The 89,664-nt window shown below is 45.5% G+C and carries 71 protein-coding genes and 2 tRNA genes; 32 read left to right on the plus strand and 41 right to left on the minus strand.

Annotated features, from left to right (window positions below; genetic code table 11):
• Positions 1-81: 81 nt before the first annotated feature.
• From QT987_RS12260 to QT987_RS12275, 4 genes are all read left to right on the plus strand, one after another.
• Complete coding sequence (locus QT987_RS12260) at positions 82-906, plus strand: alpha-amylase family glycosyl hydrolase (RefSeq protein ID WP_333240156.1); 825 nt, start codon at positions 82-84, stop codon at positions 904-906.
• A gap of 27 nt (positions 907-933) precedes the next feature.
• Positions 934-1,635 (plus strand): rhomboid family intramembrane serine protease, encoded by a 702-nt coding sequence (locus QT987_RS12265; RefSeq protein ID WP_333240158.1) that lies wholly within the window; start codon positions 934-936, stop codon positions 1,633-1,635.
• Positions 1,636-2,924: 1,289 nt separating this feature from the next.
• A complete protein-coding gene (locus QT987_RS12270) occupies positions 2,925-3,725 on the plus strand; it encodes a superoxide dismutase (RefSeq protein ID WP_445299659.1) in 801 nt (266 codons plus the stop codon).
• Between the two features lie 32 nt (positions 3,726-3,757).
• A complete protein-coding gene (locus QT987_RS12275) occupies positions 3,758-5,080 on the plus strand; it encodes a ferric reductase-like transmembrane domain-containing protein (protein WP_333240160.1) in 1,323 nt (440 codons plus the stop codon).
• Positions 5,081-5,313: 233 nt separating this feature from the next.
• On the opposite strand, the gene QT987_RS12280 is transcribed toward QT987_RS12275, so the two are convergent.
• Positions 5,314-5,703 (minus strand): hypothetical protein, encoded by a 390-nt coding sequence (locus QT987_RS12280; protein ID WP_333056441.1) that lies wholly within the window; start codon positions 5,701-5,703, stop codon positions 5,314-5,316.
• 159 nt (positions 5,704-5,862) lie between these two features.
• Between QT987_RS12280 and rppA the strand changes: the two genes are divergently transcribed.
• Positions 5,863-6,537: a two-component system response regulator RppA gene (gene rppA / locus QT987_RS12285; protein ID WP_333056440.1), complete on the plus strand. Its 675-nt coding sequence runs from the start codon at positions 5,863-5,865 to the stop codon at positions 6,535-6,537.
• Complete coding sequence (locus tag QT987_RS12290) at positions 6,530-7,801, plus strand: HAMP domain-containing sensor histidine kinase (protein WP_333240162.1); 1,272 nt, start codon at positions 6,530-6,532, stop codon at positions 7,799-7,801. The genes rppA and QT987_RS12290 overlap by 8 nt, the downstream gene beginning before the upstream one ends.
• 421 nt (positions 7,802-8,222) lie before the next feature.
• Here the strand turns inward: QT987_RS12290 and QT987_RS12295 are convergent, their stop codons facing one another.
• On the minus strand, positions 8,223-10,376 hold the full coding sequence (locus QT987_RS12295) for a polyribonucleotide nucleotidyltransferase (protein WP_333240164.1): 2,154 nt from the start codon (positions 10,374-10,376) through the stop codon (positions 8,223-8,225).
• A gap of 448 nt (positions 10,377-10,824) precedes the next feature.
• Here QT987_RS12295 and QT987_RS12300 point away from each other — a divergent pair, with 448 nt between their 5' ends.
• Together QT987_RS12300 and QT987_RS12305 are read left to right on the plus strand one after the other, a co-directional pair.
• Positions 10,825-14,253 (plus strand): DEAD/DEAH box helicase, encoded by a 3,429-nt coding sequence (locus tag QT987_RS12300; RefSeq protein WP_333240166.1) that lies wholly within the window; start codon positions 10,825-10,827, stop codon positions 14,251-14,253.
• 162 nt (positions 14,254-14,415) lie between these two features.
• Positions 14,416-15,243, plus strand: a complete 828-nt coding sequence (locus tag QT987_RS12305; protein WP_333240168.1) for an SWIM zinc finger family protein — start codon at positions 14,416-14,418, stop codon at positions 15,241-15,243.
• Between the two features lie 151 nt (positions 15,244-15,394).
• Here the strand turns inward: QT987_RS12305 and QT987_RS12310 are convergent, their stop codons facing one another.
• Both QT987_RS12310 and queG read right to left on the minus strand, forming a co-directional pair.
• On the minus strand, positions 15,395-16,033 hold the full coding sequence (locus tag QT987_RS12310) for an HAD-IA family hydrolase (RefSeq protein WP_333240170.1): 639 nt from the start codon (positions 16,031-16,033) through the stop codon (positions 15,395-15,397).
• 177 nt (positions 16,034-16,210) lie between these two features.
• A complete protein-coding gene (gene queG, locus QT987_RS12315; RefSeq protein WP_333240172.1) occupies positions 16,211-17,176 on the minus strand; it encodes a tRNA epoxyqueuosine(34) reductase QueG in 966 nt (321 codons plus the stop codon).
• A 209-nt stretch (positions 17,177-17,385) separates the two neighbouring features.
• On the opposite strand from queG, the gene QT987_RS12320 reads away from it, so the two are divergent.
• Both QT987_RS12320 and QT987_RS12325 read left to right on the plus strand, forming a co-directional pair.
• Positions 17,386-18,348 carry an orange carotenoid protein N-terminal domain-containing protein gene (locus tag QT987_RS12320; protein WP_333240174.1) on the plus strand — a complete coding sequence of 321 codons (963 nt, stop codon included), beginning with the start codon at positions 17,386-17,388 and terminating at the stop codon, positions 18,346-18,348.
• A 489-nt stretch (positions 18,349-18,837) separates the two neighbouring features.
• Positions 18,838-19,263: a nuclear transport factor 2 family protein gene (locus QT987_RS12325; RefSeq protein WP_333240176.1), complete on the plus strand. Its 426-nt coding sequence runs from the start codon at positions 18,838-18,840 to the stop codon at positions 19,261-19,263.
• 502 nt (positions 19,264-19,765) lie between these two features.
• Here QT987_RS12325 and QT987_RS12330 read toward each other — a convergent pair.
• The 3 genes from QT987_RS12330 to rsmH all read right to left on the minus strand — a co-directional run bounded on the left by QT987_RS12330 (position 19,766) and on the right by rsmH (position 23,835).
• Positions 19,766-20,188 (minus strand): ATP-binding protein, encoded by a 423-nt coding sequence (locus QT987_RS12330; protein WP_006633914.1) that lies wholly within the window; start codon positions 20,186-20,188, stop codon positions 19,766-19,768.
• Between the two features lie 508 nt (positions 20,189-20,696).
• The gene (locus QT987_RS12335) at positions 20,697-22,370 is read right to left on the minus strand and encodes a SpoIIE family protein phosphatase (RefSeq protein WP_333240178.1); all 1,674 of its coding nucleotides are present in this window, start codon (positions 22,368-22,370) and stop codon (positions 20,697-20,699) included.
• Between the two features lie 562 nt (positions 22,371-22,932).
• Positions 22,933-23,835, minus strand: a complete 903-nt coding sequence (gene rsmH / locus QT987_RS12340; protein WP_333240180.1) for a 16S rRNA (cytosine(1402)-N(4))-methyltransferase RsmH — start codon at positions 23,833-23,835, stop codon at positions 22,933-22,935.
• Between the two features lie 57 nt (positions 23,836-23,892).
• Here rsmH and QT987_RS12345 point away from each other — a divergent pair, with 57 nt between their 5' ends.
• Genes QT987_RS12345 through QT987_RS12360 form a run of 4 tightly spaced genes read left to right on the plus strand, consistent with a single transcriptional unit; the run spans position 23,893 to position 26,875 of the window.
• Positions 23,893-25,077, plus strand: coding sequence for an NAD(P)H-quinone oxidoreductase subunit H (locus QT987_RS12345; RefSeq protein ID WP_333056426.1), 1,185 nt, complete (start codon positions 23,893-23,895; stop codon positions 25,075-25,077).
• Positions 25,078-25,117: 40 nt separating this feature from the next.
• Positions 25,118-25,396 carry a type II toxin-antitoxin system HicB family antitoxin gene (locus QT987_RS12350; protein WP_333240182.1) on the plus strand — a complete coding sequence of 93 codons (279 nt, stop codon included), beginning with the start codon at positions 25,118-25,120 and terminating at the stop codon, positions 25,394-25,396.
• Positions 25,396-25,623 carry a type II toxin-antitoxin system HicA family toxin gene (locus QT987_RS12355; protein WP_333240184.1) on the plus strand — a complete coding sequence of 76 codons (228 nt, stop codon included), beginning with the start codon at positions 25,396-25,398 and terminating at the stop codon, positions 25,621-25,623. Before QT987_RS12350 ends, QT987_RS12355 begins: the two co-directional genes overlap by 1 nt.
• Positions 25,624-25,657: 34 nt before the next feature.
• On the plus strand, positions 25,658-26,875 hold the full coding sequence (locus QT987_RS12360; RefSeq protein ID WP_333240186.1) for a class I SAM-dependent methyltransferase: 1,218 nt from the start codon (positions 25,658-25,660) through the stop codon (positions 26,873-26,875).
• Between the two features lie 21 nt (positions 26,876-26,896).
• Here the strand turns inward: QT987_RS12360 and QT987_RS12365 are convergent, their stop codons facing one another.
• From QT987_RS12365 to QT987_RS12395, 7 genes are all read right to left on the minus strand, one after another.
• The gene (locus QT987_RS12365) at positions 26,897-27,472 is read right to left on the minus strand and encodes a hypothetical protein (RefSeq protein ID WP_333240188.1); all 576 of its coding nucleotides are present in this window, start codon (positions 27,470-27,472) and stop codon (positions 26,897-26,899) included.
• 2 nt (positions 27,473-27,474) lie between these two features.
• Positions 27,475-29,166 carry an AAA family ATPase gene (locus QT987_RS12370; protein ID WP_333240191.1) on the minus strand — a complete coding sequence of 564 codons (1,692 nt, stop codon included), beginning with the start codon at positions 29,164-29,166 and terminating at the stop codon, positions 27,475-27,477.
• 17 nt (positions 29,167-29,183) lie between these two features.
• The gene (locus tag QT987_RS12375) at positions 29,184-30,326 is read right to left on the minus strand and encodes a DNA cytosine methyltransferase (protein WP_333240193.1); all 1,143 of its coding nucleotides are present in this window, start codon (positions 30,324-30,326) and stop codon (positions 29,184-29,186) included.
• A gap of 96 nt (positions 30,327-30,422) precedes the next feature.
• Positions 30,423-31,193 carry a Uma2 family endonuclease gene (locus QT987_RS12380; protein WP_333240195.1) on the minus strand — a complete coding sequence of 257 codons (771 nt, stop codon included), beginning with the start codon at positions 31,191-31,193 and terminating at the stop codon, positions 30,423-30,425.
• A 272-nt stretch (positions 31,194-31,465) separates the two neighbouring features.
• The gene (gene hisS / locus QT987_RS12385; protein WP_333240197.1) at positions 31,466-32,743 is read right to left on the minus strand and encodes a histidine--tRNA ligase; all 1,278 of its coding nucleotides are present in this window, start codon (positions 32,741-32,743) and stop codon (positions 31,466-31,468) included.
• 123 nt (positions 32,744-32,866) lie between these two features.
• Positions 32,867-33,148, minus strand: a complete 282-nt coding sequence (locus QT987_RS12390) for a hypothetical protein (RefSeq protein WP_333083165.1) — start codon at positions 33,146-33,148, stop codon at positions 32,867-32,869.
• A gap of 34 nt (positions 33,149-33,182) precedes the next feature.
• Entirely contained in the window at positions 33,183-33,458 is a 276-nt protein-coding gene (locus tag QT987_RS12395; RefSeq protein WP_006633901.1) for a photosynthetic electron transport-dependent transcriptional regulator PedR, read from the minus strand.
• A gap of 444 nt (positions 33,459-33,902) precedes the next feature.
• Here QT987_RS12395 and QT987_RS12400 point away from each other — a divergent pair, with 444 nt between their 5' ends.
• A complete protein-coding gene (locus tag QT987_RS12400; RefSeq protein WP_333240199.1) occupies positions 33,903-34,880 on the plus strand; it encodes a carbohydrate kinase in 978 nt (325 codons plus the stop codon).
• A 336-nt stretch (positions 34,881-35,216) separates the two neighbouring features.
• Here QT987_RS12400 and QT987_RS12405 read toward each other — a convergent pair whose 3' ends face one another.
• The 3 genes from QT987_RS12405 to QT987_RS12415 form a co-directional block, all read right to left on the minus strand.
• Positions 35,217-35,708: a gluconokinase gene (locus QT987_RS12405; protein WP_333240201.1), complete on the minus strand. Its 492-nt coding sequence runs from the start codon at positions 35,706-35,708 to the stop codon at positions 35,217-35,219.
• A gap of 139 nt (positions 35,709-35,847) precedes the next feature.
• Positions 35,848-36,546, minus strand: a complete 699-nt coding sequence (aqpZ, locus tag QT987_RS12410; protein ID WP_333240203.1) for an aquaporin Z — start codon at positions 36,544-36,546, stop codon at positions 35,848-35,850.
• 334 nt (positions 36,547-36,880) lie between these two features.
• Positions 36,881-37,639: a DNA-binding protein gene (locus QT987_RS12415; RefSeq protein ID WP_333240205.1), complete on the minus strand. Its 759-nt coding sequence runs from the start codon at positions 37,637-37,639 to the stop codon at positions 36,881-36,883.
• A 626-nt stretch (positions 37,640-38,265) separates the two neighbouring features.
• Here QT987_RS12415 and QT987_RS12420 point away from each other — a divergent pair.
• A complete protein-coding gene (locus QT987_RS12420; protein ID WP_333240207.1) occupies positions 38,266-38,565 on the plus strand; it encodes a type II toxin-antitoxin system HigB family toxin in 300 nt (99 codons plus the stop codon).
• Complete coding sequence (locus QT987_RS12425) at positions 38,549-38,947, plus strand: transcriptional regulator (protein WP_333154684.1); 399 nt, start codon at positions 38,549-38,551, stop codon at positions 38,945-38,947. The genes QT987_RS12420 and QT987_RS12425 overlap by 17 nt, the downstream gene beginning before the upstream one ends.
• Before the next feature lie 214 nt (positions 38,948-39,161).
• On the opposite strand, the gene QT987_RS12430 is transcribed toward QT987_RS12425, so the two are convergent.
• Positions 39,162-40,484, minus strand: coding sequence for a 3-isopropylmalate dehydratase large subunit (locus QT987_RS12430; RefSeq protein ID WP_333240209.1), 1,323 nt, complete (start codon positions 40,482-40,484; stop codon positions 39,162-39,164).
• A gap of 628 nt (positions 40,485-41,112) precedes the next feature.
• Here QT987_RS12430 and QT987_RS12435 point away from each other — a divergent pair.
• Positions 41,113-42,393, plus strand: a complete 1,281-nt coding sequence (locus QT987_RS12435; RefSeq protein WP_333240211.1) for a S8 family serine peptidase — start codon at positions 41,113-41,115, stop codon at positions 42,391-42,393.
• Between the two features lie 99 nt (positions 42,394-42,492).
• Entirely contained in the window at positions 42,493-42,720 is a 228-nt protein-coding gene (locus tag QT987_RS12440; protein WP_333240213.1) for a hypothetical protein, read from the plus strand.
• Between the two features lie 5 nt (positions 42,721-42,725).
• Here the strand turns inward: QT987_RS12440 and sfsA are convergent, their stop codons facing one another.
• The gene (gene sfsA / locus QT987_RS12445; RefSeq protein WP_333240215.1) at positions 42,726-43,460 is read right to left on the minus strand and encodes a DNA/RNA nuclease SfsA; all 735 of its coding nucleotides are present in this window, start codon (positions 43,458-43,460) and stop codon (positions 42,726-42,728) included.
• Between the two features lie 414 nt (positions 43,461-43,874).
• Between sfsA and murJ the strand changes: the two genes are divergently transcribed.
• The 3 genes from murJ (at position 43,875) to QT987_RS12460 (ending at position 56,637) form a co-directional block, all read left to right on the plus strand.
• Complete coding sequence (gene murJ, locus QT987_RS12450; RefSeq protein ID WP_333240217.1) at positions 43,875-45,488, plus strand: murein biosynthesis integral membrane protein MurJ; 1,614 nt, start codon at positions 43,875-43,877, stop codon at positions 45,486-45,488.
• A 664-nt stretch (positions 45,489-46,152) separates the two neighbouring features.
• Entirely contained in the window at positions 46,153-46,296 is a 144-nt protein-coding gene (locus QT987_RS12455) for a hypothetical protein (protein ID WP_333205302.1), read from the plus strand.
• A gap of 303 nt (positions 46,297-46,599) precedes the next feature.
• Positions 46,600-56,637, plus strand: a complete 10,038-nt coding sequence (locus tag QT987_RS12460; RefSeq protein WP_333240219.1) for an Ig-like domain-containing protein — start codon at positions 46,600-46,602, stop codon at positions 56,635-56,637.
• Between the two features lie 63 nt (positions 56,638-56,700).
• Here the strand turns inward: QT987_RS12460 and QT987_RS12465 are convergent, their stop codons facing one another.
• The 3 genes from QT987_RS12465 to moaC all read right to left on the minus strand — a co-directional run bounded on the left by QT987_RS12465 (position 56,701) and on the right by moaC (position 58,035).
• Positions 56,701-57,003: a DUF3181 family protein gene (locus QT987_RS12465; RefSeq protein ID WP_333240221.1), complete on the minus strand. Its 303-nt coding sequence runs from the start codon at positions 57,001-57,003 to the stop codon at positions 56,701-56,703.
• Positions 57,004-57,067: 64 nt separating this feature from the next.
• Complete coding sequence (locus QT987_RS12470; protein WP_006633890.1) at positions 57,068-57,325, minus strand: 2TM domain-containing protein; 258 nt, start codon at positions 57,323-57,325, stop codon at positions 57,068-57,070.
• A 188-nt stretch (positions 57,326-57,513) separates the two neighbouring features.
• Positions 57,514-58,035: a cyclic pyranopterin monophosphate synthase MoaC gene (moaC, locus tag QT987_RS12475; protein ID WP_333240223.1), complete on the minus strand. Its 522-nt coding sequence runs from the start codon at positions 58,033-58,035 to the stop codon at positions 57,514-57,516.
• 78 nt (positions 58,036-58,113) lie between these two features.
• On the opposite strand from moaC, the gene QT987_RS12480 reads away from it, so the two are divergent.
• Positions 58,114-58,187 (plus strand) — tRNA-Arg (locus QT987_RS12480).
• A gap of 360 nt (positions 58,188-58,547) precedes the next feature.
• On the opposite strand, the gene QT987_RS12485 is transcribed toward QT987_RS12480, so the two are convergent.
• From QT987_RS12485 to QT987_RS12495, 3 genes are all read right to left on the minus strand, one after another.
• Positions 58,548-59,792 (minus strand): MFS transporter, encoded by a 1,245-nt coding sequence (locus QT987_RS12485; protein ID WP_333057363.1) that lies wholly within the window; start codon positions 59,790-59,792, stop codon positions 58,548-58,550.
• A 179-nt stretch (positions 59,793-59,971) separates the two neighbouring features.
• On the minus strand, positions 59,972-61,159 hold the full coding sequence (locus tag QT987_RS12490) for a glycosyltransferase family 4 protein (RefSeq protein WP_333240226.1): 1,188 nt from the start codon (positions 61,157-61,159) through the stop codon (positions 59,972-59,974).
• Between the two features lie 250 nt (positions 61,160-61,409).
• On the minus strand, positions 61,410-63,134 hold the full coding sequence (locus tag QT987_RS12495) for a DUF2079 domain-containing protein (RefSeq protein WP_333240228.1): 1,725 nt from the start codon (positions 63,132-63,134) through the stop codon (positions 61,410-61,412).
• Between the two features lie 53 nt (positions 63,135-63,187).
• On the opposite strand from QT987_RS12495, the gene QT987_RS12500 reads away from it, so the two are divergent.
• Positions 63,188-64,426, plus strand: coding sequence for a histidine kinase (locus QT987_RS12500; protein ID WP_333240230.1), 1,239 nt, complete (start codon positions 63,188-63,190; stop codon positions 64,424-64,426).
• A 54-nt stretch (positions 64,427-64,480) separates the two neighbouring features.
• Here QT987_RS12500 and mutT read toward each other — a convergent pair whose 3' ends face one another.
• From mutT to QT987_RS12540, 8 genes are all read right to left on the minus strand, one after another.
• Positions 64,481-64,885: an 8-oxo-dGTP diphosphatase MutT gene (gene mutT / locus QT987_RS12505; RefSeq protein WP_333240232.1), complete on the minus strand. Its 405-nt coding sequence runs from the start codon at positions 64,883-64,885 to the stop codon at positions 64,481-64,483.
• Positions 64,886-65,073: 188 nt separating this feature from the next.
• Positions 65,074-65,415, minus strand: a complete 342-nt coding sequence (locus tag QT987_RS12510) for a DUF760 domain-containing protein (protein ID WP_172187001.1) — start codon at positions 65,413-65,415, stop codon at positions 65,074-65,076.
• A gap of 220 nt (positions 65,416-65,635) precedes the next feature.
• Positions 65,636-66,595, minus strand: coding sequence for an RNA polymerase sigma factor, RpoD/SigA family (locus tag QT987_RS12515; RefSeq protein WP_333057356.1), 960 nt, complete (start codon positions 66,593-66,595; stop codon positions 65,636-65,638).
• 984 nt (positions 66,596-67,579) lie between these two features.
• The gene (locus QT987_RS12520) at positions 67,580-68,362 is read right to left on the minus strand and encodes an RNA methyltransferase (RefSeq protein ID WP_333240234.1); all 783 of its coding nucleotides are present in this window, start codon (positions 68,360-68,362) and stop codon (positions 67,580-67,582) included.
• A 73-nt stretch (positions 68,363-68,435) separates the two neighbouring features.
• Positions 68,436-68,517: transfer RNA gene (locus QT987_RS12525), tRNA-Leu, on the minus strand.
• A 158-nt stretch (positions 68,518-68,675) separates the two neighbouring features.
• Positions 68,676-69,353: a PEP-CTERM sorting domain-containing protein gene (locus QT987_RS12530; protein ID WP_333240236.1), complete on the minus strand. Its 678-nt coding sequence runs from the start codon at positions 69,351-69,353 to the stop codon at positions 68,676-68,678.
• A 64-nt stretch (positions 69,354-69,417) separates the two neighbouring features.
• Positions 69,418-70,452, minus strand: a complete 1,035-nt coding sequence (locus tag QT987_RS12535; RefSeq protein ID WP_333240238.1) for a site-2 protease family protein — start codon at positions 70,450-70,452, stop codon at positions 69,418-69,420.
• Positions 70,453-70,938: 486 nt separating this feature from the next.
• Entirely contained in the window at positions 70,939-72,306 is a 1,368-nt protein-coding gene (locus QT987_RS12540; RefSeq protein ID WP_333240266.1) for an IS4 family transposase, read from the minus strand.
• A gap of 834 nt (positions 72,307-73,140) precedes the next feature.
• Here QT987_RS12540 and QT987_RS12545 point away from each other — a divergent pair.
• Entirely contained in the window at positions 73,141-78,768 is a 5,628-nt protein-coding gene (locus QT987_RS12545) for a S8 family serine peptidase (protein ID WP_333240240.1), read from the plus strand.
• Between the two features lie 119 nt (positions 78,769-78,887).
• On the opposite strand, the gene QT987_RS12550 is transcribed toward QT987_RS12545, so the two are convergent.
• The 5 genes from QT987_RS12550 to QT987_RS29940 all read right to left on the minus strand — a co-directional run bounded on the left by QT987_RS12550 (position 78,888) and on the right by QT987_RS29940 (position 80,552).
• A complete protein-coding gene (locus QT987_RS12550) occupies positions 78,888-79,265 on the minus strand; it encodes an endonuclease domain-containing protein (RefSeq protein WP_333240242.1) in 378 nt (125 codons plus the stop codon).
• 260 nt (positions 79,266-79,525) lie between these two features.
• Complete coding sequence (locus QT987_RS12555) at positions 79,526-79,735, minus strand: hypothetical protein (RefSeq protein WP_333058272.1); 210 nt, start codon at positions 79,733-79,735, stop codon at positions 79,526-79,528.
• Positions 79,732-80,076, minus strand: a complete 345-nt coding sequence (locus tag QT987_RS12560) for a hypothetical protein (protein WP_333240244.1) — start codon at positions 80,074-80,076, stop codon at positions 79,732-79,734. The genes QT987_RS12555 and QT987_RS12560 overlap by 4 nt, the downstream gene beginning before the upstream one ends.
• A 178-nt stretch (positions 80,077-80,254) precedes the next feature.
• The gene (locus QT987_RS29935; RefSeq protein WP_445300364.1) at positions 80,255-80,473 is read right to left on the minus strand and encodes a type II toxin-antitoxin system PemK/MazF family toxin; all 219 of its coding nucleotides are present in this window, start codon (positions 80,471-80,473) and stop codon (positions 80,255-80,257) included.
• Positions 80,424-80,552 carry a type II toxin-antitoxin system PemK/MazF family toxin gene (locus QT987_RS29940; RefSeq protein ID WP_445299649.1) on the minus strand — a complete coding sequence of 43 codons (129 nt, stop codon included), beginning with the start codon at positions 80,550-80,552 and terminating at the stop codon, positions 80,424-80,426. The genes QT987_RS29935 and QT987_RS29940 overlap by 50 nt, the downstream gene beginning before the upstream one ends.
• A gap of 434 nt (positions 80,553-80,986) precedes the next feature.
• On the opposite strand from QT987_RS29940, the gene QT987_RS12565 reads away from it, so the two are divergent.
• Together QT987_RS12565 and QT987_RS12570 are read left to right on the plus strand one after the other, a co-directional pair.
• A complete protein-coding gene (locus QT987_RS12565; protein WP_333240246.1) occupies positions 80,987-81,400 on the plus strand; it encodes a hypothetical protein in 414 nt (137 codons plus the stop codon).
• Complete coding sequence (locus QT987_RS12570; protein ID WP_333240248.1) at positions 81,387-81,707, plus strand: hypothetical protein; 321 nt, start codon at positions 81,387-81,389, stop codon at positions 81,705-81,707. Before QT987_RS12565 ends, QT987_RS12570 begins: the two co-directional genes overlap by 14 nt.
• A 289-nt stretch (positions 81,708-81,996) precedes the next feature.
• Here the strand turns inward: QT987_RS12570 and ald are convergent, their stop codons facing one another.
• A complete protein-coding gene (gene ald, locus QT987_RS12575) occupies positions 81,997-83,085 on the minus strand; it encodes an alanine dehydrogenase (RefSeq protein WP_333240250.1) in 1,089 nt (362 codons plus the stop codon).
• A gap of 309 nt (positions 83,086-83,394) precedes the next feature.
• On the opposite strand from ald, the gene QT987_RS12580 reads away from it, so the two are divergent.
• From QT987_RS12580 to QT987_RS12600, 5 genes are all read left to right on the plus strand, one after another.
• Positions 83,395-84,936 carry a DEAD/DEAH box helicase family protein gene (locus QT987_RS12580; protein WP_333240252.1) on the plus strand — a complete coding sequence of 514 codons (1,542 nt, stop codon included), beginning with the start codon at positions 83,395-83,397 and terminating at the stop codon, positions 84,934-84,936.
• 54 nt (positions 84,937-84,990) lie between these two features.
• Complete coding sequence (locus QT987_RS12585) at positions 84,991-85,452, plus strand: DUF3598 family protein (protein ID WP_333240254.1); 462 nt, start codon at positions 84,991-84,993, stop codon at positions 85,450-85,452.
• Positions 85,453-85,467: 15 nt separating this feature from the next.
• Positions 85,468-86,685: a DUF790 family protein gene (locus QT987_RS12590; protein ID WP_333240256.1), complete on the plus strand. Its 1,218-nt coding sequence runs from the start codon at positions 85,468-85,470 to the stop codon at positions 86,683-86,685.
• Positions 86,686-87,059: 374 nt separating this feature from the next.
• Positions 87,060-87,701, plus strand: coding sequence for an IS66 family transposase (locus tag QT987_RS12595; protein WP_333240258.1), 642 nt, complete (start codon positions 87,060-87,062; stop codon positions 87,699-87,701).
• Positions 87,702-87,901: 200 nt separating this feature from the next.
• Positions 87,902-88,147 (plus strand): IS66 family transposase, encoded by a 246-nt coding sequence (locus tag QT987_RS12600; RefSeq protein WP_333240260.1) that lies wholly within the window; start codon positions 87,902-87,904, stop codon positions 88,145-88,147.
• 199 nt (positions 88,148-88,346) lie between these two features.
• Here QT987_RS12600 and QT987_RS12605 read toward each other — a convergent pair whose 3' ends face one another.
• Both QT987_RS12605 and QT987_RS29945 read right to left on the minus strand, forming a co-directional pair.
• Complete coding sequence (locus tag QT987_RS12605; protein WP_333240262.1) at positions 88,347-89,177, minus strand: transposase; 831 nt, start codon at positions 89,175-89,177, stop codon at positions 88,347-88,349.
• Positions 89,156-89,416, minus strand: a complete 261-nt coding sequence (locus QT987_RS29945; RefSeq protein ID WP_445252130.1) for a transposase — start codon at positions 89,414-89,416, stop codon at positions 89,156-89,158. Before QT987_RS29945 ends, QT987_RS12605 begins: the two co-directional genes overlap by 22 nt.
• Positions 89,417-89,664 lie beyond the last annotated feature (248 nt).

The raw sequence follows: 89,664 nt of genomic DNA on the forward strand, positions 1-89,664 counted from the left end.
CAGTAAAACCGGAGTCAAAATCCTCCAAAGGTTTGCCCTACATACTCCCACGCCTTTTGTCAATGGGGGAACTTCAGTTTAATGCTTGCCCTGGCACAGGAAACGGCAACTCCACTAATTGAAGCATTTAAAGAATTGCCAGATGTCCCCCCCATTGGGCAATGGGCAAACTTTATTCGCAATCATGATGAACTGTCGCTCGATCAACTCTCCAGTGTTCAGCAAGACGAAATTGCAGCGGCATTTGCGCCCGATCGCGATCGAATGTGGATTTTCGATCGCGGTATCCGTCGTCGATTTGCTCCTCTGGTCAACGGCGATATTCAGCGACTGCGACTCACCTATAGTTTGCTGCTAACCCTACCAGGCACGCCAGTGATTAACTATGGCGAAGAATTGGGTATGGGCGATGACTTATCATTGAAAGAGCGCGATCCGGCTCGGACACCAATGCAATGGTCGAGTGCGCCCAATGGTGGATTTTCGACGGCCGCGGCCGATCAACTCCTGCTTCCTGTTATTTCCGAAGGCGAATACAGCTACGAGCATTTGAATGTCAAGGTTCAACGTCGAAACCCTGACTCGTTGATCAACTGGATGGAACGCGCCATCCGCGTGCGGAAGGAATGCCCTGAGTTTGGTTGGGGCGCATGGCAAATCTTGGAGGCAAATCACCCCAGTGTATTTGCCCATCGGTGTGAGTGGGAGGGCAGGGTGGTTATTGCCGTACATAATCTGGCAGAAGCTGCCTGTACAGCGACATTGACACTCACAGAGGATGCTAACAAATATTTGATTGATTTGTTTGAAGATCGACCGGATGAGGCGATCGTAGATTCATCTCATAAAATTCATCTCAAAGGGTACGGTTACCATTGGTTTCGCGTGGGCGACCAGCCTTTTTAACAGATCTCCATACAAGGAAGAAGTATTGTGGTTCCCCTTCACGACAACAACCCTACCCGAATTACTCCTTACGTCAATTATGGGTTAATTGGTATCAACATCGTTATTTTTTTGTATGAGGCAAGTTTATCGGCTCCGCAATTGCAGAGTTTTGTACAAACCTATGCGGTTGTTCCGAATCAATTAACTACCAGTTTTCAAAGTGGTGATCTCACACAAATTCTACTTCAAGCGATGACACTCATTACCTCGCAGTTTCTGCATGGAGGTTTTTTGCATCTGGGTGGGAATATGCTGTTTTTGTGGGTATTTGGCAACAACATCGAAGACCAGTTGGGACATATCAAGTTTTTGATTTTCTATCTGCTTTGTGGAGCCTTAGCAGGGTTGGCGCAGTGGTTTTTCTCAATGCAGTCTACGGTGCCTGCGTTGGGAGCTAGTGGGGCGATAGCGGGTGTCCTTGGAGCTTACATTCTTCGCTTTCCTCACGCTAAAATTCTGACCTTGCTTCCGTTAGGATTCTTTATAACAACTTTCCGTATTCCGGCAATTTTCTTCCTGGGTTTTTGGTTTGTCCAACAAGCTTTGTACGGTATTGCCAGTTTGCAGATACGCAGTAATGTCGGCATGGAAGGTGGTGGTATTGCTTACTGGGCACATGCGGGAGGATTCGTCTTTGGTGTCCTTCTGGGTCCTCTCTTTGGTCTCTTTGCGTCAAAAGAGCGTTAATTTCAGAAGCGATGAATCAATTAGTCAAGTAATCTGGGAGGGTGACAAAAAGGTCTACAAACTAAACAGAATCAGGGTGGCAGTCCTATACCTGTTGATAAAAGCAACGCTTATTTCGAGTTAACTTTATTAAGTCGTGCACAGATTCATAATATCGTTCGAGATAATTTGCCCACTGCTCTCCATCTTGCGCCCACGCCTTCCTGTACTCCCTTTGTCGTATTTTTGGCACTGAGGTCTGTCCAGAAATCTGTGTAGCTTGCGACGGCGACTTTCGGCTGTTCTTGGATAGGGAAATACCCGTGGGAACAGCTCTAACCTGACATTGATTTAATTATCCACAGTGGTTCAAAGTCAAGCGAGAATAAGCCATTGGGCTAGATAAAAACTGTCCGGACTATAGATCTAAAATCTAAAATCGATTAAATCGATTGACTTGTTTTTCTGATTGTATCAAGCCAACCAAGATTTTAAACATAAACTGAGCGTGTGTCAGTTGTTTTTGTAAATGGGTCTGATAGGATGTCGGTAGCATTTTTTAGGATAAGCTAGCCTGTCACAATTCGGCGGTCGATTTTTTTTTCACAACGAAGCTCAACCTTTGCCCCATCTGGGTTTCAAGTGGGCTTGTCACCCCGCCAGCCGGTAATAAGAACTTTTGTCATTTTTTAGTCACATTTACTTGTGACTCTAAAAGATAAGAGCTTAAACGCTTAGATCTAATTTTTTCAGTCTGAGGTGAATCTACTCCAATGCTAATTAGCTCCTGGCTAATCAGTAGAAGGAAATTAATAAGGATTTTGACAGCCTTTGATGAATCACCCTTTACACCCTTTCTCTTTGAGCAAGCGCTTACCCTAACAGAACAAGAGAACGCTGTTTGCAAAGTTTTCCATTGTATTGACCTATCTCACTTGAGTCAGTACACTCCCATCACTTTTCTAAGTGCAGGAGAGGAGAAAAATCAAAAGCTATTGCAGCTTTATCAGCAGAAGTGAAGACGTGGCATATGTCAGTAGACTTTAGCTACGAAAATGGACAGCCAGGACGGGCGATTTTCCATGTATCTCGACAATGGAGATCAGACCTTATTGTTGTCGTAGAGCAACCAAAGGGTTAGCCGAGGTGCTAGTAGGGAGTGTTAGTAACTATGTCGTTCCTCATCATCCTTGCTCAATCCTGGTGATTCAAGGCGAAGCTCTTAGCGAAGCAATAGCTGCTGCCGATCGTGCTGGCTCTTCCGAATCTGTCAAACCGTCTTTTTTACCTCATTGAATTGACCAAAAACGATGAAAAACTTTTTACAACAACCTATCCGTTTTTTGATAGCAGGAGCTGCCGTAGTCCTGCTGATCGTTTCCTGTCAATCGACACCACAGGCGCAGACATCTCAATCGACACCACAGGCGCAGACATCCCCCTCGACGACTCAACCATCTGCCGTCGCATCACCGGGTGGGGAACTGAGCGCCTACCCCGCGCAACTACCGCCGTTGCCCTATGAGTATGGTGCTTTGGCGAAAGCTATTGATGCCGAAACCATGAAGCTTCATCACGATCGCCATCACGCCTCTTATGTTGAGAATCTCAATGAGGCATTAAAGCAACAGTCGAATTTGCAGAACCGTAGTGTTGAAGCTTTGCTACGTGACCTTAACAGTGTGCCGGAAGCTATTCGCACAACTGTTCAGAATAATGGGGGTGGGCATTTAAACCACACGATTTTCTGGCAAATTATGAGTCCCAATGGGGGTGGGCAACCTACTGGTGCAGTTGCTGAAGCCATCAATCAAACCTTTGGGAGTTTTGAGAACTTTAGAAAACAGTTTAACGAAGCGGGGGGCGATCGCTTTGGCAGTGGTTGGGTTTGGTTAGTTCGTAATTCCCAAGGACAACTGCAAATTACCACAACGCCCAATCAGGACAATCCGATTACCGAAGGCTTATACCCAATCCTGGGCAACGATGTCTGGGAACACGCCTATTATCTGCGCTACCAAAATCGCCGCGCTGAATATCTGACCAATTGGTGGAATGTGGTTAACTGGGAAGAAGTAAACCGACGGTTTCAACTCGCATCCCAACCATAATCGTCTAGGAGTTTGATATGAGAAGGTTGTTGATGCATAGCCCGAGCGCTGTTGCTGTTCTCTGGATTGTAGGGTATCTGTCACTAACTCTATTTCCCCTGTTGGTGCTGTTACTGCATCCGGCTCCCTCTGGACGTGGATTCTGGACTGAGTTTTCGGTAGCGCTGGGCTTTATTGGTTTGGCGATGATGGCGTTGCAATTTATCCTGACGGCCCGCGTCAATCGGATCGAAACCTCTTACGGGATTGATATCCTGCTGCAGTTTCATCGCTATACCTCACTGGTGGCATTTTTCATGGTGCTGGTACATCCAGTTATCTTATTTATTGCTCAACCGGAAACCCTACAACTACTCAACTTTCCCCAGGCGCCCTGGCGGGCGCGGATGGCAGTCTTGGGTACACTGGCATTTCTGGCAATGGTGGTGACAACCATCTGGCGCAAACCACTAAAGATCCCCTACGAACCCTGGCGAGCCTCTCACACCATTCTGGCAGTGGTGGCAGTGGGGTTCGGCTTTGCACATGCCCTCGCCGTTGGCAATTATTTAGGCTTGTTCTGGAAAGCTGTGCTATGGGGAGGCATTATTCTCGTCTCGCTCTGGCTAATCGTTTATGTGCGGTTGGTCAAACCTTGGTTGATGACTCAAAAGCCCTATGTGGTAGAGGAAGTGCTGCCACAACGGGGTGATGTCTGGACGCTGGCATTGCGTCCGCTGGGACATGAAGGCTTTACCTTTGAACCCGGTCAATTTGCCTGGTTGACGCTGAATATTACCCCGTTGAGTATGCGAGAACATCCGTTTTCGATGTCGTCTTGTGCCGATCGCGCCGATCGCATCGAGTTTGGTATCAAGGCGATCGGAGATTTCACCAAAGGCATCAAAGATGTCCAACCGGGAACGAGAGCGTATTTGGATGGGCCCTATGGGGTATTTACGACCGAGCGCTATTGGGACAGCGCTGGCTTTGTGCTGATTGCCGGTGGAGTGGGGATTACACCCATCTTCAGCATCCTGTTGACAGCGGCGGAACGAAAGGACGATCGCCCCTTTTTGCTGATCTACGCGGCTTCCTCCTGGGACGACCTGACCTATCAAGAAGAGCTAGACGCTTTAAAGGAAAAATTAGATCTATCGATCGTCTATGTGTTGCGAAAAGCTCATGACGATTGGGCAGGTGACACAGGTTATGTTGACCAAGCATTATTGGAAAAATACATTCCTCTTCATCGGGGCAGTCGGCATTACTTTGTCTGTGCGGCTCCGGTGATGATGGATGCAGTTGAGCGGGCGTTATTTGAACTAAATGTTCCCGTCACGAACGTTCACATGGAACACTTTGATTTAGCTTAATGGGGGGCTATGCGTTACAGTATCATGTTGCAACTGGTAGCAGGCACAACGCTCATTTTGTTGGGAGTTGCGGTTCTCTTTGCCTGGATTCAAACTCGAATTGAGCCTATTGATCTTAGAGAAGACAGAATTTCTAGTCCTTCTCATCACAGGCACTAAATCCATGCTTGGGATCGGCGGAACTCGATCTATTTCCCACTCGCCAATGGTGGAGCAATTTTTCGCTCAACCGCTTAGTTCTTCATCCGGTAGCTGATCAATTTGCGGACATTTTCAACCGGCATTGCTAATTCTTGGGCGATCGTTGCTTCGACCTGACTGGTTTGGGTAACAGGAAACTCGTATTCCAGCTTCTTTAAAGTTGAGTCACTGGTGTTGACAAAAATAGTGGTAACACCCAGGCTGCGATCGATTTCTGCATTTATGGTCAAGATTGTTACTGGTAATCTCCGATTTAACGGTCTATCTGCCAGTAGTTTGTTGACAGAGTTATACGGACGGCTTAGAGTTTGGGCCGCGATGAAGTTACCTGTAGTCCAGAATAAGGCTGCTACCAATGGCAGAGGTACCCAAAATTCCCAGGCAGCGCGGTGTAGAAGTGGTAGGATGCGAGGTAAAGTCATGGGAATGTTGGATTTTAGATTTAGATTGCTCGAAATAATCGGGAGAAACTACCAACATTTTAGTTAGCAACTGATTGGCATAAATCTTACCTGTGATGGATGCTTTTCCTAAATTTCTTCTCTAACATACATAAAATTTGCCGAACAATGGTTAGACGGATGCGAATTCTCCTGGTAGAAGACGATGTAGATCAACTGGAGCCACTTCAAGCTGCTCTCTCTGAGGCGGGACATATTGTCGATGGTGTAGAAGATGGGGCGACGGCCCAGTGGATTTTATCGAAGCGGGACTATGATCTGTTGATCCTTGATTGGTTATTACCTGAGATCAGTGGCTTAAGCTTATGCCAGCAATACCGCCGTCTGGGAAAAACGGCCCCGGTGTTGCTGTTGACTGCCAAAGATGCGATTGTTGACAAAATTAGCGCTTTAGACGCTGGAGCCGATGATTATCTCATCAAACCCGCCGATGTGTTTGAACTGCTGGCACGGGTGCGGGCCTTGGGACGACGATCGCCACTTTGGAAAGGGGATACTTTACAGGTTGAAGATATGACTCTACATCTATCAACGCTGACTATTGAACGGGGGGAGCAAAGTATGCAGTTATCGACTCGTGAATTTCTATTTCTAGAGTATCTGATGCGCCATCCTCGTCAGATACTCTCCCGCAGCCAAATAGAACAAGCCTTGTGGGAGTGGGGCAACGAACCTGAGAGTAATGCGATTACTGTCCTAGTGCGTCGTCTGCGGCAGCGATTGCAGATGATAGGTGCTGTCAGTTGGCTAGAAACCGTATATGGTATGGGATATCGCTTGAATCCAGATGTTTAATCGTAGCCGCCGCAATCTGGCCCACTGGTTTACGCTCTCGATGGGGGCTATTCTGATCGTGTTTGCCGGGATCATTTACTACCAGCGAGCGGTTAACAGCTTAGAAGAGTGCGATCGACTACTCTACAAAAAAGCAAGAGTCATGGCTGCCAATATTGACTATGGTTTGCGGCAGGGAAAAGAACACATCGATCTGAGTAACGTTCCGATTCTTGGTAATTATTCTCCTCCCTCTGGCAGTGAAGTTGTTTACGCTAGGTGGTATTCAGCGACTGGACAACTGCAACAGTTTTATGGGGCGCAGCCCTCGGATCGGATTCAGGCTCGCGCGGCGTTTCAAACCATTGAGTCTTCCCCCGAGTGGCTGCGACAATTAACGCTTCCGGTTGACTACAACGGACGCACGATTGGCTACCTCCAGATTGCCATCCCTTTGACGGATGCTCAGAAAACACTGAGAGAGTTACTGATTGTGATGGTGATAACATTGCCCTTGACTCTGGGCGCGATTAGTCTAGTAGGTTGGTTTTTAGGCGGATTGGCTATGCAACCGATTCAAAACGCCTATGTCCAAATGCAAAGATTTACTTCTGATGCTTCCCACGAACTAAGGGCACCGCTTGCCACCATACTCAGCAATGCCCAGGTTGGCTTACTCAGCCCAGTCGATGCCGGCCAGCCTAAGCACTCTCGATTGGAAAAGATTGCTGAAACGGCTAAGTCGATGAATCGGTTGGTGACTGATCTCTTGTTTTTAGCACGACAGGCAGGACAGTTAGATGCAAAGTCGATTCAATCGATTCACTTGAATGACCTGTTAAAAGATACGATCGCCACTTCATCAATACAGGGTGTTGCCCAGCATTTAAGCCTTCATTTAGAACTGCCTGAAGAGAGAGTTATCATCAAAGCCAATTCTGATTTATTAAAACAAGCTATCACTAATCTACTCACCAATGCCTGCAAATATACCTTACCTGAAGGAACAGTGTGGCTGCGGTTATTGACTCAATCTCATCGCATTTTAATTCAAATAGAAGATACGGGAATCGGCATTCCCGATGTAGATTTGCCACACATTTTTGACCGATTTTACCGAGTTGATGAGGTACGAACACGGAAGAAAGGCGGCTCTGGATTGGGATTGGCGATCGCCCAGCAAATTGTGGAAGCTCACGGCGGACACCTAACGGTAAGTAGCGAGGTTGGGAAAGGTTCTCTGTTTCAAATAGAACTGCCCCTGTCAATCGATTTTAGATTTTAGATTTTAGATTTTAGATTTGAAGCATTGACTTGCGCGAGATAAATTCGGGGGTTCCTTTATCGGATACAGGTTTTTTATTTCTGGACGGATGAATCACGTGGCGGGTATCCTGGATGCGGGAATTGTCATAGAAGATATCCTGCGGCTATAACGGGGACATCGAAGATTGTCACTCTTGAATCACAGTTGCGATCGATTGTGTAGTTGCGGTTTCAGCCGCAGAGGGTAAAGTGCGCGACTTTATTAACTTCTACAGCCGATCGCACTTTTGTCGATCTGTCGCTGTCGCGCACCCTACTCCTAAATCAATCTGAAACAATCAGATTTAATCACGAGTTAGCAATTAGCAATTACTAATCACCAGTTAGCAATTAGCAATTAGCAATTACTCTATAAGTAATTACCAATTACCAACTGTAAACTATTTATTCAACGCTTCGCGGGCGGCTACCGCTTCGTCGGGATGAATATTCAAGCGGGTCAAATTAATTCGACCTTTGTTGTCAATTTCTCGCACTTTGACAATCACTTCATCGTTCACAGCTAACTCGTCTTCCACTTTCCCAACGCGGTAGTCCGCTAACTGGGAAATGTGAATCATTCCTTCTTTTCCGGGCAAAATTTCCACAAAAGCGCCGATCGGAATAATTCGAGTTACGCGGCCGACATACACATCTCCTGCATTCAACTTGCGCGTCATGCCTTGGACAATGTTGTAAGCCCGTTGAGCTTTTTCGCTGTCGTTGCCAGCAATTGTCACGGTTCCGTCGTCTTCGATGTCTATTTTGACACCGGTTTCTTCGGTGATGGCTTTGATCGTTTTGCCACCTGGCCCAATTACCAAACCGATAAATTCTGGATCGATTTTCAGGGTTAGCAAACGCGGTGCAAACGGCGACATTTCCTTGCGGGGAGTGTCGATGGTTGACAGCATTCTTTCTAGAATGTGCAGTCGGGCCGGCTTGGCTTGGCGGATGGCGGTGGCAATCACATCTAAGGGTAAACCTTTGATTTTCATGTCCATCTGCAAAGCAGTAATCCCGGTGTCGGTACCGGCTACTTTGAAGTCCATGTCGCCTAAAAAGTCTTCAATTGCCTGAATGTCAGTCAAAATTCGGACTTCATCGCCTTCTTTAATTAAGCCCATTGCCGCGCCGCTGACGGGTTGGGAAAGGGGAACGCCTGCATCCATTAATGCTAGCGTTGAGGCGCAAACTGAACCCATTGAGGTGGAACCGTCGGAAGAAAGGATTTCGGAAACTACGCGAATGACGTAGGGGAAATCTTCTTTGGATGGCAAAACGGGCAGTAAAGCGCGTTCTGCGAGGGCTCCGTGACCGATTTCTCGGCGTCCGGGCGATCGCATCGGCTTGGTTTCTCCCACGGAAAACGGCGGGAAGTTGTAGTGGTGGAGGTAGCGTTTGTCTTGCTGCGGGTGCAAGTCGTCTCCTAAGTCTTGGGCGTCGCCTGGGGTTCCCAGGGTAGCTGCGGACAACACTTGGGTTAACCCCCGATTAAACAACGCACAGCCGTGTACTCGCGACGGCAAGACGCCTACGCGACAAGAAACGGGTCGCACCTCGTCTAGCTTGCGACCGTCTACGCGGACGCCATCTTCGAGGATCTGCTTCCGCATCATTTTTTTGGTAACGTCTTTGAAAACGTTGCCGATCGCCTTGCTGTTGGCGGTGGCTGCTAGTTTTACCGGATCGTCTTCGGCAAGTTCGGCGATCGCAGCTTCGACTTCATTTGCCTTAACTTCGTCCAATGCTGCATTCCGTATGGTTTTGTCTTTTTCAAATCTTGACAAAATGATGCGGATGGGTTCTTGGGCGCGATCGCGAATAAAGTTTTCCAGGGCCGAATCTTGCGATGGCCGTTCCTCTACCACCAAATCGATGCCCAATTCCGCCATAATTTCGCGCTGGGCTTGAATCAAGTCACAGGCTGCTTCATAGCCGAAGTCGATCGCCTCGATGATATCCTGTTCCGGCAATTGGTTGGCGCCGGCTTCCACCATGATTACTCCGTCAGGAGAACCGGCTACCACGAGATCCAACTCGCCTTCTTTGATTTCGCTGTAGGTGGGGTTGATGATGAAATCGTCCCCTACCAAACCGACTCGCACTGCCGCCATCGGCCCGTAAAACGGCATTTTCGCCAGCAGAATCGCTACGGAAGCCCCCGTCACCGCCAAAACGTCCGGTGGCACTTGTTCGTCCATCGAAACCGTTGTGGCTACAACTTGGATGTCATCTCGCAGCCAGCTTGGAAATAGCGGACGCAGCGGTCGATCGATCAAACGGCCAGTCAAAGTCACTTTTTCTGGGGGACGCCCTTCCCTGCGTAAAAACCCACCGGGAATTTTACCGCCAGCGTAGAGTCTCTCTTCGTAATCCACCAACAGGGGCAGGAAATCAATTCCTTCTCTCCCCTGGGATCGAGTCGCTGTCACCAAAACGGCCGTGTCACCCGACTGAATCAAAACTGCACCGCCTGCTTGAGGCGCTAGTAAACCAATCTTCAGTCTAATATCCCGTCCATCGAAGGATATTGACTTGTCTATCTCTACCATGTAGCACTGCTTCCTTATCTACCACATTCTTTCTCTGTCGGGATCGTAACATTACCACAGGATGTTTGAGAGTCCGACGCCAAAAGACAGGGATAATCGCCTCGCGATCGACTGTCTGCGTCTCGATTGTAGGCATTTATACTCTAAATTATTTTTTGCAGTCTGGGGTCGATTCTCCAGTCGATCGTCCGCTAAACGCCTTCCATAGATGGTACGATCAATTTTCGTTTGGGAATTGGGACGTTGAAGGAAGAAGGAAGAGGGATTTAGTTATCTAGGTCAGGGAATAAGCGGTAAGGTGTGCCCTAAGTACCTAAATATAAAAATTCTACCTAATTCCTATCTGGCTCAAATTTTCCTCGGTTTGTTTTAAATAAAGTTTTCATAAATTCCATATAAATGCTGTAGTCAACCTCGCACTTAAATACAAATATCAGGGTAAAAAAATATGGCTATTTTACACGGCAGTTGGCTCGTAGAGAATGAAAAAAGTTGCTTATTTATTTGGGGAGAAACTTGGCGAAAACTTGGGGCAATTGAAACCCTAGAATCGGGGATAAATTTACCGCACCCCTTAGCAATGACCGAATCGGAATTTAAGACTTTCCTAAATTCCTTGCAGCAGTCGGGAAAACTGGATTGGCAATTACCGGAAACCGCAGAAACTCCCCCGGAAAAAAGCAAAAAAACTAGGCGATCGCCCAAAACTACCAAGGAAGAAATCAGCGCACCAAACTCCTCAATTAAAAGGGAAATTCGGGCGATCGCACTTCCCACACAAATCTCAGAATCAAACGCAAATCTGATGCCGCAGCACTCAGCAGCAGCACTTGAGGAACCCGCTAAAACCGAGGATATTTACCTTTATCCCTGGCAAGTCGAGGGTTTTTGTCTCAACCCTCAAGCAGCTTTTGTTTTCTTGCAATCACTACCGCTTAACAGCACGGAACCAGACTCTTTTGTCGGCTCAGATTTGCGTTTTTGGTCTCATATAGCTAGGTGGAGTTTGGATTTGTTGGCAAGATGCAAATTCTTGCCGGGATTGGAGAAACAGCCCGACGGTTCTGCTATTGCCAAATGGCAACCGCTGTTAGATAGTTCTACAGATACACTCCGCCTCGCCACTTTTGTTAAGCAAATGCCGACGGCTTGCAGAACATATCAGAAGAAGGAAGAAGGAAGTTCGGCAACGGATTCTGTAACGGATGTAACGGATGTAACGGATGTCAGTCCGAAGGAAGAAAGAAGAAGGAAGAAGGAAGAAGGAAGAGGGGAAAAGGCAGAAGAAGGAAGAAGGAAGAAGGAAGAAGGAAGAGGGGAAAAGGCAGAAGAATCCAGTCAATTGCCTTTAGCGGTGGATTTGCCGAGGGGGGCTGAGGAATTAGTGTTAGGATTTTTGAGTAGTATTGTAGATAGTCAAGTGCGATCCTCTTCGAGGGCTGCGCTAACGGCTGGTAGCTCTACTTTAGACATCAAAGCAGTTTCTCCGGTGCGCGACTGGCTGCAAGCTTTGCAGCAGGAATCGGGGATAGTTCAAGTAGAAACAACAGCATTGGAAAACTTGGCAACCAAGCTGAGTGCTTGGACTGCACCGCTGCAAAACCAACTATCTCAACAAAGTCAATTTCGCACTTGCTTTCAACTCATACCACCAGCGCCCGGTAAAGCCAACTGGAATTTAAATTATTGCTTGCAAGCAGCAGATGAAACCGAATTTTTGGTAGACGCGACAACTGTTTGGAACAACTCTGTCGAGCGTTTGGCTTATGCGGGGCGGACAATTGAATTGCCTCAAGAAACTTTGCTCAGCGGCTTGGGTTTAGCCTCGAAACTTTATCCGTTAATTGAACCGAGTTTGCAAGCACAGCGGCCTCAATCTTGCCAATTAAATCCGCTGCAAGCTTACGAGTTTATTAAGTCTGTAGCTTGGCGGTTTGCTGATAGCGGGTTGGGCGTAGTTTTGCCACCGAGTTTGACAAAAACGGATGGTTGGGCGAGTCGTTTGGGTTTGAGCATTCAAGCGGAAACTCCAAAAGTGACTCCGGCGAAAGGTGGGTTGGGATTGCAAAGTCTGCTAAATTTTAAGTGGGAATTGACGATCGGCGGACAGCGCATTTCTAAGGCAGAATTTGACAGGTTGACCGCGTTGAATTCGCCTTTGGTGGAAATTAACGGCGAGTGGGTGGAGTTGCGCGCGCCGGATGTGAAAGCGGCTCAAACTTTTTTTGCCAGCCGCAAAGAGCAAATGACTCTTTCTTTGGAGGATGCTTTGCGTCTGGCGTCGGGCGATTCTCAGATGATCGAAAAATTGCCTGTGGTGAATTTTGAGGCAACCGGTCAACTTCAGGAATTGTTGAATACTTTGAGCGATAATCAAGCCGTAAGTGCGATCGCAACTCCGGCTAGTTTCCGAGGACAATTGCGGCCTTATCAAGCCCTAGGAGCAGGCTGGTTAGCATTCTTAGAACGCTGGGGTTTGGGTGCTTGTCTCGCGGACGATATGGGATTAGGGAAGACGATCGAGCTAATTGCTTTCCTTGTACACTTACAGGAACAAGATTCTCTAGAAGCGCCAACATTACTGGTTTGTCCAACCTCATTATTAGGTAATTGGGAGCGGGAAGTCAAGAAATTTGGCCCGACGCTGAAAGTGTTAGTTCACCACGGAGACAAACGCGCTAAAGGCAAAGCATTTGGGACGGCAATTAAGGGAAAGGATTTAATCATTACCAGTTACGCGCTAGTGTTTCGCGATGCGAAGGAATTTCAAGGCATTAAGTGGCAAGGATTGGTTTTAGATGAAGCGCAAAATATTAAAAATTCCGAGGCGAAGCAGTCGCAAGCGGTGCGGCAAATCGAGGCATCTTTTAAAATTGCGCTGACGGGAACTCCGGTGGAAAATAGACTGCAAGAATTGTGGTCAATTTTGGAGTTTCTCAATCCTGGTTATTTGGGGCCGCGCAATTTCTTTCAGCGCCGATTTGCAATTCCGATCGAGAAATACGGCGATAGGGAATCATTGCAGACTTTGCGATCGCTCGTTCGGCCTTTCATCCTCCGCCGCCTGAAAACTGACAAAGAAATCATCCAAGATTTGCCCGAAAAACAGGAGATGACTGTATTTTGCGGGCTGGCGGCTCAACAGGCGGTATTATATCAGAAAATAGTCGAAGAGTCAATAGCTGAATTAGACTCAGCAGAAGGCATTCAGCGCCGGGGAATGATTCTGGCTTTGCTGGTAAAACTCAAGCAACTTTGCAACCATCCGGCTCTTGTCAAAGCAGAAGCTAAGCCGAAAGAATTGGAGATTAAGAGCCAGGAATCGGGGAAATTGCAGCGGTTGGTGGAAATGTTAGAAGAGGTGCTCGCTGAGGGCGATCGGGCTTTAATTTTTACTCAATTTGCCGAATGGGGAAAACTCCTGAAACCGCATCTAGAAAAGCATTTAGGGCGAGAAGTTTTGTTTTTGTACGGCGGAGTTAAGCAGCAGCAGCGGGAAGAAATGATCGATCGCTTCCAGCACGACCCCCAAGGCCCGCCGATTATGATTTTATCTTTAAAAGCAGGCGGCACAGGTTTGAACTTAACCAGAGCAACCCACGTTTTCCACTATGACAGATGGTGGAATCCCGCAGTAGAAAATCAGGCAACTGACCGCGTATTTCGCATCGGTCAAACCCGCAATGTGCAAGTTCACAAATTTGTCTGCACAGGTACGTTAGAGGAGAAAATACACGATATGATCGAAAGTAAGAAAGCTCTAGCCGAACAAGTTGTCAGCGCAGGGGAAAACTGGCTCACCGAGCTAGATACAGACCAACTTCGCAATTTACTAATTCTCGATCGCAATGCTATTATAGAAACAGAAGAAGAATAATATTTATTGGTTTGTCGCCGGGGCGGGTTTACTCGATCGATCGTTTGTATCATATATATTGGTGAACCCGCCCCTACAATAATTAGGGTTAATTTATCGGACATAATCTAATATATACCTTCTTCCTTCTTCCTTCTTCCTTCTTCCTTCTTCCTTCGGCTTATGATTGACAGAGAATGGTGGACACAACAGTGGTTAGATTTAATCAATACCTACCGCTTCAAAAAGCGGTTAGAACGTGGCTGGCAATATGCGCGCGAGGGTAAAGTTCTCAGCATTAACTTCCCTAACCAAGAAGTAATTGCCATAGTTCAAGGCACTGATCCAAAACCCTATCAAGTTTCTTTAGGACTCGACACCTTGACTGATGAAGATTGGGATTATGTGATTGAAAATATGTCGCAAAGAGCAGTTTTTTCAGCTAAATTACTAGCAGGAGAAATGCCACACAATATTGAGGATGTATTTGCGGCGGCAGGCAAAACGCTATTTCCGTTAAGCTTGTCAGATATTCGATCGCGCTGTAGCTGTCCTGACCCTAAAAACCCTTGCAAACACATCAGTGCAGTATACTACTTATTGGGCGATCGCTTCGGCGAAGACCCTTTCGTACTGTTTCAACTGCGCGGAAGAACTAAAGAGCAAATATTGACCGCACTCCGCCAAAGACGGGGTAAGGAAGGAGAGGAAAATACCCAGCTAAACAAGGGTGAAAATTCCCCTACTGCGAATGCTAAATTGCCAAAAGTCGATCGCTTTTGGGAATACAATCAGCAGCTAGAATCATCTTTAGTAGTAATTGTACCGCCGCCCAGCAGCGAAACAGTATTAGATATCTTAGGCCCAATTCCCATCGCCACCGACGGAAAAGGAAGCGCTAGCAAATCCTCGCCCGCCTCTGACGCCCTCAAGCAGCATTTTAGCAAAATCTACCAAGCAGTTAGCCAGCAAGCCGTTTTAGCAGCCCTGAAACGGGGCGAAGGAGATTAACCTAATGTATTCCCAGAGATGATACAAGAGATTATGGCTGATAACAAATCAAGCTTTAATACCCATTTTATTCTTTAGTCCCTCTCTGGTGGAAAGAGAGTTTGTCTAGAATAGATTTCAACCGAGGAGTCTTACTTTTGGCAATTTCCGTTTATACTTCCCGCAAATTACTCATAATTTCTATCAATTCCTGGGGGCTTTGAATCAAAAAATCAGGATTGTGTGCCACCAAAGCCTCCTCAGAATTAAAACCCCAACCTACAGCAATTACCTTAATTCCGGTTTTTCGAGCAGCTTCTATATCTCTAATCTCATCTCCCACATAAACGACTTCTTTAGCATTTATATGTTCGGTTTTTAGCCATCTATTAATAACTTTATGTTTGCCAAAAGTTGAGCCAGAGTAAATAAACGTGAAAGTGTCTTGCAAAGCATTTTTTTTCATCGATTCCAAGACATTTTCTCTGGAATTAGATGTGATAATGCCCAGTTGAAATCCCTGTTTTTTTAACTCCAGTAAAACTTCTTTAATCCCCGGAAATAAACGAATGTTGGGGATTTCGCTGCGTAACTCCGCTTTCAACATTCTAATCAACAGCGGGAATTTGAAGATAGAAATGCCCGAATACTGAAGAATTTGCCAAGAAGTTAAATTGCTCAGTTGAGCGATTTGCTCTTTGGTCGCAGACTTAAAGCCTAATTCTACTGACAAACGGTTGGTGATGCTTAGAAGAATATCGATTGTATCTGCTAAAGTACCGTCAAAATCAAAAATAATTACTTTGGTCATTGGACAATAGCAAATAAGGAACGGGGAAGCATACAATTTTAGATTTTAGATTTTAGATTTTGGGTTTTAGATGGGGAATGACTTACGGCAGAATGTATTGTCTCTTGGCGAGCCGTAAACACCCTAGGGTTATTATCTATAGGGTAAAGTGCCTCCTAAGCACGAACATCTCAACTTTTAAGGGTTAATTTGATTGGCTTTCGCATTTCGCCGCAGCATTTCGGGTTTAATGCGCCGCAGCGCCGAAGCGGTAAATCTGCGGTTCCATTCCTCGTCGGAAATGTCGGCTAATTCTGCAAGTGTCGGTGCTATATTTTCAGGATAAGGCTCAAACTCTGCCACATCAGTTGGTTTAGCAAATCGCTGATTCCAAGGACAAACATCCTGACAAATATCGCAACCTGCTACCCAACCTTGTAAATTAGATGCAATTTCGTCGGGCAATTTTTCGGCTCGATTCTCGATCGTGTGATAGGCTATACATCGATCGGCATTCACCACAAAAGGCTCAGTAATTGCTCCCGTCGGACACGCCTCAATGCAGCGAGTGCAAGTACCGCAATGTTCAGTATGAGACTCATCCGACGCTAACTCCAGATTAGTCAAGATTTCGCCCAAAAACACCCAAGAACCGTATTCGCGGGAAATTACATTACCATTTTTGGCAATCCAGCCAATCCCGGCACGCTGCGCCCACATTTTATCCTGAACTGGCCCGGTATCAGCATAATACCGCGCTTCAATTCCCTCGCCTTGCGATCGCACCCAATTTGCCAAAAGCTTCAGTTTTTTGTGCAAAATTCTATGGTAATCCCGCCCCCAACCGTAGCGAGAGATTTTAGCATATTCGATCGCTGCATCGTCCCCCCCCTCCCACAGGGGATTTTCGGGGCGTTGGTGGGGCGTGTAGTAGTTGATGGCGACACATATTAATGACTGCACCTCTGGCATCACCAATTGAATATCCTGCCGTTTCGGGTTTGCCATCCATGCCATATCCGCCTGATAACCCTTGTCCAGCCAAGCTTGCAATCTTTGTTTTTCTATATCAAAATCCGTGTCTGTTGAGGCTATCCCGACTTTGTGAAATCCCAACTCAAGGGCTTTTTGCTTAATGCGATCGCTATTAATTGATTTTTTCATCACGTAAGAAACCACTGCACAATTTGTGCCATAAGTCTAGTAACTTTCAGAGTAATTTTGGGACAGTATTGATAATACTTTGGCAATCTTTATATTTATAAGTTTGAACTCCAAAATGTCAAAAATGTTACATAATTTAATTTAGGGAGAATTCGATTCGCTAATTCAAGTACGCAAGTAAAACCGACAGCGAATCCCACAGCATACATATGGCAGTTAGTATTCAATCAGCTCAATCTATTTTCTCCAACACCGAGATTGCTAGCGTTGTTCCGGCTACCACGGAAGCGTTCTACAAACTCAGCGTTGAAGACCAACTAGCCTTGCTCTGGTATGCCTACACCGAAATGGGCGTTTCCATCACCGCAGCAGCACCGGGAGTAGCCAGCATGGCGCTTGTCGAAGGCATTCTGAGCGAAATCAAGCAAATGTCGCCGGCTGCTCAAAGCAAAACCATGTTTGACCTAGCCAGCAACGCCGACACAACAATTGGTCGGATTTACACTTCTTTGCGCGTCAACACCAAACTCGGTTTCTGGTACGAGTTGGGACAGTTGATGAAACAGGGCCTTGTGGCTCCGATCCCGGCTGGCTATCAAATGTCTCCCGAAGCCACCCAAGTCCTTGAAACCATCAAGAAACTAGATCCGGGTCAGCAAATTACCGTACTTCGGAATACCGTAGTTAACATGGGCTATGACCCTGCTTTTAACCAAGAGTACGGCAAACGCTCAGCCCCCCGCAGCACTCCCACCGCTCCAGAAGAGCGGGTGAAAACCCAAATTGAGGGTATCAGCGAGCAGACAGTGCTCAGCTACATCGACTACATGAACGCCTTCGACTTCACCCCAGCCGTCGGTTTATTTGCTGAAGAAGGTGCCCTGCAACCACCTTTCCAAAAGCCGATCGTTGGTCGCGACGCTATCCTCAACTATATGCGCGAAGAGTGCATCGGACTGAAAATGATGCCCGAGCGAGGCGTATCGGAACCCGCAGAAGATGGCTACCGCCAAGTGAAAGTCACTGGCAAAGTCGAAACTCCCTGGTTCGGATCGAATGTGGGTATGAACATCGCGTGGCGGTTTTTGCTCGATCCCCAAGGTCAAATTTTCTTTGTGGCGATCGACTTGTTGGCATCTCCTAAAGAATTGCTCAATTTGATCCGCAAATAGAATATTCTGGTTGGCTCTGTTAAACAGGCTTGCCCAGAAACCCAGATGCCGCTAGGTGTCTGGGTTTATGTCATTTTATATTTAATATTTTAAATTTTAGATTCAAGAATTGAAGGATGGAAAATGACCAAGACTTTCAAAGGTGGTACCCGCTACGTGATTTATCCGTGGAATCAATCCCAAATCTAAAATCTAAAATCCTTGCGTCCCCCGAATTTATCCGTGGGGTCGCCTCCAAAATCTAAAATCTAAAATCTAAAATCGAATGACTGATTGTATCAGGGTTTACAGCTTGGCTACACTTGCATTTTTTGAAAGTAGGATTGATTTTGGTCGATCGCTCTGAAAGCTGCCCTCAATACTCTCCGGTTCCCGATTCCTCCTTTTTTCGGAGAATTATTTTCCTACCCCTACTTATATCTTTTGAGGGATTTGCTGCGACAAAGAGAATGATTACAGTATACTCATTCATTTGAAATCACTTGTTTTATGACCGCCACAACTCGACCTATTTTAACTAACTCTATAAAGATTGCAGGCATCACAATTCCAGCCGTACTGCAATATTTTGAAACTTTAAACGCGGGGGATTTTGAAGCGACGGCTAATTTGTTTGCCGATGATGGGGTTCTGCACGCGCCGTTTGAAGAGCCAATTATCGGCAGGATTGCGATCGCCACTTATCTCAAAAAAGAAGCGCGAGGAATGCAGCTAGAACCCCAGAAAGGTGTCAGCCAAATTTTAGAAGATGGCAAAGTAGAAGTTCAGGTCAGCGGCCGGGTGCAAACTTCCGCCTTTGGTGTTAATGTCGGATGGCTGTTCTTGCTCAATTCTGACCAAAAAATCCTTTCTGTCACAGTCAAACTGTTAGCTTCTCCCCAAGAATTGCTAAATCTGCGGTCACATAAGAAATGAGATGTTTGATAAGCTGTTTCACATTTAAATTGTTTGTTTTGGTTTGACCTGTCGATCGCACGTAATAGCTAAAATCGTGCGATCGACAGGTTAATCGGCTTTTTATCGCCAGCATGAGGCAGAAACCGGGTTTTTTACCCAAATCTCTGGTGAAGCGTCGCTAACTGTTCAAAAACCCGGTTTCTTGGGTATTTGTGCGATCGGGACTTTACCCCTAAAATCTTACAGTCTCGCCTTGGGCTGACAATAAAGCATCCAGGATACCCGCCACGTGATTCATCCGTCCAGAAATAAAAAACCTGTATCCGATGAAACTTGCCGAACGTATTTATCTCGCGCAAGTCAATGCTTCAATTCTAAAATCTAAAATCTAAAATCTAAAATCGATTGACGCTACTGCACGGAAAAGTGGCTGTCACCGCACCGTGCGACAGACAGCCAAAGCGAGTCAAAAAGTGCATTGCCAATCACTAATCACTCCTGACTAATGACTAACGACTAATTAAGATTTTTCCGGCAAACTCGCTTCCAACTTTAGACAGTTGCGACCGTCTATTTGCAAAGTGTAGTCCACCCGATCCATAAGTCTGCTCATAATCAGCCAGCCGTAGCCGCTTTCCTGTTTAGCTTCCGGCCTCGGGGGATTGTAAGTATCCATTTCGTAACCTTTACCGTAATCCCAAATTTCTAAACCAATATCCCTATTTTTTAAATTCAAGCGAATTAACACGGGCAAATTGGGTTGATCTTTGTGAGCATGGCGGATCACGTTAGAATAGGCTTCTGCTAACACCAAGCGCAAACGATTCGACTGACGCGGCCAATCGACGTGCTCTCCTAGCTCTACTTCCAAACTGCTCAGCAACCAATTTTCAACAATTGTTAAAAACCGCAAGTCGCTTGGCACATGAAGCTCAGTATTCATAAAAAAATCCCGTAAGTTTGAAAACCCTGTGTCTTCCAGGTATGAAATACGACGAGCCGAATGGATTCGGCCTCAATACTTGTCGCTAATCGGGGGATACTAGCCTTTTCTGTTTAAAAATCAGGCATTCGTCATTCGGTAGAAGGCAGAAGTTAAGAGAATAGTTGAAAACTTTTGTTATGGGCTTAAAGCCCCTTAACAATTGATAATTATACCGAGACTGTAAGCAGTGAGGTATAAAAAATCTGTGTTTCAATCCTTGGCTTTTAAGCGTTGGTTTTTTCTGACGAATGCCTTCTACCTTAACCCTTTACAGGTATTTAATCCCCCAGGAAAGCGATTCAGGAAACTAGCTGCGCCATCGCCGGCTAGGTTTTTACTGTGGTTTTTGACTGGTGACGATAACACCGTCCTTTGTAGGACTACTCTATGGGCCGTCAACAAGCAGGGCTTAAGTTTTTTCGGCTCTCACCCACCCCCGACTATGCGTCGGGAGTCGCTGACAGATTCAAAGAACCTCCAGAGAGAGTATGGTTTGGTCGTCTTCTTGAACGGGATTATCAGCTCGGATGTGAGCCAACAAATTGTCCAAGTTGAAAGAACCAGGTTCCTGAATCAAAAGTTGCCAAAGCCCTTCTTGTTGTAGCATAGAACGGGTTGGTACACCCCCTGCTACCGCTTGACTTGTCACGCTAGCTTCAGTAATTCCGTCACTCGTCAGCAGAAATACATCTCCTGACTTTAATTCGATCGCACCTGCTTTGCCCCTCCAAACTGGTAGTATCCCCAAAGGAATGCCACGAGCTTTCAGGAAATTAGGCTCGGCTGGCGTTTTACCGCTAGCGGCTTGAGCTTTCACCTCCGAGTGAGACCAAACAATCGGGTAAATGTGACCGGCATTAGCAAAGGCGAGGTGTCCCGTTGACGGAGTGTAACGAGCTACAACCATTGTAATAAAATGGTTGTTGCCGATCAGGTCGTCAGACATACTGCTATTCATGTTCTGCATAACTCGATCGGGCTCTGGAGAAACTTCTTGGGAAAGTTCCCGCCGCATCACCGAAATCGCGCTCGCCATAAATAGAGCAGCCGGAACTCCCTTACCCGACACATCTCCCACCGCTATCCAAATATCCCCTTGGGAGTGGACGTAGACTTCAAAAAAGTCGCCACCAACTTCCCGCGCGGGATAGCAGCAAGCTTGCACCCTGACAGTTTCAAAATCCGGCCAACTTTGGCGCAACAAGTTTGTTTGGATTTGGCGAGCCACTTCCAACTCGTTTTGCATTTGCTTGGCTAAATCCAGAGTGCGCTGGTAGAGCTTAGCTTGAGACAGGGCGAGAGCAGCTTGAGCTGCTACACCTTCTATTAACTCTATCTCTTCTGCCGACCAAGGGTTAGTGCCACCAATCTGGGACAAAGCCAGTACCGCCAGCAATTCTTGCTGGTAAGTCAGGGGCACAGCAATCTCAACCGAGTTACCATTCCCCCCACTGTTGGAGTTCACTTGAGTTTGGCGGGTGGCTACAGCTTGAACCAGCAAATTTTCATCAAAAGAAAAGCTACTGACTTCAGAGGTTTGGGCTTGGTAGGGGAAGGTACTGGGCAATAGTCGATCGGCTTCTACTGGCCGCAGCATACAATAGTTGGCCTCAAAAGTTTGACCTACGGTTTGAACAATAGTTTGTACCATACTAGAGTAATCTAGCGACCCGCGAATCACGCTCATTACCTCATTGAACAGAGATTCCTTGCGTAAAGCGCGGCGCAATGCAACGCTGCGCTGCTTGTAGTATTTGTAAGTTTCTGAGGCTTGATTGATCACCAATTTGAGTTCTTCTGGATTCCACGGTTTGGTGATGTATTTGAAAACTTGGCCTGAGTTGATGGCCTCAACCAAATCTTCAACATCGGTGTATCCCGTTAACAGAATCCGAATCGTATCGGGAAATCGCTCGACTGTTTTCCCCAAAAACTCGGTGCCATTCATTTCTGGCATCCGCTGGTCAGATATAATCACCGCCATCTCACCCTGTTCGTCTAGAACTTCCAGGGCGCTGAGGGCGCTATCTGCTTTGTAAACCTGAAAGTCGCGTCGAAACGTCCGGTACAATAAATCCAAGTTGTCGGGTTCGTCATCGACTACCATCAGTTTCAGCTTGCTTCCATCTCCCCGACTCATCTTTTTTCCCCCTTGAAAGCCCCCACCATAGCTGTAATCAGCAAGGTGGCGGGAGGAAAAGGGGGGCTGGATATATGCAACATATCAGTTACGTCAAGTTGAGTTAAAGAAACCCGTTTTACCTCAAGGTGAGCATTCCTTTCGCACCATCTGTTCGCACAGATGAGAGGCTTTCGATACTGTAACCCGCCTCGGTAGGCCGCTTCAATAGGGAAAATTCCCCAGTCAGCTTTCAGGCTGTGATACGAGCAATCACCTTGTTAGCAGTCGGTACTTTTCTAAACACACCAGCATTCAAAACGGCTAATTAATGCTCTGATTGCAGAGTTCTTAACTAGCTCGGCACTGTCCTCGGTGTGAATTTTAACACTTACTACTAACGCAGGTATTGCTACCTAAGTCTGGTCAACACCGGCTGTATTTCAAGCCGCACTGTACCCGGAGGGTTAGTGGTGGGTTGTTGGCGCTATTCCCTACATCTTTGCCGAATCGTACTTGATTGCTGCATGCAAGTCTCCTTAATCTCTGAACTTTTTGCAGCAAGCATATTACTACTGCCGAATCAAGTTATTCTTTCTGCCAGTCTGAGCTTAGCAGAACGAGAGCGGGGATTTCTAGCGACTTCTTCGGATTGTGGGACGATCGGCTTTTTTGTCAGTACCTGCAAACTGGGTGTTCCTCTGAGTTGGTGCTTGACTGGTCGGTCTTCGAGACTGTGAAATGTAATGATTCCGATTCTCCCACCTGGTTTTAACCACCTGGGCGCTTGGTTGAGGAAAGTTTCTAAAGAAGCGAGTTCGGAGTTGACAGCTATCCTTAAAGCTTGGAAAGTACGGGTGGCAGGATGGATTCTGCCGTTGCGCTGCTTGGGGGGGAAGCTGGAGGCGATCGCCCCTGCAAGTTCTGTTGTAGTTTGAAAAGGGCGCCCTTGCACAATCCGCCTTGCGATGCGCCGCGACAGTCGCTCCTCGCCGTACCTGTAAATAATATCTGCTAGTTTAACTTCTTCCCAGTGGTTGATAATCTCTTCTGCCGTCAAAGATTGCTGCTGGTTCATACGCATATCTAGTTGAGCTGGGTGGCGAAAACTAAATCCTCGTTCCGGTGTATCGAACTGAGCAGAGCTGACGCCCAAGTCTGCTATGATACCATCAAATTCAGCCTCTGGGGACTGATATTCAGCAAAGTTACCGTGCCAAAACTCAACGGGCGAGTTGGCAAATCGGGCTTGGCAAAAACCGATGGCTTGTTCATCGCGGTCGATCGCCACCACTGTAACATCTGGCGCCGCCGCTAAAATCAAACTCGTGTGTCCGCCACCCCCAAGCGTCGCGTCCAAATAGTGTCCGCCTGCACGCACAGCTAAACCGGCAATTAACTCTTGACCCAAAACAGGAACGTGATAGGTGTCAATACTCACATCTGATCCCAGGGTCTCCTTCTCAGAGAGCTCGATATCCTTCATAATCATAAAAGCCAAACAAAAATCAACAATAGCTAGTAATCATTAATTCATTTAATTATGTCAAGAATTGAGACTAGAACCGAACCGATGGTGCTCAACATGGGGCCGCACCACCCATCCATGCACGGGGTACTCCGGTTAATTGTCACCCTGGACGGGGAAGATGTGGTGGACTGCGAGCCAGTTTTGGGCTATCTGCACCGGGGGATGGAAAAAATTGCCGAAAATCGCACCAACGTGATGTACGTGCCCTACGTTAGCCGCTGGGACTACGCTGCGGGGATGTTTAACGAAGCGGTGACAGTGAATGCACCGGAAAAGTTGGCGAATATTGCTGTCCCCAAACGGGCTAGTTATATTCGGGTAATTATGCTGGAGTTGAACCGGATTGCTAACCACTTGATGTGGGTAGGGCCGTTTTTGGCGGACGTGGGCGCGCAAACTCCTTTTTTCTATACTATGCGCGATCGCGAACCAATTCTCGACTTGTGGGAAGCAGCCACAGGTTATCGCATGGTTAATAATAACTATTTCCGCATTGGCGGAGTCGCCGCCGATTTGCCCTACGGTTGGGTAGATAAGTGCCAAGATTTCTGCGATTATTTCGTTCCCAAAATTGACGAGTACGAACGTTTAATTACCAACAATCCAATCTTCCGCCGCCGGATTGAAGGCTTGGGTACTATTTCTCGCAACGAAGCGATTAACTGGGGACTTTCGGGCCCCATGTTGCGCGGTTCCGGCGTAAATTGGGATTTGCGGAAAGTTGACCATTACGAATGTTATGACGACTTCGACTGGGAAGTTTGTACCGAAGCTGCAGGCGATTGTTTGGCCCGGTATTTAGTACGGATTCGGGAGATGCGCGAGTCGGTTAAGATTATCTATCAAGCCTTGAAAGGACTCCCCGGCGGCCCTTACGAGAATTTGGAAGCGAAGCGCTTAGAAAGCGGGCCAAAATCGGAATGGAATGGTTTTGACTATCAGTTTATTGGCAAAAAAGTGGCGCCGACTTTTAAGATTCCCAAGGGCGAACATTATGTCCGCGTCGAAAGTGGCAAGGGTGAGTTGGGGATTTATATTATCGGGGATGATAGTGTGTTTCCTTGGCGGTGGAAGATTCGGGCTGCGGATTTTAATAATTTGCAGATTTTGCCTCACATTGTGCGCGGCGTGAAAATTGCGGATTTGGTGGCAATTTTGGGGAGTATCGACATTATTATGGGCTCGGTTGACAGGTAGACCCCCTGTTAGCAGTAAGGGCTTTAGTTATTAAACGAGTATGACTAAAGCCCTGACTGTTAATAATGATATAGTAAAATTTAAAAAACAAAGAGGTTGCAGAATGAATGTCAGCAAGCAAGAGTTCTACGTCATTATTGAACGAGATGAAGATGGCTATTATGTCGGGGAAGTCCCACAGCTAAAAGCCTGTTATAGCCAAGGAGAGACTATTGATGAGTTGATTGCCAATATTAAAGAAGTTATTGCACTTTGTTTAGAAGAAGAGGGTAATGAAAAATTACCTGAATTTGTAGGTATTCAAAGGGTGATGATTTAATGCCCAAACTACCAGCTTTAACAGGAAATACAGTTATTAGCGCCTTAGAAAATGCAGGCTTTCAGACGATTCGACAAAAGGGCAGTCATGTGCGAATGATCCATGCAGATGGACGGGTAGTAACGATTCCTGTCCATGCTGGCAAAACCATAGGTAGAGGTTTACTCCGCAAGATACTGCGGGATGCAGAACTCACAAGGGAAGAGTTTATAGCACTACTCGAATGATTTTGTTCAGCTTGATTAAGTGCCTCATAAAATTATGACATCCCAGCAACCAGATATTAACGATAGTAACCCGGAACTCTGCGCTTTAATCTGCGAAAGAATTGCCGCCAGTCCCCAGCAGCGTATTACTTTTGCTGAATATATGGATTTGGCATTGTATCATCCGCAGCACGGTTATTATAACAATAGCGATCGACAGTCGATCGGCAAACAAGGCGATTTTATCACGTCGTCTCATTGGGGTGCTGATTTTGCGGAGGTTTTGGCACAGCAGTTTGTGGAAATGTGGGAAATTCTAGGCAAACCTCAAAATTTCGCGATCGTAGAAATGGGCGCTGGGCGGGGAAATTTTGCCGAAAATGTGCTGCAATATCTGCAAATACAATATCCCGATTTCTTTCATATTTTAGAATACATTATTGTTGAACTTTCCCCTGTACTCCAAGCGGAACAGCGGCAAATGTTAGCCGATATCAAGTGTGTCAAGTGGTGTAATTGGGATGAGATAGTTAATAACTCAATTGTCGGTTGTTTCTTTTCTAATGAGTTAGTAGATGCTTTACCCGTGCATCAATTTATTCTGGAACAAGCGCAAGTTAGGGAGATTTACGTTGCCGCCGAAACCCCCAAAAATATACAAGAAGAAATAAAATTTGTCGAGGTAGTTGGCGAACTTTCCACCCCTAAAATTGCCGACTATTTGGATTTGGTGGGCATCGATTTGTCGGCGAGTGGTTATGGGAATGGTTATCGCAGTGAGGTGAATTTGGCGGCTTTGGACTGGATGAGTACAGTTGCTCAAAAGTTGCAGCGGGGATATTTGTTAACTATTGATTACGGTTATCCGGCGCACCGCTATTACAATCCGAGGCGCAGGGAGGGGACGCTACAGTGTTATTATCGCCACCGATATCACAGCAATCCTTATATTAATGTGGGCCGGCAGGATTTAACGGCTCATGTTAATTTTACGGCGTTGGAAAGACAGGGTGAAGTGTGCGGTTTGGATGTGGTAGGGTTTACTCAGCAGGCTTTGTTTTTGATGGCGTTGGGTTTGGGCGATCGTATTGCTTCTCTATCAACAAATGATGCGGAAGTATTGGATGTGGCAACGTTTTTGCGGCGCCGGGAGGCTTTGCATCAGTTAATCGATCCGATGGGTTTGGGGGGTTTTGGGGTTCTGGTGCAGTGTAAGGGGTTGAGGGAGGAGGAAAAGGGGATAATATTGATGGGTTTGATGGTGCCTGATTGATTATTTTAGATTGATTATTAACTAATTAAGCTGTTTTTTAACCGCACGAGCGATTAAAGGCGCTTTCTTTTCTAACCCTTCTAAATTAAGTTCGTTCTCTAGATACATCCGATACCACTCCTGACGTTGTTCTATAACCCATTCACTATTCTGAAGCTGTAACTTTTTGAGGGTAAATTCGGCTCGATCGCGCTCGTGGGAAGGAATCGCGTCAGTCAAAACCAACTGACAAGAAGGTAGGATAATCTCAAACCAATTATCTTCTACTTCAAACGGATCGAGAATTTGTCTATCGTAAGTTCCTTTGCAGCTATTTACCCGTTGTAAAGCATAGCGATAGTTTTTCCAGTCATAAATCAAATGCCGATTTTCTGCTTTACTTTTGCTCAAATAATGATCGACAGTACCCATCCGACTCGGTATGTACATCACCGCATAGCCACAAAGATTTTGGAACTCTTTCGCTAATTGAGGTTTGAAGGTAGACCAAAAATCTTTTGGTTCTTTACAAGGATTTTTAACTAACCAATTATTGCCTGCTTTTCGCACCTGTTGCTCAAAATCTGCTGGTTCCGGTGGCGGAATAAATCGCATCATCTTTACTCAACCTCGGTGCTCACAATCCATCGCGGCCAGAAGCGATCGTGTTCTGGTAAAACTCCCAGGAGTTCCTGATGAATTTGCTCCTTAGTTCTGAGGTATTCAGGAAAAGTTTCCATGCTTTCTCCTCGCATGAAAGTATACGCAGCCTCAATCGCTATTTCTGCTTCGCGGGAACGAGCCTGTTTTAACCCAAAAATATCTGAAGTTAGCCAGCCAACAGCATCTCCTTGTTTTGCCCAAGGAACTTCATTAAGAGTTACATCTTTACCTTGTAACTCAAACAAAAATAACTTATCTTGCTCCTCATCAAAATCAGGCTCAATTGAGGCAAGGACAAGAGGAGAGTGAGTCGTAGCTATTAGCTGAATTTTCATTTCATTCTTAAGACCTTTAGCTACTTCTAATATCGCAGGAAGAATCGATCGTTGCCAAGCTGGATGTAAGTGAGCTTCAACCTCGTCTATTAAACAGATTATTTTATCAATAGGTTCTTGCTGCCGCAACTTAGATGCTTGCGTATGTTCATACCAAGTCCACATTAGTAAGTAAGCAAGTCCTAAAATTCGTTTTATTCCTGCTGATGTGTAGATAATAGGCACATTTCCATAAGGGAAATCCAGGGTAGGAATATCACGAGTATCTTCTACAGAAACCCGTGTTGGCAGCCCCGGTTCCATCCATTCATCTGCATGGGGAGAAAGTTGTCGAATCACAGAAGAAAATATTTCAAATTTAGAGATATCTGCCTGTCGCTGCCAATTCACCCAATCGTGAATTAAACCATTACATAGAACTTTATTATCGGCTCTTAACCCATTCCAAAGATGATCGGAAGTAAAGTGATAAATACTCGAGTGTTGACGAGCCGGGTCAAGAACTGAAAATCCACCATCAACACGGACATAAACGATTAAGCTTCTTAACAAGGGAGGCCTTCGCAGATTCAGCCATTTCTGATCTGAAAGACTAAAAAGGCTACGATATTCCTCAGAATCTCTCTGATGACTCAACACAGAGGTAATTTCTGGTGTTTTTCCCTCTACCTGTTGAGGCCAAGCAGGTTGATCAACCCAGTTTCCCGTTAGTACCCACCAAGCAACATCTAGCAAAAAAGTTTTACCAAGACCATTGTCTCCAGTAAATAAGTTGAGTCTTTCGGCGAAGTAAACATCAAATTGGGGAGCTGTTCCCACCCATTTTAGGTGAATTTCTTTCAGCATTTTATAGTGAATAGAAACATCAAACTCTAGGTAGTATTCAGAATCCGATAGTTTATATAAACGGATATAGTCTCTCCCATAGGTTTGAAGTGTCTGACTTGTAACAGGTTCAAACTGTTTCAGAGCACCACTTTTTTCTAGCTTGCCTTTAATCCAACGTCCTAAAATTTTTAAATCATATTTCGATCTAAAGTTTTTATAATTTGCTCCTTGAGTTTGGCAATCAAATGTTAAACCATCATCTGTATGAACGATAAAATCACCTTTTGGGTAAATAGGATCACTTATTGTTTTTGCATCCACAATAAGTTCAACTTCGTACCAATCTCTTGGGATAAGTTTACCAGTAGATTTATTCTCGCGCCCTTTGCCAAAAAAAGTATTGAGATTTGATTGCTGCTGTCGATCAACTCTTGATAAAGATATGTCCACATAGGGCGTTGCGGGAGTTATGACAGGTAGGGACATTGAGTTACCTCACTTCACTAAAAAGTAAATGTTAATTGTAATTGCTGTTCTGAAGCCTCTAATTCTGCGTGTTCTAATCGTTCCTTAATTGACATCATTTGCAACTTGTGATTTAACGTGTATAAATCTACTTTCGGATAATCCCCTTTAAATAGCGGAATCAGAGATTCAACAACGTCAACTATTCCATCTGGCGGAACTGCATTGCCAATTTGTCTTCTTACTTCAGTAATAGAACCTTCAAAAACAAAATTATCGGGAAATGTTTGCAACCTAGCTCTTTCACGATTTGTCAATGAACGCGGTTCGGGATAATGATATCCCCAAGTACCGCCACCACCACCAGCAATAATTGTAGCACAGGGTTTATCTGGATGAATTCGCCGATAAACGTGACTGATCATGCCTTTTACATAATATGGACTATCCTTGGGAATATCAGTAAAATTCCCTCCTGGTTTAATTCGACTCAAAATTTCAATGGTTCGAGGCTGAATTTTCTGATGTTCCTGATTATGTTCCACTTTTTCCACATTTTTGAGTGCTTCACCTGCCGTTCGATAGGGATATTTACGATTTTGTCCGTATTCTGGCTGAGGATGCACAAAGTTAAATCCTGTATCCATCCGAATGCCAACTAATAACACTCTTTGCCGAAATTGCGGAACTCCGTAATCAGCAAAGTTGTAGAGTTTGGGCTTGACTAAGTAGCCCGGAGCGATACTTTCAAAGTCAGAAATTATTTGTTTTATTGCTTGATAATTATTTGCACTTAATAAGCCTTTGACATTTTCTGCTACAAAAGCTTTGGGCTGTTTTTTATTGACAAAATCGAGAAAGTATGTATATAGATTGCCTCTGGTTCCTTCAAGTCCGGGGCGTTTCCAAATCATGGAAAAGTCTTGACAAGGAAACCCTCCTATACATATTTCTGCTTCGGGAACTTGTGCAATGTCTATATTTTCTATGCTGTCGTTGACGATGACATCAGCAATGTTTCTGCTGAAAGTTTTGCAGGCGTATTTATTGGAGTCGATCGCCCAAACTACTTCAAATCCGGCTTTGTGGAATGGCAAGTCCATACCGCCACAACCGGAAAATAATGAAATCAGTTGGGGTTTTTTTTTCCAGGCGATCGGCTTGAGACGTTCGAGTAACATATTAGTTCGCAGTAGGACAAGGGCTGGCTGAATGCTAGCACCACAAGATACTAATTATATCAAAATATAGTCTAACTCGACTCATCAATTGATATTTCACTCTTCATCATCTAACTCGATCCCCGCTTGACGCAGTTTTTCGGCCAATTTTTCAGCGCGGAGGCGTTGGCGATCGCCCCGCTGGCGTTCTTGTTCTACTCTTTCTTCCGACCAAAGCAACAACTCGCCTTCTGCATTCCACCACCTCAACCAACAGCCTGTCCTTCCTTCGTGTGTTCCTTCCCAAATACCTAAAAATAGGTTTAATCCCGGTATCCAATAACGTCCGTTTTCATCAGGTTTTTGCAAGTTGTAACGCTCTGATTCTAAAGCGTAAACTTCTAAATGAGCTGTTTTTGCTCGGAATATGACGTATCGGGGGACTTTGATTACTTGCTCGTAAAAAAACCACTTTCCCACCCGCGAGGTAAACTCTACAGAGTATTCTTCTCCATAGGTTTCTGAAAGAAATTCCATCACGATTGGGGGGATGGTTCCTTCTGTGTGTGGCGTGTAACTACGGCGGACTTGCGAGACATTTTTTGGATTGACGGGTTTCACGTACATCCAATCTGGTGCTTTGCAGATAATACGCTGTTCGTCGCTGCTTGAACCTGGGAAACTTATGCCGGCACACAAGGCAAAGTTGGAAACAATTAAGGCATCCTGCATTAATTCAGGAAATCCTGTTAGCGGCTGGCGCAAAGCGGCGGCTAATAAGGGTTGGCTTTCGTCTTCCACGGGGTCGTCTGGTAGTTGGAAATCTTCTGGTAGTAGCGGCCAGGTGATTGTGAGTTTTGTTTCATAATTTTTAGTTGCTACAGACATAGTTTATCAGAGGTTAAATGTTTTAATGTTTAAATTATATCTCTTGGTTTTTGGGATTAATGTTAATGGCTTAATGACGAGGCAGAGCCTCTGGATATGCCTTACCGGGCAGAGCCAATTAGTAACGACTTAAGCCGACAGTCCGCCAGGGGTTGAAACCCCTGGCTAATAGCTAAAGTCCTCTGAAGAGGACTGAGAAGAAGACTGTTAAAATAATTAGTCCTCTTCAGAGGACTTTAGCTTTGAGGCAGGGAATTCATTCCCTGCCGGACTTAATATGCAGCTATAATCTTCTGCTGTAGCTCGTTTGTCATTGCTAGTAGTTCCGATTGGGCGATCGCACTTTGTTCACCACTCGCCAACCACTTCAATTGTACCGTCTCGTTTTCAGCTTCCGCATCTCCCAAAACTAAACACGCAACTGCACCGCTTCTGTCGGCTCTTTTAAACTGTTTCCCGAAAGCACTACCGCTCAAATCTATCTCGACACTAAACCCGGCACTTCGCAATTTTTGAGCTAACAATACGGATTGCTGTTCTGCTTTATCGCCCCTGGATACCAAATAGAAATCTAACTTCGGCGCGGGCAAAGGTTGCAACTTTTGCAGCAGGATAATCAACCTTTCGATACCCATTGCCCAACCGACTGCCGCCGTATCTGGGCCGCCCAATTCCTTTACTAAACCGTCGTAGCGGCCGCCTCCGCAAACTGTTGCTTGCGCTCCCAAATCGTCGGAGATAATTTCAAATGCGGTGTAAGTATAGTAATCTAAACCGCGCACTAATCGGGGATTTAACTGATAGCTAATTCCTAAATTTGTGAGCATTTGCTGCACTTGCTCGAAGTGATCTCGCGATTCCTCTCCCAAATATTCCAAAATACTCGGCGCACCAGCTACAATTTCTTGAGTCCGCTGATTTTTGCTGTCCAAAATCCGCAGCGGGTTTCGAGTCAAGCGGTCTTGAGAATCGGCGTCTAATTCGTCTTTGTGCGGTGTAAAATAATCTATTAATGCTTGCCGATAATTTTGTCTGTCTTGCTTATTTCCGACAGAATTAATATCGAGGCGCAAATTTTTTAAACCGAGTGTTTGCAGGATATCACAGGCGATCGCAATTACTTCGACATCCGCACGAGGATTCGCACTCCCCAAGACTTCCACGCCAATTTGATTAAACTGCCGCTGTCTTCCTTCTTGCGCGCGTTCGTAGCGAAACATCGGCCCCGCATACCACAGGCGCTGCACGTCTCCCGCTGCGTACAAACTGTTTTGAATAAAAGCTCGGACTACTCCGGCGGTGCCTTCTGGACGCAAAGTTGTCGATCGATCGCCCTTATCCTTAAAAGTGTACATTTCTTTGCCCACGACATCGGTAGCTTCTCCGATGCCGCGTTCAAATAAAGATGTCTGTTCAAATATCGGCGTCCGAATTTCCCGATAAGCCGCTTTTTTTAAAATGGTTCTAGCGACTTCTTCTATATTTTGCCAATATTGAATTTCAGCGGGCAAAATATCCCGCGTTCCCGGTAAAGTTTTAATTGCACTCATTTTGTTAGTCAGTAGTCAGTAGTTAGTAGTCATTAATCATTAGTTATTAATCATTAGTTATTAGTTAACCGTCAACAGTCAACAGTCAACAGTCAACAGTCAACAGCTAACAATTCCCAATAACTAATGACTTAATAATTCCCAGGCTCCGTAACGATCGCCATAATAAGCCAAAATGCGATCGACCCGCTCGCGACCTGCCAAATCGAACCCTTCAGGATACTGTATCCACAAACCCCCAACTTGGCTGTCGTAGTAATCAAACCGCTGCGACTGCTGCGGAATTAAACCGGTTTGCACCCCTTCAACTTGACGCAAATGGGTCGCCACTTCGCGATACACCGCCAGCGGCAATCCAGGGCTTTGAATTTGATAGCGGAGTTGTTTTTCTTGTGCCGTTTGCATCATTTCTTTGCCTGTTCCCAACCAGAACCCCTACTTAAGATACTTCTTTATCGATCGGCCGCGGTAGAGGACAGCAGTTAATATTGTCCAAACATACCTTTCCCCACTGCAAAGCCCAGCGTACAAGCGTAACTCGATTGTCAGCCCGCGTCTTGTTCAAGATATTGCTAATGTGGTTGTCAACTGTACGCTTGCTAATCTCTAACTTTTCGGCGATTTTCTCATTAGTCAATCCCGCTGCTACTAACTCTACCACTTGCAATTCTCTGTCCGAAAGGGTGACAGGGGTCCCAGAGACAATCCCACTCATAAATTTTTCCTATGTCTGCATATTTACCTATCTACAATTCTAAAGGATGAGGGATCGAGTATGAAGAGAAAATTAAATTTGCTGTGCTACTTTTTCGGGCCCGAAGCACCAACTCGCCTGCAGAATCGCCAAGAGTGCAAACCCAGCGCTGACACAGCATGACGCGCACCGACTTGCACTGCTGGCACCCTTCCGGTGGCGGGTGAGCCCTTTACCTGCGCGCATCTGACATCCGGGCCAAACCCGCAGATGTTTTCAGGTAAAACAACTGATACGCCCGCACTGCACTTGTGCGTTGAGCGAGTAACTGCCAGTATCAATAAGTCTGGTATTATAGGAGCAGCTATTAAAAAATAGCTTGCAATTTTTCTGGGATGGGTTAAAAATAATTATTGGCCTGTCTACTGCTGGTCTAAAATCTAAAATCTAAAATCTAAAATAGATATGACTTATCCTCGCGTTTTGTGTCTGGGTGAAGTTTTATTTGATTGTTTAGCAGACAAACCAGGAGTATCTCTCGAAGAGGTAGAATCTTGGACGGCATATCCCGGCGGTGCTCCTGCTAATGTTGCCTGTGCTTTGGTTAAATTAGGGACGGCGGCGGGATTTATCGGTGCTGTAGGTGGGGATGAATTGGGGAATTCCCTAGTGCAGGTATTGCAAGAAGTAGGGGTTGATATTGCTGGATTGCAGCGACATCCAAGTGCGCCGACGCGGCAAGTTTATGTCTTGCGGAATGAAGCGGGCGATCGATCTTTTGCCGGTTTTGGCGAATTGGATACGGCCGATTTTGCAGACACGCGCCTCCTCGCTGCACAACTACCCGAAGTGCTGTTTGAAAATGCCGAATATTTAGTGTTAGGTACTTTAGAATTAGCTTATCCTGAAAGTCGAGAGGCGATCGCCCGATCGATCGAACTAGCAGAACACTACGACGTTAAAATTATACTTGACATCAATTGGCGTCCCGTGTTTTGGCCAAATCCAGACGAAGCAAAAGCGCGCATTAGAAAAACATTAAAAAAAGTTGATTTTGTCAAGTTATCTGAGGAAGAAGCCGAATGGTTGTTTGACACTACCGATGCTGGAGCTATTACCTACCGTCTCGATTCCGTAGAAGGCGTTTTGGTGACAGCAGGCGAGAAAGGTTGCGCTTATTGTATCTCGGAAAATGAAGGAAAAATCCCCGCATTTACAGTAGATGTTGAGGATACAACAGGTGCAGGCGACGCATTTCTGGCTGGTTTTGTGCGACAGTTGTGCAAGCATGGAATTAAGAATTTAGCCGACCCCAAAATAGCCAAAACAATTGTAACTTATGCCAGTGCGGTAGGTGCGATGACAGCGATGAAACCGGGGGCAATTATATCTCAACCTACTGCGGCTGAAGTAGAAGCTTTCTTATATTTGTACAAAAATTAGGGCCGCCAACCTATCAGTCTGGAAACGGAAAGGGGGCTAATTTTGGTTCATAAACTCGGTTGCTAGGAAAAAAATACTGTTATACTAAATCCGAGTTAAAAACCCTCGCTAAGACTCGCCGTTTGAAATAGCTACTATACAAATTATTGCCCTAGTTAAGAGGGACTAAGAAATAAACTGGTATTTAAGCTCGATTTAGTATTATAGGTTTTATTGGGGGCAATTAACCGCACATCATATCATGTCCGATCGATTACCCTGATTCCTGTAGGGGCGGGTTCACCAATAATATTTGCCAAAAACGGACAATCTCAAAAACCCGCCCCGGCAATGGTATTATGGGCGATCGATCGGACATGATATAATTTGGCGCACGATTAACTCTAGTGGCTGCGAAGCATCTATGATAATTGCATCTTCAGGTTCTTCGAGACTGTCTAACTGGCTTAACAGCAAGTCTGCTTTCATGTAGTGGTTTTCGCGAGTTTTTAACCTGGTGGCTAATAGCTGAAAAGAACATTTTAGATAAACTATCTTCATCCGCTGTTGGTCTCGGTAGAGCATTTCGCGGTAAGATGTTTTTAAAGCAGAACAAGCCAAAACCACATTTTTATTTTCTAACAGCCACCTGTCTATTGTAGCTTGCAATTGTAATAGCCAAGGAAGGCGATCCGCATCTTCTAAAGGAATGCCCCGACTCATTTTCTCGATATTAGCTGATGGGTGAAAATCGTCGGCATCCCTGAAATCCCAATTGAGAGATTGCGCCAGCAACTTCCCAACAGTAGTTTTGCCAGAACCTGAGACTCCCATCACGATCGTAATCATGGCACCTATTTACCGAATACTTGCAATATACTTGCAATTTTATCAAGTTGTGCGATCGACAAACCGGGTTTCTTAAGTTGCCGGATGAATTCTACCACCCTAAAAAATTCAATAAACCCGGTTTATTTATGATTTTCGCTCAAATTTCTTCCAGAGTGGGTTTAATGAAATTATAAGCCAAAACGCCGATAATTCCACCCATCACAGGGAATACAATAAACGCCCATAACTGTTGGATTGCCCATCCGCCTTGAAAAAGTGCGACACCGATACTTCTAGCTGGGTTAACTGAAGTATTGGTTATGGGAATTCCGACTAAATGAATCAACACCAGCATCAAGCCGATGGGAATTCCGCCCAAACCGACGGGATATTTGGGATGGGTAGTACCCATGATGGTAAATAACAGAAAAGCAGTTAGTACAATTTCCGTCAAAGCTGCTGCCAAAAGTCCGTAACCCGTGGGAGAATGTTCTGCAAAACCATTAGACGCAAATCCCGAAGCCGCCGCATCAAAACCCGGTTTTCCTGATGCTATCAAGTACAAAACCAGACCGCCTAAAATTCCCCCTACAATCTGACCGCCTATATAATAAGGAAGCAAAACAGCATCGATCAGTTTGGCAACTACTAAACCGATGCTTACCGCCGGATTAATGTGGCATCCAGAGATAGGGCCGATCGTATAAACCATGATTAAGAGGGATAGACCAAAGGCGATCGAAACTCCCAAAAAGCCGATTTTATCTCCAGCTAAAACCGCACTGCCACATCCACCTAATACCAACACAAAAGTACCAAAAGCTTCAGCAACCCCAATCTTTATTTTTTTGTTCATACTCACAATTATCTCAATTTTCTAATCGGTTAATTTTACACCCATACGAGTTCTAAATATAAAAATTAGAACTCGGATTTGTTTCACTTAGCGCAACAATACTAATCAAAATCATTAGCAATGTGTAGCTCTAATTTTCAGAAATTGTATGGACTTAACTGAGAATGCGAAATTAGGAATCGATAAATTAGCTCAAACATACTCTATTATGTAAAAAATGTCAAGATTAAGCTAATTATTTGTATAAATTGTGCAATCTTCTGTATTCAATTCACAACAATTAACTTGGCTTCTTCCCTAATTCTGCGATCGTAATTTTACTTATTGTTGCTGATTATCCGATCGCACTTGCAGCTAAAACATCATTGCTAATCGGCTGGTACATCCGACTTTGGAAGGGGCGAAAGTCTCGCCAATCGGCAGTCATCTTGCATAGCAAGCGGAACTGTAGCGGCGTTGGGGGTTGATTGACGCGATCGACTTGTACGCAAACCAATTCTGGATGCTGCAAAATAATTTCAAAAATATCATCCACAAGATAGCGCTGACAATAGCCGACAATCCAGTGATCTTTAGTACACAGAAGCAGACGGGAAGCGCGCGGATTTTTAAATTCGTGGGCTAAATACAAAAGTTCGCCCACTTGAAGCCGATTAATCCGTTCAATTGCCGACTTTGAAAGGTATCGCAGTCCATCTGCAAAAAAATGGATACAGTAACGTCCATTTTCATCTGGTTCGGGACAAGGGAACACCTCAAATTTATCAGTTGCCCGTTTGCCTCCGCTGCGCGCCAATAAAGCAATTGGGTCATGTTCATGTTCAGGGATATTCAACCACTGTACAAATTCAGGGTACTCAGGGCGCGATCGGGCCATCACTCGATTAGAAAACAACGAAAACAGTTTCTGTGAAGTGTAAACATTATGGAAATCCGGGAAAGATGGCAAGGGTTGAAACCCGCACTTAAGTTTAGCTTCTAGAACACCATTTGTATAATTGAACTGGTATTCTTTACCGTTAAATATCAATCGACCAATCGGAAACCAAGAACCGCTGTCCGGGCTTTGCCAAGCCAAAAATAGTGTTTTCAAAGTAAATCTCCTGTCAATTCAAGTAGGGTGCACAGTGCGTACTGCACAAACACAACTCACCTACGCAGCTTAAAAAATGTTTACCCGATCGACCCTTGACACTTACCTCTCAAAATGAGAGTATGAGTATACAAGCAGGACTTATACCAAATCCGAGTTTACCACCCCTGTTATAAATATTCCGTCAATCGATTTTCGATTTTCGATTTTCGATTTTCGATTTTCGATTGACTTGCGCGAGATAAATGCGGGGGCTTGAGGATTTTCGATTTTCGATTTTGGATTGATTCCACGGATAAATCACGTGGCGGGTACCACCTTTGAAATTCCTGGTCAATAAAGGGGATGCCTAACCCGGATTTGGTATTACCCTGCATAACCGAACTTTGAGATCACCTGTAGAGTTCTGGTGGACAGCGATCGCTCTATATAGCAATCCTAAATCATTTGTGAATTTCTTACTCCCCTTACCAAGGGGAGGGTTGGGGTGGGGTAAAAAGTTTACGACTCTTGCAAGGATTGCTATAGATAAAATCTGTGAGTAAGTCCTGTATAAAGTGATTGAATAAGCCACGTTATGGAAGCGAAAGAGATGCAATACAAAACCACTAAAAAGCTAAAAACAAATGCACCTAATTTCGCTCCGCAACCTCCGTAATAATGCTGCCAAGTACCCGGATGTCAAAAACCAAATTGAGATTTGGAAACAAACTGTCAACAAAGCGGAATGGCATAATTTGGAGGATGTTCGCAAAATTTATCGGGATGCCGAAGCAGTAGGAAACTTTACCGTCTTTAATATCAAAGGCAACGACTATCGCCTGATTGTTGGGATTAACTATGAGAACCAAACTGTTTTCTACAAATATTTCCTAACCCACTCTGACTACGACCAAGAAAAATGGAAAAATGACCCTAACTTTTGACCGAACGACTTACAGCAACTTGCTCGCAGAAATTGCTCCCAAGGCGATCGAAACTGAGGAAGAATACGATCGCCTCCTGGCAGTTGCAGAAAGGCTAACATTTGCTAAAAACCTCACTCCAGAGGAGAAAGTTTTATACAAGTTGTTAGTCACTTTGATAGAAGTTTACGAGACAGAAAACTATCCGATAGACAAATCCGAACCTCATGAGATTTTGCAACATATCATGGAATCCAGCGGCACCCGCCAAGCAGACTTGGTAGGTATCATTGGATCTAGCGGCGTAGTATCTGAAGTTGTGAATGGCAAGCGATCAATTAGCAAAGCACAAGCTAAGGCACTCGGCGATTATTTTCAAATCTCACCTAGCTTGTTCATTTAATTTAAGATAAATCGATCGGTTACAATCTCATTCCATGTCTTGTAGGGGCGGGTTCACCAATAGTATTTGCCTAGAATCGACAATACAATAAACCCGCCCCCGCCCAGATCGAAACTAATCGATCGAACATAATATAAGGTGCGTCATATCCCAAACCATCGATAAATTATAGAGTGAAAGTCTGACGCACCCTACAACTGGTAGAAAGCAACTTCTAACACAGGAATTCGCGTGGATCTGTGACGTGCCCAGTCAGCGCCGAAGCCGCGGCCGTGTAAGGCGAAGCTAGATAAACTTGCGCTTCTTTATTCCCCATGCGGCCGGGGAAATTCCGGTTAGTTGTAGATACACAAATTTCTGGTTCATTCATCCGCCCAAAAGTATCTTTCGGGCCGCCCAAACAAGCGGCGCAAGAAGGCGCTGCGGGTTCGATGCAGCCGGCAGCTAAGAAGATTTCCGAAAGCGTTTGACCATCGTATTTTGTGACAAACAAATCTTCGTAAACTTTCTGAGTTGCTGGTACTAAATACGTCGGAACTTTGACTTGATTTCCTTTGAGAATGCGGGCGGCATTTAGAAAGTCGGAGGTTTTGCCGCCGGTGCAGGAACCGATGTAAACTCGATCGATCTTGACATCGCGACAGTTGCGCGCTAAGTCGCGGTTGTCGGGAGAGTGCGGTTTGGCGACGACTGGTTCTAATTGGGTGACATCGTAGGTGCGATCGCTATAAAATTTAGCATCCCCATCGCTGTAAAATGAATCGAAGGGTTTGTCAGTCCGAGAAGTAACGTAATCAAACGTAGTTTTGTCGGGCGCAACCGTGCCGTTTTTACCGCCAGCTTCAATCACCATATTGCACAGCGTCATCCGTTCTTCCATCGTCAAACGCTCAACTGTATCGCCGGCAAATTCCATCGTCCGGTAGTTAGCACCCGCAACGCTAATATCACCAATAATCTGCAAAATTAGGTCTTTTGCTAACAAATAATCCGGCAGTTCACCGTTGAACACAAAGCGCATGGTTGCGGGAACTTTGATTAACAGTTTGCCGGTTCCCATGATAAAAGCCGCGTCTGTATTGCCGATACCGGTGGCGAATTGTCCGAAAGCGCCGGCATTACAGGTGTGGGAATCGGTGCCGAACAGCACTTCCCCTGGTCTGGTGTGGCCTTCTTGTGCTAGGGCGATGTGGCAAACTCCTTTGTAGTCGGGATTTGCTTTGAAGTCCGATCGATCCGTGATGTCGTAAAAGTATTTTATCCCTTGTTCTTTCGCAAAATCGCGGAGAATATCGACGTTACGGTTAGCGCGTTCGTCGTTGGTGAAAATGTAGTGGTCGGGAATGAGGACGATTTTGTCTGGGTTCCAGACTTTAGCATTCTCACCGAATTCGCGTTTGAAAACGCCGATAGTGCCGGGGCCGCAGACATCGTGGGTCATCAACACGTCTGTTTCTACCCAAATATTTTCTCCGGGCTCGACTTTAGTGCGGCCCGATGCTTTGGCTAAGATTTTTTCGGTCAGGGTCATTCCCATAGTGCGATCGCTCTTTTTTATTTGATGCTACATAGTGTATTGTAAGCGAAACATCGCCTGATGTTGACAGGTAATTTATCAACTAAACATTTTCTTCAATCTTAAATCTCAAATCTCAAGTCGATTGACTGTCACTTTCTTTTTCGCCGATCGCCAATCTCTACAATAGCCTCTACTTCGATTAACACAAAAATAAAATTTATGCAAGTCCCTCGATTATGCGACTGGTAACTAACAGCTAGCCACTGTTATTATACGACTTATGCAAAGACTGTACTTGTATGGTGCGCCGAAGAGCACCATACAAGTACACATAGTGTCAAAATAGAAGGAATGCAGCGTAAGTCCTACCAATGAGAATTTCGCAGCAATTAGATTAAGTCAGTTTTGTCACTTGCCCTTGCAAGCTTAGATTTGGAAAATGAAACAGCCTTGGGATTAAAGAACTCTCTTTTGCAAATAAACGCATTATCCAAAGCTAATTGAATTAACAAAAAAAAACCGGGTTTCATCAGGAGCAAGACAGCTTAATTTCGACAACTCAACCTGAAGAGAAATCAATGTCATAAAAGCTGTCAGAGATTTCTCATCCCAGTCAAACCGTCAAATACTCAATAAGAGGTATTTTATGTCTCAACAACCTAGTTTTCCCATCCCAGAAACTGCCCAAGCCGATGCAACAACAGGGCGTTACATTATTACTTTCGGCGAAGATGCAGTGACAGAAGGATTAGACCTCTTGAGCGACCAAACTGGTATCAGAGGACTGGCAAATGCTTCCGATTTCGCGGACTCTGCTCTAGACTTGAGCCAAATTGAAGCTGCAGGGGGAGCGGTGTTTCCTACTCTCGGCGTTGCCGTTGTTTCCTTAGACGAAGAGGCTTTCAGCAGCGTCATGACATCAGCGGGAGAGGATTCGGCTATTCTGGCGATCGAACCAGAGCGCACTTTCTACGCCATTGGCGATGGGTTGTCGGCAGATTACCTGCGGGGCTATCGCGATGCGGTGGATAACCTGTACGACAAAGCCACTAATACAGAGGTAGCAGAAATCCAGAAACCACGATGTTTTGCTGATGATAGCAAGTCTACTTGGGGTTTGAAGGCAACGAAGGTGATGAATTCTCTGCTGACTGGTAGCGGAATGAAAGTTGCGGTGCTGGATACGGGGATGGATTTATTGCATCCTGACTTCGCGGGCCGATCGATCGTATCGCAGTCCTTCGTGCCTGGGGAGGACGTACAAGATGTCAACAGTCATGGCACGCACTGCATTGGGACAGCGTGCGGGTTCAAGGATCAGAACGGCCGGCGGTACGGGATCGCTTACGAATCGACCATTTATGTCGGTAAAGTGTTGAGCAATGCCGGTAGTGGCGCTAGTGGCTGGATTCTCGCCGGGATGGAATGGGCGATCGCCAATGGGTGTCAAGTGATCTCGATGTCATTAGGAAACCCCACTCGAACACCGTCTACTGCTTACGAAACTGTCGGCCGCCGATCGCTGCAAAATGGGTGTCTGATCGTGGCAGCCGCCGGAAATAACGGACGAACCGGAGGAAGCGTCGGACAACCAGCCAATAGCCAGTCGATTATGGCTGTTGCAGCGATCGATAACTGCGAGGCAGTGGCTGACTTCTCGGCTAAATCTGGCATATTTCCAGGGGCTAAAGTCGATATCGCCGCTCCGGGAGTGGAAATATACTCATCAGTGCCTATGGAGCAAGGGCGTTATGCTGCTTACAATGGCACTAGCATGGCTACACCGCACGTGGCTGGGCTCGCGGCCCTGTATGCCGAATCGACTGGTAAACGAGGTGCTGAACTTTGGCAATTGCTGACTTCCTATGCTATGGCGCTACCCTTGCCAAATACTCGTGTCGGAAGCGGTTTAGTACAAGCTCCGTAATGCAGAATACCCAAATCCCCGCAGCACTTTAAGCCTGCGGGGATCTAACAGAAGACAATTTACAATAGCGCAATGGATTTGCTCCAAAGGATGCTAAATATGTCTGACGACCAAGTACAGCGCATCATAGTGAGTGTTGACGACCAAAACATATCGGTAATTCAATCGGTTGTCACTGCCTTAGAATCGGCGGGAATGAAAGTGGATGAGGTACTGCCTGTGATTGGTATCGTTATTGGAGAAGTTTCTCAATCGAAGCTAGAAGGACTAAAGAGCGTACCGGGCGTGGCTAGTGTCGAGATCGATCGAGAAATGCAGGCAATTTAAACCTATTATTTAGGGGTTGGTAGATCCAGTTTTGCTAACCCCAAATAGCGAATGCCTTCCGGTGTCACATCAAAGCGACAAGGCAAAATCTCTACACCTTCACTAATCGCCTGTCTGAACAATTCTCCGTAAAGGCGATCGGCACTATCCCCCGGAGCAAAATCCGTACAATCTCCGCGATTAATAAAATACAGCATTACAGCCCTCGAACCCTGCCGCACAACTTCTATCAATTCCCGCAAATGTTTCTGTCCCCTCTCCGTCACTGTATCGGGAAATAAAGCTAACTCCTCTTTTACCCAAGTTGTATTTTTCACTTCCAGAAAAATCGGTTTTTCCTCACCTGTTAGCCAAAAATCAACTCGACTTTTTTTATCAGTGCCGTAAACAACCTCCGGTTGAATTAAACTATAATTGCCCAACTCTGGAAACAATTTCAATTCCAAAGCTAATTTAACTACTCGATTTGGCAGCCCAGTATTAACTCCCACCCAAGTTGGCACAGTGTCGCAAACTTTAATTAATTCCCAAGTATAAGCTAACTTGCGTTTAGGATTGTCGCTGGGAGATACTAGCACTGGATTGCCCGGAATGTAAACACCAGTCATCGGGCCAGTATTCGGACAGTGCGCCGTGATTATTTCTCCCGAATCTAGTTCGATTTCGGCAAAAAATCGCTTGTAACGTTTGATGAGAATGCCGGGTAAAAGAGGAGGATATTTGTAAATTAAGTCAGTCATTCGATTTTAGATTTTAGATTTTAGATTTTAGATTTTAAATTCTCGATTTTAGATTTTACCTATAACCGAATACCTGGCTCGGAACTTTTTAAATAAGTCTGGGAGCTAACACAATCGATCATAAGTTATCAACTATATGTTATTTATCTGCTTTGAGCAACTCATTTATTTCATAATTTTTAAATGGTAGATTTTAGATTGTAGATTTTAGATTGACGCATCATAGCACGAAATGGCGGTTTGTAGTTAGCACGAATAGCCCCGATCGATTATTGAATTTCCGCAAGTCAGTAATATCGATAAAATTGGTATCAGCGCTATTCCCCCTAGAAGTTTTATGAGTTCATGATATGATTCTCCCGATTCGCGATTAAAATAAGTGAATCCTTTTAGCACTAGCGTTTGTAACCATTTGTGTCCCAATTACAGAAGCCATCTCGTTCCCTCGCAGGGATTGCCGGCATTGTCGCAGTCGCCACTCTAATTAGCAAAGTCTTTGGATTGGTGCGCCAAATTGCGATCGCCGCAGCCTTTGGAGTCGGTGTCGCCGTCGATGCCTACAACTACGCCTACGTCATCCCTGGTTTCTTATTTATTTTGCTGGGAGGGATTAACGGGCCATTTCACAGCGCCATAGTCAGTGTTTTAGCCCGCCGGGATAAAAAAGAAGCAGCACCCTTAGTCGAGACTATCACCACCTTAGTCGGGGGCTTGTTGCTGTTGGTGACGATCGCTTTAGTTATTTTTGCAGATCCGCTGATCGATTTGGTGGCACCGGGATTAAATAGAACAGCCGAAGGTTTACAAATTAAAGCAATTGCCGTCCAGCAATTTCGGATTATGGCACCGATGGCATTACTTTCAGGCTTAATTGGAATTGGTTTCGGCACTCTCAACGCTGCCGATATGTACTGGTTGCCTTCGATTAGCCCTTTATTTTCCAGCGTTGCACTTGTCGGCGGTTTGGGGATTCTCGCACTGCAAATCGGAAACAAAATTATTCAGCCAGAATTCGCACTAATTGGCGGCTTAGTGTTAGCTTGGGGAACTTTAGCGGGCGCAGTTTTGCAGTGGTTGGTGCAACTAGCGGCACAGTGGCGCGCCGGCTTGGGAACATTGCGTTTGCGGTTTAATTTTAAACGGCCGGGAGTGCAAGAAGTAATTAAGGTGATGGTTCCTGCGACCTTATCATCAGGAATGCTGCAAATTAATGTTTATACTGACCTATTTTTCGCATCCTACATCCCTCAAGCTGCCTCTGCGATGGGTTACAGCGGCTTGTTAGTTATGACGCCTTTAGGCATTATTTCTAATGTAATTTTAGTGCCATTTTTGCCCATCTTTTCTCGCCTCACCGATCCCAGAGACTGGCCGGAATTAAAAGCTCGAATTCGTCAATCTTTAATTTTGACGGCCCTTACGATGCTGCCGCTGAGCGCTTTAATGGTAACACTTGCCGGGCCGATCGTCCGCGTGGTTTACGAACGCTATGCTTTTGATCGATCGGCCTCGGAGTTTGTCACGCCGATATTGATGGCTTACAGTATTGGAATGTTTGTGTATTTGGGACGCGACGTTTTGGTCCGGGTATTTTACGCTTTGGGAGACGGAGAAACGCCTTTTCGCATCAGTATTATCAATATCTTTTTAAACGGTATTTTGGATTATTTGTTAGTAGGGGCTTTTGGCGCGCCCGGATTAGTTTTGGCGACGGTGGGAGTGAATCTTGTTTCGATGATTATGCTTTTGTACTTATTAGATAAAAAGCTGGGCGGCCTGCCTTGGGGGGAGTGGAGTTTGCCTTTTCTGGGGTTAACTTCTGGCAGTTGTCTAACAGCTTTCGTTACCTTGGCTACTCTGCAAGCGTGTCAAAGAGTTTTGGGTACTGAAGGTTTGGTAATTCAATTAGTGCAGTTGAGTGTGGCAAGTTTTGTAGGGTTAGGGCTTTTTGCCCTGTTTGTCAGTCAAATGAAGTTGCCGGAAGTTGATATGTTTGTCGATCGCATTCGGGGGCGTTTTCGCAAATAAATATCCGAAATTGGAGACTGATTTAGGGAATTGAGACAAAGTGCGATCGCCCTTAAGTACACAAAATACCAAAAAGGGCGATCGTCCTTAAATCCACATCAACACTCATCCGCGTCCATCTGCGTACATCCGCCGACATCTGCGGTCAAAAATTCCAGAGTAATTAACAAGGGCGATGTCTAGATTCTCAAGATATCGTCAAACTTTATGCTGTCTGGCAAAATAGCCAATAAAATTCCGCTAAAAAAAATAATCCCTCATACCCACAGCCTCTCTTGGATATCTAAATTATCTCCTCATGGCAAAGATCCGACTTTTCCGACTTTAAGATCCGACTTTTCCGACTTTACAGAGGCAGGGGCCCGAAGCAACGATAGAGATAGGGAAAGCCAACCCACGATCTCTAGATTGTAAAGATATCGTAAACCTGGATGTTGTGTTGCCAAGTGTTAAATAAAAATATGGTATAAAAAATATGTCTTTAGTATGATATATTAAATTTGCATCTATGCTATGTACATTCATTCCCACGCGAAGCCAGTGAAAGCCCACTTCGTATCAGGACTACCCCGCTCAGGCTCTACTTTACTGGCTGCACTACTACGACAAAATCCCCGGTTTTACAGCGCTATGACTTCCCCTGTTGGGGGCGCCAGTCGATCGAATGCTGTCAGCCGTGACCCAAAACAATCAGTGTTCCGTGTTTATTTCCCCTGAACTCAAACCGACGCTGATTATGAGTATCTTTTCGGCTGACTACCAGCCACAAGCTGAAAAAGAAGCGATCGGCGACACCAATCGCCTGTGATGCAGCAAACTGTCATTAATCCTGGCATTATTTCCCGAAGCCAAAGTGATGTTCTGTATCACAAACATCGCTTGAATTATGGACTGTATCGAGCTACTAATTCGCGGTAACGCCTTGGATGTTTCCAGGTTATTTAATCCTCCAGCGGAACGGGCTAACAATTTTACCGCCCGATTTATTTAAGCAATAGAACTAATCAATTCTTCAGTCCTCATAGGGAGCACTTAAGATTTGAGGCGGGGGTTTCAACCCCGGCCAGACTTGGATGTAAACAATATATAGATATCAAGGATGTCAGGAATTATGAACCTACCAATCGCGAACAAGCAAATTATTTTCGTTGACTCCTCTGTACAAGATTATCAAAGCCTGATCCAAGGCATCGATCCCGCTCAAATTGTGATTTTAAATGAAAATTCCAGCGCGATCGACCAAATTACTAAAGCCTTGGCAGATCAAAAAGATATTGAAGCAGTTCATATAGTTTCTCACGGCAGCGAAGGCAGTTTAAAACTCGGTGCAGACGTACTCAATGACAATAACCTAGAAAATTTTAGCGCTCAGATAAAACAGTGGGGAAGTGCGCTGACAGCAAATGGGGATATTCTACTTTATGGATGCGATGTAGCAGCCGGAGAAGTTGGAGAAAACTTCGTAAAGCGCCTGAGTCAAATCACAGGGGCGGATGTGGCAGCATCTACCAACAAGACCGGTAATGCAGCATTAGGTGGCGACTGGGCTTTGGAGGTAAACACCGGCAACATTGAGACTCCCATAGCTTTTCAGACACAAGGATCACAGAAGTATGACGGGGTACTTGCCACCTTTACCGTGACGAACACCAACGACAGTGGGGCGGGGTCGTTGCGCGAGGCGATCGCCCAAGCCAACACCCAGACGGGTGCAGACACCATTGTTTTCGATCCCAGTGTATTTAACACCTCCCAAACCATCCGCCTCAATTCGCAACTAATCGTCGATGACAGTGTGAGCATTCAGGGGACTGGGCTGAACCTCGTAAAGATAAGTGGGGATGCCAATAATAATGGCATTAATGACAACGGTGATGTGCGCCTGTTCTTTGTTAACCAAGGCACAGTGAGTTTTAGCAACCTCACCCTGCATGGCGGACGCGGCAATGGTGGCAATGGTGCTGCTGGCGGTGGTGGTGGACTAGGGGCTGGTGGTGCATTATTTATCAATGGCAACGGAACTTCACTGCCCGCTCAAGTAACCATCAATAATGTTACCTTTACCCAGAACCAGGCAGTAGGCGGTCAAGGAGGCGCTTCTAATGGTTTGGGTGGTGGTGGCGGCTTCGGCGGAGCCGGTGGCTCAGGTGGCTACCAACCTGGTGGTGGGGGTGGTGGCGGCGGATTTAGTGACATTGGGACTAATGGCACCACTGGTGGGGGTACCGGTGGTGGCAGTAGCTTCTTTGGTAACACCGGCGGCACGGGCGGCACAACCAGCAATAGTGGAGTTGCTAGCAACGGAGGGTTCGGTGGGGGTGGCGGCGGTGGCCTCAGTGCTGTCAATGCTAATGGTACCAACGGCGGTCAAGGAGGTGACTTTGGTGGCGGCGGTGCCGGTGGTGCTAGCCAGTTTAGCGGTGTATCGGGTCAAGGCGGTTCTGGAGGATTCGGTGGGGGTGGTGGTAATGCGGGCGTTGCTGCTAACGGTTCTACCTACGGCCTTGGTGGTAATGGTGGCTTTGGTGGTGGTGGTGGTAGCGGGAATACCGGCGGTGGCTTAGGAGGCAGTTTCGGCGGCAATGGTTACGACGCTGGCGGTGGCGGCGGAGCTGGATTAGGCGGAGCCATTTTCCTTCGCAATGGTTCTCTGGTGCTAACGAATGCCACGTTTAATAACAACAGCGCCACTGGAGGTGCGGGCGGATTTAGCGCTCAGCCCGGTCAGGGTAAAAGCGGTGCTATTTTCGTGAACGCTGGTGCAACCGTAACAGCATCAGGAGTGACCTACAGTAGTAATTCTGCCACAAATGCCAGTACCACTGCTACTGATAATAGTAATACCTATGGAACGATTACCGTAGCTGACACCACAGCGCCGACAGCCGCCAGTTTCACCCCTGCAGACAACGCCACTAATATTGCAGTTGCTGCTGATTTAGTCGTCACCTTGAGTGAAGCCGTACAAAAAGGCATCGGCAATATTGTCATCAAGAAAGTCTCCGACAACTCAGTTGTAGAAACCATTGATGTCACATCAGCAAATGTCACAGTTGCTGGCAGTAGCGTCACCATTAATCCCACAGCAAATTTAGTTGAGGGTACAGATTACTACGTTGAAATTGCCGCTGGTGCAATTAAAGACTTAGCAGGTAACAATTATGCCGGCCTTGTAGACCCAACTGCTTGGAATTTCAGCACCGTAGCTGACACCACACCACCGACAGCAGCCAGTTTCACCCCTGCAGACAACGCCACTAATATTGCAGTTGCTGCTGATTTAGTCGTCACCTTGAGTGAAGCCGTACAAAAAGGCACTGGCAATATTGTCATCAAGAAAGTCTCCGACAACTCAGTTGTTGAAACTATTGATGTCACCTCAGCTAACGTCACAGTTACTGGCAGTAGCGTCACCATTAATCCCACAGCAAATTTAGTTGAGGGTACAGATTACTACGTTGAAATTGCCGCTGGTGCAATTAAAGACTTAGCAGGTAACAATTACGCCGGCACCACAGGTGCAACTGCTTGGAATTTCACCACCGTAGCTGACACCACAGCCCCCACAGCCGCCAGTTTCACCCCCGCAGATAACGCCACAGGTGTTGCAGTTGCTGCTGATTTAGTCGTCACCTTGAGTGAAGCCGTACAAAAAGGCACTGGCAACATTGTCATCAAGAAAGTCTCCGACAACTCAGTGGTAGAAACCATTGATGTCACCTCAGCAAATGTCACCGTTACTGGCAGTAGCGTCACCGTCAATCCCACAGCAAATTTAGTTGAGGGTACAGATTACTACGTTGAAATTGCCGCTGGTGCAATTAAAGACTTAGCAGGTAACAATTATGCCGGCCTTGTAGACCCAACTGCTTGGAATTTCAGCACCGTAGCTGACACCACACCACCGACAGCAGCCAGTTTCACCCCTGCAGACAACGCCACTAATATTGCAGTTGCTGCTGATTTAGTCGTCACCTTGAGTGAAGCCGTACAAAAAGGCACTGGCAATATTGTCATCAAGAAAGTCTCCGACAACTCGGTTGTAGAAACTATTGATGTCACCTCAGCCAACGTCACCGTCAGTGGTTCTACTGTCACCATTAATCCTACCGCTGACCTCGCACCAAGTACCGAATACTATGTAGAAATTGCTAGCGGGGCGATTAAAGACTCGGCTGGTAACAATTATGCCGGGATTACAGGGCCAACCAGTTGGAACTTCACAACCCTCACCGCTTCGACGCTGCCGATTCCTCCTATCCCGCAATTAACCCAAAACGGTAGTGCTAATACCAGTCATCAGGGACAGAGCTTCACAGCTTCTGAGAATGGAACAATTAGCGAGATTGCGGTTTATACCGGAGGTGCTTTTACTGGCAATTTATTGATTTACAACAGCAGTAATGGCAGCGGTGCTGGCGGGAACAAAGGTACTCCTACCTATCAACAGAGCATATCACTCCCATCGGGCATGGGTTGGAAAACAGTTAAATTAGACACTCCTTATTCGGCTACCAGTGGGCAAACCTACTCCGTTATTTTTGAGGGAACAGGTACATTCTCTTTCTCGAATACCAACCCTTATGGGGGTGGGAACTATATTTTCAACTACGGCAATGCCAATGCCTCTAATGATTTAGCTTTCTTCATTAACCCGCCGGAAATTGATCTCAAAGGCAATGGTACTTCCATCGCCAATCAAGATATTACACCCACGACAATTGATGGCACTGCTTTTGCTGATACCCCAGTTGGTAGCCCGCTAGTTCGCACCTTTAGCATTGAAAATTTGGGTTCTAGTAATTTGACGTTATCGGGTACGCCTGTAGTCACCATTACAGGGGCCAATGCCAGTGATTTTACCGTCAAGACATTACCAGCCAACACTATTAGTGCCAGTCAAGCTACCCCATTTGAAATTACTTTCCAACCTTCGGCTATCGGCACTCGCACCGCACGAATTAATATTTCCAGCAACGATCTCGACGAATCTACTTATACCTTTACCATTCAAGGTAACGGCCTTGATGGTACAGCGCCCACAGCCAGCAGTTTCACCCCAGCCGATAACGCCACCAGTGTTGCAGTTGCTGCTGATTTAGTTGTCACATTGAGTGAAGCCGTACAAAAAGGCATCGGCAATATTGTCATCAAGAAAGTCTCCGACAACTCAGTTGTAGAAACCATTGATGTTACTTCCACAAATGTCACGGTTAGCGGTAGTACAGTCACCGTTAATCCCACGGCAGATTTAGCTGCCGGTACTGATTACTACGTTGAAATTGCTGCCGGTGCGATTAAAAACTTAGGAGGCAACAATTATGCCGGTACTACAGGCGCAACTGCTTGGAATTTCAGCACTGCTGCTGCCGTTGATACCACAGCCCCCACAGCCACTTTCACCCCCGCAGACAACGCCACCAGTGTTGCAGTTGCTGCTGATTTAGTCGTCACATTGAGTGAAGCCGTACAAAAAGGCACTGGCAATATTGTCATAAAGAAAGTATCGGATAACTCAGTGGTGGAAACCATTGATGTCACCTCAACAAATGTCACCGTTAGCGGTAGTACCGTCACCGTTAATCCCACAGCAGATTTAGCGCCTGGTACTGATTACTACGTTGAAATTGCCAGCGGTGCAATTAAAGACTTAGCTGGTAATAATTATGCCGGTACTACAGGCGCAACTGCTTGGAATTTCACCACTGCGGCTGCCGTTGATACCACAGCCCCCACAGCCACTTTCACCCCCGCAGACAATGCCACCAGTGTTGCAGTTGCTGCTGATTTAGTCGTCACCTTGAGTGAAGCCGTACAAAAAGGCATCGGCAATATTGTCATCAAGAAAGTCTCCGACAACTCAGTTGTAGAAACCATTGATGTTACCTCAACAAATGTCACGGTTAGCGGTAGTACAGTCACAGTTAATCCCACGGCAGATTTAGCGCAAGGTACTGATTACTACGTTGAAATTGCCAGCGGTGCAATTAAAGACTTAGCAGGTAACAATTATGCCGGTACTACAGGCGCAACTGCTTGGAATTTCAGCACTGCTGCTGCCGTTGATACCACAGCCCCCACCGCTGCCAGTTTCACCCCCGCAGATAACGCTACTGCTGTCGCCGTCGGTGCGGATCTAGTCGTCACCTTGAGTGAAGCTGTTGCCAAAGGTACAGGCAACATTGTCATCAAGAAAGTCTCCGACAACTCAGTTGTAGAAACCATTGATGTTACCTCAACAAATGTCACCGTTAGCGGTAGTACCGTCACCGTTAATCCCACAGCAGATTTAGCGCCTGGTACTGATTACTACGTTGAAATTGCTGCTGGTGCAATTAAAGACTTAGCGGGCAACAATTATGCCGGTACTACAGGGGCAACTGCTTGGAATTTCACCACTGCTGTCGCCGCTGATACCACAGCCCCCACAGCCACTTTCACCCCCGCAGACAACGCCACCAGTGTTGCAGTTGCTGCTGATTTAGTCGTCACCTTGAGTGAAGCCGTACAAAAAGGCACTGGCAATATTGTCATCAAGAAAGTCTCCGACAACTCAGTTGTAGAAACTATCAATGTCACAGCGGTCAATGTCACTGTTACTGGTAGTACAGTCACCGTTAATCCCACAGCAGATTTAGCGCCTGGTACTGATTACTACGTTGAAATTGCCAGCGGTGCGATTAAAGATTTAGCTGGCAACAATTATGCCGGTACTACAGGTGCAACTGCTTGGAATTTCACCACTGCTGTCGCCGCTGATACTAAGGTTTTTTCCCTTGTAGAAACGGGATTAACCAAGCTGGATGAAATTCTTAAAAAAGAACAGGAAAGTATTAAGCTTCCCATCATCGGCCCCTTCCAGAACCTCAATCAAGATTTTATTGGTAGCTTCAAAAATGGCCTGGTTAATGCGCTCAAAACAGGTAGTGATTTAACGGCCGAGCAGTTACAAACAAACCTGCGGAGTTCTCTAGGAACTAACTTCAACATTAGGGTTCAAAAGAATACGACTAACGAGGAAAGCACCTGGGATATTGCAGTAGGCCGGAAATATCAACTCGGTACAGTTAACGTCCTCAAAGATATAGGAATGCCTGCCCTTGGCTTTAACGCCGATGGTAATGGGAATGCCAACCTCGATTATCAGTTAAACTTCAGCCTGGGTAACAGCAAAACTTTTGGCAACTATATCGATACGACCAAAACGAATCTGACGACTAACCTGGGGTTTGGTCTAAATGACTCGTTCAAGACTTCTGCAAAACTAGGATTTTTCCCAGCCACCCTCAACGAAAATACCACCGAAGGCAAGCGCACTAAAATTGGGGGCACATATCAGCTCAAGCTGAATGACTTAGATAATCTGGGAGGTATCAATGATGGCGATCGCCTGACCGAGGCAGAACTCAATAGTTCCTACAACCCGCAAAACTTATCACAGTCTACATTCTCCACCAGTGGGGATCTGAGCCTGAAAGGCCGGACAAATGTGGTCAGCAAAGCATTCCCCAACTTGGTCTTCGAGATGAAGTTCGGGTTTCCAAAAGCTGATTACGTCAACGGTAAATCCGTCAGTTCTGCTAGCATACCCAATGTTGAGGTCAATAATGCAAAACTGGATTTTGGCGAATTTATAACCGGCATTGCCCAACCTGTTTTCACTAAGGTTGACCAGGTTCTTAAACCCTTTCGGCCAGTTATTGATTTCCTGAATGCGGACACGCAGATATTTTCCAAAATCGGGCTGGAGAATTTGTTTAAGGATATAGATGGCAACCGGAAGCGGGTCAGTGTCATCGAAATGGTATCTACCCTTTCCAGTTTGTCAGGCCGACCAATATCCACTGGCTTCATAGAAACAATCGTCAAGTTAGACCGGGTGACTAAGCTGGTTAACGATTCCATCAAAAACAATGAGACTATTTTGATGGATCTCGGCTCTTTTAAGCTAGATAATTACAACCCGTTAAAACGGATAGAAGAGTTCGAGAAAACATCTCCGCAGGCTAAAGCTATCGTTGAAATAGGCAAGGAAGAGCTTAAGAAAAAAAATCCGAAAGCTGCCGCACTTCTGACAGCCTTAGAGGTGGTTGATGGACTGGACGTGCCAATTATCACTAAGCCAGAAACAGCCATCCAGCTACTTTTAGGCAAACCAGATGTCCCAATTGTGACCCTGAATTTGGACAATCTGGATTTGGATGTGCCGATAAATATTACAAAGCCTCTGCCTCCTTTCCCACCGGTGAGTGTAGGCTTTGAAGGAAACTTGAAAGCAAAGGCTGACCTAAAATTTGGCTATGACACCTACGGACTGCAACAGTGGAAAGCAACGAACTACGCCTCGGATAAAATCCAATTGTTAAGAGATGGCTTTTATGTCAGCGATCGCAAGAACGCTGACGGAACTGGCCAAGACGTTCCCGAACTGACAATCTCCGCAAATATCGCTGCCAAAGCTGGCCCAGATATTAAGGTAGCCGATTTTTACATCCTGGGCGGAATCAAGGGAAATGTCAACGTCGATTTGCGAGATGTTGGAGAGCGAGAAGGTAGAAGCGATGGGAAATTGCGGGCTTCCGAGATAGATACTGTCCTCAACACCGCCCAACCTTGGAATATCATCAATTCAGTTTCCGGCACAATTAATGGTTCGTTGGATATTCGAGCCACAGCAGGTATTGGGCCGTTAAAGACAACCCTGTACCAGAACAACCTGGCAACTTTCCCACTGGCAAAATTTGGTTGGGAAACTGGAAACTCCACCGCCCCCCAAGGGACATCGAAATCTCCCAGCTTGTTCAATGTGTTTGTTCCCTTTCCAGTTCTGCCAAAATCCTTTACAGTTAAAGGGTTTGCTGAGGCTGCCGTCAAGACAAATTTGAATTTTAATCCAGCTTACAGGGCTTTCAACTTAGGCATTGCCCTAACAGAGAACCCTGTTATCAAAAAATTTATTCCGGCTCCCATCTTGGCACCGATCAACACGTTAGCTAACGCTGGCAGAAAATTTGTGGGTTCGGCGCTTAGTCTACCCTTCAACCTGATTAGCCAGGGTCCTAAAACGACTATTAAGAATACCATTCAGAGTGTTGCCAGTAGTGTGAAGCCAGTCGTCAAGGCAGGCAAAGCTGTCGGTAAATTCTTTGGAAAGCTGTTTAACAGTGAAGTGACTGGGGGTGAGGTTTTCTTTGATGGCAACTTTAATGGAATTCTAGATCCCGACGAACCCTTTACGATTACTAACGCTGACGGTACCTATGATTTAGATATTTTTGTCCCTAATTTCGATACCAACCAAAGCGGTTTCCTAGACCCGGAAGAGGGCCGGGTGGTGGGAATTGGTGGCATCAATACTGCCACGAATTTGCCTCTGGAAACGCCCCTGTTTGCTTCTGAAGGTACGACCATCACTCCGCTTACGACCTTGGTCAGCGAGTTAGAGCGCAAAGGAATGGATGCAGAAGAGGCTCAAGCCAAGGTGCAGGCGGCTTTGGGAATTCCGGCAGATGTTGACTTGGGTAATTACGATGCGATCGAAGCGATGCGGGACAATGAACTTACTGGGTTAATTATCTACAGCCCGCACGTTCAGGTTCAAGTTGCAATTGTCTTGGTGACCAATTTATTTGCCAGTGCTTCCAATCTTTCTAAGGTGGAGATTGCCACAAAGGTCATTGGCGAGTTATCGAAGGTTGTAGAGCCGGGAACTCCTGTAAACTTGAGCGATCAGGCTCTGTTGCAGAAGTTGATTGAGTCAGTTGCCCAAAGCGTGCAAAAGCCAGAAGTTGCCAGTCTAGCAGGCAATGTGGCAAAAATCATTGCTGCTGGCAATCAGCGCATCAGCGATATTGCAGCCAGTAATATCTCGATCGCAGAGGCGGCGCTTCGCCTCGCTCAAGTGGAAAAGGCGATGTTAGCTGAGGTGGCTAAAGACCTCCAGCAAGTGGGGGCTGGTACGAAGAACATTGAGGAGGCGCTTGCTGAAAACACCGATGCTGCTCTTGACAAGATGATTGCAGAGGCGAATGTTGAAAGCCCCCTGACTGTCAAAAACGTACAATATGGCTCGGAGGACTCTACCGAAACCGGCACTGACACTGGCACCACACCCGTCACACCAACACCGATCGCCCCGACCCCATCAGAAACAGCCTCGGAAACACCGACAACATCGGAAACAGCGTCGGAAACACCGACACCATCGGAAACAGCAACTCCCACGCCAACAACTAATAACCTCTCAGACGATGAGTGCATCTGCGACCAAATTACCTATCCCAACTTAAACCGACCCAACTCAGTTGAAAACACCATACTCGACGCATCCGACATTCAAATAGGCACTGCCCAAAACGATGAATTACTAGGTAGCGATGCTGCCAACATATTCGAGGGCAAATCCGGGGATGACAACCTATACGGCGGTGCGGATAATGACATTATTAATGGCAACCAAGGCAATGACTTCATCGCCGGAGGCAAAGATGAAGATACTCTCTACGGAGATGAAGGAAGCGACATCATCCTTGGCGAGTCTGGCAACGATTTAATCTTCGGAGGCAAAGGCAATGACTTCTTACATGGCCGCGAAGGTATTGACATCATTTATGGCAACAAAGATGATGACTTCATCGATGGTGGTAAGGATAATGACACCTTATATGGAGGCAAAGGTAACGACATCCTGCTTGGCAGTCAAGGTGATGACAATCTGTTTGGACAGTTAGGTTCGGATACTATCTGTGGCGGTGAAGGCAATGACTTAATCAACGGTGACGAAGGAGCAGATATCCTGGGAGGGTGTGCCGGAAATGATACTCTTTTGGGAGGCGCAGACAACGATACTCTCACTGGTGGCAAAGGCAACGATCTCCTGGATGGAGGCATGGGAAATGATAGTTTGATTGGCGGTAGCGGCAACGATATCTTTGCCTTAAAAGCTGGTGAAGGATTTGATATTATCGCTGATTTTACTCTGGGTCAAGATTTGATTGGATTAAGCGGTGGGTTGAGTTTTGGTCAGTTAGAAATAACTCAAAATACTCAGGGAACTATTATTAAGAATCTCTTGACAGGGGAGCAGTTAGGTGTGATGGTTGGAGTGAGTGCGGATGCGATAACATCGGCTAATTTCATGCTGGTTTAGGAAAGGAAAAAAAGCGCGATCGCCCTTCGGTACAAAAAGACCAAAAAAGGCGATCGCCCTTTACTACATCTTCCGCTGAAATTCCTCAAGCACATCCATCAACTGAACTTGACACTGCATCGGAATCAAATCGGCAAGCGGCACTTCCCGCTTGCCGCCGCCCAACTTGACTGGAATTCCTTGCAAAACTTGTCCAACTTTGTCAGCATCTAACTTCCCATCTTCCAGCATCGAATAAAGTTGTTGGGCAACAACTGTATGCAGGTGGGCATCATTGAGATACAAATGCCATTTGGCAATGTCAATGTAGACATTTTCGCCGATTTCGGCTGCTAAAGATTCGATCGCCTGTGTAGTATTAGCCATATCAAAAAAGCACAAAGTTATTTGTTATCAATCAAAAGACTTAACAAATCGCCGCCAACTGCCTTCAGCCAGAATCTTTGGTGAGGGGCGAATAATCGGCGATGGCAAAATGGTAAATCGCGTGGGCCAAAACTACTAGAGCCCATCCACCCGTTACCGAAATTGCCCAAGGCCAATCAGCCTTTTGCAAATTGTGAACAAACCATAAACCAGAATTGGTAGCAGAAAAAAGACCGACGTGGATAGCAAAATTCATCCGGTCATCTAAACGGCGATACTCTGGATCATTGCGATCGGGTTTGCGGGGCCAACGAGGAGGCATAGTTTTTCACTTGATAGTAGTTCAGTGCCTATTTTAATCATAAGTGCAGCTTTTTGAATGCTGCATCCCTCTTTCGGCTGGAAACTTATACCATTTTTCTAAAGATGTGCTATGGATGAAGTCTTAGCCCCCCCTTAATAAGGGGGGGTTGGGGGGGTAATATCTAGCGCTACTTTATGAAATTGGTATTATGCCTCTACATTTTCATAGTCTCCAGACTTGCCACCACTTTTACTCACCAGTCGAATCGACTCAATGGCGATCGACTTTTCCAATCCTTTCGCCATATCATACAAAGTCAGCGCCGCCACCGAAACCGCCGTCAGCGCCTCCATTTCCACCCCAGTTTCCGCCTTAATTTTCACCGTCGCCCGAATTTGATACCCCGGCAACCCAGCATCCGGCATCACCTGCACCTCCACGCTACTCAGCGGCAGAGGGTGACACAGAGGAATCAAATGTGCCGTCTGTTTCGCCGCCATAATTCCAGCCAGCCTTGCAGTGCCCAACACATCACCTTTCGGCGCATTCCCCGCTTCAATCGCCGCAAACGTCTCCGGCAGCATCCGCACCCTGGCAGCAGCCACAGCTTGCCGAACAGTCGGCACCTTCGCCGAAACGTCCACCATTTGGGCTTCCCCGCTGTTGTTGAGGTGAGTTAGCTGTGTGCGATCGGGCAATTTAGAAAAAGTTTGCGAAAGGTCTTGCATTTTTTTGGTAATGGTGTTACTGTTAGATTCTGTGAGAAAAGAACTTAATCAATTTTAGATTAAATCTTAACTCAACAGGGGCTTGTAGCTTAGTTGGATAGAGTGCATGGCTACGAACCATGAGGTCGGGGGTTCGAATCCCTCCAAGCCCATTTAAAAACGTTATAAGCTGTGAGTTCTGAGTTCTGAGTTTTGAGTTTTGAATTAAGAAATTAATTCAACTCACGATTTAAAACTCAGAACTTTTTTAATCTTTGTGGAACAGGCATCTTGCCTGTTTTTCAGAATGCAGCGCGGGAACAAAAACCCGGTTTCTGCCTCAATATCTGTCGCATAGATTCACGATTTTTGGGAGAAACCGGGTTTTTTGGTAAGTCCCATGATTGCCTCTTCCTTCTTGCTTCTGTTATAAGCTGTTCTACATTTAAACTGTGTGTCAAAAATCAATAAAACTCTTGTGGGACGGGCTTCTAGCCTGTCCAGATTTTCCAATTTAAATGCGTAACAGCTTATCATCGATTCAAAGCATAAACATCTTTGCCTCGACCGATCGCAAACTTCATCGAATTAGACAAGCCCTTGCTAGACTGAGTAATAAAAATCAGCAAAGCCAAGCCAGCGAGGCCAGCAGCAAAACCAAACATATTTCTGTAGCCAACTTGTTCAGCCACAAAGCCTAAAGTCGGCCCAGCAATCGCAATGCCTAAATCAAATCCGCCAATACAAAGCGAAAACAAGCGGCCCCTTTCATGAGGTTCGCACCTGTCCGACATCAGCGCTACCATCATCGGCAAAACCGTACCGCCCGCGCAACCTTCAACCAAAGCTGCTATTAAAAAAGCACTGGTGTTGTTAGCAAAATACAACAATAACATAGATAGGGCATAACAGATTAAGCCGCCAGAAATAAACAAGCCGCGGCCGTATTTGTCCGAAGCCCGTCCCGTGACTAACCGCATACCGAAACTGGCGATAGCTGCCGTAGAATAAAATAATCCCGGATTGAAATTAGCCTTGGTTTCTTGGATAAACAAAGGCATAAAAGTGCTCAAAGTTCCGAATACCAAACCAACCACCAATAACACTAAAGCCGGAATCCGCACTCTCGGATTCCAGAGCATTTTCCAGTATTTTTGGCTATTTTTGTCCTCCGATAGCGAGTCCGATTTTGTTAAATCGGCAAAATTAGGTTCCGCAATTTGGCAGGTAAAAAATACACTTATTGCAGCGAAAACTGCCGACATCGCAAACAAAGGAGTATAACCAACCCCAGCTTGCACAAATCCGCCAATAGCCGGGCCAAATGCTAGACCAATAGGACTTACCAAACTCATGTTACCGATTAATTCGCCCCGCTTTCCTGGTGGCGACAAATCTGTTACCAAAGCGCTGTAAGCTGTGGTAAAAGCGGCGATGCTAATACCGTGAAAAGCGCGAAGAAGTAACAGTAAGGGGATAGATTGAGCTAACAGGTAGCCCAAAGGGGCGATCGCAGCGACGGACGCACCTAGAAGCAAAACTTGTTTTCGACCCCTGCTGTCGGCTATTTTACCTAACTGCGGCCTCGATAGCAAAAGTCCGATCGCAAATGCACCCATCACAAAGCCAATTTGCTGTTTTGTGCCGCCCACAAATTGAACGTACAGCGGCAAAGTTGGCAGTAGCGAAGCCAAACTCGACCAGAATAGCAGCCCTGCGGTGAATAAAATCAGTAAGCTGCGTCTGGGTTGGGGATCGATTTCCCTAAAAATATTCAAGATGCGAATTCCCTTTAAATCTTATGAGTGCACTCAAAGTAAGTTCGAGTGTCTCTATCATTGTGTTACAAATTCTTAAGATTTGCCCCAAAAAAGTTGATATTCGACTCACTGTCAACTGTCAACTGTCAACTGTCAACTGTCAACCGTCAACTGTCAACTGTCAAAAAAGAGCATTCTTACCAATCAACCTCAGCCCTTTCCTCCACCACCCGTTCATAAACCCACTGGGTTTCTATCGCCAACTTCGGCCAACTAAACCGGCGTTCCAAATCTTGATAAGCATTGTCAACCAACCACTGCGCGTAACCCGGATTTTTCAAAACCTCCAAAATTCCCCAGGCCAAAGAATCCCGATTGTTTGCCTCAGTAACAACGCCAGTTTTAGTGTGCAGCACCACCTCTGGAAGTCCGCCCGCATCCGAAACCACCACAGGCACTCTTGCAGCAAAGCTTTCTAACGCTACAATCCCAAAAGGTTCGTAAAGACTGGGGAAAACCGCGCAGTCAGCCACCGTCTGAAATTTGTCGAGATGTTCCTCAAACATGAACCCAGTAAAATAACACTTATTCCAAATTCCTAAATGCCAAGCTAAATGTTTTAGATGGTCTGTATTGCCGCCGCCAACAATTACAATTTTCGCTTTCCCCCCCATTTCCCAAATTACTTTAGGTGCTGCATTTAGAAATACAGAAATACCTTTTTCGTAGCTAATTCTTCCTACATAATAAACTATTTTTTCGTCGTCTGCAGCAAACTGACGACGGAAGTTCATCGCGTCAAATTCGTGCCATCGGGGCTTTTTATCTGGTCTAATTCCGTTGTAAATTACCTCTATTTTGTTCCACGGAGTCGCTAGTACCCGTTCGGCTTCCCGCCGCATATAATCACTGCAAACAATTACCCGCCAAGAATTGTAAGCGAGGTCGTTTTCCTTGGCGTTAATGTAGCGCTGCCCTTCATTGTGGATGCCGTTGAAGCGCCCGTATTCGGTGGCGTGGATGGTGGTAATTAGCGGTACTTTAAAGGTATGCTTGAGGGCGATCGCCGCATCTCCCACTAGCCAATCGTGAGCGTGGATGATATCAAAGGGGCCTTCCTCAAGCATCAGTTTCCCGCCTTGGTAGCCCATGCTTTGGTTAAGGTTCGCCACCCAGTGAAAAAAGTCCCTAGCGTGCCCCACCACCACCCGATGCACACGTATTCCTTCCACCACTTCGTACATCGGCGCGTGGCCGAACTCTACTGTAATTAAGTGAATTTCGTGTCCCAGCTTCACCAATTCTGGATATAGTTCTGATACGTGGCGGGCGATACCGCCTACGATTCTGGGAGGAAACTCCCATGCCAATACCAAAATTTTCATCTTTCTTCCTCCAAATTTTTTATATAACTTAATGTTTAGGATTAACAGATTTATTGTATAATTATCACCCTTAAATTTAAGTTGAGCGCAAGTTGATGCCGAATGCCTGACTTTTGGCAGCAACAAAGACAGAAAATCATGGCTAAACCTGGTTTTTGCAGGAAATTGCTCGATCGCCATTACCTGAAAAAAACAGGTTTCCTCAAGATTTGAGCCACTGAGGGCAGCAATGGCGATCGCGCCTACCCGCTTACTGTTTCTTCAAAATCGGCTCCAATTCGCGCCGAAAACGAGTCCAAGCAGCAACTGATGCAGAATTAGAAACAGCACCCTGACGCATCAAAATCGCGCCGTCTTCAAAGCCAACAATGCCGTACTCTCCAGATTTGGACATTCGATCGATCGCCGGTACGATCTCCCGCAACTGTCCCCGTTCCGCGCGAAACGCAGCCTGATACTGCTGCAACTGCCACAAATCGGCAATTACATATTGCATCTTCACTGCCTTCCCCGCATCATTGCGGAGTTCCAACATCGGAAACCTGAGAATTTCCCGCCTGCTTGACAAAATCGGCACAATAGTATTCGTCGCTGCCACGCTAGCATCAGCAGGAATTTGAGCCAATAGCGGTCGCACTTGCAAAACGTGCTGCCATTGTCTGACGAGAGGAACCTGCACCCAAGGATCGATCGCATCGGGCAAAATCAAAGAAAAAGTCCGATTTGGGTTAGAAGTGAAGGTAAAAAATAGCGACAAACAGATGCAAAACGCCCAAAAGCGGCGAAACTTTGAAGAAGAAGGGAGAGGAAATAAAGCAGAAGGAAAACGCAAAAACATTCTTTCCTCTCTCACCATTCTATCTTCTTCCTTTTGACGCTGGGCCCACCACAGAATCGCCCCATAAAAAAGCCCTGGAACCACAGTCATCGCATAGCGAATATTAATCGCCAGCACCGACTCTCCTTTTGCTAAAAATAGCTTCAGCAGCGGAAATCCAGCTATCATCCAAGACGCAGGTGCGAAAGCTGGCACTAAAGCTAATGGCAACCACTGGCCAAGCAGGTATCTAATCTTACCAAAAAACGGCGTAAATAACTGAGCTACCAACCGTCCGGGATTACTCACCATTCCCCAAATAATTTCTAGAGTAGAAGCTTCATCTCCCTCGGCATATTGACCGAAGCGCTCCATCATAAACCGCTGGGATATATCAGCAGAAAACAAAGGCATAATCAGATTGGTCAGGACGATCATATAACCAAAACTGAGTATGCAGACAGCCAAACCAGTCCGAGGGTAGCGCCGGCTCAAAATCAGGTAAACTCCGACGCCAAATAAAACAACTCCCCCATCTTCTCGCACGGCCAAAATTAAAGTTGCCAGAATCCCAAACAAGGGCCACCAGCGCTTCTCCATCGCCAGCAGCAAGCCAAAGACATACAGCGGAATTTGACAAACATCGTGAAAATTGCCCATAGTCGGGCCGATGACCGCGTTAGCGCAGTAATAGCTCACAACAATTGTCGCCGACAGCCGGGGTTCCAGATAGTGTCTGGCGAGAGCATAGAGCACTCCTCCAGCCGCCGTAATTAAAGTCACCTGCAACACCGTCAAAGTGACGGGCGAGGGAAACAGCGAGTAAATTGGCAGCCACAGCATTAGCGCCGGGGTGAAATGCTGCCCCAACCGGTAGTAAGATACTTCCGGGAGCTGGTTTTGGTGAACCACATTAGTGGACAAAGCCGAAGAGAGGGAACTCTCAAACAAGTGACCCCGAGTGCCGTTCCAAAAAAGTTGATTGAAAATGCCTTGGTCGTAAGTAGCGTAAAAGCTGTAGTAGCGGTGCAGCGTCAGCAACAGGCACAGCACAAAAAAGGCGGCCGCCACTTGAACCACCACCCGCAGCGACTCATTTTTCTTCCATCTCAAAAATATCATCGGCCCGCCTGTAATGAAATTATCGGACAATAGCATAAATCTAAAGTAAGTATTAAATTAAAGTAGAAGTGAAATAACTCGGCTCGGCAATGCTCAATTATTTTCACCCGATCGAAAAGCTCAACAGCGTCCATCCAACACTCGGCACCAGCGGCACTGACTGTTCTCCCGAACAGCCGGTAAATCCCGCACCGCTTTTACAGCTTTTGCTGTTCGTAGACAAGCGTCCCTCTTCCAGGGAACAGACCAGACACATCCGCAAGTCCCTAAAGGATTTGAAGGCAGAGTGCGACTTTGAGCTTCAAATCATCGACGTAGGAGAACAGCCCGATTTAGCCGAACACTTTAAACTTGTAGCCACTCCCTCGCTGCTCAAAATTCATCCCGATCCGCGACAAACTCTCGCCGGCAGCAATTTAATCGCCCAACTCGAACACTGGTGGCCCCGCTGGAAGCGTTCTGTAGACGAATACACACCTGGGCAGCAGTCGGCCGCAGCTATTGCGGAAACCCTGACTGACGCAAAACCCATCTATTCCGTTGCTTGCGCGGCCGAACTTGTGCAGCTTTCTGATGAAGTTTTTCGCCTCAAACAGGAAAAAGAACACTTGCAAGAGCAGTTGCAGTTGAAAGACCGGATTATTGCGATGCTAGCTCACGACTTGCGTAATCCGTTGACTGCCGCATCTTTGGCTTTGGAGACTTTGGAGTCAAGTCAGAAGGTGAAAGAGGGGGAAAAGTCACGTTTGACACCGAGTCTGGCGGCTCATTTGATGAAACAAGCCCGGCGCCAAATCCGAATTGTCGATCGTATGATTACAGATATCCTGCAAGCAGCCCGGGGTACAAACGCTCAACTCCACATTGAACCCAAAAGAATCGAACTGGGAGCGATTTGTCAAGATGTAATAGGGCAATTTCAAGACAAATTTCAGGCGAAAAGTCTGAACATAGAAACAGACATTCCCACAGATTTGCCCTTGGTTTATGCCGATCCCGATCGCATCAAACAAGTCATAGTCAACCTGCTTGACAACGCCAGCAAGTACACCCCAGACCAAGGAACGGTTAATCTGTCCATTCTCCACCGCACCGCTTACAAAGTTCAAGTCAGCATTTGCAACAGCGGGCCGGGAATTCCTGAAGAAGATTGCGCGAGCATTTTTGAAGACAGCTTTCGGTTGCAGCGAGATAAATCAAAAGACGGTTACGGCATTGGGCTGTCTCTGTGTCAAGGCATCATCCGCGCGCACTACGGTCAAATTTGGGTAGACTCCGTACCCGATAGAGGCAGTTGTTTTCACTTTACTCTGCCCGTCCAAAAATAAAAGTTAGCTGTCATTTGTCAGTTGTTCAGTAGCAACCGAATTTTATATTACAGCTCAAATTTTCCGCAGTGCAGCAATAATCTGTGCGTTTGCCTTGGGAAAAGTAAATTGGTCAATTTCGTCGAGTGTCACCCAGCGAATTTCATCGCATTCGATCATTTGCGGTTCACCGCTGACGTGGCGGCAGTGGTGCACGTATAATCTAACTGTAAATTTAGTGTAGTCGTGGTCAATTGTAATCAAGCGATCGCCAACTTCTACGACAATCCCCAACTCCTCCATAATTTCCCGTTTTATGCAAGCTTCGATTGTTTCCCCAGGCTCTATTTTTCCGCCCGGAAACTCCCAGAAACCCCCGTGCAGTCCATGTTGTCGGCGCTTGTCAATCAAAATTTGTTGGCGATCGTTCCAGATTGCAGCAACGCCGATAACTTTGTGGGCAACAGGAGGAAGAGACATATTAATTAGGAATGGGGAATGGGGAATGGGGAATTGGGAATGTAAGAATAATATCAATAATTATTCAATTATTTAATCTAAAATCAACCCTCTAAAATCTAAAATCTAAAATCTAAAATCTAAAATATTAAGCCCCCATCTTGCGAGGGGGGGCTTGACACTTGGATCACTTAAATGTTAAGAATCTACTAATCGTCCGAGCCATGTCTCTCACTGGCTTGTATGGACTTTTCAAAAGTCATTCGCTGTTCGGCATTTTTGAGAAAATAACCGCTAATCATAGCCGAGGCGAGCAATCTACCCAAATGTTCGCGACTGGTAGTCACTGTCACCCCGAAGTGTTCCGAAGGCAAATTCCCCAATAGTCCAACAATATTTCGTTCCATTACTTGAAACACTTCGTGAGAAGTCGGCTTAGACAACTGAGAAACTGTGTCGGGAGCCATTGACTGCACGTATTGCCATAATAAGTTGGCATTTTCTCCGTCTTCTTCAAAGAATTCTGGGGATTTATTAGATGAGTTGCTCACGAGTACCTCCGTTTCAGACACAGCTTGTTATGTTAGACGCGGGCGGTTAAATTAAATAACCCTTATCTGATCGCTGCTGATCTTTATTACTAAGTAATTACTAATGTAGCAGGACAATCATAGCAACCAAGTGGGCACAACCGAATTAAAAGCGGCGGTTTTTACGATTTTAGATTGGGGATTGCAAGGGGGAGACCCCGATCGCCAATCCCCAATCTACCTAGCTGGCTAGATAATCGTTGATATCTTGCTTGCGCTTGCGGAGTTTGGTCAAAGCTTCCCGTTCTATTTGCCGCACTCGTTCCCGACTGATGTTGAGACGATCGCCTATTTTTGCCAAAGTTAGGGTTTGCCCGTCTTCTAAACCGAACCGCAAGGCGAGCACTTCTCGCTGTTGCTGAGTCAGTTCCGCCATTAGCTGGTCTAAGTCAGTCCGCAGGGAAGATTGCAGGGCAAAATCTTCCGGGGTAGTACCCGTATCTTCCAACAAATCGCCCAACTCTGTATCTTGATTGTCTCCCACGCGCAAGTCCAGGGAAAGTGGCAGGCGCGCGCGATCGAGATATTCGCGAATCTGTTTGGGAGTCAACTCTAACTCGGATGCCAATTCAGCAGCCGTGGCCGCGCGACCAAGCTGTTGAGCAAGTTGGCGCTGAGCTTTTTTAATTTTGTTGAGCTTTTCGGTAATGTGGATCGGTAAGCGGATGGTGCGGCCTTTTTCGGCGATCGCCCGAGTAATTGCCTGACGAATCCACCAATAAGCATAAGTAGAAAATCTGTAGCCCTTAGTCGGGTCAAATTTTTCTACTCCCCGCTGCATCCCGATCGTGCCTTCCTGAATTAGATCCAGTAAATCTACGTTGCGCTTGATATATTTCTTGGCAACAGACACTACCAGGCGGAGATTCGCTTCCACCATTTGGCGCTTTGCCCTTTCCCCGTGTTCGATCGTCCGCTGCAACTGTGCCTCAGACAGCCCAACTGCCTGTGCCCATTCAGCCGCCGTCGGGTCGCGGCCTAACTCTTCGGCTAAAATATTTTTCTCCTGATGCAGTGCGGTTGAGCGCTGTACCTGTTTCCCGTAGAGTATTTCTTGCTCATGGGTCAACAAGGGAACGCGGCCGATTTCCCGCAAGTAAGCGCGAACAGAATCTGTATCTGAGGACTTAAGAGTTTTCATGAGCTTTTCCCGCTGAGGATCTGTGCCTCTAAAGGTTTGCGGTAGTCGCAAACCCCTAGCTTTAGCTGGGAAGGAAAGCGGGCGGGGACTTGCGCTTTCCTTCCATTTAAAGAGGCTTAATTTTATGGTAGCTAGCTACTACTCCCAGTCAGAACCGTCTCAGGTTAGGTTTTGGTTGGGGCGTGCACAATACTACGTTATGTTAAGAATCTTAACATTTGTGAGAGCACTTGGCTACACTTCTTCATAAAAAATACTCGGTAAGTGGGAAACTCAGTGGCTTCAGCCCTGAGAGGAAAACGACACGGCGATTTCAATCGCCTTGAATCCCCTTGCGGGGTTAGAGGGGTATGGTTGCCCCTCTATGGAGATATGGTTGTCTCCGAGTCCCTTTCGGGTAATGTTAGCTTGTCGGTCAAGGTTATAAGAGCTTTTTAGACCTGCAACACTGTCGAGCGTGACTTTAAGACTGTTTAATTGCAGATGACAGAGCGGAAAACTAGCTTCGCATTCGCCGGTGTCGTGACTCAAATAACGTAGTCAGTTAAGACTTAGGCTGGTCAGAATAGCTTGTAATTTCTTACAAGCTCAGTGGCTTTAGCCCGCTCGTTCCTGACATTTATTTCATGCCAGCCTGGACTGTTGATACGAGAGTATCCGCTTTCCTGGCTTTACAGTTTGCATCAATATAAACAAAAGCCGCCACATCTCAGAGGGGGAGATTGGTAGAGGGGCAGAGCTGTTTCATTATCTTGTAGGAGCAGCCCCCCGTGGCTGCCCTGAATATGAAGTTACAGATATTGATGAACCCGCCCCAACAGATAATGACTAATGACTAATGGCTAATAACTAATGACCGAAAGCATCCAGGATACCCGCCACGTGATTCATCCGTCCAGAAATAAAAAACCTGTATCCGATAAACTGGCCCCCGAATTTATCCGTGGGCTCAATGCTTCAATCTAAAATCTAAAATCTAAAATCTCAAATCGATTGACTTCTTTGCCGTTGAGCTTCGTACAAGATCAGGGCTCCGGCGATCGACACATTTAAAGATTCTACGCCACGACTCAGGGGAATTTGGATTTGTCGATCGGCCAAACTCCTCAATTCTTCCGACAAACCAGAGCCTTCGTTGCCCAAAACTATCAGAGTCGGCACTCGCAAATCTACTTCCCAATAACTTAAACTGGCCCCGGCGACAGTTGCTAAAATTTGCATTCCTCGATTTTTATACGCGGAGACTTCGGCGGCTAAATCTGGACTGACTGCCATTGGCAGCTTAAACCAAGCTCCTGCGGAGGCGCGCAGCACTTTGGGATGGTCTAAATCGGCGCTGTCTGCGCTCAGCAGCAAACCGTCGGCATTAGCAGCCGCAGCCGTGCGGACGATCGCCCCCAAGTTGCCGGGATCTTGGATTGTTTCTAGGGCTATTCCTAAAGTTGACAATTTTGCGGGATCTGTTGCGGTGCGGGGTGCGGTGGCGACAATGCCGTCGGGTTGGACTGTCGTGGCGATCGACTCTAACACTTTTGCACTTACTAATTCTGTGCGATCGGCTAAATTACCAACTTGCTCCCAAAGTTCCCCGTGCTGATCCAGCCATTCGGGAGTGCAGCAAACCGTTGCTAGCGGGTATTTTGCCGCGCAAGCTTCCTCCAGCAAGTGCGTCCCTTCGAGTAAAAATAATTGTTGTTCCCTGCGTCCCTTCGAGCTGTGCAGCTTGCGGATTTCTTTAACTAGGGGGTTTTGAATACTTGTCAGCATTGTTTAATTCAGCAGAGCGAATGGGGTTATTGCCTGTATCGGGTTAACCCCAAACTTCCTTCTGCCTTGGGAATGCGGAACCCGGGACTTGAACCCGGAAGGCTTGCACCACATGAACCTGAATCATGCGCGTCTACCAATTCCGCCAGTTCCGCATCGGTCACGAATTACTACTCTGCCATACCTCCGCGAATCTGTCAAGTGTTTTGGGGAATTTATTTTTTTCTGGGCTGCGAGTAATAGGGAGAACTTTGAGATTCCCCCTATCCACCCTGCTTAATTAAGGGGGGCTAGGGGAAACTTCAAATTAATATTACACCTTTTTTGCCGCCTTTTTCTTCCACCACAAACCCATTCCAGCAGCCAGCAACGTACCAACAGCAGTCATCGGTTCCGGTACAGGTTCATACTCATAAATTGCACTAACTGTAGTGTTAACCGCAACCTTACCGTCGAAATTTCCCCTAACAGGATTCCCTATAACTTGAGTAAAACCATTAGTCATCAAACCTGCGATAAAAGTATCACCATCACATCCACTTAACGCACTCAGAGACTGCTGGGAATCATAACTCTTTGACACAACACCGGCAGCCGAACCGCTAACACTTCCCGTAGCGCCATTAGCAATCCTCGTTTCCGGCGGACTGGCTAACACACTTAAAGTCAAATTAGGGTCAACTTTTAACAGCGGAATATTCACAGCAATACTTGCATTACTCGCCGCCGTCCCCAGAAAATCTCCAGTCAAAGGAGTAATGCTAACAGTGTTATTAACAGTAGATTTAACCGTAACATAAGCCCTTAATAGCGTTCCTAACAGCGAATTAAACTTGGGCAAAACCACATTCGTGCTGCTATTTAACGGCTGCGAACCCAGATCCACAGTATAAGCTTGAGTTAGAGTAGCAGCTTGTGCAGAAAAACATTGACTGACAACAGCAAAACTCAAACTTCCGCCAACAAGACCCAACTTTTGATAAACATTCATTTCAGTAAACCCCTAAAATAATCAACTTGAATTTCGTGGTAGGGGCGGGACGCCCGTGATTGCTCTACGGTGAAAAAATCGGAATATTTAACAAAACCCAATTTCCTATCAAAGACATTAAGTAAGTAAAAGCCCAAACAGTATAAACTATACTCAAAGGCGCATAAGCCGCTAAAATCCATTGCGTTTCCGCTGCTTCCTCAATCTCCTCCCTCCGCAACAAGTCCACATAAAAATCAAACGACCTTTGTCGCAGATTGTTAATGCCAGTTCCAGCTACTAACAAATAATAACCGTCAAATTTATTCAACGGATTCAAGTTAATTGCCACTGTCAGCAATGCTGCTACCATCAACAGGTAACTAATTTGATGCCAAATTGGATTGGACTGAGATAACAGCCATATCCAAACAGCAAATGCCCAAATTGTTACTTGAATCAATACTCCCGCCGCTACTACTAAAAGCCGCTGTTTCCGCCTGACTAAACTGTATTGGTCGGTTGTATCTGTGTAACATCCGGGGATGAGACACATAAACAACAATCCAATTTCTTTAACTATGCCGCCGTAGTGTTTGAGCGTGAAAGCGTGACCTAATTCGTGCAAAGCTATTACTAGCATTGTTAGCAATACAAATGTGAAAATAGTGTCATTTTTGCCGACTATCCACAACTGCTGATGTGAGGCTGTGACTTCGGCAGAAGAAGCAAACCACACTGCTACAGAGGAAGCGATGAAAGCGCACAGGAAGAAGCCAAATTCCCACGTCCAAATCCAGCGGATTTTGTCGATGTGCCGCGATAGCAAAACATCGGGATTGACTAGGGGAATTGTGAAGGATAGCAGGTTAAATTTGGCTTTCGGTGGCTTGGTTCCTTCTAGCATTCCTGCTTGTGCTAAGTCTTTCAAAAGATTTTGCACATCTTCTAAATCCAGGTCGTATTCAGCGAGAATATTAGTTAGTGGTTGTTGACTTAATTGCAAAATTACCTGTTTGTCAAAGTCGTCAACTTGAATACAGGTAATGTCTTCGGGATTGCGAAGTATCCAATAACCGTCGGGATGAGGTATCCACTGCACCGCTGATTTTAGTTGCATGGTTTGGTAGAAGGAAGAAGGAAGAAGGAAGAAGGAAGAAGGAAGAAGGAATTACGCGTTTTAGGCAGAAACTCGATCCCCCCTAGCCAACCCCTACTCCCCTTAAGAAGGGGGGGACAAGAGTTTCACTCGTCTCCCAAAACATCGGGGAGAACCAGACAACTTACTCAAAGTCCCCCTTTTTAAGCTATGCTTTATAAACATCTTTCTTAACAAGAAAGTTGACAAAAGTAACTACTTGTGTAGCGGATATGGGGGCGCTCGCGGACGATCGAATACGAATTATCCTGATTCGAGTTTTCATTGATATCTCCGTCTTTCAATGAGTTGGCTCAAGTGCGTTCGGGGTTTTTCCCGATCGCACATTTTGAACTAATAGAATAAAATGTTTTTCTGCCATTGGCTCACGGCGGTTTACCAAAATTATCGTTGATAGGAGCGACACAATTTGCGAGCGCAGCTATTTCACCCTGAAAACATACAAATTCAAGTTGTTTTCAGTTGATTAAATAGTAGCCAACCCGTCATAATATCATCCAATCTTCTCAAGCCACGCCACAAAGTCTTAACTCCTGGAAAACCATCATGTTTTCGTCCTAAAAAACCTCCCAATTTGGCAATCCAACCAACAGCTTCCCCTAAAGTTGGCGGGGAAGAATGAGGATAACTTTTGTGATAAATTGTTGCATAAAGAGCCTGCCATTCTCGATGTGATAACATAGTTTCACAACTGGCATCAGGCGCGCTGCGAGCCAGATGAGTAATATAAAGCAAACGCCAAGCTACTATCGAATAAGTAGCTAGAGCCATTTCCAACCTCTCTGCTGTTTCTAATTGCAGCTTCTCAATTCCACAACCACTTTTTAATACATAATGATAACGCTCAATCAACCAACGATAACTATACCACCTCACATAAGTAGTCACATCCTCAATACAAGTAATAGGTAAAGTTGTTAACAGCCACCACTCAATTGCTTCTGCCTCCGATGGTGCTGATGATTCTCTTACTAAAATAACTTGCAGTTCGAGCGGACTTAATTTCTCTTGTTTAGCCCGATTTTTAGGGGGTTGAATAGTTAAGGTTTTATACCGAATAGTTAAAGTTGCTACTCGTGATGGTCGAGTCGGGTTGCGCTTTAATTCAACAGTCATCGTGGCTTGCGGTTCGACTAACTCCATCTCTGCTTTAAGATGGTTGGATGAAAACTCTAAACATCTGTTTTGAGTAGCTCGAATCAAAAAATCTGCTTTGTCACGGTTGGCGCAGGCAAATAAGTCATAAAAGTCTGCTTCTCGATCGGCAATTGTGACTACTTTTTGCGAATTAGGGATGATATATAACGTGTTTTTTAAAGCATCAAGCCATCTTTGACTTTCTTTTTCTTCAGTTGATTTTTGAGAACGTTTAGCAGCTTTACCTAAATATTTTGGCGCTCTTGCCCAGACATATTGGTCGATAATTCCTAATGGTAGCCCTTCTGTTGTGGCGGCCAAAGTTGAATGTACTTTCAATCCACTGGCATATTTACTATCAAGATATCCGACTCCTTTAACTGCTTTATGAGTAGTGTAATTTAATTCGGTTGTATCTTGTATTGCCAAGACAATTTGATGATTTTTGATTCTTTCTACTGTCGCATCTACGTGTCCTTTCCTAAGCTGAGCTGGTTTGATGTATGGTGAATCCCAGAAATCGTAAGTAGCCTTAGTTTCCGCCCATGTACCACTCGCTTCAGGTACACTAGATTCTGGTTTATTGCTTAAATTAGAGACAATTTTCATGAATCTATTTGTCCTTCTTGGATCTCCTAAGTCAGTTTTTTCTAATTCTTGTCTTACCCATTGCTCGATCATTTTAACCTGACTCCTGGGCAATCACCCGATCGTTTAACAGCATAGATGTTTATTTTTGTCAACTTTCTTGTTAAGAAAGATCCTTATAAAGCATAGCTTTTTAAGGGGGATTTAGGGGGATCTAGACTTTCGGATCGACCAGGGGGAACTGTGCGTAAGTATTATTGAATTGTCTTGAATCGATCGCCCAATTGTGTTTGTATGTTTTCTCCGCTGGGTTTTTGAGATTTTCGAGCCGCCCTAAGTCTTTCTGGAAACGGAAAGTTTCAAGGCGAAATTTGCCCCTATTTTAAGGAAGCATGGAAGTATTGAAGTATTTTGTGAAGAAGCTTTAGTGATATTTGTTTGGGCTTTAGGCTTTAATCCAAATTTCACCTTGGTGTTCATATTATCAGAAATTAGAAAAAAAGCAAGTGTAAATTCTAACTATTTTAGGAATTACGCATTTTTTACCTGTCATTGCGTGGGAAACGAGCGTGTAGCGGATGTTTCTGGTTGAGGCGGGGATTGCTATCCAAAAAAGGTTACACAAACTTTACGATCGCAAATAGAACTTGGGTGTATGATAATCGTGTGAAGAAGCAAAAATCATAGAAGTTAAGCATTAACAAAGTATTTGTCCGATCGCACACCAAACCGTTAGCAAAGCGCGGCAGATGTAAAGCGATCGCCTATACAGAAAATTTGTTAAGTTTGCGTAAATTATCAAATAAACAGAAATTTTTGACGATGACTGAAAAACCCTTGTCAACAAAGGATTTTGGTTGAAAGTCTGAAGGCATTTAATTAAGTTCGTGCGATCGAATTCATATTAATCAGGGTGCAAAAGTTATGGGCTGGCTAAATTTTGGTGGCAAAAAACGCAAACAGGCTCAAGGTTTTGGCAATTCCAAGCAGGGGAAAAGCCGTCCAAGGCGAAAAAGTTTTATATTAGAAAAAATTGTGACTCCGAGTGCGAATGTTGGGGGTTGGCTGCAAGATTTTGACTCGCTGCATCAGTTATTGGGTTCTTTGTCGCTGTCTGATTTAGATTTACCTAATTTCTTGGCTGATAGCGGTGTTTGCCCGATCGACCCTTCTGGAGCTCCAACTAACAATTTACCGCCGCTGATTGATTTTGACCCGCTGGGTCTGTACCATGATGGGGTTGCCACTCAAACTCCTTACAATCCGGGCGGTGCGTTTGAGACTTTGCCGATTGCTTTAATTCCTGTCGATCCGCATTCGCCGAATCCTAACAATCCGAATGCAATCCGTCAATTGCTAGATTTTCCTTTGCCCGATCAGCCGTATTTAGGGACAATTGATACTGGTGTGAGTGCGGATAGTCCTTATTTAAATTACGCGAATATTAAGAAGGGCCGCGATTATGTGGGCGGGGATGATAATCCGTTGCTGAAGCCTGGGGAAGGTAGCGAGCACGGTACTTTTATGTTGGGGATTATTGATGCGATTAATAAGACAGCGCCGAAGTGGGTGGGAAGGGCGATCGATTCTGGGAGATGGGCTGATTCTTTGGTAGAGTTTGTGGATGCTGCGAAGGCTTCTGGACAGAAAAATGCGATCGCGAATCTCAGTTTGGATTTGACTCAGAAGAATGCTGACGGGAGTGTGACGACGCGCTATGAGTTGACTCCAGCAGAAAGAAGTGCGATCGAATATGCGCGGCAAAATGGCGTAATGCTGGTAGTGGCGGCGGGTAATGATGGCGGTGTGATGTCGGTTTTGGGTCAAGCTTCTCAGGAATTTGACAATATTTTTACTGTTGGGGCTGGGAATATTAACGGGCGATCGATCTATTCTAGTTATGGCCGCGGTTTGGATATTGTGGCGGATGGCGGCACGACTGAACACCCCGGTTTATCGACTGTGGGAAATGATTTGGGCACGATGGCGGGGACTTCGGTAGCGACTGCTAAAGTTGCGGGGGCGGCTTCTTTGGTTTGGGCGGCAAATCCTGCTTTGAACTATCGCCAAGTGATGGAGATTTTGAAGTCTACGGCGAGGGATTTGGGGCCGTCTGGGTGGGATGATGAGACGGGTTTTGGGTTTTTGAATACGTTGGCGGCGGTGGATTTGGCTAAGAAGACTACGCCGGAGGTTTATAAACCTACAGCTTGGGTAACGCCGGATACTTGGAGTGGACAAGGGAAGGTAACGCCGGAGGAACGGGCGGCTAAAGGTGGAAATTCGATCGCCACGGCTACTGTACAAGCATCATCTAGTTTCTCGGATAGCGATCGGGTTGACTCGAACCAGCCTGAAAAATATTACCAATTTACGGTGACTGAACCTGGTTATGTGAGTTGGAATTTGACCAGTCTCAACCCTGTTTCAGGATTTCCCACTCCCCCGCAGGTAACTGTTACGAAAGCTGACGGCAAGCCTGGATCTCATACCTTCTTTAAAGGGGCTTCTCTTCAAACTTCTGTAGTAGGGGAAGGACAGACTTCTTTTCAAGGTGGCAATTTCTACGATCCGGGGACGTACTATCTTAAAGTCGGCAACGGGGCTGGGTCTAGTTTCAAGGATTACAACATATCCACTCAGTTTATTGCTGATAAGGTTTCGACTTTTACTGGGAATATACAGTACAGAACTCAGCCTTATTATTCCTTAGAGAATAGCCTGCAAAGTGCGGTTTTTTCAGGCCCTGCTGTTTCTGATTTAAATAATTTATCAGGTGTTGTCACTTATAACAATGTTATAAATTTCAACAACCGGATTGCTAAGTATGGGGTGGAGGTGAATGAGTCGGGAAAAATCAGAATTAATTTGAATTCTCCCAACGGTAAAATGGAAGTGAGCATCAAGAAGTTTATTGGTTCTGACGATCGACCGGAATCAATTGCTAGCCTTGAGGTTGCTGCTAACTCCGATCAATGGTTGGAACTCGATCTGAATAAAGGGCGCTATGACATTGAAGTGAAAACTCCCAGCAATTACTGGCTAGAACCTGATTGGAATTCGACTTGGAATTCGACTGAGAAGACGCTGGTACGACCTTATACGCTGAATGCCACTTTTACTCCGAATGCGCCACAGCCCGGACAAGGGAAAGTTCCTGCGTCTGCTGGGGCATTTGATAAGACTGTGGTGAGTAATGGGGTTGTTAATCACTATTACAAGAATGGGTATTTGACGGTGCAGCCTTCTGGTCAAGCAAGTTGGTATGGTTATGGTACTGGAAATGCGATCGGGGTTATCGAAATTAGTGCCGTACCCCTACCCTTTGAAATACCTCCAGATTATGCAGGAAATTCACCGAACACGGCTCGTGATATTGGTACTTTAATTGGTACACAAACTTTTCATGATGTTATTGATAGAAATGACCGCTTTGATTACTACAAGTTTAACATCACCAGTGAAAGCAAAGTAGATTTTGCTTTGAGTGGAAAGATGGGAAATACTGGGTTTTATTTGTTCCAAGACTGGTATTTCAACAGCGACGATTCTACACATATTGATATCATTTCAGGCACTCCTCCTAATGGTGTTGTTCCAGAGTTTAGCGAGATTCTCAAGCCGGGAACTTATTACGTCCTCGTTCACAAGCCAAAAGATTATGATGGTGATGAATATGACTTGAAATTGTCGGCAACTCCTCTAGGTGACCCAGATGGCAATTACTCAATCCAGACTGCCCGAGAATTATCGTATTCTCCTGCTGACTTTGGAGATGGGGTTGAGAGAAGAGGTGATCTTGGATCAATTGGTGGTAGCAATTTAAACGATTTCTACAAATTCAGCTTAAACAGCTTGAAATTAGTCAATTTTCAATTATCTCAACTCAGCAATGCTGCTAAGTTGGAGTTAATCCAAGACCTAAATGGTAATGGTCAAGTTGATTGGGGTGAAGCGATTACTACTGGTATTACTGGTTCGACTCCCCGTTCTCCATTATCGTTAGATCAAATTTTAGAAGCAGGAAATTATTATTTACGAGTGAGTCCTGGTCCTGGAGCTACTGGGGCGACTAAATATCAAGTGGATGTAGCACTCAATTCTCCAGAAAATAAAGTCATTGCTAGCTACAATTCGGATTACTATTTAGTCCAAAATGGTCAATTACGACTGATTCCTAATCAAGAAACAGTAAACGCATTAGGAATTAATCCAAAGACAGTTAAAAACTTTCCAAATGAAGATTTAGCCCGAATTCCTCGTGGCAATCTTTTACCTTCGCAGAAAGACGGTGATGTATTTGCTGATTTGTCTGGAAATAATATTTATTTAATGGAGTCAGGAAAACGGCGTTTGCTTCCTAAAGGGTATACTCTGAAAGAACTCGGCATAAACCTCCCAGGTTCGCCAACATTTCCTGACAGCGATTTCAAAGATATCCCATTAGGAGATCCTTATACTCCACCGATTCCTCAATGGCAGAAAGATATTGATAACACATATCAGTATACCAGAAACCTATTAGGCAATCCTACTACTGACTATTTGCAGACGGGTTCTTCAGCAATGGGAACACAGGGTTACGGTCGAAAATACGATCATGGTACTATCTATTGGACTGCTCAATCAGGGGCGATCGCACTGTGGCATGGCTTCGCCAATACTTACAATGAAAATGGCGGTTATAGTGGCTGGTTAGGCTTTCCGACTAAAGGAAAGGAAACGGATTCGTCAGGTGGCCAACGCATTGATTTTGAAGGGGGATATATTTATTGGACAGCGCAGGATGGGGCGAAAGCTTATCGTCCTTGGGAAACGCCTCAACAGAACCTGAATAATACAGTGGGTTACGACGGTGCTAACACTCATCAAACTTATGTCGATACTTTCAACAACCATGGTGGATCATCGGCTTTGGGTTCTCCCACTGGTAATGTGCATTCTTCGGGAACGGAAAATGGGTATATTCAAGAATTTTCAGGGGGTTCTGAAGGTTCAGGCGCAATTATGAAGTCTGGCGCCAATGATAATTCTTTTTGGGTTGGTGGAGGTTTTTGGAATGCTTACCAAGGTGCAGTTAATACCCAACATGACTGGGGCTATCCTACTTCTGATCGATTTGTGGATGAAAATGGATGGCCCGCACAGAATTTTCAAAACGGCAAAATTGTACAACAAGACGGAAAATTATATTTTTATATAATAAAGGAAACATCATCAAATCCCGATCCTAGCCCTACACAAGTTAACAGACCTCAAATTATCAACCGAAATGGCGACATTGGAACGGGTAAGTTGATTCAAGGGATGAATTTCCGCAATTATCCTTGGATCGACAGCAGCAGTTTGGTTCAAGGAATGCCGATAGGAACAACTTTCACTATCCTTGAAAAGGTGACGACAACTGCCGATCCAACTCTCCCACATAGTGATTGGTATCGGGTGCGGTTGAATGATGGTCGTGAAGGCTATTTCTGGGCTGGTGAAGAATTTATTCAAAAAGTAGCAAGTGGGGGTGGTTCTGAACCTGTTGGTGTGGTTAATGGTAATATTACACCAATAGGTAACGGGAATCCGGGTGGGGGTTATAATGCTATTCCAGGTGTTATAGCACCTCCTATTGTTTCTATTGGTTCAGTATCGAAAAACCAGCCTGAATATACATCTAAGGTCAAGCCCGGTGATGTAGTAAAGGTTACAGGAAATACAAATACTGACAATATGGAATTCTACGTCGGTTCTAAGAAAGTTTTAGTCAATAAATCCATTAATTTAGATACCGGAGATTTTTCAGCTTTATTTACTGTCCCTAATGATCTGCCGCCCGGTGATTATACCATCACTATTGCTGCCAAAAATCAACTTGGTCTATCTCAAGAGTTTAACAGTTCTTCTTGGATTACAGTTGTAGGGACAAAATTCACTCCTGAACCCCTCCCTAATGATATAGATTTTAGCGATTCCTACAGTAAATTTAATTATGCAATTAGCTTTGCCAACCAAAAATATCCAGACTTATTCTTTAAAGAAGTTGTCAAGCAATTAGTAGGTTATGCAATCGATTTGTCATCAGGATTAGTTATTCAAGCAGGAATTCAAGCTATTCCAGCTGCACGAGAAGTTTCATGGATGACCTTTCTTGGCAAGGCATTACAATATTCTTCTACTCTCAGGAGAATAATAGACGCTGCAAAGTCTGAGAAGAATGTGATTGAAATAATCAATAAAATTGTGGATTTTATAGATAAGACTAATAAGGCTAGAAACCAAAAAGAACTCGAGCAGGCTGGAGAAATATTAGCTGGAGCTGGAGCCACATTACCTGGGTTAATCTTGGATCTATTTAAACTTTTGAATGAATGTATGGTTGGAGATGACATCGCAAGAACTATAAGAGAAAATATAGGCGGTATTGCTAAAGAATGGGTAGATATTACTGATCTTTGGAAGAAAGAAAAAAGGCAAGAGATAATAGTATCTGAAGGTTTAGACCCCATTGGGCTAATATTTTACATAATTACATACGGTAAAGAGCCGAAAATTGCATATTAGAACAATAAGTGATCGCCCTTTTGGAATAAGTCAAAAAGTGCGATCGCATCCAGCCACCCATTCAACTCTCCTCCCTTCATGTCCCCCCCTTCTTAAGGGGGGTTAGGGGGGATCTGACCTCAAAAATCACCCTCAATCAAACCCAACAACTCCCCACAAACCCCCTCAAAACTCTGCAACACCTCAACATTCGTAAACCTGACAACCTTCAATCCATACCCCTCTAAAATCCCAGTTCTTTCTGCATCATATAGTTTTCCTTGTTCCGTAAAATGACTCTCCCCATCAATCTCAATTACTAACTGTAAAGCCGCACAATAAAAATCTACAATAAAATTGTCGATCAGTCGCTGTCTCAAAACTCGCAAAGGGATTCTCAGAAAATCCTGCCACAGTTTTTTTTCCGCAGGAGTTGGATTTTTCCGCAGTTGCTTGGCGATGGGGATGAGTTTTGGGTTGTATGGTAGGTGGAAGTTGGAGTCGTTTAGTTTTGGCATGAGCCCGGTCGATCCCCCCTAACCCCCCTTAAGAAGGGGGGGACAAGATGTTAATAGAAATTATAGGTGATGGGGCGATATTTAGGGAATAGTTTCAGAATTAGTTTATCTCAAACCATGTCTACTTGACAACTAGGGCGATCTTTTGGGGATAGGGAAAGGTCGATCGCTCTTTTGTTATGAGTCAAAAAGTGCGATCTATCTTGCTGTTTTCGTCAATATTTAAATTATAGTTTTGGGGCGAGATTTAAGAAATAATTTCAGACATTGACTGAAAAATTAGCAGCCTCAGCATCGTTAATTGCCTGCCTCAACCGCACCAAACGCCTTTGTCTGCTGTCATTTTCCAACTGCATTGTAATGTCTTCTAATTCCAGAGTCGCTGCTTCCATTGCTAAACGACTGCGGCGCAAATTAGCCAATAATCTCTTGGCTGTTTCAGGATTGGGAATACGCGGTTGGCTAGTCATGGCAAATTCCACTCCGTTTTCACTTCTTGAATACTCCGTTCCATTGCCGGAATTTCGATTTGGATGCGTTCAATAGATTGGTTTACTAAGTTTAGCATATCAACCGAAATTGTGGGTTGAGACTCAGCTATGCGTAACTGAAAATTAGACAGCCGATTAAACCAGGGTGTAGCACGTTCAGCCACACTTTTCAGTTCATCCAGAAATGGTATCGTATCACTCGTTTCTCCCAAAAGTTCAAATAGAGTCAATTCTGCTGCTGTTGCTGCGTCAACAATATCTAGCAACTGGCGTTTCAAATTCCAGATAATTTCCGCAAGTTCGTTGGGGAATTTTGCCATACTTGCACGCTCCTCATAACTCGTCAATCATTGTAATTATAAACGATCGTGCAGTCCGCGTGCGAAGCTATCCCATAGGAAATCGCTTTTTGGGGATATGGAAAGGGATCTCGGTCTTGTGGATGGACAGGGGCGATCGCTTTTTAGGGATGTGAGTGCGATCGCGCTTCAACTAATTCTATTCTTCTACATTCTCAAATTCATCCATTTGCAATGTATACTGCAATGCTACCTGTAATCTTGATACATAATCTGCTGAAAGAGTGCCCAATTTTTTGATTAATCGCTCTCTATCTACCCCTACTATTTGATAGCAAAGCACGACAGAATCTTGTGTTAAACCACCTTCACCAGTCGGTAAAATAATTGTCCCTGGTATTTGAGCATCGTCGCAGATTACTTGTTATGGGAATTACTACTACTGTTGTAGTAAAGCGGTCTAATGTATCTCGCTGTACAATAATGACTGGTCTAATTCCTGCTTGTTATGACCCTCTAGAAGGATTCAAATCTGCCAAATAAATATCTCCTAGCATCAGATTTTATCCTGTTGCTGAAGTCGAGGCAGATAATCACTTAAGGCGACTTCTGCAAAAGCTAAATACTCGGCGGCAAACTCAGCTTTTAGTATCGCAGCTTCTTCATCAGAAATGTCATCCCATTCTCGAAATAATTGTTTTTTATTAGCATATTTTTGAAGTAGATATTGTTGAGTAGCTTGCTGTTTGTCAGCCAGATATTTCCAGATTACGCGCTCGAGTTCCTGTAACTATAAAACTTCCAGCATTTCGAGCTGATTAACAATTTGTTTGAGGATTGCCTGTGACATAGGTTTTCACTTTTTGCGCTTGCCTAGTTTGTTTATTATACAACTATTCGCGTCCAGTGGGTTAGCGATCGCTCTTTTGTCATGGAAAGCTCGATCGCTTTTCTCGATCGAGGAATCTCGCTTTTTGCTTCGAGGAGGGGCGATCGTGTTTCTAAGGAATGGAGCAAATTAATCGTAGAGAAACGGGTTAAAGCCTGTGTCCCTAGAGCGTCAAAATATGATCAACTTAGTAAAAGAACTCGCCTTCAAGATATCCAAGCCATGAAGCTTATTTCTTTATCAGCACATTTTGATGGGCAATCTATTCAGCTCGATGAACCCTATAAGCTTGAACCAAACATAAAACTCATTATCACAGTCCTCCCGGAACAATTAGCAGAACGCGAAGCCTGGTTGTGGTTGTCAAGGCATCAACTAAACAAGGCCTACAATCAGAACGACGATTACCCGCTCGATGTAATTAAAACACCAAATCCTGACTATGCAGGAAGCTGATGTTGTTCTCACCCCAATTCCTCAAGCTGACGGGACAATTAAGAATCGTCCAGTCATCCTTCTGAGGGAACTACCTCCTTATGGAGATTTTTTAGTTTGTGGTGTTAGCACCCAACTACATCAACAGGTTCCAGATTTTGTCGATATTATTTCCCCTTCAGACCCACACTTTGCTGGCAGTGGTTTACGGTCTCAATCGTTAATTCGGTTAGGTTTCCTTGCTGTATTGCCTCGCAATCAAATTATCGGTTCTATTGGAGCTATTTCATCGCAAGCGACATCAACGCTTACTAAAAACTCTGAGTGATTATCTTGTGAATTAGGGAGAAGGTCGATCGCTCTTTTTGGTATAAAAAGGTCGATCGCCCTTTAATGCTTTTTCTCGATCGAGGGCTGCATCAGCAACTAGCGCAACGACTGAATTATGCCGCCTAATATTTTATCTGATAACCTCGATAGCATCGAGCAAGCCCTTCAACTCTCCTCACTCAAAGTCCCCGTTCTTAAGGGGATTTAGGGAGATCGAGACTGTGGTTCCTACCCGCACCAAAATACTATTTAGATGCGGGATAGCTTACTTTAAAAAAAGGGGGAATCTAATCGGCAAAATCGGGGAAAACCTCGCGCACGGCCGGATGCACCAATCGGTGATTCTGCACGTTCAATCCCTTCGCCAAACTCGGATTCATTTCCAAAGCTTTAATCCCGCTATTTGCCAACTGCAAAACATAAGGCAAAGTGCTGTTATTCAAAGCTTGAGTCGCAGTCCAAGGCACGGCACCGGGCATATTCGGCACGCCGTAATGCACGACTCCTTCCTCAACATAAGTAGGATTTGTGTGAGAAGTTACCCGCAAAGTTTCCACGCAGCCGCCTTGGTCAACGGCTACGTCAACAATCACAGAACCGGGGTGCATCTTCGCAACAAATTCGCGAGAAACCAGAATTGGAGCTTTTTTGCCCGGAACCAAAACCGCACCGATTAATAAATCAGCATCGGGAACAACTGCTTCAATTTGTAGAGGACTGCTGTAGAGGTATTCTACTCTGGAACCGAACAGAGTTTCTAAATAGGCTAGACGATCGACATTTACGTCTAAAATCTGCACTCTGGCGCCCATTCCTACAGCAATTCTGGCTGCTTCTGTGCCAACGATTCCGCCGCCCAAAATCACAACTTTACCCGGTCTTACCCCTGGTACGCCGCCCAAAAGTACGCCCCGACCACCTTGCTGTCGTTCCAGAAATCGAGATCCGAACTGCACGGCCAAACGCCCTGCAATAATACTCATCGGCGTCAGCAGTGGCAATTTTCTGTCCGGGAGTTCGACGGTTTCGTAGGCGATGGCCTGGACTCCGCTGCTGATTAAATGCTGGGTTAATGTGCGATCGGCTGCCAAGTGCAAATATGTAAACAGCAACTGCTCTTTTTGAATCAGCGGATACTCAGCAGGCAGTGGTTCTTTAACTTTAACAATTAGTTCGCGCTTCCAGACATCGGAAGCCTTTAAAACAATCTTAGCCCCTGCTTGAACGTAGTCCTCGTCTGCGAAACCGGCCCCAGCACCAGCATTTGTTTCCACAAAAACTGTGTGGCCTTTGTCCGAACAAGCCCGGACACTTGTGGGGCTAAGCCCGACTCGAAACTCTAAATCCTTGATTTCCTTGGGGACGCCTATTTCCATCTATAACCTCTAATCTCAGGCATACATAGATCGAATCTAACTTAAAAACCATTCCCAGCGGGCCAATACTCTTGTAGATTTTAGATTTGGCAATCCGGCTGGGGTAGGATAATTTGTGTTGGATTTTCCGCCAGATCGATCGCAATTTCCTCAATTTAGACTTGAATTACATAATTTTTTGATTGATAGATCGACCGCAGATGTAGGGCTGATTAACACAGAGTAACGCAGATAATTTCAAGAAGAGTCAATATATTTGATCTGTCACTTATAATTTAACAGGCATAACTCGCCCCCCTATCTAAACAAATGCCACGCACACCTACCTTAACATTCGATCGCGGAACTCTCTTGCTGCACCCGCCGCCCAAAGGCAGAGACTGGGTGGACTTTGCGACCTGGGACGATCGCGTGGAAAAATTCCGCATTCGAGCGATTCACTACCGCCCGCTGGTAGAATGCCTCCAAGCCGACTGCATTCACTTTACCGACGAAGCTAGGGCATACGAACTACTCGAACTCGTACCCAGCGTGGAAATGCAGCCTTACCCACATCAAGAACAAGCCCTCGCAGCTTGGCAGGAAGCAGGAAGCCAAGGAGTAGTTGTCCTCCCCACCGCTTCGGGCAAAACTTATCTGGCACAATTAGCGATGCAAGTCACTGGTCGTAGTACATTAATTGTAGTACCAACTCTCGATTTAATGCACCAGTGGTATGCTAATTTAAAGGCAGCTTTTCCCGACATCGAAATCGGATTGTTGGGCGGAGGTTCGCGGGACAAAACGCCAATTTTAGTGGCAACCTACGACAGTGCAAGTATTCATGCAGAAACCTTGGGCAATAAATACGGTTTGCTGGTTTTTGACGAATGCCACCATTTGCCAACAGACTTTTATCGAGTAATTTCCGAATATGCGATCGCGCCTTTTCGACTCGGACTGACAGCCACACCCGATCGCACAGATGGCCGCCACAGCGATTTGCATTTCCTGATCGGCCCCACAGTATTTAGCAAAAGACCCGAAGATTTGGCAGGCGATGCTTTAGCCGACCATAAAATTGTTCAAATCATGGTAAAACTGTCAAAAGAAGAAACCGACCGCTACGGCGAATTAATCAACATTCGCAACGACTTCTTAAAACAGTCTAACATCAAAATATCCAGCCTCGATGGTTGGAAACAGTTTATCATGGCAAGCGCGCGATCGCCCCTAGGACGGCGCGCCATGCTAGCCCACCGCCAAGCCAAAGAAATCGCCCTTTGTACCGAAGGAAAACTCCGAATTTTAGCCCAAATACTAGCAGAACACTCTCCCCAGCGCACGCTAATTTTCACCGGAGACAACGCCACAGTTTACCGAATTTCCCAAGAATTTCTCATCCCCACAATTACCCACCAAACCCCAGTCAAAGAACGCCACGAAATCCTCGATCGCTTTCGCAGCGGCGAATACAAAACCCTCGTCGCCTCCCATGTTCTCAACGAAGGAGTGGACGTTCCCGACGCCAGAATTGCTATCATATTGTCAGGTACCGGCAGCGAACGCGAATACATCCAGCGATTGGGTCGAGTTCTCCGCAAAAGCAGCGATGTAAATAAGTTAGCAATTCTCTACGAAGTCGTCACCGAAGACACCAGCGAAGAAAGAACTTCTCAACGCCGCCGAGGAGGAATGCAGCCTCACAAACCGAAACCACAAACACAAATAGAACCGCCAAAGCCAGAATATCAGAAATTAGAAACTGTCAAACCGACACCCATTTACGGAGTCAATCGGGAGGCGACTAAAAAAGCAGCAGAATCACCCGCAAAATGGGGAGAAGACAATGATGATTCTAAGGATGATTGAAGATTACCCAATTAGTGTATAATCTCACTATTAACTAATTCACATTCCCTAAAAATGAGCGAAACTGCACAACTAACTAACTTTAAAATTTTCCCCAAACATACAGGAGTTTGGGAGGGAGACTGGACAATACTCGATGCCGACTGCAAAGAAACCAGGCGTTTTACAGCAGTTGTTACCCAAAAAATAGTTGACAACGAGTGGAGGCAAACTAACCTTCAAACTTATGCCAATGGCCAGAGTGAAACCCAAAATTTTGTGGGTTATGTTGTCGGCGAAGGGCAAGTGCAAATTGAAGGTCTGGACTCAGTTTTTTCCAACTACAATACACTAGCGACAGAAGTTGGAGATGATTTGATAATTTTTCAAGTATGGGACAAAGCAACTGGCTTTATGAGGGCTGTTGAAACAATCCATCTTGTCAGTTCCGATCGCCGAATTCGGACTACCCAAAGCTTGACAGAAGAGGGAAAACTCAGGGGAGTCATGGTGATTGTTGAACAAAAAATTGAGTAAAACTTTTCACTGCTTATGTTACCCACTGATTTATTAAGTCACCGCCAAAACGGAGAATCAATTATTCCTCTCCGCCTCAAGATAGATGCTAAAAATTTAGAACCAGCTACGGAAATGATCGACTGCTTCCAAGAGTCGATCGGCAAAACCCAAGGCGAACTCGACGGACGCTTGCTAGAATTAGAAGGCGACAGCCCGGATTATCGGCTGAAACGGGGATTAGCGCACCTGCTGAAAGGCGGTTTCTCCACCTTGGAAGTCATCAGTCCCCTAGAACCCTCAGAGTTGAGACAGCGGGTTTTTGCCTTGTCCGCGCGATCGACTCCCAGCCCTCAATCCACCCAATTAACCCTGGAAAAAGTAGCAAGTGAGCTCAGCCAAGAGTTAAACAGAGAAGTTTTGCCTCACGAAATCACTACAGGTTTATACGCCGATTTAAACGAAAACAAAATCCTCACTGAGTTTAATGCACCAACTCCCGAAAACTTGCTTCACAAATACAATCTTTCTCAAGTTCAAGGCATATTTTACCGAGCAAGTCAAGTCAAATTAACCGCCCACCGCAACGATCCAGGAGAATACAAACTCTTATTTCGCTATTTGAAACTATTTCAATTAATGACTTACATCGAAGGCGATGCAGACCACGGTTTTACACTCACAATAGATGGCCCTACAAGCTTATTCAAACCCAGCACCCGCTACGGCTTAGCCCTCGCGAAAATGCTGCCCGCACTGCTGCACGTCACCAAATGGAGTATGCACTCGACACTGCACACAAAAGACCCTTTTAGCGGCGTTTTGAAAACAGGTAAATTCACCCTAAATTCCGACTGCGGTTTAGTCAGCCACTATCCCCCTGGCAAGCCTTATGATAGTATGTTAGAAGCCGCATTTGCTGAAAGATGGAATTCCACAAAAACCGAGTGGCAACTAGAGCGAGAAGTTGATTTAATTCCAATTCCAGGTAGTGTGATGATTCCCGACTTTCGGTTAGTGCATCCCGACGGGCGAGTATTTTTATTAGAAATAGTTGGCTATTGGCGGCCGGAGTATTTGCAAAAGAAATTTGCACAAGTACAGAAGTCTGAATGCGATAACTTGATTTTAGCTATTTCCGAACGGCTGAATTTAGAAAAAGCCGGAGTGAATGTAAATGAAGTGCCAGCAAAAGTAGTCTGGTTTAAAGATAAATTGCTGCCCAAATCAGTCCTAGAAGTCCTCGAAGAGTAACCAATCCGCCCATCAGTTGCAAACTTCTTTCGTAATTGCTCAACCCCCTTGACAAGAGAACGAGATAGACATTAGATAAAGGAATGAAAAAACTCCCTGACCTAAAACAACTATCGGACGAGGCAAAAGACGCCTTGATAGTAGATCTATGGCAGGAAATCGAAAAACTACGCTCCGCATTAGCCACTTACTCTTCAAAGTCAGACTCATCCCCCGCTAAAACCAGCAAAAATTCCAGCACTCCACCATCGAAAGGATTCAAGCCCAACATCAAGCCATCAAAAATAGAAGGGGTCAAAAGACAAAAAAGCGTAGGCAGAGCAGGAGGGGGAAGACACCTACATCTCGAACCCGACCAAATCATTATCGCAAGAGTGAAAAATTGTCCCGAGTGTGGAGAAACAGTCACTGCCAGAGCCCAAAAATTGCAATCCGTCTATGACAAAATAGAACTACCACCAATTCGCCCGATCGTAACGCGCATAGAACGTTATAGCGGTCGCTGCGCCTGTTGTCAAACCGAGTATCTTGCCCCCGTACCCGCAGGAATGGAACCGGGTTCACCATTTGGCAGTTCAATTCAAAGCCTGGTTACGTATCTGCGCTACACTCATGCGATCGGCTACGAACGGCTGTCGGGAATCTTGTCATCGGTTTTTGGACTCAAGATATCCGAAGGAGCGATCGCCAACCTCTTAAGTACCGTCAAAACCAGTTTAGACGATCGAGTAAATCAAATACTACAACGATTGCGACAAGCAAAATTAATCTGCTCGGATGAAACCAGTGCCAGAGTGAACGGACAAAACCAATGGGAGTGGGTATTTCAGAACCAGGATATTTGCTTGCACGTCATCCGCCCGAGTCGAGGAACTGGGGTAATTAACGAAATTCTGGGAGAGCATCGCCCACAGGTGTGGGTGTCAGACTTATTTAGCGCTCAAAAAAATCACCCAGCAGAACAATGGCAAGTGTGTGAGTGCCCATCAACTGCGGGATTGCCAATATGCCATTGATGCAGGAGACAGGATTTTTGCCCCAGCGATGAAGAGGTTATTATTAAGGGCTTTTGTCATCCATCGACGACGCGACAGGATGGACGAGGCTAAGCTGGAGCGATGTCGCAGCAATTTACGAGAAAGATTAACCAGAATTTTGAGTTTAGTACCATATCAGCCGGATGGTGTCCGGTTGCGAAAACGCCCTAGGCGAGCTGATGGATAATTTGTTCTTATTTCTGGAAGATGTGACAATTCCACCCACAAATAATTCTAGCGAACAAGCGATTCGGATGAGCGTGATATTTCGTCGCGTAACTAATTGCTTTCGTTCAGAATGGGGGCGAGATTTATTTGCGGCGGTTAGTTCCGTTGTGAATACTGGTAAAAGGCAGGGCTTAACTGCTTATCAAGCTATTCAACAAGCCCTCTCTATTCATGGCTCCCTTTTTTCCCCTAGTTGAGCAATTACCTTCTTTCTTTCATTCTCTCTCTCTGCGCCCTCTGCGCCCTCTGCGGTTCAAAAAAATCCTCCTCAAAAAATATCGCACATTCCCAGCTATACTAAAATACTGTAGTTTAGACTAAAAAATGAGTGCAGCTAAAAGTAGCCACCTTTTAACAGAAGGCAAGATGTTGCTCAAAAACTCAATAGGTAGAAGATTAAACAGCTAATCTTGAAGACTTTTTGCGTCGAGAAACCCGTTTTTTGACAGTGGGATAATATGGTGCCTTAGTACGTGCCTTTCCTTTTTCCCAGCCGGGGGATTTTCCCCTATGTTTAGGCATTTTCGCGGGAGTACCAAGGTCAACTAAAACTGACAACATTGATTGGGCAACACGTCCAGGAGTTAAATTGATATTAGCCGATTGCCAAGGTAATATATTCTCGACGACTAATTCCCTAGCTAGCCAGAGTTGCCAACTCATCAATGGCATTAAATCGCTCCAGCGCTCAGATTGTTCGGGAGTTCTCAAGTTAGGCAATGTCCAATGTAATCTTTGCTTAGCCAATCTATACCAATGATCCACTCCAAAACGTCGTAAATACTTAAACCAAACAGTTTCTAGAGGGAGAGTTCGTTCTCCCACCCAAGCCAACCACAAGGGTGGAAACGGCTGACCGTTTGACATGGGATTCATTCTTTCGACCAGGATTAAATTGACTCTCTGTTCGGCGGCACGATAAAAATGTAAGTCAAGCCATTGCCTGACTCGGACTTGTCCCAAATCTGGATGTTCGTCAATTGCGATCGCAGTATCCGCTTCGAGCCATGTGGTTGGGTCGGAGAGCCTCATTTTCTGACCGTGCTTGCGGGGTCTGCCGCGACCACTATATGCTGGTGGTGCTGACCATAAGCAGGCATTCTTTCGGACTCTCATTAAACAATCAGCTTGAATATCTGCTTGCGCCAGTACCCAATTTGCATTGCCATATTCTCGATCTAAAACTGCTACAGCACTTCCGGATGTTATGAGGTACAGTAGCAGCAATTAGTAAACCAGTTTTTGAGATGTTTCGGATTAATTAAGTCAAGAGCCACAGCAATTATCGTATCAACCATTTGAGTGGTGGTTGGCGAAAACTGTCGCAACAAAGATTTGAGTTGCGACCACCATAATTCAATTGGATTAAAATCAGGAGAGTATGGGGACAAACACAAGATAGAAGCACCCACCGCTTCAATCATGGGCTTAATTGAATCTACTTTATGCGCTGGTAAGTTATCAATTCACGTCTACTGCTCCCGACCACAATTGTGGCACTAAGCATTTGTCGATAAACACCTCAAATGCTTGGCTATCCATCGAGTTGTCTATGGTCATTAATGCCACTACTTGCGTGAGACTAATTGCACCAATTACTGTGACTTTCTTACCTCGATAAAAAGGTTTGACTGCATCAGGGTAAGCGCATCTAATTTAGTATCAAATGTAACAGACAAAAAAATGAGGGTGCAGTATTATCGCTTGCCTGTTT

Origin of the sequence: Microcoleus sp. SVA1B4 (assembly GCF_036700545.1) — a bacterium.
Taxonomy (GTDB): domain Bacteria; phylum Cyanobacteriota; class Cyanobacteriia; order Cyanobacteriales; family Microcoleaceae; genus Microcoleus.

Coding starts and splice junctions, on each gene's coding strand:
- QT987_RS12330 (WP_006633914.1), bottom strand. CDS start 20,188: ATGAATACTGAGCTTCATGTGCCAAGCGACTTGCGGTTTTTAACAATT.
- QT987_RS12380 (WP_333240195.1), bottom strand. CDS start 31,193: ATGTCTGTAGCAACTAAAAATTATGAAACAAAACTCACAATCACCTGG.
- QT987_RS12420 (WP_333240207.1), top strand. CDS start 38,266: ATGCACCTAATTTCGCTCCGCAACCTCCGTAATAATGCTGCCAAGTAC.
- QT987_RS12500 (WP_333240230.1), top strand. CDS start 63,188: ATGCTCAATTATTTTCACCCGATCGAAAAGCTCAACAGCGTCCATCCA.
- QT987_RS12490 (WP_333240226.1), bottom strand. CDS start 61,159: ATGAAAATTTTGGTATTGGCATGGGAGTTTCCTCCCAGAATCGTAGGC.
- sfsA (WP_333240215.1), bottom strand. CDS start 43,460: ATGACTGACTTAATTTACAAATATCCTCCTCTTTTACCCGGCATTCTC.
- aqpZ (WP_333240203.1), bottom strand. CDS start 36,546: ATGAACAAAAAAATAAAGATTGGGGTTGCTGAAGCTTTTGGTACTTTT.
- QT987_RS12495 (WP_333240228.1), bottom strand. CDS start 63,134: ATGCTATTGTCCGATAATTTCATTACAGGCGGGCCGATGATATTTTTG.
- QT987_RS12370 (WP_333240191.1), bottom strand. CDS start 29,166: ATGTCCCTACCTGTCATAACTCCCGCAACGCCCTATGTGGACATATCT.
- QT987_RS12400 (WP_333240199.1), top strand. CDS start 33,903: ATGACTTATCCTCGCGTTTTGTGTCTGGGTGAAGTTTTATTTGATTGT.
- QT987_RS12290 (WP_333240162.1), top strand. CDS start 6,530: ATGTTTAATCGTAGCCGCCGCAATCTGGCCCACTGGTTTACGCTCTCG.
- QT987_RS12360 (WP_333240186.1), top strand. CDS start 25,658: ATGACATCCCAGCAACCAGATATTAACGATAGTAACCCGGAACTCTGC.
- QT987_RS12365 (WP_333240188.1), bottom strand. CDS start 27,472: ATGATGCGATTTATTCCGCCACCGGAACCAGCAGATTTTGAGCAACAG.
- QT987_RS12565 (WP_333240246.1), top strand. CDS start 80,987: ATGGAAAGCTCGATCGCTTTTCTCGATCGAGGAATCTCGCTTTTTGCT.
- QT987_RS12350 (WP_333240182.1), top strand. CDS start 25,118: ATGACTAAAGCCCTGACTGTTAATAATGATATAGTAAAATTTAAAAAA.
- QT987_RS12430 (WP_333240209.1), bottom strand. CDS start 40,484: ATGGGAATGACCCTGACCGAAAAAATCTTAGCCAAAGCATCGGGCCGC.
- QT987_RS12270 (WP_445299659.1), top strand. CDS start 2,925: ATGAAAAACTTTTTACAACAACCTATCCGTTTTTTGATAGCAGGAGCT.
- QT987_RS12305 (WP_333240168.1), top strand. CDS start 14,416: ATGATTGACAGAGAATGGTGGACACAACAGTGGTTAGATTTAATCAAT.
- QT987_RS12545 (WP_333240240.1), top strand. CDS start 73,141: ATGGGCTGGCTAAATTTTGGTGGCAAAAAACGCAAACAGGCTCAAGGT.
- QT987_RS12585 (WP_333240254.1), top strand. CDS start 84,991: ATGAGCGAAACTGCACAACTAACTAACTTTAAAATTTTCCCCAAACAT.
- hisS (WP_333240197.1), bottom strand. CDS start 32,743: ATGAGTGCAATTAAAACTTTACCGGGAACGCGGGATATTTTGCCCGCT.
- queG (WP_333240172.1), bottom strand. CDS start 17,176: ATGAAAAAATCAATTAATAGCGATCGCATTAAGCAAAAAGCCCTTGAG.
- QT987_RS12355 (WP_333240184.1), top strand. CDS start 25,396: ATGCCCAAACTACCAGCTTTAACAGGAAATACAGTTATTAGCGCCTTA.
- QT987_RS12280 (WP_333056441.1), bottom strand. CDS start 5,703: ATGACTTTACCTCGCATCCTACCACTTCTACACCGCGCTGCCTGGGAA.
- ald (WP_333240250.1), bottom strand. CDS start 83,085: ATGGAAATAGGCGTCCCCAAGGAAATCAAGGATTTAGAGTTTCGAGTC.
- QT987_RS12590 (WP_333240256.1), top strand. CDS start 85,468: ATGTTACCCACTGATTTATTAAGTCACCGCCAAAACGGAGAATCAATT.
- QT987_RS12460 (WP_333240219.1), top strand. CDS start 46,600: ATGAACCTACCAATCGCGAACAAGCAAATTATTTTCGTTGACTCCTCT.
- QT987_RS12600 (WP_333240260.1), top strand. CDS start 87,902: ATGGATAATTTGTTCTTATTTCTGGAAGATGTGACAATTCCACCCACA.
- QT987_RS12515 (WP_333057356.1), bottom strand. CDS start 66,595: ATGAAAACTCTTAAGTCCTCAGATACAGATTCTGTTCGCGCTTACTTG.
- QT987_RS12560 (WP_333240244.1), bottom strand. CDS start 80,076: ATGGCAAAATTCCCCAACGAACTTGCGGAAATTATCTGGAATTTGAAA.
- QT987_RS12375 (WP_333240193.1), bottom strand. CDS start 30,326: ATGTTACTCGAACGTCTCAAGCCGATCGCCTGGAAAAAAAAACCCCAA.
- QT987_RS12320 (WP_333240174.1), top strand. CDS start 17,386: ATGGCAGTTAGTATTCAATCAGCTCAATCTATTTTCTCCAACACCGAG.
- QT987_RS12455 (WP_333205302.1), top strand. CDS start 46,153: ATGCTGTCAGCCGTGACCCAAAACAATCAGTGTTCCGTGTTTATTTCC.
- moaC (WP_333240223.1), bottom strand. CDS start 58,035: ATGCAAGACCTTTCGCAAACTTTTTCTAAATTGCCCGATCGCACACAG.
- QT987_RS12440 (WP_333240213.1), top strand. CDS start 42,493: ATGTCTGACGACCAAGTACAGCGCATCATAGTGAGTGTTGACGACCAA.
- QT987_RS12550 (WP_333240242.1), bottom strand. CDS start 79,265: ATGCCAAAACTAAACGACTCCAACTTCCACCTACCATACAACCCAAAA.
- QT987_RS12530 (WP_333240236.1), bottom strand. CDS start 69,353: ATGAATGTTTATCAAAAGTTGGGTCTTGTTGGCGGAAGTTTGAGTTTT.
- QT987_RS12295 (WP_333240164.1), bottom strand. CDS start 10,376: ATGGTAGAGATAGACAAGTCAATATCCTTCGATGGACGGGATATTAGA.
- QT987_RS12395 (WP_006633901.1), bottom strand. CDS start 33,458: ATGAGTGGGATTGTCTCTGGGACCCCTGTCACCCTTTCGGACAGAGAA.
- QT987_RS12310 (WP_333240170.1), bottom strand. CDS start 16,033: ATGACCAAAGTAATTATTTTTGATTTTGACGGTACTTTAGCAGATACA.
- QT987_RS12425 (WP_333154684.1), top strand. CDS start 38,549: ATGACCCTAACTTTTGACCGAACGACTTACAGCAACTTGCTCGCAGAA.
- QT987_RS12520 (WP_333240234.1), bottom strand. CDS start 68,362: ATGCTGACAAGTATTCAAAACCCCCTAGTTAAAGAAATCCGCAAGCTG.
- rsmH (WP_333240180.1), bottom strand. CDS start 23,835: ATGAAGGATATCGAGCTCTCTGAGAAGGAGACCCTGGGATCAGATGTG.
- mutT (WP_333240232.1), bottom strand. CDS start 64,885: ATGTCTCTTCCTCCTGTTGCCCACAAAGTTATCGGCGTTGCTGCAATC.
- QT987_RS12335 (WP_333240178.1), bottom strand. CDS start 22,370: ATGAGTCGGGGAGATGGAAGCAAGCTGAAACTGATGGTAGTCGATGAC.
- QT987_RS12260 (WP_333240156.1), top strand. CDS start 82: ATGCTTGCCCTGGCACAGGAAACGGCAACTCCACTAATTGAAGCATTT.
- QT987_RS12580 (WP_333240252.1), top strand. CDS start 83,395: ATGCCACGCACACCTACCTTAACATTCGATCGCGGAACTCTCTTGCTG.
- QT987_RS12325 (WP_333240176.1), top strand. CDS start 18,838: ATGACCGCCACAACTCGACCTATTTTAACTAACTCTATAAAGATTGCA.
- QT987_RS12465 (WP_333240221.1), bottom strand. CDS start 57,003: ATGGCTAATACTACACAGGCGATCGAATCTTTAGCAGCCGAAATCGGC.
- QT987_RS12570 (WP_333240248.1), top strand. CDS start 81,387: ATGCAGGAAGCTGATGTTGTTCTCACCCCAATTCCTCAAGCTGACGGG.
- QT987_RS12535 (WP_333240238.1), bottom strand. CDS start 70,452: ATGCAACTAAAATCAGCGGTGCAGTGGATACCTCATCCCGACGGTTAT.
- rppA (WP_333056440.1), top strand. CDS start 5,863: ATGCGAATTCTCCTGGTAGAAGACGATGTAGATCAACTGGAGCCACTT.
- QT987_RS12275 (WP_333240160.1), top strand. CDS start 3,758: ATGCATAGCCCGAGCGCTGTTGCTGTTCTCTGGATTGTAGGGTATCTG.
- QT987_RS12435 (WP_333240211.1), top strand. CDS start 41,113: ATGTCTCAACAACCTAGTTTTCCCATCCCAGAAACTGCCCAAGCCGAT.
- QT987_RS12555 (WP_333058272.1), bottom strand. CDS start 79,735: ATGACTAGCCAACCGCGTATTCCCAATCCTGAAACAGCCAAGAGATTA.
- QT987_RS12390 (WP_333083165.1), bottom strand. CDS start 33,148: ATGCAAACGGCACAAGAAAAACAACTCCGCTATCAAATTCAAAGCCCT.
- QT987_RS12405 (WP_333240201.1), bottom strand. CDS start 35,708: ATGATTACGATCGTGATGGGAGTCTCAGGTTCTGGCAAAACTACTGTT.
- QT987_RS12345 (WP_333056426.1), top strand. CDS start 23,893: ATGTCAAGAATTGAGACTAGAACCGAACCGATGGTGCTCAACATGGGG.
- QT987_RS12300 (WP_333240166.1), top strand. CDS start 10,825: ATGGCTATTTTACACGGCAGTTGGCTCGTAGAGAATGAAAAAAGTTGC.
- QT987_RS12470 (WP_006633890.1), bottom strand. CDS start 57,325: ATGCCTCCTCGTTGGCCCCGCAAACCCGATCGCAATGATCCAGAGTAT.